Raw genomic sequence first — 107048 nt, 5'->3', positions numbered from 1 at the left:
AGGGCGGGCTTCAGGCCACCGTCTGTAGCGGCAGCGGATTCGATCCCGGGCGTAGGGTGGACCGCGTTCCACCGGTCCACCATCGGCGCCCGCCGGCAATACCTACGGGTGCCGCGCCAACCTGCATGCGTGGGGTGGGCTTCAGCCCACCGCTTGGCGCCTTGGTCTCAGCGGCGCACCAGCAGCACGCCGGATTCCATGTGGTGGGTGTAGGGGAACTGGTCGAACAGGGCGCAGCGCTCGATGCGGTGGGTGTCGTGCAACTGGGCGATGTTGGCGGCCAGGGTCTCCGGGTTGCAGGAGATATAAAGGATGCGTTCGAAGCGGCGGGTCAGCTCGCAGGTGTCCGGGTCCATGCCGGCGCGGGGCGGGTCGACGAACACGGTGCCGAAGTCGTAGCCCTTGAGGTCGATGCCGGCCAGGCGGCGGAAGGGCCGCACTTCGTTGAGGGCCTCGGTCAGCTCCTCGGCGGAAAGGCGCACCAGGGTCACGTTGTCCACGCCGTTGTCGGCGAGGTTGGCCAGGGCGGCGTTGACCGAGGTCTTGCTGATCTCGGTGGCCAGCACCTGGCGGGCGCGGGTGGCCAGGGGAAGGGTGAAGTTGCCGTTGCCGCAGTACAGCTCCAGCAGGTCGTCCTGGCGCTCGCCCATGGCCTCGAAGGCCCAGGCCAGCATCTTCTGGCACACCTCGCCGTTGGGCTGGGTGAAGGCGCCTTCGGGCTGGCGGTAGCGGAAGGCACGTCCGGCGACGGTCAGTTCCTCTTCCACGTAGTCACGGCCGATGACGATGCGCTTGCCCTTGGAGCGGCCCACCAGGCTCACGCCCAGTTCGGCGGCGAGCTTTTCGGCTTCGGCCTTCCAGGCATCGTCCAGGGGGCGGTGGTAGCAGAGGGTGATCAGCGCGTCGCCCGACAGGGTGGTGAGGAACTCCACCTGGAACAGCTTGAACGACAGCACCTGGCTCGCCTGCCAGCCGGCCTTCAGACGCGGCATCAGCTCGTTGATGCGGCGGCTGGCGATGGGGAAGTCCTCGATCAGCACCGGGGTGAACTTGTCGCCGGCCTCGAACATCGCATAGTGGCGGTTCTCGTTGCCGGTCTCGCGCCACAGGCGGAACTCGGCGCGCAGGCGGTAGTGCTCGCGGGGCGAGTCGAACACCGCCGGTTCCGGCGCATCGAAGGGCGCCAGCAGGGCCTTCAGGCGCGCAGCCTTGTCGGCGAGCTGGGCTGCGTAGCCGGCGGGATCGAACTGCGGGCGGCTCATCAGTGGAAGAACCCCATCTTGATCACGAACAGCACCGCGAGGATCACCAGCGCCGGGCTCAGCTCGTTGAAGCGGCCGGCCAGGGTCTTGACAGCGGCCCAGGCGATGAAGCCGAAGGCGATGCCGTCGGCGATGGAGTAGGTGAAGGGCATTGCCAGGGCGGTGATCAGCACCGGGGCGGCGGTGGTCAGGTCGTTCCAGTCGATCTCGGCCAGGCCCGCGGCCATCAGCACGGCGACGAAGAACAGTGCCGGCGCGGTGGCGAAGGCGGGCACGCTGCTGGCCAGCGGGGAGAGGAACAGCGCCAGCAGGAACAGCACGGCGACCACGATGGCGGTCAGGCCGGTGCGGCCGCCGGCGCTGACGCCGGCTGCGGATTCGATGTAGCTGGTGGTGGTGGAAGTGCCCAGCAGCGAGCCGCCCATGGCGGCGGTGGAGTCGGCAATCAGCGCGCGCCCCATCTTCGGCATGTGGCCGTCGGCGCGCATCAGGCCGGCCTTCTTGGCCACGGCGATGAGGGTGCCGGAGTTGTCGAAAACATCGACGAAGAGGAAGGCGAAGATCACGCTGACCAGGCCGATTTCCAGCGCGCCCTTGATGTCCAGTTGCAGGAAGGTGGGGGCCAGGGACGGCGGCATGGAGACGATGCCGCCGAACTTCGACACGCCCAGGGCGATGCCGGCGAGGGTGACGGCGAGGATGCCGATCAGCACCGCGCCGGTCACCTTGCGCGCCTCCAGGGCGACGATCAGGAAGAAGCCGAGAACGGCCAGCACCGGCTCGGGTTTGGCCAGGTCGCCCAGGGTCAGCATGGTCACCGGGTGGGACGCGACGATGCCGGCCTTCTGCAGGGCGATCAGCGCCAGGAACAGGCCGATGCCGGCGGCGATGGCCGAGCGCAGTTCCAGCGGGATGCTGTTGATGATCCATTCACGGATCTTGAAGATCGACAGCACGAAGAACATGCACGCCGAGATGAACACCGCGCCCAGGGCCACCTGCCAGGTGTGACCCATGTGCAGCACCACGGTGTAGGTGAAGAAGGCGTTCAGGCCCATGCCCGGCGCGAGGGCGATGGGGTAGTTGGCGATCAGGCCCATGACGGTGGAGCCGATGGCCGCCGCCAGGCAGGTGGCGACGAACACCGCGCCCTTGTCCATGCCGGTCTCGCCGAGGATGTCGGGGTTGACGAAGAGGATGTAGGCCATCGTCAGGAAGGTGGTCAGGCCCGCGAGGACCTCGGTGCGCACGTTGGTGCCGTGCGCCTTGAGTTGGAACAGTCTCTCCAGCATGTGTGCTCCCCGTGACGTCTGCGCGTCGTGTTGGCCCGGACTGCAAGCAGTCAAGCACAGCGCCTGCGGATGGGCGCCGTTTCTGTCTGCCCGGCAAAAAAGGCGCGCATCATATCAGCTCGCCCGGTGCCGGAGCAGGCCTTGGCGGACGGACTGCCGGTCATCTCCGGACCCGTGGGGCGCTGCCCTCGGTGCAGCCGATCGCGCTGGGCCGGGGTGGGGAGCAGCCACATTCACAAGTCGGTGACCAGCGGGGTGCTCACCCCGCTCATCGCAACTGCGGCCGCTGGCCATGGTGAGCATCCGCAAGCCGCTGGTGGTGCACACGCGGGCCGGCCGAACCGGGTGCGACGCGATGACTCTTGCGAGGGCGAAATCTTTCTGACCGCGTGGACAATTTTTCCTTGTGCCGGCTCGCCAGATGGATAGAATCTGACCCCCGAGTCAATACCCTCGACCTTTCCCTGGTTCGGCCCCGCGTAACGGGGCTGACGGATTTTCACGCACAAAGAAAAGGGGCCGGCCTGACCGAGACCCCGAGGAATGGGCATGTCCAACCGTGATTTTTCCCGCCGCGCCTTCCTGCAGGGCAGCGTCATCGCCGGTATCGGCGTCACGCTCGCCCCGCTGGGCAGCCCGGCCTTCGCTGCCTTGTTCGAAGACCGTGTCACCGCCTCGCCGCAACCCTGGTTCACCCCCAACGGCCAGGCCCGCGCCCGCATCGACGGCGTGTCCAAGGCCTGCGGGGCGAAAGTGTTCGCCCGCGACATCCGCGCCCAGGACATGCCCGGCTGGCCGCGCCAGCAGGGCCACGCGATGCTGATCAAGGCCACCCGCGCCGATCACCTCTACGCCGGGCTCGACCTGTCCATGCTTGACGCCGGCCTGCAGCCGGACCGCGTGGTGACCGCCGCCGACCTCGCCCGTGACGGCATCGCCTTCCCCGAAGGCCACAGCCCGGACCCGCTGCTGCCGGAAGGCCAGATGCCGATGTTCATCGGCCATCCGGTGGCCCTGCTGATCTGGAATGACTTCGAGCGCTTCCGCCGGGCCAAGAACCTGCTGCGCTACAACGACAAGGTGGTGCGCTACGGCGCCCAGGCCCCGCTGTTCGAGCGCGACCCCTACGGCAGCTTCCGCTTCGTCCGCGTCGGTGGCGACACGCCCTACGAGGCGGACCGCTTCTCCAGCCTGAAGGACAGCATGCTGTTCCCCATCATCCGCCAGCGCAAACCGACCTGGAGCCAGCAGGCGGACATCAACGGCGACCTGACCCAGCAGGGCCTGTTCCACGCCCAGCAGATGGAGCAGACCCTGGGCACGCCGCCGGAAGGCTGGCTGGTCTTCGACGAGCGTTACACCACCCAGTCCATCGAGCCGGCGGCCCTGGAAGCCGACAACGGCAACGGCTGGTACGACGCCGCCACCGGCACCCTGCACTTCGTGGTTGCCACCCAATGCCCCTTCGAGGCCGCCGAGCAGACCGCCCACATGCTGGCGCCGTCGCGCTTCAAGGTGCGCAAGCTGAACATGCACCCCGGCTACACCGTCGGCTACGGCACCAAGGACAACAACATCTTCGTGTTCTACGCCGCCCTGGCCGCGATCTACGGTGAAGGCGTACCGGTACGCCTGGCCAACGACCGCTACGAGCAGTTCCAGAGCGGGATCAAGCGCCACCCCTTCGACATGCACTACCAGCTGGCGGTGAAGAAGGACGACCTGTCGTTCCAGATCTTCCGCGCCCACATGGACGTCGACGGCGGCGGCCGCATCAACTACAGCCCCTCGGTGGCCGCAGTCGGCGCCACGGCGGCGCAGTCCATCTACTACATGCCGCAGAGCGACTTGGCCGCCACCGCCTACCACTCCCGTGGCGTGGAGGCCGGCTCGGTGCGGGGCTACGGCACCCTGCAGACTATGGCCGCCACCGAGATGATGGTGGACGAGGTGGCCGAGCGCCTGGGCGTGGACGCCATCGAGCTGCGCCGCCGCAACGTCTTCAAGTCGGGCATGAAGAACACCCAGGGCGCCATTCCCGCGGGGGCCCTGCGCCTCGACGAGATCCTCGACAAGGCCGCCCAGCACGAGCTGTGGAAGCAGCGTGACGCGCGCAAGCGCGAGGAAGAGGCCAAGGACCCGGACAACCTCTACGGCATAGGCTTCGCCATCTGCCAGAAGGACTTCGGCACCGGGGCGGAAGCGCCCATGGCCAGCCTGGAGTTCAATGCCGAAGGGCGGGTGTTCCTGCGCCAGATTGCCATCGACATGGGCACCGGCACCGCCACCTCCCAGGCCCTGCTGGTGGCCGACTACCTCGGTCACCCGGCCGACGAGATCCGCACCGGCGTCACCGAGTGGCCGGAGCTGGGCCTCACCACCAGCGGCAACCCCTACCTGATCAGCCAGGCCGAGCAGGACGCCGCCCTGAAGAACCCGCGCTGGGTCGGCAAGCTGGCCTCGCCGTCCTCGGCCACCAACTCCTCCTACTACTCCGGCCACGCCACCCGCGAAGCCGCGCGCGTGCTGTTCAACCACGGCCTGTGGCCGGCGGCCCTGGCCATCTGGGGCCGTGGCGAATACGGCGGCCTGGCCAACCCCTACGTGGTGCGCCGCGAGGACGCCCACTGGGTGGAAGGCAAGCTGACCGCCAACGGCCTGCCGCCGATCCCCTTCGAGCTGCTGGCGCACAAAGCCCACGAACTGGGCCTGGTCACCGGCGTCAGCGTCCACGGCTTCAACCGCTGGGCCTGGGCCGAGGCGGAGTTCGAGATCAACGGCAACCGCGACACCCTGCCCCTGGACGCCGTGGCGGTGAAGTACGGCGACGGCGCCCCGGCGGCCACCCGCGCACGCATGAACCGCGACGGCTACCACCTGCTGGACCGCACCCGCGTGGAATACCCGCCGACCCAGCTGAACAACGCCATGGTCACCTACTACAGCCCTGTGGCCACCCTGGTGGAGGTCAAGGTGAACAAGGGCAGCGGCGAGGTCCGCGTGCTCAGCCACCACTCCTGGCTGGAGTGTGGCCGGGTGATCGTGCCCGAGCTGGTCCGTGGCCAGCTCGAAGGCGGCATCGCCATGGGCATCGGCCACGCTCTGCTGGAGGAGATGCCCCGCTACGAGGGCGGCCCCGGCGAGGGCACCTGGAACTTCAACCGCTACGTGTTGCCGCGCGCCAAGGATTGCGCCGTGTGGAGCCAGAGCGCCGAGATCCTCCCGCCACTGTCGCCGAGCGACCCGGCCAAGGGCATCGCCGAGGTGGTGATGATCCCGGTGGTCGGCGCCATCGTGAACGCCGTCGCCCATGCCACCGGCAAGCGCCTGCGTGACCTTCCCCTGAACCCCGCCCGCATCAAGGAGGCCCTCCATGGCTGATCGCGCGCTGAGCATGACCGTCAACGGCCAGGCCGTCGGTCCCCATGACGTGGCGGACGACCTGCCGATGATCGACTACCTCCACGAACACCTGAACCTCACCGGCTCGCGGCTGGGCTGTGGTCAGGGCATCTGCCACGCCTGCGTGGTGATCCTCGACAACCCGGACGGCACCAGCGAGGAAGTGCGCACCTGCATCACCGGCGCCCACTACTTCGCCGGCAAGCGCGTGCGCACCATCGAGGGCCACGCCCGCCGCGACGCCCAGGGCGCCGTGAGCGAGCTGAACCCGGTGCAGCAGAAGTTCGTCGACCGCTTCGCCTTCCAGTGCAGCTACTGCACCCCCGGCTACGTCAACGCCGCCACCGTGCTGGTGGAGAAGGCCCAGCGCCAGCCCATCCCCCGCAGCCAGGTGGAAGACGCCATCGAAGAGGCCCTGGGCAGCCACATCTGCCGCTGCACCGGCTACGTGCGCTACTACGAAGCCGCCGCAGAAGTGCTGGAAGACCTCGGACTGGTGAAGGAAGGCTGAGCATGAAAGCACTGATGATCGCGGCGGGCCTGACCCTGCCGCTGCTGGCCAGCGCCGCCGACGCCCCCCGGGACGCGGCGCAGATCGAGCACGGGCGCTACGTCGCCCGGGCCGCCGACTGCGTGGCCTGCCACAGCATCGAGGGCGGCGCGCCCTACGCTGGCGGGCTGCCGCTGGCCTCGCCGTTCGGCACCATCTACGGCACCAACATCACCCCGGACAAGGAACACGGCATCGGCCGCTACAGCGCCGACGACTTCTTCCGCGCCCTGACCGAGGGCGAGAAGCCCGACGGCACCAAGCTCTACCCGGCGATGCCCTACACCTCCTACCACCTCATCAGCCGCGAGGACTCCGACGCCCTCTACGCCTACCTGATGAGCCTGGAGCCGATCGCCCGGCCGAGCCCGAAGACCGAGCTGGCCTTCCCCTTCAACCTGCGCTTCGGCCTGTCCTTCTGGAACATGCTCTACAAGAACCGCGTGCAGTTGGAGCCGGCGGACGGCAAGAGCGAGCAGTGGAAGCGCGGCCAGTACCTGGTGGACGTGCTCGGCCACTGCGGCGAGTGCCACACCCCGCGCAACGCCCTGGGTGCCCTGCAGCAGGAACAGCGCCTGGAGGGCGGGGTGATCCTCGGCTACCTGGCGCCGAGCCTGAAGGCCGATGACATGGCTGCGCGCGGCTGGAGCACCGAGGACCTGGCCACCTTCCTGCGCCATGGCGTCAGCGCCCAGGGCACGGTGTTCAACGAGATGTACCCGGTGCTGCACCACAGCTTGCAGTACCTGCCGGAGGTGGATCACAAGGCCATGGCGGTGTTCCTCATGGGCGACCAGCCACCGGCCCCGGCGGTCATCGCCACACGCCCGCTGGCCGAGCTGAGCCCCAGCGCCCAGGCCGGCCGGCAGGACTACCTGAACGTCTGCGCCGGTTGCCACGGCGCCGAAGGGCAGGGCATCCCCCACGTGGCGGTGGCCATGGCCGGCAACACCACCCTGCGCCAGGCCGACTCGCGCAACCTGTTGCGGGTGATCGACGACGGCATCCGCGAGCAGCAGTTCACCGGCTTCGAGCGGATGCAGCCGATGCCCGGTTTCAGCGATAAACTCGACGACCCGCGCCTGCGCGACCTGCTCAACTACCTGCGCCAGACCTGGGGCGGGCTCGATGACGAGCTGACCCTGGAGCAGGTGAAAGCCCTGCGCGCGGACGTGCCCACCCACTGATAGGTCCCCGTCGATGCAACACCTCGATCTGCTGGTCGTGCGCAAGGCCCTGGAATGGTCGGTTTCCGGGCGCACGGTGTGGCTGTGCACCGTGCTCGCCACCTATGGCTCGGCGCCCCGCGCGCCGGGTTCGCTGCTGGCGGCCACCGCCGACGGCCACTGGATCGGCTCGCTGTCCGGCGGCTGCGTGGAGGATGACTTCCTCGAACGCCTGGCCGCCGGCGTCTTCGAACGGCCGGTGCAGGTGGTGCGCTACGGCGACGGCAGCGACACCCACGCGTCCATCCGCCTGCCCTGTGGCGGCATCCTCGACGTGCTGGTGGAGCGCCTGCCGGCGGACTGCGAGGCCCAGGCGCACCTGCGCGAGCTGGAAGGCGCCCTGGCCGGCCAGCGCCGGCTGATCCGCGAGGTGGCCCTGGGCGACGGCACGCGCCGCCTGCTGCCGGACCGCGACCAGGGCCCCCGGGTGCTGCGCGAGGCCGAGCGGGTACAGCTGCGGATTGGCGCAGCCCAGCGCCTGCTGCTCGCGGGCTACTCCAGCGTGGCCCAGGTGTGCGCCGAGTTCGGCCTGAGCCTGGGCTTCGAGGTGGTGCTCTGCGACCCCCGCGAGGAGGCGCTGCAGGGCGTCGAACTGCCGGGTGTGGAGATCCGCCGTGAGCTGCCCTCAGAATACATCCGCCTGGGCGGCTGCCACGCCGACACGGCGGTGGTGGCGCTGACCCACGACCCGAAGATCGACGACCTGGCGATGATCGAGGCGGTGCGCACCGAGGCCTTCTACATCGGCGTGATGGGCTCCATGGCCACCAGCGCCAAGCGCCTGGAGCGCCTGCGCCGGGTGGGCGGTCTGTCGGAGGCGGAGATCGCCCGGATCATCGCCCCCATCGGCCTCAACCTCGGCAGCAAGACCCCGGCGGAAATCGCCCTGGCGGTGATGGCGGACATCGTCCGCGTGCGCAGCGGGGTTGCCCGCGAGCGGGTGTGAGGGCCAGGCTCCCGTAGCCCGGGCTTCAGCCCGGGGCTGTGCAACTCGGCAGCGGCCCGGGCAGCCTGGCGGCTGCCATCGCGAATGAATTCGCTCCCACGCTTGTACGCTTCCGTCCTTGCCTTGTTCCCGGGCTGAAGCCCGGGCTACGTTTCGCGCCTGCACATTCAAATTCGCCCCCTTCGTCCGAACCCCTGGAGTGCTTATGCCCAAGGTCGTCGCCCTGATCCTCGCTGCCGGTTTCGGCACCCGCTTCGGCAGCGACAAGCGCCAGGCTGTGCTGGGCGACGGCCGCACCCTGCTGGCTGCCAGCCTGGCGCGGGCAGAGGCAGTGTTCGACGAGGTGCACCTGGTGCTGCGGCCCGAGGACGAAACGGCCCGCCTGGGCGTGCCCGACGGGGCGCGGATCATCCGTTGCCAGGACGCGAACCAGGGCATGGGCCACAGCCTGGCGGCCGGCGCTCGCGCCCTGGCCGGTCACCCCGCCGAAGCGCTGGCAGTGCTGCTGGGGGACATGCCCTGGATCACCGAGGCCAGCCTGCGGGCACTGCAGGCCCAGGCCGCACCGGGACGCATCGTGTTTCCCCGCTACCAGGGCGAACGGGGCCATCCGGTGCTGTTCGGGCGGGACTTCTGGGCGGAGCTGCAGGGCCTTCACGGCGACCAGGGTGCCCGCCCGGTGTTGCAGGCCCACCCGGATGCCTGCGTGGCGCTGGCGCTGGACGACCCCGGCGTGCTGCGCGACGTGGACCACCCCGACGCCCTCTGCTCCGACTAGTCATGCAGCCGCTCAAGGACGGCGCCGCACCGTGGGTGCTGCGGCGTTCGGTCGCGCGGCAGCCTGTCGCGCGGCAACGAACCACAGCAACCCCTGCGCTAGGCTTGGTTAATCTTCAAGCGCATTGATCCGCATCAATAAGTCGTGGGCGGAAATGGTATTGGGCCGACCGGTCCGCTTCCCGCCCGCCTGCGATTCCATAAGAACAATTACGACCTGGCGCGGTTCCAAGTGCGATGGAACCCGCTGGCCCGTGCCTGTTTCAACCTGATTAGAGGAATCGTCATGTTCGGTTTGGAGGCTCTCGATCTCGCCCGAATGCAGTTCGCCTTCACCGTGTCCTTCCACATCATCTTCCCGGCCATCACCATTGGCCTGGCGAGCTACCTCGCCGTGCTGGAAGGCCTGTGGCTGAAGACACGGCAGGAGGTCTACCGCGACCTGTATCACTTCTGGTCGAAGATATTCGCCGTCAACTTCGGCATGGGCGTGGTGTCCGGCCTGGTGATGGCCTATCAGTTCGGCACCAACTGGAGCGCGTTCTCCGACTTCGCCGGTTCGGTGACCGGGCCGCTGCTGGCCTACGAGGTGCTGACCGCGTTCTTCCTGGAGGCCGGCTTCCTCGGTGTGATGCTGTTCGGCTGGAACCGCGTCGGCCCGGGCCTGCACTTCTTCTCCACGGTGATGGTGGCCATTGGCACGCTGATCTCCACCTTCTGGATCCTCGCCTCCAACAGTTGGATGCAAACGCCCCAGGGCTTCGAGATCGTCGACGGCCGGGTGATCCCCACCGACTGGTTCGCCGTGGTGTTCAACCCGTCCTTCCCTTACCGTCTGATGCACATGGCCACCGCCGCCTTCCTCGCCACGGCGTTCTTCGTCGGTGCCTCGGCGGCCTGGCACCTGCTGCGTGGCCGGGATAACCCGGCAATCCGCAAGATGCTCTCGATGGCCATGTGGATGGCGCTGATCGTCGCGCCTGTGCAGGCCTTCATCGGCGACCTGCACGGCCTCAACACCCTCAAGCACCAGCCGGCGAAGATCGCCGCGATGGAAGGGCACTGGGACAACAGCCACGGTGAGGCGACCCCGCTGATCCTCTTCGGCTGGCCGGACATGGAACGCGAGGAAACCCGCTTCAAGGTGGAGATCCCCTACCTCGGCAGCCTGATCCTCACCCACAGCCTGGACAAGCAGGTGCCGGCGCTGAAGGAGTTCCCCAAGGAAGACCGACCGAACTCCACTGTGGTGTTCTGGTCCTTCCGCATCATGGTCGCCCTGGGCCTGGCGATGATCCTCGCCGGTGTCTGGAGCCTGTGGCTGCGCTGGCGCGGCGGGCTGTTCAGCTCCCGCCCGTTCCTCTACTTCTGCCTGTGGATGGGCCCCTCCGGGCTGATCGCCATCCTCGCCGGCTGGTTCACCACCGAGATGGGTCGCCAGCCCTGGGTGGTCTACGGACTGATGCGCACCAGCGAGGCGGTGTCCCAGCACAGCGTGGCGCAGTTGAGCCTGACCCTGGTGATGTTCGTGGTGGTCTACTTCGCCGTCTTCGGCGCCGGCTTCGCCTACCTGATGCGCCTGGTGCGCAAGGGGCCGATCACCGACGAAGGCAAGGAACAGGGCACCGGCGGCCCCGGTCAGCAACGCACCCCGGCGCGGCCCCTCTCGGCGGCCGACGAATCGGTGGACGATGACACCAGCGGCGATGCGCTGGGTACGAGGAATTGAACATGGGTATCGACCTTTCTCTGATCTGGGCCGTGATCATCATCTTCGGCGTGATGATGTACGTGGTGATGGACGGCTTCGACCTCGGCATCGGCATCCTCTTCCCCTTCGTCAAGGACGACACCGAGCGCGACGTGATGATGAACACGGTGGCGCCGGTGTGGGACGGCAACGAGACCTGGCTGGTGCTGGGCGGGGCGGGGCTGTTCGCGGCCTTCCCGCTGGCCTACTCGGTGGTGCTCTCGGCGCTGTACCTGCCGCTGATGTTCATGCTCATCGGCCTGGTGTTCCGCGGCGTGGCCTTCGAGTTCCGCTTCAAGGCCAAGCCCGCCAAGCGCCACCTGTGGGACAAGGCTTTCATCGGCGGTTCCATTGCCGCCACCTTCTTCCAGGGCGTGGCCTTGGGCGCCTACATCGAGGGCCTGCCGGTGGTGAACCGTGCCTATGCCGGCGGCTCCCTGGACTGGCTGGCGCCGTTCCCGCTGTTCTGTGGCCTGGGGCTGATCGCCGCCTATGCGCTGCTCGGCTGCACCTGGCTGATCATGAAGACCGAAGGGCGCTTGCAGCAGCAGATGCATGATCTGGCGCGGCCGCTGGTGCTGGTGCTGCTGGGCATCACCGGCATCGTCAGCGTGTGGACGCCGCTGGCTCACGAGGCCATCGCCCAGCGCTGGTTCAGCCTGCCCAACCTGTTCTGGTTCCTGCCGGTGCCGATTCTGGTGCTGGTGTGCACCTGGGCGCTGCTGCGGGCGGTGGCGAACAATGCCAACCACCTGCCGTTCGTGCTCACGCTGGTGCTGATCTTCCTCGGCTACAGCGGCCTGGGCATCAGCCTGTGGCCGAACGTGATCCCGCCGGCGGTGAGCGTCTGGGATGCCGCGGCGCCGCCGCAGAGCCAGGGCTTCGCGCTGGTGGGGGCGCTGTTCATCATCCCGTTCATCCTCGTGTACACGGCGTGGAGCTACTACGTGTTCCGCGGCAAGGTCACCCCGGACCAGGGCTACCACTGATAGGCAGGAGAGCGACCATGAACCTCGACGACACCCCGAAGAAGCCCCTGTGGCAACGCCTGGGCTGGCTGGTGGGCATCTGGGCCCTCAGCGTCCTGGCCCTCGGCGTGGTGGCCTACCTGCTGCGCATGGTGATGACGGCCGCGGGGCTCAGCACCCACTGAGCAGCCTGGGCGCGGCGCCGAGCATTCCCGGACTGAAGTCCGGGCTACGGTCGGACGCTGCGTTGTGTGCGCTCATGTCGTTCGCCAGGCTGTGGAGTTTCGTCCGGCGTAGGGTGGATGCCGCTCTTTGCATCCACCGTGCGGGGCTTGGCGCGGTGGGGGGGTGGATCGATGAAGCGCGATCCACTCTACGGCTGTAGCCGTGCGCGGCGACGAGTGTTCCCGGACTGAAGTCCGGGCTACGGTTGGCGTTGCGTCGTGTGCGCTCATGCCGTTTGCCAGGCTGCGGAGTTTCGTCTGGGCGTAGGGTGGATGCCGCTCTTTGCATCCACCGTGCGGGGCTTGGCGCGGCGGGGTGGTGGATCGATGAAGCGCGATCCACGCCCCCGTAGGATGGCGCTGAGCGCAGCGATGCCCATCGATCCGCGCGCACCTTCTTCCGCCTCCTTACTTGCTGGCTTTGAGGATCACGAACTTCGGCGTGGCGGCGACTTGTTCGACGCCGCGGAACAGCCGCTTGAGCTTGGCGTGGTAGCCCAGGTGGCGGTTGCCGACGATCCACAATTCGCCCCCCGTCACCAGCGCGTTGCGCGCCTGCACGAACATCCGCCAGGCGAGGAAGTCGCCCACCACCTGCTGCTGGTGGAACGGCGGGTTGCACAGCACCAGGTCCAGTGAGTCCGCCGGCTGCTCGGCCAGCCCGTCGCCGGCGCGGATGTCCGCCGGGCGCTCGCCCAGGGTTGCCTGCCAGTTTTCCCGGGCCGATTGCACGGCCATGTAGGACTCGTCCACCAGCGTCAGCTCGGCCTCGGGGTTGGCCAGGGCGTAGGCGATGCCGAGGATGCCGTTGCCGCAGCCGAGGTCGGCGGTACGCACGCGGGCCAGGCCGCGCGGCAGGTGCGGGAGGAAGGCGCGGGTGCCGATGTCCAGCCCGTCGCGGCAGAACACGTTGGCGTGGTTCAGCAATTCCACGCGCGGTTCGTCCAGTCGGTAGCGGGTCGGGTAGGGCGAGGCGACGAACGGCTTCGCTTCCGGCATGGCGATCAGCAGGCGCGCCTTCTTAACTGCCAGAGAGGGCTGCATCGGTCCGATGTACTTGGCCAGCAGGTCGCCGGCGGCATGGGGCAGGTGCTTGACCATGCCGGTAGCTACCACCTGGGCGCCGGGGGCCAGTTGGCCGTGCAGGCGGATGAGCTGTTCTTCCAGCAGGGCGAGGGTCTTGGGCACGCGGATCAGCACCCGGTCGAACGGCCCGCTGAGCGGTTCGCTGGCCGGCACGAAGCGCACCGGGGCGCCCTCCAGGCCGTTGCGCGCGAGGTTGCGCGAGAGGCCGAGGAAACCCAGGTGCGAGTCACCGCTGCTGGTGACCTGCAGGTGCGGAGCGAGGCTGGCGGCGAGGGCGCCGAAACTGTCGTTGAGGACCAGGACGCGGGTGTTGCATGACGGTGCCTGGGCATGGAGGTGGTTGAGCAGGTACTCGTCAGCGGCGTCGAAGGCCTGCAACGGCTCGCCCTGCTGGTCGGGAACGCGGACAAGGTCGAGCTGGGCGAAAGGGGTTACCAGGAGGGCCATGAAAGAATCTGCTGAAACTGAGAGGTGGTTGGGGAAACCGGCGCTTGTCTATTGCCCCGATATCACTAGAATTTCGCGCTTCCGCTGCGGCGGGCCCGGACGGGCCCCGTGCGCCGAAGCGGCACCAATAATAACCAGGCCTCGGGCTTTTCTCTGCCCTGAACGACCTGGTACGCCGTTTGACGGTGCGAATCCGCTGGTTGGGGGCGGGTCGACCACCGAACCACACATCGAATCCGGACGGAGCCCGCGCCTTTCTGCGCGGGCTTCGCCGTTGTCATTTGCATAGGTGCTTGCATGTACAGGTCTCTGCTGGGGGCGGTCTTCGCCTCGCTGTTCGTCTTTTCCAATGCGGTGCTGGCTGACGAGCCGGTGCTGATCAAGTTCTCCCACGTAGTGGCCGAGGACACCCCCAAGGGCAAGGGTGCCCTGTTGTTCAAGAAGCTGGTGGAAGAGCGCCTGGCCGGCAAGGTCAAGGTCGAGGTCTACCCGAACTCCACGCTCTTCGGCGATGCCAACGAGATCGAGGCGCTGAAGAAGGGCGAGGTGCAGATGCTGGCGCCGTCGCTGTCCAAGTTCGAGGCCTACACCAAGCAGCTGCAGGTGTTCGACCTGCCCTACCTGTTCAACGACCTGGAGGCAGTGAAGCGCTTCCAGAAGCGTGAGAAGAGCCGCGAGCTGCTACGTTCCATGTCCAAGGACGGCATCTACGGCCTGGGCTACTGGAACAACGGCATGAAGGTGATGACCGCCAGCCGTGAGCTGCACAAGCCCGAGGACGCCAAGGGCCTGGCCTTCCGCATCCAGCCTTCCTCGGTGCTGGAGTCGCAGTTCGCCCAGCTCGGCGCCACCACGGTGAAGATGCCCTTTGCCGAGGCCTTCAAGGCCTTGCAGGCGGGCACCATCCAGGGCACCGAAGGCCCCTGGTCCAACGTGGCGACCCAGAAGATCGACACCGTGCAGCCCTACGTGATCGAGACCGGTCATGGGTCGATCAGCTACATGCTGATCACCAACTACAAGTTCTGGATCGGCATCCCCTACGAGACCCGCACCGAGCTGGAGGCGATCATCGACGAGGTCACCGCCGAGGTGAACAAGGAAGCCGAGGCGATGAACGAGAAGGACCGCGAGAAGGTGATCGCCGCTGGCCGGGCCAAGGTCATCACCCTCACTCCTGAGGAGCGCGAAGCCTGGCGTCAGGTGATGATGCCGGTGTGGAAGAAGTACGAGGCCGAGATCGGCGCCGACGTGCTGCGCGCCGCGCAGACCGTCAACCGCAAGCGCTGATGCCTCCCGGCTGTCCGCCGCCCGGCGGATAGCCACATGGCCCGCGGGTGTTTGCCGGGCCGGCTTTGCGCGAGACTGGCGCGGTATCCGACCCGGAGCCGTGCCATGTCCGCCAGCGACGAGAAGTTCACCCGCCAGACCCTCCGTGAGGTCCGGCCCCTCACCCAGAACCTGTTCACCCTGCGCACCACCCGTGACCCGGGCTTTCGCTTTCGCGCCGGCCAGTTCGCCCGCCTGGGCGTGACCAAGGCCGATGGCAGCACGGTGTGGCGGGCTTATTCGATGGTCTCGGCACCCCATGACGAGTTCCTCGATTTCTTCTCCATCGTCGTGCCCGGTGGGGAGTTCACCTCCGAGCTGAGCCGGCTGGCGGTGGGCGACACCCTGCTGGTCGACAAGCAGGCCTTCGGCTTTCTCACCCTCGACCGCTTCGTCGACGGCCGCGACCTCTGGCTGCTGGCCACCGGCACCGGCGTGGCGCCGTTCCTGTCGATCCTGCAGGACCTGGAGGTGTGGCAGCGCTTCGAGCGCATCGTGCTGGTGTACAGCGTGCGTCATGCGGCGGAGCTGGCCTATCAGCCGCTGATCCGCGGCCTGGCAGGGCTGGAGCACCTGGAAGGCGTGGCCGAGAAGTTCCTCTACCTGCCTGTGGTCACTCGCGAAGCCCACCCGGGGTGTCTGGGTGGGCGCATCACCAGCCTGATCGAGAACAGCGAGCTGGAGCGCGCCGCCGGGCTGGCGCTGGAGCCGGAGCATTCGCGGGTGATGCTCTGCGGCAACCCGCAGATGATCGAGGACACCCGGGCGGTGTTGAAGGCGAGGGGGATGAACCTGTCGCTCAGCCGGCGACCGGGGCAGGTGGCGGTGGAGAATTATTGGTAGAGCGAGTTGGGCAGATGCACGCGCCAGAGAAGGGCGAAACGAAAACCGGCGCCCTGGGGCGCCGGTGGGTGGAGCGGTGAAGCCGGTCAGAGCTGGATCAGGTTGGGGATCTGCACGTCCGGGTTCACGTCCTGCTCGTAGTCCACGCCGTCGATCTCGAAGCCGAACAGGCGCAGGAACTCGGTCTTGTAGCCGGTGAAGTCGGTCAGTTGGTACAGGTTCTCGTTGGTCACCTTGTTCCACAGGTCCTTCACGGTGTCCTGCACGTCCGGTTGCAGTTCCTTGTAGTCGGCGCGCAGGCGGCCGTCGGCGTCCAGGTGCGGTTCGGTGCCGTAGAGGCTCTCGCGGAACAGGCCGTCGACCTGTTCGATGCAGCCTTCGTGGGTGCCCTTTTCCTTCATCACCTTGAACAGCAGGGACAGGTACAGCGGCATCATCGGGATGGCCGAGCTGGCCTGGGTGACCACAGCCTTCAGCACGGATACGCGGGCGTCGCCACCGGTGGCGGCGAGTTTCTCGCGGATGCCGAGGACCTTCTGGTCCAGGTCCTTCTTGGCGGCGCCGATGGAGCCGTTCCAGTACAGGTCGTGTGTGATCTCTTCGCCCAGGTAGGTGAAGGCGGTGGTCTTGGCGCCGTCGGCCAGCACGCCGGCTTCCTGCAGGGCGTCGATCCACATCTGCCAGTCTTCACCGCCCATGACCGCCACGGTGTGGGCGATCTCGGCCTCGGTGGCCGGCTCCATCACGCTTTCCTTGATCACTTCCTTGTCGGTGTCCAGGCCACGGAAGTTGACGGTCTTGCCGACCGGCTTGAGCACGGAGTTGAAGACTTCGCCGGTCTTGGGGTGGGTGCGGCGCGGGGCGGCCAGGCTGTAGACCACCAGGTCGACCTGGCCCAGGTCCTGCTTGATGGTCTCGATGGTGACGCGCTTCACCTCGTCGGAGAACGCATCGCCGTTGATGCTGCGCGCATACAGGCCCTTGGCCTGGGCGGCTTTCTCGAAGGCGGCGGAGTTGTACCAGCCGGCGGTGCCGGCCTTGGTCTCGCTGCCCGGACGCTCGAAGAACACGCCCAGGGTGTCGGCGCCCGCGCCGAAGGCGGCGGTGATGCGTGCGGCCAGGCCGTAGCCGGTGGACGAACCGATGACCAGCACCTTCTTCGGGCCGTTGGCCACGGGGCCTTTGGACTCGACGTAGCGGATCTGTTCCTTGACGTTGGCCTCGCAGCCGGCCGGATGGGTAGTGACGCAGATGAAGCCACGCACGCGCGGTTTGATGATCATGGAAACCTCGGTTGCTAGATGCGGTAACAGCACATTCAGAAGCGGGAGACGTCGCGCATCGTAGATAAGACACCTCGGTTGTGGCCAGCGGCAGCCGGGTGAGCCGACAAAAGCCGGCCCACCCGGCATGACCGGGGCGTGAGAGAGTGCCGCCCCGGCGCGCTCGGTGAGGCCCTCAGGCCTCCAGTTCGGTGCGGGTGGCGCAGCTGCCGTCGCAGCGGCCGGGGCAACTGCAGCCGGTGCTGCTGCGCCCGGTGGCGCGTTCCATGCGGCGGGCCACGGGTTCGTCGTCGGCGAACGGCAGCATGGTGGCTTCGTCCAGTTGGCGCTGGCTGTGACGCCCCAGGCTCAGTTGCACGGCGACGAAGAAGAAGGCCACCGTGCCCAGGCCGAACAGCACGTTCAGGGTTTCGGCGTCCATGCTCCGCTCCTCAGGCCGTGGCGCCGGCCAGAGCCGTCGCACGGTCGGTGGCGCGCACGGTGTGCCAGGTGTTCCAGGCCATCAGCAGCATGCCGCTGAGGAAGAACAGGCCACCGACGAAGCGCACGATGAAGCCGGGGTGGCTGGCCTCCAGTGCCTCGACGAAGGAGTAGGTGAGGGTGCCGTCGTCGTTCACCGCGCGCCACATCAGGCCCTGGGTGATGCCGTTGACCCACATCGAGGCGATGTAGAGCACGGTGCCGATGGTGGCCAGCCAGAAGTGCGCGTTGATCAACCCGGTGCTGTACATCCGCTCGCGGCCGTAAAGGCGGGGGATCAGGTGGTAGAGCGAGCCGATGGTGATCATCGCCACCCAGCCGAGGGCGCCGGCGTGCACGTGGCCGATGGTCCAGTCGGTGTAGTGGGAGAGGGCGTTGACGGTCTTGATGGCCATCATCGGGCCTTCGAAGGTGGACATGCCATAGAAGGCCAGGGAGACCACGAGGAAGCGCAGGATGGGGTCGTCGCGCAGCTTATGCCAGGCGCCCGACAGGGTCATCATGCCGTTGATCATGCCGCCCCAACTGGGGGCCAGCAGCACCAGGGACATCACCATGCCCAGGGACTGTGCCCAGTCCGGCAGCGCGGTGTAGTGCAGGTGGTGCGGGCCGGCCCAGATGTACAGGGTGATCAGTGCCCAGAAGTGCACGATGGACAGGCGGTAGGAGTAGACCGGGCGCCCGGCCTGTTTGGGGATGAAGTAATACATCATCCCGAGGAAGCCGGTGGTCAGGAAGAAGCCCACGGCGTTGTGCCCGTACCACCACTGGACCATGGCATCGGTGGCTCCGGAGTAGACCGGGTAGGACTTGAACCAGCTCACCGGGATGGCGGCGTGGTTGACGATGTGCAGCATCGCCGTGACCACGATGAAGGCGCCGAAGAACCAGTTGCCCACGTAGATGTGCCGGGTCTGGCGCTTCATCACCGTGCCGAAGAACACCACGGCGTAGGCGACCCAGACGATGCCCATCCACACGGCCCCGGCGAATTCCACCTCGGCGTATTCCTTGGTGGTGGTCAGGCCCTGGGGCAAGGTCACCAGCAGGCAGATCACCAGGGCCTGCCAGCCCCAGAAGGTGAAGGTGGCGAGGCTGCCACCGAACAGTCGCGCCTGGCAGGTGCGCTGCACGGTGTAGTAGCTGGTGGCGAACAGCGCGCTGCCGCCGAAGGCGAAGATCACCAGGTTGGTGTGCAACGGCCGCAGGCGGCCGAAGCTGGTCCAGGGCAGGTCGAGGTTCAGGGATGGCCAGACCAGTTGGGCGGCGATGAACACCCCCAGGCCCATGCCGACGATGCCCCAGACCACCGTCATCAGCGCAAACTGGCGCACCACCCGGTAGTCGTAGGCGGGTTCGATTTCTGCAGTGTTCATGCGGAAAACCTTCAGGAGTGGGAATGGCTTGGCCGGCACGGCCGACCGGGGCGCCACTCTAGAAAGGCGGGACGGGACGAAACAGCCTCAGTTTTGGCTGCTTTTATGAGATCAGATAGGCGCCATCTGCTCACAGGCGGCGCCGGTGGCGGACCGGATCATCTGATATCGGAATTCCGCTTCGATCTGATTCTGTTTCTGAGTCGGGTGGCTCGCCATAGTGGTTCACCGGATGATTGCCGCCTGCGGCGGCCCGATGAGGACCCCCATGTACCGATACGACGACTACGATCGCGCCCTGGTCCGCGAACGCGTCGCGCAGTTCCGTGACCAGGTGGCGCGGCGGCTGAGCGGCGAACTGAGCGAGGAAGAGTTCCTGCCCCTGCGCCTGCAGAACGGCCTGTACCTGCAGAAGCACGCCTACATGCTGCGGGTGGCCATCCCCTACGGCACGCTGTCGTCGGTCCAGTTGCGCACCCTGGCCCTCATCGCCCGGGAGTACGACCGGTGCTATGGCCACTTCACCACCCGGCAGAACATCCAGTTCAACTGGATTGACCTGGAGCGGGTGCCGGACATCCTCGAGCGCCTCGCCGATGTCGACATGCATGCCATCCAGACCTCCGGCAACTGTGTGCGTAACATCACCACCGAGGCGTTCGCCGGGGTGGCTGCCGACGAGCTGCTGGACCCGCGTCCGCTGGCCGAGATCCTCCGCCAGTGGTCCACGGTGAACCCGGAATTCCTGTTCCTGCCGCGCAAGTTCAAGATCGCCCTCTGTGCCGCCGAGGAAGACCGTGCAGCGGTGCAGATGCACGACATCGGCCTGTACCTGTACCGCGATGCCGACGGTGAAATGCGCCTCAAGGTACTGGTGGGTGGCGGGCTCGGACGGACGCCGATCCTCGCCCAGGTGATCCGCGAGGGGCTGCACTGGCGCCACCTGCTGTCCTATGTCGAGGCGGTGCTGCGGGTCTACAACCGCCACGGCCGCCGCGACAACAAGTACAAGGCGCGCATCAAGATCCTGGTCAAGGCCCTGGGTATCGAGGCTTTCGCCCGCGAGGTGGAGGCCGAATGGGAGCACCTGCGCAACGGTCCGGCCCAACTGACCGAGGCCGAGTACGCGCGCGTGGCGGCCTCCTTCACCACGCCGGCCTACGCCACCCTCGACGCCGCCGACCTGGAACATGGCCGGCACCTGGCCGAGGACCCGGCCTTCGCCCGCTGGTGCGCCCGTAACCTGCAACCGCACAAGGTGCCCGGCTATGCGTCGGTGGTGATCTCCACCAAGCCTGGGCCCGAGGCTCCACCGGGGGACGTGACCGCCGCGCAGATGGAGGCGGTGGCGGACTGGGCCGAGCGCTTTGGCTTCGGCGAGATCCGCATTGCCCACGAACAGAACCTGGTGCTGCCGGACGTGCCCAAGCGCGACCTGTATGCCCTCTGGCAGGCCGCCTGCGAGGCTGACCTGGCAACCCCCAACATCGGCCTGCTGACCGATATCATCGCGTGCCCCGGTGGCGACTACTGCGCGCTGGCCAATGCCAAGTCGATCCCCATTGCCCAGGCGATCCAGGCACGCTTCAGCGACCCGGCGCGGCTGGAGGCACTCGGCGAACTGAGCCTGAACATATCCGGCTGCATGAATGCCTGCGGCCATCACCACATCGGCAACATCGGCATCCTCGGCGTCGACAAGGGCGGCAGCGAGTGGTACCAGATCACCCTTGGCGGCGCCCAGGGCATGTCGGCGGCGCTGGGGCGGGTGATCGGCCCGTCCTTCAGTGCGGCCGAAGTGCCCCAGGTGATCGAGCACATCGCCGACACCTACCTGGCGCACCGCGAGGGCAACGAGCGCTTCGTCGACACCCTCGGCCGCATCGGCCTGGAGCCGTTCAAGGCACGGGTCTACACCCGTGAGGAGGAGCCGGCATGAACAACCTGATCCGCCTGCGCCAGGGCGTGCCCGGCCTGGTCGAGGACGACCCCTGGCTCCTGGTGCGCCCGGACGAGGCGCTGCCGGACGGCGGGCCGCTGATCCTGCCACTGGCGCTCTGGCAAGCCCGGCAGGACGCCGCCGTGCTGGCGGGCGAGCGCGTCAGCGAGGATGCGCTGCTGCTGCAGCCGGACGACGATGTGGAAGCCCTGCGGGACTGCCTCTACAGCCTGCCGCTGATCGCCGTGGACTTCCCCAGCTTCCGCGATGGCCGGGGCTACAGCCAGGCCTACCTGCTGCGCAGCCGGCTCGGCTGGGCCGGCGAGTTGCGCGCCGTGGGGGACGTGCTGCGGGACCAACTGGCGCACATGCGTCAGTGCGGCTTCGACACCTTTGCGGTGCGTGCCGACAAGTCCGCCGAGGATGCCCTCAAGGGGCTGGCCGGGCTCAGCGTGCTCTACGGCCGCTCGGTGATCGAGCCGCGCCCGTTGTTCCGGCGCCGCGAGGCCGATGTCACTATTGGTAAAAATTGATGGCTCGGGGAGGGCCGCGTTCTGTCCTACGATGCACATCCGTTTTTCCTGATCGGACCCCAATGGACAGCGACAGTACCCGGCCTCCCCCGGCACCCCTCCCTACCGGCGCAGCGCGCCTTGCCGTTCCCCGGCTCCTTGCCATGAATCCCTGCGGCCTCCTGCTCCGCGCCTCTTCGGCGTGCCGGATGACGGCTGCCCGTCGTTGCGGCGAGGAGGGCTGACATGGAGTGGATCGCCGACCCCACGGCCTGGCTGGGCCTCCTCACCCTGGTGGTGCTGGAGATCGTGCTGGGCATCGACAACCTGGTGTTCATCGCCATCCTCGCGGACAAGCTGCCGCCCCACCAGCGTGACCGCGCGCGCCTGATCGGCCTGTCGCTGGCGCTGTTCATGCGTTTGGGCCTGCTGGCCAGCATCTCTTGGTTGGTGACGCTCACCGCGCCGCTGTTCGAGGTCTTCGGCAAGGCTTTCTCCGGGCGAGACCTGATCATGCTGTTCGGCGGCGTGTTCCTGCTGTTCAAGGCCACCATGGAACTGCACGAACGCATCGAGGGCCGCGCCCCGACGACGAGCTCCGGCAGTCGCACCTATGCGCTGTTCTGGCCGGTGGTGGCACAGATCGTGGTGCTCGACGCGGTGTTCTCCCTGGATGCGGTCATCACCGCCGTCGGCATGGTGGAGCACCTGGAAGTGATGATGATCGCCGTGGTGATCTCCATCGGCCTGATGATCGTCGCCAGCAAGCCGCTGACCGCCTTCGTCAACGCCCACCCCACGGTGATCATGCTGTGCCTGGGCTTTTTGATGATGATCGGCTTCAGCCTCACCGCCGAAGGCCTGGGCTTCCACATTCCCAAGGGTTACCTGTATGCGGCCATTGGCTTTTCGATCCTCATCGAGCTGGCCAACCAGACGGTGCGCTGGCGCCGTCGCCGCCGCCAGGAGGAAGCCGGTGGCCTGCGCGAGCGTACCGCCCATGCGGTGCTGCGCCTGCTGGGCGGCCGTGGTGTGGAGGCCGACGAGGTGGGCGAGGAGATCGCCGACCTGGTGAAGGGTAACGGCCGTGGCCAGGTGCCCTTCGACCGCCGTGAGCGGGTGATGATCAGCGGCGTGCTGGGCCTTGCCGAGCGCCCCATCCGCACCCTGATGACCAACCGCGTGGACGTGGAGCGCATCGACCTGGCCGACAGCCGCGATACGGTGCACGACGCGCTGCTGCGCTCGCCCTATTCGCGCCTGGTGGTGGTCCGCGATGCGGATGTGGACGAGCCCTTGGGCTACGTGCACAAGAAGGAACTGCTGCGCACGCTGCTGCAGGGGCAGGCGCCGGAGATCGAGCCCCTGCTACGCATCCCGCCCAACCTGCCGGAGAGCGCCTCGGTGCTCAGTGCCCTGGAGGAGATGCGCAAGGCTTCGACCCACGTGGCCTTCGTGGTCAACGAGTTCGGCGGTTTCGAAGGCCTGCTGACCATGACCGACATCCTCGAATCCATCGCTGGCGAACTGCCGGATGCCAGCGAGGTGGACGGCCTGGATATCGAGCCCGTGGACACGGGCTGGACGGTCAGCGGCGCAGTTAACCTGAGTCTGCTGAACGAGCGCCTGGGTTTCCCGCCCCGTCCTCAGGAGCTCTACCAGACGGTCGCCGGCCTGGCCATGAGCCTGCTGGATCGCCTGCCGGTGGTGGGGGATGAGCTGGAGGTGGAGGGCTGGCGACTGGAAGTGATCGAAGTGAAGGAGCGCCGTGTGAACCGGTTGTTGCTGGAACCGCCTGCCGGGCATCGGGGGCGAATGGGCTGAGTCTGCCCATGAAGAAACGGCGCCTTCGGGCGCCGTTTTTCATTCATGCGACTTTCAGGGCTGCTGTTTCTGCTGGGCCTTGAGCAGGTCGCGGATCTCGCTGAGCAGCTCCTGATCCTTGGTGGGCGCCGGCGGTGCCTCGGGGGCAGCGGCTTCTTCGCGCTTGAGCCTGTTGATCACCTTGACCCCCATGAAGATGGCGAAAGCCACGATCATGAAGTCGAGCACCGTCTGGATGAACTTGCCATAGGCCAGGACCACGGCCGGGGCGGTGCCCTCGGCGGCCTTCAGGGTGATGGCCAGGTCGGAGAAATCCACGCCACCCACCAGCAGCCCCACCGGCGGCATGATCACGTCACCGACGAAGGATGAGACGATCTTGCCGAATGCGGCGCCGATGATGATGCCCACGGCCATGTCGACCACGTTGCCCTTGACCGCGAAGGCCTTGAATTCCGACAGCACGCTCATGCGATTTCCCCCAGGGATTGGACTGATGGGCTGGAAGTGTAACCGAGTGATCTGACAGCGCCATCCTGCCGGTGTTGCGGTTCGGTGCAGCGGTAGAGCCGGCAGAAGTCCTCGTGTGCCCGGGGATCGGGGCGCTTCTGTACCCGCACGCCGGCCGCCGGGTAGCGCTCCAGTAGCACCTTCGGGCGCACTGGACGCGGGTAGAAGCCGCCACTGCAGTTCAGGCAGACGTTGTGCAGGCGCTTGGCACAGTCGGCGCAGAAGGTGCATTCGAAAGAGCAGATGCGGGCGTCGGTACTGGCGGGTGGTAGCGCGCGGGCGCAGGCTTCGCAGGTGGCTGTCCGGTCGCCCAGGCTGGTCTAGCCTCTAGCTGCTGCTTCGGTCTTGCAAGGAGCCTTGCCATGCCTCTCGAACACCATGCCCTGGAACGTGAATTTCCTGATGATCACCTCACGATGCGCGAACTTCTCCAGCACAACGTGCACTTTGCCCGCCTGGCCGCCGAGTACCACCACCTCGATACGCGCATCTACGAAGTCGAGGACGGCCGGCATGCCCTGGATGATCTGCAACTGCACAGCCTGAAGATGAAGCGGGTGGCCCTGAAGGACGAGATCGCCCAGTTGCTCAGGGCCCATCAGAGCGGTTGACCGGCGTCAACGCAGTGCCCGTGGCGGCTGGCTAGGCTGGCCGCCTTTCCCCTTCGGAGCACTCGCCATGACGGCCTACGACACCCTTCCGAGCGCCACCCCCGAATCCGACCGCAAGGCCCAGTACGAGGCGCGCCGAGCCGAGGAACGACGAGACCGCCTGCGCCAGCAGCTGGACCTGCTGGACAAGCGCATTGCCCGCATCCAGGCCGGCACCGAGCCGCTGGACGGCTCCAGCCTGCAGGCCCTGCAGATGCGCCGCGAGGGCCTGGCCCAGGACCTGGCCCGCCTGCCACGCAAGGAAGGCTGCTGCGGCTGCGGGCGCGCCTGCAAGGGGTGATCCGCTATCATGCGGGCTTCGCTTTTCTGACGGAGTCCGCTGATGGCCAAGGCCAAGCGCATGTACGGCTGCACCGAGTGCGGCTCGACCTTCCCCAAATGGGCTGGCCAGTGTGCCGATTGCGGGGCCTGGAACACCCTGGTGGAAACCGTGCTGGAAGGGGCTGCCGCCTCGTCCTCCAGCGGGCGCGCCGGCTGGGCCGGCGGCCAGGCGCAGATCAAGACCCTGGCCGAGGTCAGCGTCGAGGAAATGCCGCGCTTTTCCACCGCTTCCGCGGAACTGGACCGGGTGCTCGGCGGTGGCCTGGTCGACGGTTCGGTGGTGCTGATCGGCGGTGACCCCGGCATCGGCAAATCCACCATCCTCCTGCAGACCCTCTGCAACATCGCTACCCGCTTCCCCGCGCTCTACGTCACCGGTGAGGAATCCCAGCAGCAGGTCGCCATGCGTGCCCGCCGTCTGGGGCTGCCGGAAGACAAGCTCAAGGTGATGACCGAGACCTGCATCGAAAGCATTATCGCCACCGCACGGGTGGAGAAGCCCAAGGTGATGGTGATCGACTCCATCCAGACCATCTTCACCGAGCAGTTGCAGTCCGCCCCCGGCGGCGTGGCCCAGGTGCGCGAGAGCGCGGCGCTGCTGGTGCGCTACGCCAAGCAGAGCGGCACGGCGATCTTTCTGGTCGGCCACGTGACCAAGGAGGGCGCCCTGGCAGGCCCCCGCGTGCTGGAGCACATGGTCGATACGGTGCTGTATTTCGAGGGCGAGTCCGACGGTCGACTGCGCCTGCTGCGGGCGGTGAAGAACCGCTTCGGCGCGGTCAACGAGCTGGGGGTGTTCGGCATGACCGATCGCGGCCTGAAGGAGGTCTCCAACCCCTCGGCGATCTTCCTCACCCGCGCCCAGGAAGCGGTACCCGGCAGCGTGGTGATGGCCACCTGGGAAGGCTCGCGGCCGATGCTGGTGGAGGTGCAGGCGCTGGTGGACACCAGTCATCTGGCCAACCCGCGCCGGGTCACTCTGGGCCTGGACCCGAACCGCTTGGCCATGCTGCTGGCGGTGCTGCACCGCCACGGCGGCATCCCGACCCACGACCAGGACGTGTTTCTCAACGTGGTGGGCGGGGTGAAGGTGCTGGAGACGGCCTCCGACCTGGCGCTGATCGCCGCGATCATGTCGAGCCTGCGCAACCGGCCGCTGGAGCATGACCTGCTGGTGTTCGGCGAAGTGGGCCTGTCTGGCGAGGTGCGCCCCGTGCCTAGCGGGCAGGAGCGCTTGAAGGAGGCGGGCAAGCATGGCTTCAAGCGGGCCATCGTGCCCAAGGGGAACGCCCCGAAGGAAGCGCCCCCCGGCTTGCGGGTCATCGCGGTAACGCGCCTGGAGCAGGCGCTCGACGCGCTGTTCGAGTAGCGCTCAAGCCTCCACGAGGGCGGCCAGGTCGCGCTCCAGCAACGCCTCATCGCCCAGGTTCAGCTCCATCAGTCGACGCAGGTGGGCGATGGAGTCCAGGTCGATGTGCTGGCAGACGAAGCCCAACTGGTCGTCCTGGACCCGGGTGAGGACCACGTCCATGCGCACCAGGGCATCCCGGGACAGGTGGATGACCGCCTGAAAGGGCTGGTCCCCATCGCCGTTCCAGTTCGTCGGGCGGCTCAGCAGCAGGCCCTTCAGGGAAATGTCCTGCAGCTCGGCCTGCCATTGGCGTTCGCCCTGGACCAGTTCGGTCGCGGCGTCGAACGCGACCCGGTGGAAGCGCCGTCGTTCGTGTTCTTTCTGGCTCATCGCTCAAGACTCCTGGGCAGTTTGGATCACTATAGACAAGGGCTAGATTACCCGCTCAAGCGCGACGACGACGCCAGGCCAGCAGCAGGCCGCCGGCCACCAGCAGTGCGCCGAGGCCGTAGGCGGTATGGCGTCGGGACGGCGCCAGGGCGGTGATGGCGCTCCAGCGTTCTTCCCATTGACGGGGCTTGGCCCGCTCGAAATCCGGATCTTCACACGTCCTGCCGAAGTTGGCGGCCCACTCCACGAAAGGACCGTTCTCCACATAGCGGCGGTAGATGCGCCGGGCACTGTCCAGATCGCGGTGCTCCAGCCAGCCGCTGGCCTGACACAGCACTGCGGCGAATGCCTGGCTGGTATGTGGCAGCCGGTCGGCGGCGCGTTCGGCCAGGTCCGCGGCCACCCAGCGATAGTGGAAGCGGCGATTGGGATCGGTCAGTGCGTTGTTCTGGCGCTTTGCCTCGTCTTCGCTCAGCCAGCCGTCGGCTGACTGGTGCTCCACCTGGAGTCGGTAGAGGCTGCCTCCGTACACCCTGAAGTCCGGTGACATCTCGTAGCCGAGCAGCTCCATACCGCGCCAGCGCGCCAGGGCCGCGGCTGTGTAGTAAGCCTCGGCCTGGCCGATGTCGGTCCAGCGGCTCTGCGCTTCCTGGCGTGCCCTGGCGTACTGGCGGGCTGTGGTGCGCAACTCTTCGGTGGCGAAGTAGGCCGGTGCTTCGTCGTAGTGCCCTTCGCGCATCAGACGGCGCCCCAACAGTTCCCTCAGCAGGGTGGCGACCGGGCGACGCACGTACTCGTCGTGATCGGTCTGTTCCTGCGGGGTAGGGGCCGGCACCTTGGCATCGACGAAGCCCTTCAGTTCGTTCAGGGTCAGCACCCGCTCGGCGAGGGCGGCGGTGTCCTCCCAGTAGATCGCGCCGCTGCGGTAGAGCATGTCCAGGGCGTCCAGATAGTCGCCGCGCTTAAGCGCGAGCACGGCGCGCTCGCCGTTGACCCGGCAGTGGGGCTTTAGCGTTTCCAGGTAGCCGTCGTTGTCACGTCGGTAGGCCCAGCTTTCATCCTCCGGGAAGGCCTGGGAGGCCTTGGCATAGGCCTGGGTGGCTGTGGCGATGTCTCCGTCGTGCAGGGCTACCTTGGCCCTGATCCACCAGGCGAGGCCCGTGTCGCCGGCCTTCTCCAGCAGACGCCGGGCGGTGTCGTACTGGCCGCTCTGGTAGGCCAGCGTGGCGAGGCGGTCGGCATTGGGCAGTGCCTGTTCGTCCAGCGACAGCAACAGCTGGACGAGGGTTCTTTCGGCTTCGGTCTGGCCGTCGTAGTGCCAGCCGATCCGGCTGAGCAGGCGGATGGTGAGCAACTGCTGCACCTCCGGGACGGCCAGCAGCGGGCGCAGTTGTGCCTCCGGCATTCGGGCCAGTTCGCCGGAGAGAAGCTTGAGGGAGCTGGCGCCGCTGCTGGAGTTCAGCGCTGCCTGGTTGGAATAGAAGCGGATGGCCTGGCCCCAGTCGCCAGCGTCCTTGGCCACGCGGGCCTCTTCTCCGAGGCTGGCGGCGGCCAGTTCCAGCGGGTCGGGGAAGCCGTCCCGGGCCAGTTGGCGGGTCAACTGGAAGGCCTCGCGGGCGGCCTGGGCATGGGCTTGCCGGCGCTGCTCGGCCTCGGCATCGGTCGTCACGTCATCGGAGGCAGGCAAGTTGCGGCTCATTTCCGCCTGCGCGCGTCCCAGGGAGTAGGCAGCCCAGGTGCTGCGGGCCCGGCGTTGCTCGGCGGGCAGGGCGAGCAGGCGGCGGAAGTAGCCGCTGGCCTCTTCTCCGTTCCGGCGGAAGGCCACGGCGCCGGCAATATAGAGACGCTGCTCCTCTGGCAGGTCGCCGGCCTGGGTTTCCACCTCGGCGGGGTCATCCAGGGCGCGCAGTTGCTCGACGCGCTGGGCCATGTCGCGTCCCAGTTCGTCCCGCTCCAACCGTTCCCGCTGGCGGACGTAGTTCTCGTTGTCCGCTTCCCAATAGATCACCAGGGTGGCCTGGCTCACCGGCTTGAGCCCGGCGATGGGCGGGGCCAGGTGGGTGGCCTCGAAGACGAAGTTGTTCTCCGGCATCTCGGCCAGGGTGCGGGCGCGGTTGTCCAGCAGGGTCAGGTTGAAATCAGGCCCGCAGGCCAGGGCCTGGTTGGCCAGCGGCAGGGCCAGGGTGATGGCCAGGACCAGATGGGCTAGGGGCCGATCAGGGGTGTGCATGGAGTCCTCCTTGAGCAGGTGCATGGCAGCGGGCCCAACCCAGCGCGCGGCGTTGGCCCGCTTGCAGGTAGAGGGTAGGGCCGGGCTCGCGTTCCAGGCGCAGGCCGGCGTCCTCCGTGACGAGGCGGTAGCCCGGCAGGGCGTCATGGGCGAAGCAGTCATGGGCGGCCAGTTGCAGGCGAGCAGGCAAGGGTGCCGGGGCATTGCCGAGGTTGGCCAGGGTCAGCTCGTTGAGCTGGGGGTCGTTGTCCGGGCGTCGCACGTCCAGGCGCAGGTCGGCCGCCAGCGCTTCGCCCCGGGCCACCGCTATCAGCGTCGCCAGCGGCCAGGCGCGGCGATCCTCGGGCAGTGGCAGGCGGAACCAGATCAGGCCCGCCAGGTGCGCGGGCGGGGCGCGGCGCAACTGGGTGACCAGCCCGGCGACGCGCTGGGGATCGGCCATCCATTCCTGGCGCGCCCCGGCGATGGGCAGCGGTGCTTCGCTCTCCACCTGAACGCCGTCGTCGGAGCGGATCAAGCCGGCGCCGTAGGCGGGCAGGGCGAGAAGGAAGGGTGTGGGGCTGATGGCATCCCAGCGGCGCGCCCACTCCAGGGCCTGGCGCTCGTCGAACAGGCCCTTATCCGGCGCGCTGACACCGTGCACCTGGAGGACGCTGCCGTCGACCTGGGCGAGTACGTCCGGCAGGCGGGGGCTCGACAGCCAGGCGGGCAGGGCGGTGATGCCGAGCTGCATGCCGGCGGGCAGGCTGGCGCGCAACTCGCCGAGGAAGCGGGCGTAGTCCGCCAGGCGCGCGCTGGCGCAGTCGTGGTCGATCTCCACGGCGACCGGGGCGAGCCCGTTGCGTTGCCAGTCCGCCAGCAGGGCACCGATCTCGTCCCGTGCGCGCCGGCTGTCCAACTGTGGCAACTGGCCGTCCAGGCGCACCACGGCGACCCAGGGGCGGCCGTCCTGGCGCAGCAGGTCGGTGTCGATGCGGGCCCGTGACCAGCCGGCACCCGGGTGGGCCTGGAGGGCCAGTACGCGCAGGGTGGAGAAGGTGGCGTGGCTGGCGCGCAGGGCCTCGGCGTGGGCCGGGGTCCATTGGCGTTGCCAGACGTAGAGCTGCTGATCGAGCGGCGGCGATTGCCCGTCCCGGCAGGCGGCCAGCATCAGCAAGGCTGCGAAGAGTGCCGCGATCCTGCGGCGGATTGGGCCGGTCATGGGCAGTCATCAAGGAAGCGGGCGGGCCTCCTGGCCCGGTCGCGGCGGATTAGACTCCCAATCCCCGGCGCCGGCAAGGGGCGTCCGCCAACCTGTTCACATCCCCTGCAACCGCCCGCCGGATGGTCGGCCGTTCGGTTTGACAGCCGCTTTTCTGTCACCAAAGCTGCATGAGCTATTCACCTTCTGATTACCCTGTGGAGTGCAGCTAATGGACAACCGACTGCTGGTCAAAGGTCTGATTGCGGGATTGCTCTGTGTTGGCAGCGTGGCGGCGCATGCCGATGCTGCCGGCGGCAACGGATGCGGCTGGGGCAACATGCTTTTCGAAGGGCAACGCGGCATGGCCCCCCACTTCCTCGCCACCACCACCAACGGCACCTCGGGCAACGCTACCTTCGGCATGACCTCCGGGACCAACGGGTGCGACACCAGCGTCAAGCTGGGCTACGGCGGCCGCTCGATGCTGGCCATGAACGGCATGCTCGACAACATCGCCGAGGACATGGCCCAGGGCCAGGGCGAGGCGCTGGATGCCTACGCCACCCTGCTGGGCGTGGAGAAGGCCGACCGTGCCCACTTCGCCAAGATCACCCAGGAGAACTTCGCGCGGATCTTCTCCGCCCCCGACGTGACCGGCGAGCAGGTGCTGGCCAATACCCTCGACGTGATGAGCCGCGACCAGCAGCTGGCGCGCTACGCCAAGCAACCGGCCTGATCGGCAGGTGCGACGAAGAAGCCGGGCGATGCCCGGCTTTTTCATGCCTGGGTGTTTGGTGTTTTCACCCTGGGGGCTTCAGCTCGCCGCCGTTCGGCTGTCTCGGCTGGGGGCATCCTCAGACCCTTCCTGCGATTTTCTGCATAAGGATGGAAATACACCGAAGGCGAATTCCGGCGAGGTTGTCGGAAGGCTCTAGACCAATGTCTAGACCTCAAATCAGGGAGACGGGGCTAAGCTTGCGCGGCAGCTTGTCTGTCCATCCATTGGGAGTCTCCTATGAACAATAACAACAGCGTCGCGCGCCACCTGCCCTGGGCAGTGCTGGCCGTTATCGGCGCCAGTGCCTTGGGCGTGGTCGCGCTGCGCCGCGGCGAGGCCATTAACGCCTTGTGGATCGTGGTGGCAGCCGTGGCGCTCTACCTGATCGCGTACCGCTACTACAGCCTGTTCATCGCCAGCAAGGTGATGCAGCTCGATCCGACCCGCGCCACTCCGGCGCTGATCAACAACGACGGCCTGGACTACGTCCCGACCAACAAGCACATCCTTTTCGGCCACCACTTTGCCGCCATCGCCGGCGCCGGCCCCCTGGTGGGCCCGGTGCTCGCCGCGCAGATGGGCTACCTGCCCGGCACGCTCTGGCTGATCGCCGGCGTGGTGCTGGCCGGAGCGGTGCAGGACTTCATGGTTCTGTTCATCTCCACCCGCCGCAACGGCCGCTCCCTGGGCGAGCTGGTGCGCGAGGAGATGGGCCAGGTGCCCGGCACCATCGCGCTGTTCGGCGCCTTCCTGATCATGATCATCATCCTCGCGGTGCTCTCGCTGATCGTGGTGAAGGCCCTGGCCGAGAGCCCCTGGGGCATGTTCACGGTGATGGCGACCATCCCCATCGCGGTGTTCATGGGCGTGTACATGCGCTACATCCGCCCGGGCCGCATCGGTGAGATCTCGCTGATCGGCGTGGTGTTGCTGCTGGCTTCAATCTGGCTGGGCGGCCAGGTCGCCGCGGACCCGGTCTGGGGGCCGGCGTTCACCTTCACCGGCGTGCAGATCACCTGGATGCTGATCGGTTATGGCTTCGTCGCCGCCGTGCTGCCGGTGTGGCTGATCCTCGCTCCGCGTGACTACCTGTCCACCTTCCTCAAGATCGGCACCATCATCGCCCTGGCCATCGGCATCCTGGTGACCATGCCGATGCTGAAGATGCCGGCCCTGACCCAGTTCATCGACGGCACCGGCCCGGTGTGGAAAGGCAATCTGTTCCCCTTCCTGTTCATCACCATCGCCTGTGGTGCGGTGTCCGGCTTCCACGCCCTGATCAGCTCCGGCACCACGCCCAAGCTGCTGGCCAGCGAGACCCATGCCCGCTACATCGGATACGGCGGCATGCTGATGGAGTCCTTCGTCGCCATCATGGCCATGGTCGCCGCCTCGGTGATCGAGCCGGGCGTGTACTTCGCCATGAACAGCCCGCCGGCCGTGGTCGGCACCGACGTCGCCGCCGTGGCAGCCACCGTCAGCAGTTGGGGCTTCACCATCACCCCCGAGCAGTTGGAAGCCACCGCCCGTGACATCGGCGAGCACACCATCCTGGCCCGTGCCGGTGGTGCGCCGACCCTGGCCGTCGGCATCGCGCAGATCCTCCACCAGGTGCTGCCGGGCGAGAACACCATGGCGTTCTGGTACCACTTCGCGATCCTCTTCGAAGCGCTGTTCATCCTCACCGCCGTGGACGCCGGCACCCGTGCCGGGCGCTTCATGCTGCAGGACCTGCTGGGCAACTTCGTCCCGGCGCTGAAGAAGACCGACTCCTGGTTCGCCAACGTGCTCGCCACCGCCGGTTGCGTGGCCCTTTGGGGCTGGCTGCTGTACCAGGGTGTGATCGACCCGCTGGGCGGCATCAACACCCTGTGGCCGCTGTTCGGCATCTCCAACCAGATGCTCGCCGGCATCGCCCTGATGCTGGGTTGCGTGGTGCTGATCAAGATGAAGCGCCAGCGCTACGTGTGGGTGACGCTGATCCCGGCCACCTGGCTGCTGATCTGCACCACCACCGCCGGCCTGATAAAGCTGCTGGACCCGAACCCCGCCGTGGGCTTCCTGGCCCTGGCCAAGAAGTACAGCGACGCAGCCGACGCTGGCCAGGTGCTGGCACCGGCCAAGGACATGGCGCAGATGCAGCACGTCATCTTCAACGCCTACACCAACGCCACCCTGACCGTGCTGTTCCTGTTCGTGGTGCTCAGCGTGCTGTTCTACGCCTTCAAGGTCGGCCGTGCCGCCTGGAGCAAGCCCGAGCGCAGCGACAAGGAAACGCCGTTCCAGCCGATCCCGGACGCCTGAGGAGTGAACGCGCATGTTCAATGACCTGAGCCGCATGGGTAAGTACCTCGGGCAGGCCGCCCGGATGCTGGTGGGCATGCCCGACTACGACACCTACGTCGAGCACATGCGCAACAAGCACCCGGACCAGCCGGTGATGAGCTACGAGGCGTTCTTCCGGGAGCGCCAGGAAGCGCGTTATGGAGGCGGCAAAGGGCGGCCCATCCGCTGCTGCTGAAACCTGCCCCGCCAGGCTGCTGCGCTTGGCGAGGCAGATCGAGGTACAACCGCGCCACGCTTAGCCGTGGCGCGTGTTTTTGGAGATCACGATGTACCCAACACCCATCCCCGTCACCGTGCTCACCGGCTTTCTCGGTGCCGGCAAGACCACGCTCCTGAAGCACATCCTCAAGGCCGAGCACGGCCTGAAGATCGCGGTGATCGAGAACGAATTCAGCGAGACGCCCATCGATGGCCAACTGCTGGGCGACGAGCCCGTGCAGGTCATGACCCTGGCCAACGGCTGCGTCTGCTGCTCCATCCACGTCGAGCTGGAAAAGGCACTGTTCCTCCTGCTGGAGCGCCTGGATGCCGGCGAACTGACCTTCGACCGCCTGGTGATCGAGTGCACCGGCCTGGCCGACCCGGCGCCCGTGGCGCAGACCTTCTTCGCCGATGAAGCCCTCTGCGAGCGCTACGTGCTGGACGGCATCATCACCCTGGTGGACGCCGTCAATGCCGAGCGCCACCTGGCCGAGCCCATCGCCCAGGCCCAGGTGGGGTTCGCCGACCGCATTCTGGTGAGCAAGCGCGACCTGGTGGACGAGGCGCACTTCGAGGCCCTCACCCAGCGCCTCTCGCGGATCAACCGCCGGGCGCCGGTGCGTGTCGTCGATCACGGCCGCATCGACCTGGCCGAGCTGCTGGACGTGCGCGGCTTCAACCTCAACGCCGACATCGGCCCCGTGCTGACCTTACGCCCCGTGCGCCTGGACGCCACCCCGGACCGCATCGGCACCCTGGTACTCAAGAGCGACAAGCCGCTGGACATGGAGCGCCTCAGCGCCTTCATGGAAGGCCTGCTGGAGCGCCACGGCAACGCCCTGCTGCGCTACAAGGGCGTGCTCGCGGTGGCCGGCGAAGCCCGTCGCCTGGTGTTCCAGGGCGTACTGCGCCTGTACGGCTTCGACTGGGACCGCGAATGGGAGGCGGACGAGCCGCGTGAAAGCGTGATGGTCTTCATTGGCGACAACCTCCCGGAAGACGAGATCCGCGCCGGATTCGAAGCCGCGGCCCGCTGAGCGTCATCGGTGATTGGAGTGCCGCTTGAGCGTCAATGGAATCACTCGCATTGATTCTTTTCCTCTTTCGGCGTGCTCCCCATGACCGATGCCGCAGCGGCACCCGGCGACACCCCCCGGTTCGCTCTACCCTGAGCGCCAGCAACTGGCTCGGAGGCTGGCTGCGGCACCGCCTGGACAACGCCTGGGATGCCGCCGACCTGACCCAGGGCACCTTCGTCCGCGTGCTGGCGGCCCACCAGCAACGCACCTTGCCGACCCTGGCCGACCTGGTTGCCAGCGACCCCTTGGTGCGCAGCACCAACACCTCGGCGGGGCGCTTCGAGCAGTTCTCCATCCGTGGTTGCAGCCTCTACAACAGCGATGTCGCCTTCGGCGGCCTGCCCACCTACTCCATCGACATGGAGATGGTCGAGCGGGTGGACGTGCTCAAGGGGCCGGGCGCACTGCTCGGCAGGCTGGAGCCCAACGGCAGCGTCGGCGGCTCGATCAACATCGAGCCCAAGCGCTCCGGGGCCGACCCGGTCACCGAGTTCACCGCCATGCAGGCCTCCACCGGGCAACTGGGCGGTCACGTGGACATCGGCCGGCGCTTCGGCGAGGACCAGCGCTACGACAAACTCGCCACCTCGCCGGCCTTGGGCGTGGTCTGGCACACCACCGAGTCCCTGTCGCTTTACGCCAACTACATGGAAGGCCTGACCCAGGGCCAGACCGCGCCGGAGACCGCCAACAACGCCGGCCAGGTGTTCGCCCCCTACCGCAGCAAGCAGGTGGAGGCCGGCATCAAGTACGACATGGGCAACCTAACCAGCGCTCTCAGCGTCTTCCGCATCGAGAAGCCGGCCTACTACACCGAGAACGGCCTCCTGCACCCCGACGGCGAACCGCTGGAGGGTGTGTGCATCCTCGGTGGCGCCATGCTGCTGGACGCCGAACTGACCCACACCGCCAATGGCACCAACAACGGCAACCGCGCGGTCGGGGTGCCGATCCTCAATGCCAACCTGGGGTTCGAATGGGAGCTGCCCCAGGTCCAGGGGCTGACCCTGAATGCACGGGCCATCCACACAGGCGCCTAGTACCTCGACCAGGCCAACCCCCAGAAAGCCGATGCCCGGCAGCGCTACGACCTGGGCGCGCGCTACGCCTTCAGCGTCGGCGAGACTGACGTCACCCTGCGCACCAGCGTGGAGAACATCATGGACAAGGCCGACTGGACCTCCGCCAACGTCCCCGACGGCACCGCCACCGGCCTCGCCCTCTCCACCCCGCGTACCAGGTTGATGTCGGCGACGTTCGGTTTTTGAGGGGACGGCCCGGGCTACGTGTCGATAGGGATTACTGCATTCAACGCCATCCTGCGAATGTGTGGTTCGTAGGATGGTATAGGTGCTGGCCCCATAACGTTAGAACCGTATTCGAGGATTGATTCTGACTTGCAGGGAGGTGATGAGATCGGAGGACGGGTTTGGGGCGGCGTGAGAGGTGAGGCGTTGATGCGCATAGCCGCATCAACGCACGGTTAGTTGGATGTGTTCGGATCAGTCATCGGACTTGTTGACCAGTCCTTTACCACGGCCCGTCTTCAAGATTTTTGAGACGGTATTGCGTAGTGCGTTGTCGACAGCCCCCAACGCACGCTTGCCGAGTTCCTCTGGACGCCCTGAGAACGAGGTCACATGGAAATAGTCGCTGTTGTCGGGCGAATTTACAGAAAAGAAATAGTTAGAAACGCAGCAGCGAGGGCGGTTGGCCTTAACAGCGTTGACCGAGTGCCAAGAGTGCTTGTTGGTTTCCATCACAACCAATCGGTTGAACCGGCTGACGATTACTTTCGCGTTCTTGCGGTCATCATCCCAAAGCTCGAAGTTACCGCCGTTTTTTTCTTCCCAATCAGGGGATACGTAAAACAAAAGGTTCAAACGGCGGTAACGGTTACGTTTTGCATCGTGGCTATTGTCGAGGTGTGGGTTCAGGAAATCGCCCTCGAACATCATCGAAAGCCCGCCAGCGTAGAGAGACGGGTCTGGTTCCAAGTCATGAAAACCTACGATTTCTGCAATTTTCCCTACTATTTCTGGGCTCTGGAACGCATACGTGATTTCGGATAACAGGGGGTCGTATTGATCGAGGCTGGCCGAGGTTTTCTTTTTCTCCCGAAAGGATTCGCGGTTATAAAAACCTTCTGCGTCCTTGGGGAAGGCAGCATAAATGGCGTTAGTCACCTCTGCAGGTAACAACTCATCAATGACAAAGTGCCGTGTACGTGTGCCAACGGGATTATTCCACTGCTGACGAATAGCTTCGGTGTGTTCGTCCAGCTTATTCAGGATTTCTTGAGTGAGTGTTGTGCGGTCCATTGAGCCATCTCCTTCTTGCTGCGGGGCAGTTTAATGATCTAGGTGGCTGCCTGCCAGAATGAAAAAGCCCGGCAGGTGCCGGGCTCTTTCATTCACCGCTCAGGCACTCAGTTGCCGTAAACCGGGAACTTGGCGCAGATGGCCTTGACCTGCTCGCGCACGCGGTCGACCACGGACTCGTCGCCCATGTTCTCCAGAATGTCGCAGATCCAGCCGGCCAGTTCGCGGCACTCGGCCTCCTTGAAACCACGGGTGGTCACGGCGGGGGTGCCGATGCGCAGGCCGGAGGTGACGAAGGGGGAGCGCGGGTCGTTCGGCACGCTGTTCTTGTTCACGGTGATGAAGGCGCGACCCAGGGCGGCGTCGGCATCCTTACCGGTGATGTCCTGCTTGATCAGCGACAGCAGGAACAGGTGGTTCTGGGTGCCACCGGAGACCACGTCGAAGCCGCGTTCGATGAACACGCTAGCCATGGTCTGGGCGTTCTTCAGAACCTGCTGCTGATAGGCCTTGAACTCGGGCTGCAGGGCTTCCTTGAAGCACACGGCCTTGGCGGCGATCACGTGTTCCAGCGGGCCACCCTGGGCGCCGGGGAACACGGCGGAGTTCAGCTTCTTCTCGATCTCTTCGTTCTTGCGAGCGAGGATCAGGCCGCCGCGCGGGCCGCGCAGGGTCTTGTGGGTGGTGGTGGTGACCACGTCGGCAAACGGCACCGGGTTCGGGTACACACAGGCGGCGACCAGGCCGGCCACGTGGGCCATGTCGACGAACAGGTAGGCACCGACCTTGTCGGCGATGGCGCGGAAGCGGGCGAAGTCCAGTACCTGGGAGTAGGCGGAGAAGCCGGCGACGATCATCTTCGGCTTGTGCTCGACGGCCAGGCGCTCGACTTCGTCGTAGTCGATCAGGCCGGCGTCGGTGATGCCGTACTGCACGGCGTTGTACAGCTTGCCGGAGGAGGATACGGAGGCGCCGTGGGTCAGGTGGCCGCCGTGGGCCAGGCTCATGCCGAGGATGGTGTCGCCGGCCGACAGCAGGGCCAGGTAGACCGCTGCGTTGGCCTGGGAACCGGCGTGGGGCTGGACGTTGGCGTAATCGGCGCCGAACAGCTCCTTGGCGCGATCAATCGCAAGCTGCTCGACCACGTCGACGTACTCGCAGCCGCCGTAGTAGCGCTTGCCCGGGTAACCCTCGGCGTACTTGTTGGTCAGCACGCTACCCTGGGCTTCCATCACCGCCGGGCTGGTGTAGTTCTCCGAGGCGATGAGTTCGATGTGCTCTTCCTGGCGCTGGGCTTCCTGCTCCATCGCGGCGAAGAGTTCGGCATCGTAGCGGGCGAGGGTCAAATCACGGCTGAACATGGCGGTCCTCTCAGGGATCGGTACGTGGAAAGGCGCGCATTCTAACCCATAGGTCGCTGGCTGACACATGAAGGTCGGTCATGCGACAGACAAGTGGCGCTCACGCGGATTCCTCTTCTGCGCCGCGCGGCTCGGCGAGCTTTTCCTGCGGGGCTTAGCTGAGCATGAACAGCGCGGCGCCGCCGAACTGGGCTTCCAACTGGTCGGCGGGCATCGGGCGGCCGAAGAGGAAGCCCTGCACTTCGTCGCAGCCGTGCTCGCGGAGGAAGTCGAGCTGGGCGTGGGTCTCGACCCCTTCGGCGATCACCGCCAGGTTGAGGCTGTGGGACATGGCGATGATGGCGCGGGCGATCTGCGCGTCGCGCTCGCCGTCGGGAAGGCCGTCGACGAAGCTGCGGTCGATCTTCAGCACGTCGATGGGGAAGCGCTTGAGGTAGTTGAGCGAGGAGTAGCCGGTGCCGAAGTCGTCCACGGCGATGCACAGGCCGAGGCGCTTGAGGTTGGCGAGGATTTCCATGGCCTCGGCCACGTCGCGCATGAGGATGCTCTCGGTCAGCTCCAGCTCCAGGCAGGCGGGCGGCAGGCCGCTCTCGGCAAGGATGCCGGAGATGCGCTCGACCAGTTGCCCGTCGGCGAACTGACGGGCGGAGATGTTCACCGAGACCTTGGGCAGGCGCATCCTGCGTTGGTGCCACACGCGCAGTTGGCGGCAGGCCTCGCGCAGGACCCAGTCGCCGACCTCCACCACCAGGCCCAGTTCTTCCAGCACCGGGATGAACTCGCCGGGCGGGACCAGGCCGCGCTCGGGGTGGCGCCAGCGCAGCAGGGCCTCGACGCCGGTCAGGCGCTTGCCGTCGCCGGAGAACTGCGGCTGGTAGTAGAGGACGAACTCGTGCTGTTCCAGGGCGTGGCGCAGGTCGCTCTCCAGCTCCAGGCGCTCCAGGGCGCGGGCGTTCATCTCGGCCTGGTAGAACTGGAAGTTGTTCTTGCCGCGTTCCTTGGCGTGGTACATGGCGGTGTCGGCGTTCTTCATCAACTGGCTCGGCTCGTGGCCGTCCTGCGGGCCGAGGGCGATGCCGATGCTGGCGGTGACGAAGAATTCGCGGCCTTCCAGCACGAAGGGTCGGGCCAGGCGCGAGAGGATCTGCTCGGCTACGGTGATGGCGCGGTTCAGCGCGGTCTCGCGCCCGGCGCAGGGCGACAGCAGCAGGGTGAACTCGTCGCCGCCCATGCGGGCGACGGTGTCGTCCTCGCTGACGCAGCCGGCCAGGCGCACGGCGACGTCCTTGAGCATGCGGTCGCCGGCGGCGTGGCCGAGGGAGTCGTTGATCGGCTTGAAACGGTCGAGGTCAAGGAACATCAGCACTACCCATTCCTCGCGGCGCTCGGCGTGCTGGAGGGCGGTGTACAGGCGCTCCTGGAACAGGGTGCGGTTGGGCAGCTGGGTGAGTGCGTCGTAGTAAGCGAGGCGGTGGATGCGCTGCTCGCTGGCCTTGCGCTCGCTGATGTCGCTGAAGAAGCACACGTAGCTGACCAGGTCGCCTTCCTCGTCGTGTACGGCGGTGATACCGACCCAGGCAGGGTAGTGGTCGCCGACGCGGCGCTTGAGCCAGATCTCGCCCTCCCAACTGCCGTGCTGGTTGAGCTGGCGCAGGATGTAGTCGAGCTGGGTGGCCTGCTGGCGGTCGGCGGTGAGCAGCGAGGGCAACTGGTCGAGCATTTCGGCGGACTGGTAGCCGGTGATGCGGGTGAAGGCTTCGTTGACCTGGACGATGTAGCCGGCCGGGTCGGTGACCAGGATGGCCGAGGTGGAGTGCTCGAACACCGTGGCGGCCATGCGCAGGTCCTTCTCGGCACGGCGCTGCTGGCTGATGTCGCGGCCGACACCGAGCATGCCTTCGAAGCGGCCGTGCTCGTCCCACATGAGCATGATGCGCAGCTCCACCGGGATCTTGCGGCCATCGGCGCGCAGGCAGTCGAACAGGAGCAGTTGTGGTGGCAACTGGCTGCGCAGTTCCGCCAGGCGCTGGGGATCGCCCAGGGCGTGGTCGACCTTGTCCAGCAGGATGAACAGCGAGGCCAACTGACGCGGGTTGGCCACGGTGCCGTTGAAACCATGGTCGATCACCCATTCCGGGCTCAGGCCCAGTACCGGTTGCACCGAGGGGCTGACGTAGTTGAGCTTCAGCTCGCGGTCGCTGGTGAAGATGACGTCGCTGATGCTCTCGGCCAGCAAGCGGTAGCGCCGCTCGCTGTCGCGCATCTGTTCGCTGGCCTCGATCTGCTCGGTGATGTCCTTGGCCACGCCGATCAGTCGGCTGACCCGGCCCTGATCGTCGCGGGTCAGGGCCTGCTCGCGGATGTCGAACCAGTGCCAGCTGCCGTCGCGGTGACGCCAGCGCAGCAGGCATTGCAGCAACTGCCCGTCGCTGACCACCTGCTGCAGGCTGCGCATGCGGGCGTACTGTTCCTGGTCGTCCGGGTGGAGGATCTGCTCCCAGAAGTGCTCGCCCATCTCGCGCAGCTCGCGCGGGCTATAGCCGAGCTGCTGGCCGAGGCGGTTGTTGCTGAGCATCACCCGGCGCGCTCCGATGTCGTGAACGTAGAGGGTGTCGGGCACCGCCAGCACCACGTCGGACCAGAAGCGCTCGCGCTCGATCAGCGACAGCTCCATGCGTTTGCGGCTGGTGATGTCGCTCATGCTGAGGGTGACGGCGTGCAGGTCCTGGATCATCTCGGGCATGCGCAGTACCACCCAGAGGTGCCGTTCCACGCCCTGGGGCGTGACGATGTGGGCTTCCAGCTCCAACTGCTGCTGGGTGCCGAGCACGGCGGCGATGAGCTGCATGCGCATGCCGCCGGGGCGCAGCGGGCGGTCGCCGATGATCAGTTGCCACGCCTGGTCGGCGTTGCGCACGCCCAGCAGGCGCAGGGCGAACTGGTTGACCTCGGTGACCCGCAGGCGCTGTTGCAGTGACAGATGCCGCTCGGGGTGGTCCTGTAGCCACTGTTCCAGGGCCTGGGCGTCGCGGATGCCGTTGTGCAGCAGGTGCTCGCGCAGGCTGGCGAGGTCGAGCACGCAGAGGGCGACGCCGGTGCCTTCGAAGATTTCCTGGTAGCGCCGGCGGGTCTCCTGCAGCACCCGCAGGGCCTGCTGTTCCTCGGTGACGTCACGCAGGACCCAGACGTAGCCGATGAGCTTGGCGCCGTCGTTGAGGTCGCTGCGGGTCACGGTGAACAGGCGTTGTACGGTGCCGACGCTGACCTGCACCAGGTCGGGGCCGAGGTCCTGGCTGTACTGGACGGTGTGCAGCAACAACGGGTCTAGGTTGGGCAGCAGGGCCAGCAGGTGGACCTGCTGGGCGTCCTCGCTGCTGAGGCCGAACATGGCTTCGGCCTGGGCGTTGAGGTAGCAGACCAGGCCGTCGGTCCAGGTCACCACCACGCGCTCTTCGATCGCCCCGAGGGCGCTGGCCGCCTGGCGCAGGGAGCGCCGCGAGGCGTCGTTAAGGGCTTGCAGGCTGCGCTGCTCGCGCTGCAGGACGAACAGCGCCAGCAGGGCCATGGCGGCGCAGACGGAGAACAGGGCGAGCTTGCCGATCAGGCCGGGCAGCCTGGTCGCTCGGGCCTGGCGCTCGTCGTACAGGGCGCGCAGTTGCCAGTCGCTGTTGGCCAGGGGCAGTTGGGCAAGGGTCTGGGCCTGCTCTTCGGCGGTCAGGGGCACGCCGGTGGCTTTGCTCGGGTCCGCTTCGGTGCCGCCGTGAATCAGCACGCGCTGGTTGAGGCGGTCCTCCAGCAGCCAGCCGCAGCTCAGGCCGCGCTCCCGCAGCCAGTCTTGCAGTACGGAGGCGTCGAGGCGCAGTGCCCAGCTACGCCCCTGGCCGTCGTGGAGCAACAGGTAGACCAGGCCGCCGGCCTCGGGGGTGAAGGCGAAATGGTAGGGCTGGCCGGCGCTGCGATGGGCCAGGGCGGCAATGTAGAGGCTGTCGTTGCTGCCGGGGGCACTGTCGTCGAGCACGCCGCCCCGGGGCGAGACCCGGACGATGCTGTGCATCTGCGGGTAGAGCACATGGAGGCTGTCGAGCAGGGCTGGCTCGCTGATCTCGCGGCCGCTGTACTGCAGCAGGGCAAGGCCGGCCTCGGCTTCCTGCTCCATGGTGCCCGCCAGTTGCCATGCGAGCTGCTCGGTGAGGGTGCGGTCATGCTGGCGCTGGTCGGTCTGCAGGTGGTGGTACTCCTGCAGCAGTTGCCAGAACAGCAGCCCGATCATGACCATCACCAGTACCACGAGCAGGCCCTTGACCGAGCGCTGCAGAGCGGGGCCCTGGGGCTCTCCGGGCGCGCGGTGGGTGAGGGCGGGCGAGGTGTCGGGCACGGCGCAATCCTGATCCATCGGCGCGAAGGCCGAACGGGCTGGTCGGGGTTGTCTGGGGAAAGCCGGCTAGCATGCCTGGGGTTGCGGCAAAGTGCCAGCACAGCCGACGAGCGTCCGGCGGGCCGGAATCACCGGCGCGCCGCAGCAGGAAAACGCCCGCAGCCGGTGCGCGAGCAGGGACCCCGATCAGCCTTCTTCGGCGCTCGCTACCGTTGCTTGGGGGGGGAGGCTGTGGAGGTGACGGTTGTTCCCGGGGTGGGGTGTCGGCGTTCCGGCCATATCTGCGCTGGCGCCAGCTCCAGGAGCGCGGCGATGGCGCGCTCGACCCGGGGATAGGGCAGGCGTTTGGCATTCTTAACCGCCGCACTGGAGACACCGAGTTGGCGGGCCACCTCCGCCAGGCTGTGGCCTCGTGTGCGCAGTTGGTACTTGACCCACTCCCAACGCTCGTCTTCGTCCTGGGGGATATCGAGGGGGAGCGAGGCAGGGTGCGGCGGTTGATCAAGGTAGGCCAGCAGGTGCCTGTGCAGGGCGGGTTGGGCTGTGCGTAATGGCCGCTCGAGGGCGGCACGGGGGAAGTGCAGGCGGTTGTGCAGGCGTTCGAAGGCAATGGGGCAGGCGAAGGCCTGCCGGTGGAACCGTTCGTCGTTCGGCGCGGGGTGGGCCAGCTCGAGCCGCAAGGCCTGGGTGGATGGTTCGGTCAGCGGGGCCAGGGCATTGGCCAGCAGGGCCAGGATGAGTTCGTCGAACTGCCGGGTGTGGGGAGGGGCCCCGGGCAGCAGGCGGAATTCCACTTGCAGGCCATGGGCGCCGAGTCTCAACTCCAGCCGGGCGGGGGTCACCAGCCAGGTCAGGTGGCGCTGGGCGCACCTCAGTGCTTCGCCGAAGGTGCAGGCGCTCTGCACGGCCTGGCCGTAGAGACCGAGCGCGCCCAGGTCCAGCCGGGTGCCCTGGTACAGGCCGATATGGGGGAGGGGGCCCTCGTCGGCGTGCTCCAGGAGGTTGAGAAAGTCGTCCAGGGGCCAGGACGTGCCCGGCAGCAGGGCGTCTGGACCGTGGCCCAAGGCCTTGGCGAGGGGGGGGAGCAGGTGGCGGCAGCCCAGCAGCAGGCTGGCGGAGATCACCCGCCCCTCTGTGGTGTCAGTCATCGGGAGGGTCAGTAGTAAATGAGTGTGAACACTAACGCGCCGTTGGCGATACCAGCGTTGAACGGTTCGTTCAGCCTTAGATAACGCGCGCTGTAGGGAAAGGCGTACGACTGCCCTGGGGAGTCGGTCAGTGCCAGCACGCCCCGTACCACGCGGTTATCCAGGGGGGCCGGCCCCGTTTGCCCCTCGAAGCGCTGGTGCACCTCGATGGCCACGCCCTGGGCGCTGTCGGGGCCAGGGCTCAGGCGCATCAGACCACGGGCGGCGTCCACGGCGCCGTCGCTGGGGCGCAGGGCGATGCCGATGTCGTTCTGCTGCCAGCCGGCCTGTCCGTCGAAGAGCCGGCGGGTTCCGTGGAACGGTGGGCAGTTGACCAGTCGCACGGCGAAGTCGACCCAGGGTGTGGCATCGCCCGGCTGGGCCAGCAATGCCGCGGAGAAGGTGCCGAGGACGACGTCGACATCGGTGGCCATGCAGGTGCTGCTGACCAGGTTGAGGCTGCCGCTCAGCTCGGTTCGCCCTATTTCGCCAGTGCCGCAGTGGAGTGACAGTGCAGGCAATTGGTCACCCGCCAGTGCGCCGGGTTGCAGGGTGGGTTCGGTCTTCACCAGTTGCAGCACCACGGCCGCACCCTGGGCAGTCGACAGGGCGGCGCCGCCTGGTGCGCTGTAGCGCACGCCGACGCCTGGCAGGCCGGTCTGGTAGACCGGCGCCTCGGCTGACTGGGCGTCTTGCCAGAGGGACTGTGCCGGGCGAGGGATGAGTTCGAGTGACAGGGGCTGATCGGCATCGTCGCCGCTGGTGACCTGGGGGGCCGGCAGCCACTGTTCATACAGCACGCTGCCGATGGGGGCGGAGGCCGGCAGGCTGATGGCGGGTGCTCCGAACGGAACCTGGCGACTGCTCGCCGTCATCGCCTGGCAATCAGCCTGGGCGTGGAGCGCTAGCAGACTGGTGAAAAGAGGGGGCAGCCAGGCGGCCAGGCGTATGAAGTGCAGGGTCGGCATGGTCGGCTCCTGATCAGGGGTGGCAGATGAGGTCACGGGGCGGCTCATTGGCATCGGGCAGCGGATGGGGAACCTGGAAGCGGCACTGCTGTTCGGTAGCTTTGCCCCAGGTGGCCATGAGTGTTTCGGGTTGGTTCTCCAGGCGCAGGTAGATGAGGCCACCCTGGCCGACCACGCCCAGTGCACGGCCCTGGTCGTCCTGCAGGCTTGCGCTGAAAGGAAGTGGGGTGTTGTCCGGCAAAACGCCACGGGCCAGCAGGACGCTGCCGGAACGCGTGGGGTACTTCACCATCAGCACGGCGCCGCTGCGGGGGGCTGCGCGCTGCTCGGTCTCGTCGAACTCGACGGTGTCGGCAGAGCCGGCCGGGTCGAGGATCAATTCGTTCATCTGATAGGGCTGGAGCCCGGCCACGACCGCGTGACCTTGACTGTCGAGCACCAGGCCGGGCTGCCTGGCAACCCGGGCCCCCGCGCCGCCCGGTGCGACCAGCACGGCGAATGTATCGCCCTGCATGGGGGTCAGGGTGACGCCCTCCGGGTGGGCGACCAGGCTGCCGTTGAGACCGAGCGTGGTGTTCCGGTAGCCGTTGCCCTGGGTCATGGCACCGCTCACCAGTGCGCGTGACGACTGGTAGGTACCGCCGAGGCTGGTGGAGCTGGAGCTCTCGCTGCTTCGGGCCCGGGAGAGCGAGTACGAGAGCTGGCGCGCGCTGCCTGCACGGCCTCGCAAGGCCAAGCGTTCGTCATAGGAACCGTCGTGTTGGCGGGAGAAGGTGCTGGACAGGCTTTCGATACCGCCAAAGCGTGCGTCCAGTGGAATGCTGAGCGTCAGTCGCGCCTGGCCGTCGGGTTGTCCCCGGGCGTCCCGGACGCGGGTGAGGTCCAGGCCCAGGCTGACTCGATCAAAGCGATGGGCGTAGCCAATCTGGTACTGCCGCGCCCAACGCGGGTTCCCCCAGTCACGCTGGAGTATCACGCTGGTGTTGAGCTGCCCGGCCGCGCCGACATTGAGCGTAAGGTTCGCGCTTGCTCGGTCGCGCAGTCCGGCCATCGTCGCGTCGGCTTGCACGGGGCGCGGCGAATCCTGGCGGTGTGCTGCGCGGTTGAGGGACTGGTAACCCGGTGATGGGGCATGGCGCACCTCCATGGCGAGGCTTGGCCCGTCCGCGGGCCAGCTGCGTGCATAGGCCAGGCCTAGGCTGCTGCCCTGCTCGCGCTGGCCGTGAATCCGCGCCTGGCTGCGGGTGAGGTCGGCCGCGAGGGCGCCCAGTCTGGTATTGAGCGCTGTGCCAATCATCAGGGCGGTGTAGCCGGGGCTGGCCTGGCCTCCGAGGTAGGCAGTGGTGCGGTTGTCCAGGCCACGTCTGAACAGACCATCCAGCATCATGGGCTGGCGCTTGAGCGACGGGGCGCGCAGGCGTCCGGCCGCCAGGCTGAAGCGCACCTGGCCCGGCCGCAGCAGTTCCACTGCCGGGCTGTAGGGCAGCGAGATGCGCTGCTCGCTGCCATCGGCTTCCAGGACCCGTACTTCGAGGTCCCCCCCTCGTCCGGGGGGGACGAGGTCATCCAGTTCGAAAGGCCCGGGGGCGACGTTGATCTCCTTCAGCAGGGTGTCGCCCTGCCAGACCTGGACACGTGCCTGGGTTCGGGCGACCCCTCGGAAGACCGGTGCGAAGTTGCGCTGGGAGTAAGGCAGCATGCGGGCGTCGCTATAGAGGCGAACGCCGCTCAGGGGCACGCTCGGGAGCAGTTGCCCGCTGCTGTTGACCTCGCCGATTTCCAACTGGCTGCTCCAGTCGTCCAGATCACGCTGCAGGTAGGTGGCTGCGTTGTGGTAGGTGGATGGGACGCCGCTCTGCCAGGCCTGGCTGCCCTGGTGGCGGAGTCGCCAGCGGCCCAGGTTGAGCCCGCCATCCAGGCTGAGGAAGAGGTTGTCGGTGGTGCCGCTCTCCTGTTCCTGGCGACTGGCATTGAGGTTGTAGCCGAGCGCGAGGGCCGTTACGCCTTCGTCCCACAGGCTGCGGTCCACATAGTCATTAGCATTGCGACGCAAGGCGAACTGGGGGATTTGCAGGTTCAGCACCAGTTCCGCCATGTCGAAGCGGGCTTGCCCGGCGTCCACTTGGTCTTCCAGGCGCCCGCAGGTCGCAGGGGCGATCGTGTGCAGGCGTGCTGCATCGACGCCAATGAGGACGAGCATGTCCGGCTGCAGGCAGGGAAAAGGGCCTCGGTCGTCGGTAACGACCTCGATCTCGCGGCGCAGGGCGATCCGTTCGTTCACGCGGATATCCACCGGGTAGCGGCCCGGCACCACCGGGTACTCGTCCTCGAACTGGCTGAGGTCGAAGTCTCGCGCTTCAGGGGGCAGGAAGGCGTCGTCGAAGACGATGGGGTCGTCGGCAAGGCAATACCTATCCAGAACCAGACACCCTCCAAGTGCCAACAGCACGAGCAGCAGGCAGCGGCAATGCCGCTGCAAAATGGGGTGCATCGAGGGTCAGGGGGTCAGGGGGTCAGGAGGGCGTCATGATCAGCGCTGGCACCGAAGTCGTTGATGATCCGGAATTCGACGGGCGCTTTACCGGAGGCTTGGTGTAGCCCCTTGAGCGGCAGCCGCAGGGTTTCCTTGGGGGCGACCATGGCGGAGCCGTTGTCCAGCGGAATGTTCTGACCGTCGAGGCGAATGCCGACAAAGGTGATATGGAACGGACCCGGGTTGCTGCAGACCAGCTCGCCATCCCGAACCATCCACTGCAGGGTACCTATGCCGGATTCCAGGCTGCCCAGCCCCTTGGGGCGGTAGAACAGTTTGAGTCGGCTGGAAAAGGCCACCTGCAGCTTGTTGCTGGCGCTTCCGGCTGCCGGTTTGGGGGGCAGTTCGAGCACGTTAAGCCAGAACAGCGATTCGCGGTCCTGCGGCAGGCCCTGTTCAAGCAGGCGGATGCGCAGGCTCTGGCCTTTACCCGGATTGACCCGGGACACCGGGGGGGTCAGCAGGAAGGGGCTACGGGCCGTTGCTACGCTTTCGATGTTCGGGCTCTGGTCGATCCAGGCTTGCGCCAGTGCTGGCAGTTCCCCGTTATTGGTCATTTGAACGGTGATCTCCCGTTCTTCGCCGGGGTAGATCACCCGGGTACCGGTAATGACGATGCCCCCTTGGGCGAAGGCGGGAGCGAGCATGGCAAGCATGCACAGCCAGGTGCGGATAGGGTTCATGGTGACTCTGTGACTGGAAATGAAGGGGGGAAGGCAGGCATTGCACCTGCCCTCCAGGGTGTTACGGGTAGCTGATGACGTAGGTCGCGGTGGACTCGACGGCACCCGGGGTTACAGCAGCCTTGGCGTAGTAGCGCACCTTGTAGACGGCACTGCCCTGGCCGGCGGTCAGGGTGAGGCCGGTGCTAGTCCCACCAATCAGGTCGAGGGGGTTGCCATTGTTGTCAGTCAGTTCCAGAAGCGCGTTGTCGGCCGGGTCGGTCGCGGCGATGTTGCGCAGGTAGTTCCCGTCCGAGTTGGAGGAGTAGAACACTACCTGGGCCTGGCCGGAGTTGGTCAGGCAGTCTTTCACGCTGATGGTGAAGGGGGTATCGCCGGTGGTGTTGCCCGGAAGTTGCAGGAGAGATGCGTTGGCCTCAGGCAGCGTGACGTTGGCAATGGCAGGGCTCACCACGCCGTTGACGGCGACGGTGCAAGTCTTCTCGACGATCTTGCCGTTGAAACGGATTTCCCCGGTGTCAGGGCCCGCGTTTGCAGCGAAGGCGGTGAGGCTGGCAGTGGAGAGTGCGACAACGGCGGCGGAGGCCATCAATTTCCTGATCATGTTGCGTTCCTTGATTAAGTAAGTGTGGATGTCTGCGCCGTGTACTCCCGGGGCATGGGCAGACCGGCAGCATGTTAGAAAGAGCGGCCTGTGGGACGCTTGCCAGCGTTCTGTAAGGAGGGGAAGTGGTGTTCCGGGAATTCGGCTATCACCTTGGACATAGTGACGATGCTGAGCTACAGGGGGAGGGGGCGTTGAGGGAGGCGCGCGGCGTTTGCACAACCCCAGGGGAGCTAATAAGCTGACGCACTTTCCCATCCATTCCGTCTGCGGCCAATGCCTTGCCACGCAAGCCATTGGCCCGATTCCACACGTTCAGCGAGGTCAAACAGTTTGGCTCAGTACGTCTACACCATGCATCGGGTCAGCAAGGTCGTGCCCCCGAAGCGTGAAATCCTCAAGGACATCTCGCTGTCCTTCTTCCCCGGCGCCAAGATCGGCGTGCTCGGCCTGAACGGCGCAGGTAAATCCACCCTGCTGCGCATCATGGCCGGCGTAGACACCGAGATCGACGGCGAGGCCCGCCCGATGCCGGGCATCAAGGTCGGCTACCTGCCCCAGGAACCGCAGCTCGATGCCAGCAAGACGGTCCGCGAGATCGTCGAAGAGGCGGTCGGCGAGATCAAGCAGGCCCAGGCGCGCCTGGACGAAGTCTATGCCGCCTATGCCGAGCCGGATGCCGACTTCGATGCGCTGGCCGCCGAGCAGGCCAAGTTGGAGGCCATCCTCCAGGCCGCCGACGGCCATAACCTGGAGCGCCAACTGGAGGTCGCCGCCGACGCCCTGCGTTTGCCGCTGTGGGACGCGAAGATCGAGCACCTGTCCGGTGGCGAGAAGCGCCGCGTGGCGCTGTGCCGCCTGCTGCTGTCAGCCCCCGACATGCTGCTGCTCGACGAACCCACCAACCACCTGGACGCCGACTCCGTCGCCTGGCTGGAACACTTCCTCCACGACTTCCCCGGCACCGTGGTGGCCATCACCCACGACCGTTACTTCCTCGACAATGTCGCCGGCTGGATCCTCGAACTGGACCGTGGCCACGGTATCCCCTTCGAGGGCAACTACTCCGGCTGGCTGGAATCCAAGGCCAACCGCCTGGCCCAGGAAGCCAAGCAGGAAGCCTCCCACGCCAAGGCCATGAAGGCCGAACTGGAGTGGGTGCGCCAGGGCGCCAAGGGTCGCCAGGCCAAGTCCAAGGCCCGTCTGCAGCGCTTCGAGGAAATGCAGTCCCAGGAATTCCAGAAGCGCAGCGAGACCAACGAGATCTACATCCCGGCCGGTCCGCGCCTGGGCGACAAGGTCATCGAGCTGCACAACGTCACCAAGGGCTACGGCGATCGCGTGCTGATCGACGACCTGTCCCTGAGCATCCCGAAAGGCGCCATCGTCGGCGTGATCGGCGGCAACGGTGCGGGCAAGTCCACCCTGTTCCGCATGCTCACCGGCAAGGAGCAGCCGGATTCCGGCCGCATCGAGATCGGCGAGACCGTGCAGATCGCCAGCGTCGACCAGAGCCGCGACAGCCTGGACGGCAGCAAGACCGTGTGGCAGCAGGTTTCCGATGGCTTCGAGCAGATCAAGATCGGCAACTACGAAGTCCCGTCCCGCAGCTACGTCGGCCGCTTCAACTTCAAGGGCGCCGACCAGCAGAAGTTCGTCAAGGACCTCTCCGGTGGTGAGCGTGGTCGCCTGCACCTGGCCCTGACCCTGAAGCAGGGCGGCAACGTGCTGCTGCTCGACGAACCGTCCAACGACCTCGACGTGGAAACCCTGCGTGCCCTGGAAGAGGCACTGCTGGACTTCCCCGGCGCCGCCATCGTGATCTCCCACGATCGCTGGTTCCTGGACCGTATCGCCACCCACATCCTGTCCTACGAGGACGACGGCAAGGTGACCTTCTTCGAAGGCAACTACACCGAGTTCGAAGCGGACCGCAAGAAGCGCCTCGGCGAGGCGGCTGCCCAGCCGCACCGCGTGCGCTACAAGAAGCTGGCTCAGTAAGCCGGCAGCACCACGAAAAACGGAGCCCTCGGGCTCCGTTTTTCATTCCGGGGGCGCTTACTTCACCTTGCGGCTCAGGTCCTCCAGGCTGCGTTGCAGCTGATCGATGCGGCTGTCCTGGCTGTCCACCTCACGCTTGAGGCCGGACAGGTCGCTGGAGGAGGAACTGCTGCGCTTGGCATCCTCCAGTCCACGCTGCAGTTGATCGATGCGGTTGTCCTGGTTCTCCAGCTCGCGCTTGAGGCTGGAGATATCGCTGGACGACGAACTGCCACGCTTGGCGTCCTCCAGGCTGCGCTGGAGCTGATCGATCCGCCCCTTCTGGCTGTCCAGGTCGCGCTGGACGTTGGACAGGTCCGACGAGCCGGTGGTGCGCTTCACCTCCTCCAGCTGGCGGTTCAGGGTGCTGATGGTGCTGGCCTGGTCACTGACCTGCCGGGTCAGCTTCTCCAGGCTTTCCTGGGTTCTCTTCAACTGCTCCTGCATCTTCTCGAGGGTGTCGATGCTGATGCGGGATTCCTTCAGCGTTGTGCCACCGAGCGGATTGCGATCGACCGTAACCAGGTTGCTGTAGCTGCTGGACGAACTGCCGACCTCGATGCCCGCCTGAGCCGCCCCGGCAAGACCCGCCAGGACCAGGGCGGCCAGGGAAGCGGTGAAGGGACGGACAGAACGCTTGGGCAAGCTGGACATGAACAGGTGCTCCTGAGTAGGTGCCGATATGGCACATCGCTATGACTGGAGCGCCGGGGTGCCGTTCCGTTTGTCGGGACGGATCAGTTGTATCCAATCATGACGGCCGATGACGACACGACGGCAGTGGATCGCCGAGCCGGTTTACCTGTGTCGTGAAAACGTAACTTTCTGGTGCTGGCAGCGCTCTAAAAAAGTGCAAAAACGCCAGAATCCGATAGCACGGGTATCTGCCGGAACAGAGCGTTCGGAGCGTAGGTTTATGGTGTGTGGTGGCGGGGATTTACAGCAAATGCACCAAAAAATTTCATCAATGCGTCATTTTGCCCTGTTTATGTGCCGGATCGCTTGCTAGAGTCTCGCGCTACCGATTGTCCACAAAAGAAAAATACTGGTGAGCATCATGACTCCTTCCCTGGACCTGTTCCTGCAACGGCTCAAGCAACGCGACCCCCACCAGCCCGAATTCCACCAGGCGGTGGAAGAGGTCCTGCGCAGCCTCTGGCCCTTCCTTGAAGCCAACCCCCGCTACCTGCGCGACGGCCTGCTGGAGCGTCTGGTCGAGCCCGAGCGCGCCATCCTGTTCCGCGTGCCGTGGGTCGATGACAAGGGCCAGGCTCAGGTCAACCGTGGCTTCCGCGTGCAGATGAGCAGCGCCATCGGCCCCTACAAGGGCGGCCTGCGCTTCCACCCCTCGGTCAACCTCGGCGTGCTCAAGTTCCTGGCCTTCGAGCAGGTGTTCAAGAACTCCCTCACCTCCCTGCCCATGGGCGGCGGCAAGGGCGGTTCGGACTTCAATCCCAAGGGCAAGAGCGATGCCGAAGTGATGCGCTTCTGCCAGTCGTTCATGAGCGAGCTGTACCGCCACATCGGCGCGGACCTGGACGTACCCGCCGGCGACATCGGCGTCGGTGCCCGCGAGATTGGCTACCTGTTCGGCCAGTACAAGCGCCTCTCCAACGAATTCACCTCGGTGTTCACCGGCAAGGGCCTGGCCTACGGCGGCAGCCTGGTGCGCCCCGAGGCCACCGGCTATGGCTGCGTCTACTTCGCCCAGGAAATGCTCAAGGACCAGGGCCGTGGTTTCGACGGTGCGCGCGTGGCCATCTCCGGGTCCGGCAATGTGGCGCAGTACGCCGCGCAGAAAGTCATGGAGCTGGGTGGCAAGGTGATTTCCCTGTCCGACTCCGGCGGCACCCTGTTCATCGAAGACGGCCTGACCCCCGCGCAGTGGGACGAGATGATGGAGCTGAAGAACGAGCGCCGTGGCCGCCTGGAATCCCTGCAGGGCGCAGGCTTGCGCTTCCTGGCCGGCGAACGGCCGTGGAAGCTGGCTTGTGACATCGCACTGCCCTGCGCCACCCAGAACGAACTGGACGCCGACGACGCCCGCACCCTGCTCGCCAATGGCTGCATCTGCGTGGCCGAGGGTGCCAACATGCCCTCCACCCTCGAAGCGGTGGATGCCTTCCTCGAGGCCGGCATCCTCTTCGCCCCGGGCAAGGCCTCCAACGCCGGCGGCGTCGCCACCAGCGGCCTGGAGATGAGCCAGAACGCCATGCGCCTGCACTGGACCGCTGGCGAAGTAGACCAGCGCCTGCACGGCATCATGCAGAACATCCACCATGCCTGCGTCTACTACGGCGAGGAAAACGGCCGGATCAACTACGTGAAGGGCGCCAACATCGCCGGCTTCGTCAAAGTGGCCGACGCCATGCTGGCGCAGGGGCTGGTCTGACACGACCCACCCGCACCCGGACGAACAAGGGCAGCCAATCGGCTGCCCTTTTCATGTCGCCCCGGCGGCAGGGCCTGTGCGCTACAACGGGCCGTGTAGTCCGCACATAGGCCTCGCACTCAATCACTGTGCCCACCCAGGGCGCGAGCGGCCGCGCGGTCCTTGTCCCGCTTCCACTCGTCATCACGGTCCCGCGTCACCTGTTCGCGGAACTCCCGCAGCTCCTGGCTGCGCATCTGCTCCTTGCACTGCTCGAAGCCGTCGCCCCAGCCCTCGGCATAGGTGCGGTCGCGCAGGTAGCGGGGCACGTCCTTGCGGAACTCGCCGGTTATCGCCCTGGCGGTCTGGCGGCCGCTGCTGCAGCCGTCCTGGTAGCCGCTGGCGAACGCCGGTGGATAACCCTGGGCAACCGGGTAGTCATGGGTGGTCTCGCAACCGGCGAGAAGCAGGGCCGCGCAGAGCAGGACAGGCAGGGTGGCGCGCATGCACGCCATGGTGAGCTCCCATGCGCCGTAGGGCAGGCGCCTTCGCCGGATGGTCGGGGCGCGGACCGGGTCCGCGCGCCCATTCTCGGCAGCGGGATGTCGTCTTTTCGTCAAGACGCCGTGAGCGTGACGTTGTGGAAGTCTTCCCGCTCGCTCTGGATCAGACAACGCACGGGCAGGAATTGCTGGATCACCTCGATGTTGCTGGTCAGGTGGTCGCTCAGCACGCAGGTGCTGAACTGCCCGCCGCCGGCCAGGGCCATTGGCAGCAGCAGCTGGTCGGCCAGGTATTCCGAGGTGACCGCCCCGCTGGCGAGCCAGGCCAGCAGCGGCCGGATCGCCAGGTCCGCCACCCGTTCGGCCGACAGGCGCGTCTGGCCCAGGGCGCAGAACAGCTCGGTCACCGCGTCGCAGCCCACCTTCAGCAGCAAGGCATTGCCCGGCCCCATGCCGGGTGCGAGGTAGGCGCGTTTCAGCGCCTCCTCCGGCCAGCCCAGGCGCATCGCCACCTGGCGCAGCTCGCGCTCCCCGACGTGGTGCGGGATGTTGGCCAGCACGGCCGTGGCTTCCTGCTCGCGTACCTCGCCGCGTGCTGGCAGCGCCAGCGGGCGCAGTTCGCCCGGCTGCACCTGCAGCATCACCTCACCACCGCCGGCGGGCATGAAGCCATGGCGTAACAACTCCATCTCCACCTGGGCGCCCATGCGGCGCAGCAGGGGCAGCCAGGCATGCTCGATGAAGTCCGCCGGCGGGGCCAGCGGGTTGTGGGTGCCGCCGCTTATCCACAGGCGAGCCGGGCTGTCGGCGAACAGCAGGGCCGGCAGCAGGGTTTGCAGCACCAGCGTGCAACTGCCCGCACTGCCGATGGCGAAGCGGTAGTCGCCCCCGCGAATCGCGCCGGGAATGAAGGTCAGCTCCATCGAGCCCAATTCGGCCCCCTGGGTGCGTGCGCCACAAATCTGTGCAGAGGCCTGGACCGCCGTCAGGTGCTGGCGCAACAGGCCCGGACGCCCGCGCTGCTTGCGGATGTTGCGGATGCGCATCGGGCGGCCGGTGATCATCGACAGGCTCAGCGCGCTGCGCAGGATCTGGCCACCGCCGATGGCGCCGTCGAGTTCGAGAAAATCCGTGTTCATGGTTCGGTGTTCCAATCCGTTGTTCGTGCCCGGCGGTCTGGCCAGGCCAATGGTGCACTGGGTTGCGAGTTGTGCGTCGTTTGCCTGCTCACAGCGCCCTGATCAGCGCCGAGAGCTCTTCCTCCGGCATCAACTGCTGGCCACGCAGGCTTTCCAGCCGGGCCTTGAGCTGGGTCGTGCTGGTCCAGTTGACGAGTCTTTTCTGCCTGTGGCGCCAGGCGCTGAGTGCCTGCAACCAGGGTTCGCGTGATGCTTGCGGTGCCTCGCAGAGCCCGTCCAGCAGTGCCTCCAGCTGGGCGTGGGTGGGGAGTATCCGGCTGAGGCGAAGACCGCCCGCCATGTCGGTTGCGGCAAGGCGTGTCATCGCGGTCCGGAGTGCGGGTTCGAACGCTGGATGGCAAAGGCGCTCCAGGCCCTGCAGCGCTTCGACGACCACGCCCGGCGCGCGGTCATCCAGCAAGGCGAGGCAGGCATCGCCGGCCTGCTCCGGAACCTGCTCCACCAGCACCTGCAAGCCTCTGCGGCGGACCGACGGCAAGGATGAGGCGAGCGCCTGGCGGGCCAGGGGCACGGCCTCATCCATACGCAGCTCGGCGGCCTGGCCGAGCACGCCGTGCCAGCGCCCCCTGTCCGCCGGGTCCAGCACCAGCGCCCGGCGTACCACGGCCGCCGCATCGACACCGTGGCGCGGTGCGGCCCAGCGGGCCAGGTCGCGGACGGATGGTGAGACGTCCAGCAGGGCCGTTTCCAGCCAGCCGTGCAGTTCCGGTGCATTGGGCTCGGCCTTGATCAGCGCGTACAGCGCCCTGGCGCGCAGGCGGCCGTTGCGGTCCGAGAGGGCCAGCCGCCAGAGCGGTGCGGCGGATTCCGCCGGCAGGCGGCCTAGCCTGTCCATGACCCGGGCACGCAATGCCGGATCGGAGTGCACCAGGGCCTTGTCGATCAGCTCGGCATCCGGCTGTTCTTCGTTTGCCAGGGCGTCGAAGACGAAGCGGGCTTCCTGGCCGCGCAGGCCTGGCAATGCCGCCCGCACGCTGCCTCGCAGAGCGGGCTCGCGCAGGCGCGCGCGGATGCGCTCCAGGGCCACGCTGTGGTCGGCGCGCTGCTTGCGCTGCAGGTCCAGCAGCAGGTCGAGGTTATCCAGCAGGCTTTCGGCCGTGGCGTTGGGTTGCCGGTGCTCCAGTTCGGCCCGGGCCAGTTCGCGCAGGCTCGCCACCGGGTCGTTCAGGCAGACGAGGCAGTAGGCGAGGGCGGTTTCATCCTCGCGCTCCAGCTGGCGACGCAGCACGCCCTCGCGGATGAAACCGTTGCGTTGCAGCGGCAATTCGCGGGCCGTGATGACGGTCCCATTGGCCAGTACGGTTTCGGCCTCGTCCAGCCGGTACCGCAGCCAGTCGGTGTACTCGCCCGCTGCCTGTTTTACGCGGAGTTGGTCCCGCCAATGGGCGAGCCATTGTGTGGTGTTCATTGGGTTCTCCTTGGAGGGGGATCAGGCCCCATCCGCTTCCCGCCGGCTCATGGCTTCGGTGCGGGCGTGGTCGATAGCTGTGCCAGCGGCACGGTCTCCGGGCGCAGGGTCGCTGCGCAGGCGTACAGGCGGGTGGTTTCCGTCTGGGCTTCGGCGTCGCTTTCCGCCACCTGTGCCAAGGCGTAGCGGGCCGCTGCCGGCGCGCCGGTATCGATGACTGCGTAGGCTGCCAGGCAGCCTTCCTGCTGGTCCCGGGCGGCCATGGCGCTGGGGTGGCGCTCGGCGACCACGGCGCGCAGGGCTGGCGAGGGCGGTGCCATCGCCTCGGTGAAGGCCGTGCGATCCGGGTGCCAGGTCAGGCGGCGCGTCTCCAGGCGGTCCGCTGTGTCGATCGCGGCGGCATGCTCGTGCACCAGCAGCACCGGGCCGTCGCCCGTGGGTGCCAGCACCCAGCTCTGGTTCGGCCCCGGGGCTTCGTCGTGGGACCAGGCCAGGTGTGGGCCCTGGGGCGTGGCGAGGTACAGGGCGTGATGGCGCTTGGGGTGCTCGAAGCCACCCATCTGGCTGACCAGCAACGCGGGTGTGCCATCCGCCAGCCGCAGCAGGCGAGCGGCCGCGCTGACCTGCCCCTCTTCCTCGCCGGTTATCCACACCCTGGGTGCCGCGTCAGCCCCCAGGGGCGTGCCGGCGCCGTACAGGGGGTCGGGCGCTGCCAGGCTGGCTGGTGCCGCTGTCGCTGCCCAGGGCAGCGCCAACGTGGTGCCGTGTCGGCGGCCGTCTTGCAACAGGCGCAGCTCGAACGGGCAGGGCGCGGTGGTGCAGGCGGGCAGTGACAGCTCGTAGGCCGTCGCCGAGTCCAGGGGCAGGGTGTCCAGCACCTGGCGCTCCTGGGCGGCGAGGCCGCTGGTCAGGCCCAGGAGCAGCAGGCCGGTGAAGGGTTTGAAGTCCATTTCAGCGGTTCTCCATTGAGGCGATGGCGTCAGGTGGCGTGGGTGTGCACGCAGTGACGCATGAATTCATCCAGCAAGGCGTCGTCCCCCTGGCCGCGCGGCAGTTGCGGGGCTTCGCCGGCGCTGGCCAGCTGGGCCTCGATGAAGGCGTGCAGCACCTCGCGGCGCGGGCCGTGGGTGGCTTCGGTGGCGGCACGCTTGAGCTGCAGCAGCTCGTCGATTTCCGCCAGCAGCGCCGGGTCGTCCAGGGTCACCAGCAGGTCCTCGAAGGGCATCGGCGGGCGGCCACGGCCCTGGTCGAGCCAGCGTACCGCCAACAGTGGGCGCAGGACGTAGAGGTACTTCTTGAAACGCACCTCGTCGCCTTGCAGGTAGCCACGGAAGTTCTTCTTGGCCATGGACAGGTAGTGATGGCGCACGGCCCGGGGCGACCAGAAGGCTTCGGCCAGTTCGCGCAGGCGCGCGGTGGCGGCGTCGTCCTGGCGGTAGACCAGGGGCGAGTCGAGCCACTCCAGCAGCGTGGGGTTGGAGTTGCGCAGCAGGCGCAGGGCCTTGCGCAGCTCCCAGCCGCTCACATCCAACTCGTCGTCCAGCGGGCGCTCGATCACGTCGCGCGGCTCGCGTACCTGCAGGTACCAGTCGGGCTGCTCGACGTAGACGAAGCGCACGTCGTAGTCGCTGTCGCTGGAGGCGAAGCCCCAGGCGCGGCTGCCGGATTCGCAGGCGTAGAGCACGGTGACGTTGCGCTCGCGCTCGACCCGTTGCAGTTCCTCCAGCACCCGCTCGCGCATGGCGGCGGGGAGGGGATGGCGGTTTTCCAGTTTCTGCAGCATCAGCCGCTCTCCCTCAGGGGCGAAAGGCGTTGGGAGGGCAACGCCGATCGTTTCTCATCCTTTCACACAGACTACCTGGCGCAGGGTATGCACCACTTCCACCAGCTCGCGCTGGGCGTGCATCACGGCGTCGATGTCCTTGTAGGCCATTGGGATCTCGTCGATCACGTCCTCGTCCTTGCGGCATTCCACATGGGCGGTGGCGCGGATCTGGTCGTCCACGGTGAACAGTTTCTTCGCCTTGGTGCGGCTCATGGTGCGGCCGGCGCCGTGGCTGCAGGAGCAGAACGCCTCCTCGTTACCCAGGCCGCGCACGATGAAGCTGCGCGCGCCCATGGAGCCCGGGATGATGCCCAGCTGGCCCTTCTGCGCCGATACCGCGCCCTTGCGGGTCACCAGGACTTCCTGGCCGAAGTGCTGCTCCTTCTGCACGTAGTTGTGGTGGCAGTTCACCGCTTCCAGGTTGGCCTCGAAGGGTTTCTTGATCACCGTACGCGCCGCCGCGATCACGGCGTGCATCATCAGTGCGCGGTTCTGCTTGGCGAAGTCCTGGGCCCAGCCCACGGCCTCCACGTAGTCGTCGAAGTGCTGGCTGCCTTCTTCGAAGTAGGCCAGGTCGCGGTCCGGCAGGTTGGCGATGTGCTGGCGCATATCGGCCTGGGCCAGTTCGATGAACAGGCTGCCGATGGCGTTACCCACACCGCGCGATCCGCTGTGGAGCATGAACCAGACGCGCTGGGCCTCGTCCAGGCAGACCTCGATGAAGTGGTTGCCGGTTCCCAGGGTTCCCAGGTGCTTGCGGTTGTTGGTCTTCTCCAGGCGCGGGTACTTGTCGGTGATCACCTTGAAGCGCCCGGCCAGGGCCGACCAGGCGTGGTCCGCCAGCTCCGGCACGTCTTCCCAGGACCCCTTGTCTCGGCCACCGCGAGCGGGGCTACGACCGTGGGGCACGGCCTTCTCGATGGCGCTGCGCAGGCCCGCCAGGTTGTCCGGCAGGTCGGAGGCGGTCAGCGAGGTGCGTGCGGCGATCATTCCGCAACCGATGTCTACGCCCACGGCGGCCGGGATGATGGCGCCGACGGTGGGGATCACGCTGCCGATGGTCGACCCCTTGCCCAGGTGCACGTCCGGCATCACGGCCAGGTGCTTGAAGATGAAGGGCATCTTCGCGGTGTTGATCAGTTGCTTGCGCGCGTCCTCCTCCACCGGTACGCCCTGGGTCCAGAGCTTGATCGGCTTGCCGTTGGTGACTTCCAGCAGGTTGTAGTGCTTTTCCATGGTTCCTTCTTTCCTTTCAAAACGGCGACAAGTCGGGTGAAACGGCATCGCGCTCTATCCGATTGAGCTACGGCCCCGGAGAGCCGGCGGGAGTCGAACCCGCGACCACGACGTCCTGTAGTTCCACCGGCATTCGCCGGGCAAATTCGGTTGGCCGCCTGGGCGGCCGGGGTGCAGCGACAAGGGATGTGGACATGAATTGCTCTACCCGCTGAGCTACCCGTTGCCGGGGCGGGGCTCGAACCCGCGACACATGTAGTGCCCATTGCATTCGCTGCCGACCCTTGCGGGCCGTGGTGAAACAGGTGCGACGACAAAAGGTGGTGAAACGTTTTCGTGTTCTACCGTTGAACTACGGCCCCGCAGTATTGGAGCCGACGGGATTCGAACCCGCATCTCGACCGTTGGAGGGTGTAGTTCCACCGGCATTCGTCGCAAAACTCAAGGTGGCACGACAAGGGAAGGTGACTGTTCCGCGTTGCCGCGGGCCGGAATCGAACCGGCTCAACCGATGTACAGCCACCTGCATTCGTGCCGCGCGCTACGGTGACAAGAGTGTGCAGGGACATCGGTGATGGAGTCCCGGCTGCATTCGCCGTCTCGCGCTTCAACGCGTTGCGGGCCCCACCCCATTGCGGGGCCCTTGTTCAGTTCCTATCGCTACAGCTCGGTCGCCTCGATCAGCTCGACCCAGTGCCGCGCGCCGTATTCGCCATTGGCGAACTGGGCGATCACATCGAATACCGCATCGCCGAAACCGCCGACGTTGAGGATGTCCGCTTGCTCCTGCGCCTGGGTGGTGCCGTAGGGCTGGATGTCGATGCAGACCATCTTCGCCTTCGGGTTCAGCCGCTTCAGCTGCTGCCACTGGAGCATGGTTTCGGTGGCGCCGCGCCGCTTGGCGTCGATCCAGGATTCGTTGTCCGAAACCAGGATCAGCGTGTCCACCTTGGCCTTCTCCTTCACCAACTGCGCCAGCGGGGCCGAGCAGTTGGTGCCACCGCCGCCGATCGAGGCCAGCTTCTGCGCGTTGCTCATCACGCTGTCACGCGGGTTGAGGCGCACGTCCACCACCTGGTTCTCGAACGGCATCACCCGCGCCGCCGGCTGCTTGCGCAGTACCGCTGCGGCCATCAGCGCCGCCACGTCGATGCAGCGCACCGTGCTGGTGGCGCCAGGGCGGTAGCCGGTGGCCGGGCTCTGCATGGAGCCGGATACGTCCGGGCACACCACCACGTTGCCGCTCAGCGCCGGCACGTTGGCCAGCGACAGTTCCAGGGCGTCCTGCAGCGCCTCGCGCACCGGCTCCGGTACGTCGCTGCCGGCCATCGTGTAGGCGGTCAGCAACTGGTACGGGTAGACCCGTGACTTGGCCACTGCTTCCCGGTCCGCCAGCCGCGCGGCAACCGCATAGGCCGCGCCGGGCAACTGGAACACACCGTGGCGCGCCAGGGTGTTGAGGTTCATCCGCAGGGTCTGCCAGCCCATGCGCTGTGCCTGTTCCAGCCATTGCGCGGCGCTCAGTTGACGGTCGCCCAGCAACTGGAAGGGCACGTCCGGCAGCTCGTCGCTGGCGCCGCTGCGGAAGGCCAGCAGGGCGCGGGTCAGCGGCGGCAGCGCGTCGGCATCCGCCGGCTTGCCGAGTACCCAGGCGAAGAAGGCTTCACGCCAGGCTTCGCTCGGTTTCGGGTGGACCATCTTCAGCACGTCCGCCAGGGACGGCTGGTTGCCGATCGCGGCCTGCAGCAACTGGCGCTCGCTGGCGGTATTCAGCCACGCCTGCACCAGGCGCTTGGGCTGTGTACCGAGCGATTTGCGACCGGTCACGCCGCTGCGCAGGATCTGCACGACGTTGCGCAGCATCTTGCCGTTGTCCACCACCTGGCCGAAAACCGCCGGCAGCAGGGAGGAACGTTGCGCCGCGAGGGCGGCCACCAGCAGGGCCGGCATGTCCTTCATGTGGCCGGCACGGCGGGCGTAGATGGCGGTCTTGGCCACGAAGGCCGCGTCCAGCTGGGCCACCAGGGCCAGCACCTCGGCCAGTTGCTCGGGAGCGTCGGCGTAGAAGGTCTGGTTCAGGCAACCGGTCATCGCCAGCTGGGCCAGCTTGTGCTTCGGTTGCAGGGCGTAGGCACCGGCCTTGCTGCGGTTGTACGTATCCACCTGCGGCAGGCTGGCTGCCTGAGTGTTGAAGAGGGCGGTGTTGGCCATCGTGGCGTCTCGCTCTGTTGTCCTTTCGTTGAAAGGGATATAGCGAGCGGCGTGCCAGTTTCGTTTTTTGTTCCGGAAATATTTTTCAAGTAATTGATATTTAAGGATTTTATTTTTATGACGAGTGATTCAAGGATCTTGCCCAGGGGGCTTTGAGAAAGATATCCATATTCATAGATATACGAATTTATATTTTTGGATAAACTCGCCTTCACTGACGCACCCTCGACAAGGACATGCAATGCGCTTTTCACTATTTCTCATCTTCAGCCTGCTCGCCGGCCTGGCCCAGGCGGTGCCGCTGCCCGAGGTGCAGGAGGGCGACATCATCTTCCACCAGTCGCGCTCGGCGCAGAGCCTGGCGGTGCAGCAGGCCACCCACTCGCGTTACAGCCACATGGGGCTGGTGTTGCAACACCAGGGCCGGTTGCAGGTGTTCGAGACGGGGGCGCGGGTGCAGTACGTGCCGTTGGCGCGGTGGATCGCCCGGGGCGAGGGTGGCCACTACGTAGCCAAGCGCCTGATCCGTGCCGATGAGTTGCTGACCGCTGACGCCCTGGAGCATATGCACAGGTTGGCCGAGGGCCTGCGTGGGCGCCGCTACGACCTGACCTTCGAATGGAGCGATCAGCGCCTCTACTGCTCGGAGCTGGTGTGGAAACTCTACGAGCGTACCCTCGGCCTGCGCCTGGGCGAGCTGCAGCGCATTCGCGATTTCGACCTCAGTTCGCCGGTGGTGAAGGCGAAGATGCGCGAGCGCTACGGTCAAAAGGTCCCGCTGGATGAGACCGTGATCTCGCCGGTGGCGATCTTCGAGTCGCCCTTGCTGATTACCGTGGCGCAGGAGTGAGCATGGCCCGCAAGACCGTTGCCATCGGCTTCGTTGGCGCGACCCTGGACCGCATGGGCAAGGGCGCCGACCGCTGGAACAAATGGCGCCCCACTGTGGGCCTGTGCCAGCAGCCGGACCTGCTGGTGGACCGGCTGGAGCTGATCCACGGCAGCGATGCCCGCGACCTGGGCCTGTCCCAGCGCATCAAGGGCGACGTGGAGCAGGTGTCGCCGCAGACTGAGGTGCGCCTGCACGAGATGCCGCTGCGCAACCCCTGGGACTTCGAGGAGGTGTATGGCGCGCTGCATGATTTCGTCAGCGCCTACCGCTTCGACACCGAGCACGAGGACTACCTGGTGCACATCACCACCGGCACCCACGTGGCGCAGATCTGCTGGTTCCTGCTCACCGAGGCGCGCTACCTGCCGGCGCGGCTGGTACAGACCTCGCCGGGCCGGCGTCGTGAGGAGGATCGCCACGCCATCGGCACCCATTCGCTGATCGACCTCGACCTGTCCCGCTATGACCGCATCGCCTCGCGCTTCCAGCGCGAACAGCTGGAAGGGCTGGAGCTGCTGAAGTCGGGCATCGCCACGCGCAACCCGGCGTTCAACCGCAGCATCGAGCAGATCGAGCGGGTGGCGGTGCGTTCGCGGGCGCCGATGCTGCTGATCGGCCCCACCGGTGCGGGCAAGTCCTTCCTGGCGCGGCGGGTGTACGAACTCAAGCGGGCCAGGCACCAGGTGGCGGGGCGCTTTGTCGAGGTGAACTGCGCCACCCTGCGCGGCGACGGTGCCATGTCGGCGCTGTTCGGCCACCTCAAGGGGGCCTTCACCGGCGCGCAGAGCGCCCGTGACGGCCTGCTGCGGGCGGCGGACGGCGGCATGCTGTTCCTCGACGAGATCGGCGAACTGGGCCTGGACGAGCAGGCCATGCTGCTCAAGGCCATCGAGGAGAAGCGCTTCTTCCCCATGGGGGCGGACCGCGAGGTGGAGAGCGACTTCCTGCTGATCGCCGGCACCCACCGCGACCTGCGCACTCGGGTGGCCGAGGGGCTGTTCCGCGAGGACCTGTTCGCCCGCATCAACCTCTGGACTTTCGAACTGCCGGGCCTGGCGGGGCGCCGCGAGGACATCGAGCCGAACATCGACTTCGAGCTGGAACGCCACGCCCGCGACCAGGGGCGCCTGGTGCGCTTCAACCTGGAGGCGCGACGTCGCTACCTGGCGTTCGCCTGTTCCGCCGAGGCGCGCTGGAGCGGCAACTTCCGCGAGCTGTCGGCCTCCATCACGCGCATGGCGACCCTGGCCGACAGCGGCCGCATCGACGAGGCGCTGGTGCAGGAGGAGATCGACCGGCTGCGCCGCGCCTGGGGCAACGAGTCTGGCCCGGATGACGGCCTGGCGGCGCTGCTGGGTGAGCGCCTGGCCGAGCTGGACCGCTTCGACCGCCTGCAACTGGCAGCGGTGGTGGCGGTGTGCCGCGAGGCGAGCAGCCTGTCCGAGGCCGGACGGCTGCTCTACGACGTGTCGCGCCAGGCCAAGGCGCAGCCCAATGACGCGGACCGGTTGCGCAAGTACCTGGGCAGGTTCGGCCTGGAGTGGAAAGACCTGGCGCGGTAGGGCGTGAAGGCGCGGGCTCACGGTGAGCGTGCCGATCCGGGCACAGCCGGTGCCGGCGTGCTCGGCTATCCTGTCGGCCTTTTTCACCCGCCATGCAAGGACCGCCCATGAGCCTTCCCCTGTCCGTCGAGCAGTTGCGCGAGCGCTGCGCCGCCGGAGACACCTTCGACTACCTCTACTTCTGGGGCCACACCTCGGCACCGGGCGCGCCGCTGGGCAAAGCCTGCTTCAGCCAGTGGTTCAAGTCGCCCTTCGTGCTGGAGGGTGTTCGTTATGCCACGGCGGAGCACTGGATGATGGCCGGCAAGGCACGCCTGTTCGGCGATGAGCGCGCTTTGCAGGCCGTGCTCGCGGCGCGCACGCCGGCCGATGCCAAGGCCGTCGGGCGGGAGGTGCGCGGGTTCGATGAGGCCCGTTGGCTGGCCGCCCGCTTCGACCTGGTGGTGGCTGGCAACCACGCCAAGTTCGAGCAGAACGCCGAGCTGCGCCGGGTGCTGCTGGCCACGGCCGGTCGGGTGCTGGTGGAAGCCAGCCCGGTGGACCCGGTGTGGGGCATCGGCCTGGCCGAGGCGGATGCGGCGTCCCGCACCCCGGCCACCTGGCGCGGGCTCAACCTGCTGGGCTTTGCGTTGATGGCGGTGCGCGAGCGCTTGGCGGTGGCGCAGCCGATGCAGGAGGTGTGCGAATGAACGCCTTCAGCGCGGAAGACCTCCAGCGCCTGGCCCGGCACGGCCTGGTGCTGTTCGGCGGGCGGCTGATCCACCAGGCACAGCCGCCCGTCACCGACGAGCAACTGGCCGAGGTGGAGCGCCGCGTCGGCCGCCCGCTGCCGCCGACCCTGGTGCGGCTGTGGCGCGTCGCCTATGGCGGCGTGCTGGATTACGACCTGCGGGTGGATTACCAGGGCCACATCCATCCCTATTCGCTGCGGGAGCTGTTCTACCCCGGCAGCGATGGCTACAACGACCTCTGGGGCTGGCTGGAGCACGAGCAGGAGTGGGCCCGGCAGATCGCCGAGGAGGAGGGCCGCGAGTGGGACGGGCGGCTGGACTTCCTGCCCATCGGCGGCTTCGAGTACCTGGAGCGGCTGTATGTCTGCGTCGAGCCCGGGGATTACTTCGGCCGCGTCTACGCCTGGAGCCAGGGCCTGCCGCCGGCTTGGGCGATGCGCCTGCATGAGGATGCCTTTGCCCGGGTGGCTGATGACCTGGAAGGGCTGTTCGCCCAACTGGCCTACGAGCGCGACCCGCTGGCGGAGGATGCCGACGGGTCCGGCCTGGAGTTGCTGGAGGCGCTGATCCCGCTGGAGGAAGGCGATGCCGCCGATCAGGCCCTGGCCGAGCGGGTGAAGGCCTGCCTGGGCGCTCTGGTGCTGGATTGGCAGGCGGCGCTGGAAGCCGGCGCGCTCAGTTCACGACCTGACCTGCAGCGCCTGGCCCTGGAGCAGGCGGTGGAGGCCGACGACACGGCACTGCTGGAGCGGCTGGAGGCGTCAGGTGTTGAGCTTGGCCAACTGATCCGCGGCGGGGTCAACGGGCCGGTGTATGCCCGCCTGCTCAAACGGGACGCGGTCGGTGCCTGGTTCGCTGCGCGCGGCATCGCGGAGCGCCAGCGCGGGGACGCTCAGTAGTGGTACCAGCGCAGTTGCAGCATCACCTGGTTGTCGTCCCCGGCGAGGTGGCTGAACGAGCGCTCCGCTGACAGGCGCAGGCCCAGTTGCTGGCTCAGTTCCCACTGCTGGGTCAGTGACAGCCGGCGGCGCACTTCGCCGTTGTGGAAGTAGTCCCCGGCGGCTTCCAGGCTGAGGGTGCCAAGGCGGTTGTGCCAGAGCAGGCCGGTGTCGAAGCCGCCCGCGCCGGCGACGAAGGCGGCGAAGTCCGGGTTGTGTTCCACGCGGGCCGTGGCCAGGGCGTAGTAGAGGGCATCGTCCCCCAGTTGCCAGGTGGCCCCGGCGCCGCCGTTGAGGTGGCTCACCAGGGTTTCGTCGCCGTCCTTCCCGGGCACCCGCTCCAGGCCGCCGGCGACCTGCCAGGACCAGGGCTGCAGCAGGGCGGTGCGGGGCGTCAGCGAGCGGATGGTGGCGAAGTCCAGCTGCTGCAGTTGCCAGTGGTTTTCCTCGTACTGGCGCAGCTTGAGCTGGAGGATTTCGATCTGGGCCCCGAGGGGGAAGCCCGCCAGGTTGTCCTGCAGGTCGTGGTAGGCCATGCGCAGGCCGTACTCGGCGTAGGCACGGTCTTCGCGGCTGCCCAGGCCCAGTTGCCAGGTGCGCGAGTCGTGGCCGTCCTCGGGCAGGGCCGGGCGTTCCACGTCGAGGGCGGGCGGCGGGTTGCGGTTGATCGCCTGCAGCAGTTGGAAGCCGCGCCGTGCGCGGTCCTTGTCGCGCTCTTCACCGGCGCTGCGGTAGCGGTCCAGGCGGAAGGCGGCATCCTGCACCAGGGCCCGGCGTGGGGCCGGCAGGGCCTGGAATTCGGGTGCCTGCAGCAACGAAGCGTCGTCGGCCAGGCGCAGGGCCCACTGCTGTTCCACGGGCTCCAGCGGTTCGGCTCGGGCGGCCAGTTCCCGCTCGCGGGAGGGGCGGAAGTCGATGCGGTCCACCAGACCGGCGTTCTTCACCGCGCGCACGGTGTCGGTGGGGATGGCGGTGAGGGGGAACTGCTCGGTCAGTTCGGTGCCGGGGCGGGCGATCTCCAGCAGCTCCAGCAGGCGGTAGGAGCAGTTCTCGTCGAAGAAGAAGTAGTCGAAGCGCACCTGCTTCAGTTCCCACACGTGCTCGACCATGCGCCCGGTCTCCTCGGGGCTGAGGTTGAGCCGGTATTCCCACAGGTCGCGGTTCTCCAGGCGGCTGTATTCCTTGAGCTTGTCGCGGTAGGGGACCAGGGCGAAGAGCCCGGGGTAGCCGCCCATCAGGCCTTTCCAGGCGTAGAGGATGCTGTTGTCGGCGCCTTCGATGAAGGCACCGAAGTTGAGCGCGTAGCTGAGCAGGGCGGTGTTGTTCTCGTCCACATCGCTCTGGTCGATGCGCAGCAGGGTGTGGCCGAACATCGAGGAGGGGCTGTTGAGGTAGGCCGCCGGGAACACCAGGACGGTGCTGTGGGGGTTGATGTCCTGGAACCACTGCCGGTATTCACTGCACGCCGGGGTGGGCAGGTCGCGCAGGTCCAGTTGCTCGCGCAGCCAGCGGGTGCGGGCGGGATAGACACATTGAGGGTGCTGGTCGCCGAGGGCCGGGTCGCGGTACAGCGCCTGGACGGTGGCACCGAGTTCCGCTTCCGGGTTGTGTGCGCCTTCGGGTGAGAGGAAGAAGCGCCCGTCGTCGACGTAGCTGCGCCAGCCGCCGAGCTTGCCGCGCTCGTAGTGGCCAAGGGCAATCCAGTAGGGGTCGTTGGCCAGGCGCTGCAGCCTCTCCACGGGGATGGGCGTGGCGGCCAGCAGGGCATTGCAGGTGAGCAGCAGCGGGAGAAGGACAATCCGTTTCAACGGGCGGCTCGCTTTGCCTGGGGAAGGGGGCGAGCTTTCGGGAAGGGCGGGGCGGGTGTCAAGCAAGGTCAGGCGAGGGATTTTCGCAAGCCGTGACGAGGCTCGCCGGCACAGTCGGAACGCCTTGCCACACGCTTCCGGCGAGCGCCAGAATGCGGCCATCTCTCGCGTCGCCCACAAGGATTCCCGATGCCCGCTCCATTCGCTGCTGCTCTCCGCCTGGCTCCTGAAGCGCTCACCCGCTGCTTCGACGCCGGCCAGTTCTCCTTCACCACCACCGACGACCTCGAGCCCTTCCGTGGCGTGCTTGGCCAGGAGCGGGCGGTGGAGGCCCTGCAATTCGGCGTGGCGATGCCCCGTGCCGGCTACAACGTCTATGTCATGGGCGAGCCGGGCACCGGCCGCTTCTCCTTCGTGCAGCGCTACCTCAAGGCCGAGGGCAAGCGCCTGGCAACCCCGGAGGACTGGGTCTACGTCAACCATTTCGACGAGCCCCGCGAGCCCCGCGCGCTGCGCCTGCCACCGGGCGAGGCGAACGCCTTCATCGCCGACATCGGCCAGCTTGTGGATAACCTGCTGGCCACCTTCCCGGCGGTGTTCGAAACGCCCACCTTCCAGCAAAAGAAGAGCGCCATCGACCGCGGCTTCAACCAGCGCTACGACCGTGCGCTGGATGTGATCGAGCGCCTGGCCCTGGAGAAGGACGTGGCGCTGTACCGCGATGCTTCGAACATCGCCTTCACCCCGATGAAGGACGGCAAGGCACTGGACGAGGCGGATTTCGCCCAGTTGCCGGAAGCCGAGCGCGAGCGCTTCCACGATGACATCGCGCTGCTGGAGGAGCGCCTAAACGAGGAGCTGGCCAGCCTGCCGCAATGGAAGCGCGAGTCGAGCAACCAGTTGCGCCAGCTCAACGAGGAGACCATCACCCAGGCCCTGCAGCCGCTCTTGGCGCCGCTCTCGGAGAAGTACGCGGAGAACGCCGGGGTGGTGGCGTATCTGCAGGCGATGCAGGTGAACCTGCTGAAGACCGTGGTCGACCAGTTGCTGGACGACAAGCCGGACGTGCAGCGCCGCGAGATGCTGGAGGAGCAGTACTGCCCCAGTCTCGTGGTTGGGCACCCCGACGGCAGCGGGGCGCCGGTGGTGTTCGAGCCGCACCCGACCTACGACAACCTGTTCGGCCGCATCGAGTACGGCACCGACCAGGGCGCGCTCTACACCAGCTACCGCCAGTTGCGCCCGGGTGCGCTGCACCGCGCCAACGGCGGGTTCCTGGTGCTGGAGGCGGAGAAGATGCTCAGCGAGCCCTTCGTCTGGGATGCGCTGAAGCGCGCGCTGCATTCGCGCCAGCTGAAAATGGAGTCGCCGCTGGCCGAGCTGGGTCGCCTGGCCACCGTGACCCTGACGCCCCAGGTGATCCCGCTGCAGGTGAAGGTGGTGATCATCGGGTCGCGCCAGCTGTATTACACGCTGCAGGACCTGGACCCGGACTTCCAGGAGATGTTCCGGGTGCTGGTGGACTTCGATGAAGAGATCGACTTCGACGAGGAGACTCTGGAACAGTTCGCCCAGTTGCTGAAGACCCGTACCACCGAGGAAGGCATGGCGCCGCTCAGCGCGGATGCCGTGGCGCGCCTGGCGACCTACAGCGTGCGCCTGGCGGAGAACCAGCGGCGGTTATCGGCGAAGATCGGCGACCTGTTCCAGCTGCACAGCGAGGCGGACTTCCTGCGTCAGCTGGCCGGTGAGCCGGTGACCAACGCCGAACACGTGGAGCGGGCGCTGAAGGCCAAGGCCACGCGCACTGGACGGGTGTCGGCTCGCATCCTCGACGACATGCTGGCCGGCACCATCCTGATCGACACCGAGGGCGCGGCCGTGGGCAAGTGCAACGGCCTCACCGTGCTGGAGGTGGGGGACTCGGCGTTCGGCGTGCCGGCGCGGATTTCCGCCACCGTCTACCCGGGTGGTTCGGGCATCGTCGACATCGAGCGCGAGGTCAACCTGGGCCAGCCGATCCACTCCAAGGGGGTGATGATCCTCACCGGCTACCTGGGCAGCCGCTACGCCCAGGAGTTTCCCCTGGAGATTTCCGCGAGCATCGCGCTGGAGCAGTCCTACGGTTACGTGGACGGCGACAGCGCCTCCCTGGGCGAGGCCTGCACGCTGATCTCGGCGCTGTCGCGCACGCCGCTGAAGCAGTGCTTCGCCATCACCGGCTCGATCAACCAGTTCGGCGAGGTGCAGGCCGTGGGCGGGGTGAACGAGAAGATCGAAGGCTTCTTCCGGCTGTGCGAGGCCCGGGGGCTGACGGGTGAGCAGGGGGTGATCATTCCCCACGCCAACGTCACCAACCTGATGCTCGACGAGCGGGTGGTGCAGGCCGTGCGCAAGGGCCAGTTCCATGTCTACGCCGTGCGCCAGGCCGACGAGGCCCTGAGCCTGCTGGTGGGCGAGCCGGCCGGCGCGCCGGACGAGAAGGGCCGCTTCCCGGTCGGCAGCATCAATGCACGCGTGGTGGCCCGCCTGCGGGAGATCGCCGAGATGGGCATGGAGGAAGAGGAGAAGGCCCCCGCCAAGGACGCGGAGGCCGTTGCAGCCGCCGTTGCCGCCGAGAAGGCACCGGAGCCCGCCAAGCCGAAGCGCAAGGCGCCCACTCGGAAGGCACCTGCTGCCGACGCTGGCAAGGCGTCGGAATGATCTGACAGACGGTTTGACGCCGTGCCAGGGAGGGCGCGGTTGGTCAGGCTTCGAGCAAGGCCCCGCAGCACAGGCGGGGCGGCGCTTCGGCGGTTTTGCCGACATTCATTCCACAGGGTTATCCACAGAAGGCGTGGATAAGAATTCCTCGCTTTCCCAGGTTTTCGGGGTGTAGGCTGGGCGCCAGGTCCACGCGAGGAATGCCGTCATGTCCCGCACCCTCTGCCTTACCCGTCAATGCCTGGGGCTGGTCACCCGTATCGAGTGCGTGATCCTGCCGCTGGCCGGTGACAACGGCCTGTGGACCCTCATCTGTGCGGCCGGCATTTCCGGCACCCAACCGTCCGCCATTCGCGCCCAGGGCCCGTTCCATGGGCCTTTCGTCGCCGAGTCGGTGATGGCGAGCATCGCTGACTGCCTGGGTGAGCTGGGCTACTGCCCCTGCGAGGAACCCATGACCTGGCGCCTGCACCAGCAGGCGGAGCTGCGTCGCCTGAACCAGGCGCGAGGGCGCACGATGGGGGACTGCCTGTCGCGCCCCGACAGTTGATGGCGGTTTTTCGAGCAGCCGCTGCAACGCCTTAGGCACCGGCGGTGGCAGCGTTCCTTGCAGCGCTCATGCACAGGGTTATCCACAGCTTTCGGGGATATTTCCGGGCGTTTCATTCTGTTTTTCTAAAGGAGAGTGCTCGCTATACTCGCCGCCATTTCCACCCCTGTTGCGAGGCTTCATGGAACGCTTTTTGGAAAATTCGATGTACGCGGCGCGCTGGCTGCTGGCGCCCATCTACTTCGGCCTGTCGTTGGCGTTGCTGGCGCTGGCGCTGAAGTTCTTCCAGGAGATCTACCACGTCATTCCCCACGTTTTCGAGAAGACCGAGGGTGAACTGATCCTGGTCCTGCTCTCGCTGATTGACATGTCCCTGGTCGGTGGCCTGCTGGTGATGGTGATGATCTCCGGTTACGAGAATTTCGTGTCGCAACTGGACATCGACGAGAACAAGGAGAAGCTCAGCTGGCTCGGCAAGATGGACTCCGGCTCGCTGAAGATGAAGGTGGCGGCGTCCATCGTGGCGATCTCGTCCATCCATCTTCTGCGGGTCTTCATGGATGCGCAGAACATCGATAACGACAAGATCCTCTGGTACGTGGTGGTGCACATGACCTTCGTGATCTCGGCGTTCGCCATGGGCTACCTGGACAAGATGAGCAAGAGCAGTCACTGAGCCTTGCTGCAGTGGCCGCCCGCCCGCCTTCCAGGCCGGCGGGCGGTTTCTTTTCCGGGGTAGGGCGGTGCCAGGGGCTGTGCTAGTCTGGCCGACCTTTTTTCCCTGTGCGGAGCCCGGCCATGTCCGAACTCGATCTTTCCAGTGATGAATCCCGCGTCAGCTACGGCATTGGCCGCCAGCTGGGTGACCAGATCCGTGACAACCCTCCGCCCGGCGTGAGCATCGATGCGGTGGTCGCCGGCCTGCGCGATGCCTTTGCTGGCGTGGAAAGCCGTGTCGAGGCGGCTGACCTGAACGCGGCGTTCCGGGTCATCCGCGAGCGCATGCAGGCCCAGGCTCAGGCCAAGGTGGAAGCGGCGGCTGGCGAAGGCCGTGCCTATCTGGCGGAGAACGCCAAGCGCGAAGGTGTGACCGTGCTGCCGTCCGGCCTGCAGTTCGAGGTGCTGGTGGCGGGCGAGGGCGCCAAGCCGTCGGCCGAAGACACCGTGCGCACCCACTACCACGGTACGCTGATCGACGGCACCGTGTTCGACAGCTCCTACAACCGCGGCGAGCCGGCCGAGTTCCCGGTGGGTGGCGTGATCCCAGGTTGGGTCGAGGCCCTGCAACTGATGAATGCCGGCAGCAAGTGGCGCCTGCACGTACCCAGCGAACTGGCCTATGGCGCGCAGGGCGTGGGCAGCATCCCGCCCCATAGCGTGCTGGTGTTCGATGTGGAGCTGCTGGCGATCCTCTGATCCCGCGAAGAGCGATACCCGGGCCGGCCGTCCTGGCCTGCCCGGGCACCTGCGGGGCCTTGTCGGCCCCGTTTGCAGGCGAGCGCCCCGGGGCGCCCGCTTGCGGGTGGCGCGTCCTGCACCACCCGGATCTCCGTCATGCCAGGTGGGCGTCCTGTTGCGGCCTCAAGGCCCGCGCGTAGCAGAACAGGAAGAGGTTGCGCACCAGTTCCTTGAGCACCAGTGGCTCGCTGGAGTTCAGGCCGGCAAGGTCGAGGTCGCCTTGGTCACGCAGTTCGTCGAGGGCTTCTTCTTCCAGTACGGCGCAGATTTCCCCGGTTTCGCGGTGGAGGATGCGCAGGTAGGGGTGGGGGCGATCCAGCCAGGCATCGATCAGGTAGGTCATGGCTCATCTCCTTGAAAAGCTGTGAGATGAGAATAATTCCTATTATCAAAATAGCAAGGGTCTATCGCTGCCTTTCGTCGCCAGCCGTTTTCTGCGGGCATGAAAAAGCCCGCCGTGTGAGGCGGGCTTCCCGGTGAGCGCTTTGGCTCAGTGCGTGCGGGCGACGGCGAACTGCGTCAGCTCGATCATGGCGTCGCGGTGCTCGCTGGGCGGCAGGGCGTCCAGGCAGGCGATGGCACGCTCGGCATAGTCGCGGGCGAGGCGGGCGGTATAGTCGAGGGCGCCGGCGGCTTCCACGGCTTCACGGATGCCCTCCAGGTCCTGGCTGCCGCCTTGCTGGATGGCCTTGCGGACCAGAGCGGCCTGATCGGGGCTGCCGTCACGCATGGTGACGATCAGCGGCAGGGTCGGCTTGCCTTCGGCGAGGTCGTCGCCGACGTTCTTGCCAAGGGTAGTGGCATCACCGCGGTAGTCGAGCAGGTCGTCCACCAGCTGGAAGGCGATGCCGAGGTAGTCACCGAAGGTCCGCAGGGCTTCGGCCTGGGCTTCGCTGGCACCGGCGAGTACGGCGGCGCTGTGGGTGGAAGCCTCGAAGAGCATCGCGGTCTTGCCGCGGATGACTTCCATATAGGTCTCTTCGGTGGTGCTGGCGTCGCGGATCTTCGACAGCTGCAGTACTTCGCCTTCTGCGATGACGCGGGTGGCCTGGGAAATGATGCGCATCACCGGCATGGAGCCCAGCTCGACCATCATTTCGAAGGAGCGCGCATAGAGGAAGTCGCCCACCAGCACGCTCGGCGCGTTGCCCCACAGGGCATTGGCGGTGGAGCGGCCGCGGCGCAGGCCCGAGGCATCGACGACGTCGTCGTGCAGCAGGGTGGAGGTGTGCAGGAATTCGATGGTGGCGGCCAGCAGGCGCAGTTGATCGCCGCCGAATCCGAGGGCATTGCCGCTGAGCAGGACCAGCAGCGGGCGCAGGCGCTTGCCGCCGGCGGAGACGATGTAGTCGCCGATCTTCTCGACCAGGGGTACGCGGGAGGTGAGTTGCCGACGGATGATGTCGTCGACTGCGGTAAAATCGTCCGCCACCACGCGGTAGAAGGCCTGGGGTTGCATCAGCGAGGGGTGCTCCTTTGAGAATGCGCGGCATGCTAGGGGGCGGGTAGGGGGCTGTCAAGGCAAGCCCCGCCGGTGCTTGCGCGGCTTTTGCGGCTTGCGTACAATCGCGGCCCCTGAACTTCCTTGGGCATTTCCCTGCCTTACGCAATTGCACGGGTTCCAGTTCCGGCCCCATGCAGCCATGCCGACCCATTCCTCTTTCTATAAAGCGTCGGGTGAGCAGGTTTAACGGAGAAAATCCATGTACGCAGTTATCGTTACCGGCGGCAAGCAGTACAAAGTCGCTGAAGGTGAATTCCTGAAGATCGAGAAGCTGGAAGTCGCCACTGGCGAATCCGTGACTTTCGATCGCGTTCTGCTGATCGGCAATGGCGACGACGTGAAAATCGGCGCTCCGGTTGTCGATGGCGCCAAAGTGGTTGCCGAAGTGGTCTCTCAAGGCCGTCACGACAAGGTTCGCATCATCAAGTTCCGTCGTCGTAAGCACCACATGAAGCGTCAGGGCCACCGCCAGTGGTTCACTGAAATCAAGATCACCGGCATCCAGGCCTAATTTCCTTTTTGGAGGATTTGACTCATGGCACACAAAAAAGCTGGCGGTTCTACCCGCAACGGTCGCGACTCAGAAAGTAAACGCCTTGGCGTGAAACTGTACGGCGGCCAAGTCATCAAGGCTGGCAACATCATCGTTCGTCAGCGTGGCACCAAGTTCCACGCAGGCGTTGGCGTTGGTCTGGGCAAGGACCACACCCTGTTCGCGAAAGTGGACGGCGTTGTGAAGTTCGAGGTCAAAGGCGCCTTCGGTCGCAAGTACGTGAGCGTCGTCGCGGCCTAATCGCGATCTCGCTGCAAAAGCCCTGTCTCGCGACGGGGCTTTTTTGTTTCTGACAGCGGAAACTGCGCATAGCGCCGGCTCCCTGTATCCTTGTGTTCCTTTTTAATTGGCCCGCCACCGTGGCGGGAGGCTTCCTGATGAAATTCGTCGATGAAGTTTCGATCTTTGTAAAAGCAGGCGACGGCGGCAATGGCCTGATGAGTTTCCGTCGCGAAAAATTCATTGAGAAAGGCGGCCCCAACGGTGGTGATGGTGGCGACGGCGGTTCCGTGTACATGGAAGCCGATCCGAACCTCAACACCCTGGTGGATTACCGCTATACCCGTCGTTTCGATGCCCAGCGTGGCGAGAACGGCGGCAGCAAGGACTGCACCGGCCGCAAGGGTGAAGACCTCGTCCTGCCGGTACCGGTTGGCACCACGGTGATCGATGCCGGTACCCAGGAGATCATCGGTGACCTGACCGTGCCTGGTCAGCGCCTGCTGGTGGCTCAGGGTGGTTGGCATGGTTTGGGTAACACCCGCTTCAAGTCCAGTACCAACCGCGCGCCGCGCCAGACCACCAAGGGCAAGCCGGGCGAGTCCCGTGACCTCAAGCTGGAGTTGAAGGTGCTGGCTGACGTCGGTCTGCTGGGGCTGCCGAACGCGGGCAAGAGCACCTTCATCCGCGCGGTGTCGGCCGCCAAGCCGAAAGTGGCGGATTACCCCTTCACCACCCTGGTGCCGAACCTGGGTGTGGTCAGTGTCGGGCGCTTCAAGAGCTTCGTCGTGGCCGACATTCCGGGGTTGATCGAGGGCGCTGCCGAGGGTGCCGGCCTGGGGATTCGCTTCCTCAAGCACCTGGCGCGTACTCGCCTGCTGCTGCACATCGTCGACATGGCGCCGCTGGACGAGAGCGATCCGGCCGAGGCGGCTGCGACCATCGTCGAGGAGTTGGGACGCTTCAGCCCAGCGCTGACCGAGCGTGATCGCTGGCTGGTGCTGAACAAGGCTGACCAGTTGCTGGATGAAGAGCGCGAAGCGCGCATGAAAGAGGTGATCGAGCGCCTCGAATGGGAAGGGCCTGTTTTCGTCATTTCCGCCTTGGAGCGCGAAGGTACCGAGGCGTTGTCCCAGGAGATCATGCGTTATCTCGACGAGCGGACCCTGCGCATGGAAGAGGACCCGGCCTACGCCGAGTCGCTCGCCGAGCTGGACCAGCGCATCGAGGACGAGGCGCGCGCCCGCCTGCAGGCTCTGGATGATCGCCGTGCACTGCGTCGTGCCGGCCTGAAGAGTGCCGATGCTGCCGACGACGATGATGATTTCTTTGATGACGAGGACGACGGCGACGGGCCGGAGATCTTCTACGTTCCCTGATGACCGCGCCTTCGGGCGCACCGGATGATCGCCATAGGCTGTGCGCCATGGGCCGCACGGCTTTCTAGCTAAGGTTGGAAGATATGCGGGACAAGGTGACTGGCGCGCAGCGCTGGGTGGTGAAGATCGGCAGTGCTTTGCTGACCGCTGATGGGCGTGGCCTCGATCGCGATGCCATGGCGGTGTGGGTGGAGCAGATGGTGGCGCTGCGTAATGCGGGCGTCGAACTGGTGCTGGTGTCGTCCGGCGCGGTAGCGGCGGGCATGAGCCGGTTGGGCTGGAATACCCGCCCGAAGGCCATGCACGAGCTGCAGGCTGCGGCTGCCGTCGGGCAGATGGGGCTGGTGCAGGCCTGGGAATCCAGTTTTGCCGAGCATGGCCGTGGCACTGCCCAGATCCTCCTGACTCACGACGACCTTTCCGACCGCAAGCGCTACCTCAATGCGCGCAGCACCCTGCGTGCGCTGGTCGATCTGGGTGTGATTCCCGTCATCAACGAGAACGACACTGTTGTCACCGATGAGATCCGCTTCGGTGACAACGACACCCTGGCGGCTCTGGTGGCCAACCTGGTGGAGGCGGACCTGCTGGTTATCCTCACCGATCGCGATGGCATGTTCGATGCTGATCCGCGTCACAACCCCGATGCCCAACTGATTTTCGAAGCGCGTGCCGATGATCCAGCGCTGGATGCCGTGGCGGGCGGAACTGGTGGTGCGCTGGGGCGCGGTGGCATGCAGACCAAGCTGCGTGCGGCGCGCTTGGCGGCGCGCTCCGGGGCGCACACGATTATCGTCGGTGGCCGTATCGAGCGCGTGCTGGATCGCCTGAAGAGCGGCGAGCGCCTGGGTACGCTCCTGGCGCCCGAGCGCGGCATGCTGGCCGCCCGCAAGCAGTGGCTGGCCGGCCACCTGCAGACCCGCGGCACCCTGGTGCTGGATGCGGGGGCGGTGAAGGCGTTGCGTTCCGACCACAAAAGTCTGCTGCCGGTAGGGGTGAAGGCGGTGCAGGGCAGCTTCCGTCGCGGTGAGATGGTGGTATGCGTCGACCCCGAGGGGGGCGAAGTGGCGCGTGGCCTGGTGAACTACAGTGCTCTGGAGGCGCAGAAGATCATTGGCCAGTCGTCCGAGATGGTGGAGAAGCTGCTGGGCTACATGGGTGAGCCTGAGCTGGTGCATCGGGACAACCTGGTCCTGATCTGACGAGGAGGTGTCATGAGGCTTCTGAGGGGATTGCTGGCGGCCGTGGCTGCGATGCCGATGCTGGCGGCGGCCGAGGAGATCGGGTCGGTCTCCACCGTGTTCAAGTGGCTCGGGCCCAATGACAAGATCGTCATCGAGGCGTTTGACGACCCCAAGGTGGAAGGGGTGACCTGCTACCTGTCGCGAGCCAAGACCGGTGGCGTGAAAGGTGGCCTGGGTCTGGCCGAGGATCGCGCGGAGGCCTCCATTGCCTGTCGGCAGGTGGGGCCTGTGCGTTTCACGGCTGACCTGAAGGATGGCGAGGAAGTGTTCAAGGAGCGTACGTCGCTGGTGTTCAAGACCATGCAGGTGGTGCGCTTCTTCGATCGCAAGCGCAACACGCTCGTCTATCTGGTCTACAGCGATCGCATCATCGAGGGTAGTCCGCAGAACGCGGTGACGGCCATTCCGATCATGCCCTGGCCGAACAAGCCCTGAGTCAACGATGGAAAGCCCGGTTTGCCGGGCTTTTTGTTGCCTGGTGAACATGCAGTGCCAAATCGCGGGCAATAAAAAACCGGCCATCAGGCCGGTTTTTCGTACAAGAACGAGCTTAGGCGGCAGCCTGGCCCAGCGCCTTGATGTGCGCGTTCAGGCGGCTCTTGTGACGAGCAGCCTTGTTCTTGTGGATGATGCCTTTGTCGGCCATGCGGTCGATGACCGGTACAGCAGCGGTGTAGGCTGCTTGGGCCTTGGGCAGGTCCTTGGCGTCGAGCGCCTTGACTACGTTTTTGATGTAGGTACGGACCATGGAGCGCAGGCTGGCGTTATGGCTACGACGCTTCTCAGCCTGTTTCGCGCGTTTTTTGGCAGAAGGTGTATTGGCCACCGTCAAGCTCCTCGGAAACTGGGGGATACGAACAAATAAGGCCGCGAATCATGCCGATGCACTGTGGCGATGTCAAGGGCGGTTGAGTGCCCTTGCCGTGGCGGGCGACGAGCGTGCAGCGTGATTTCTTCGCTGCGCAGCTCTACACTCGCGCGCTCCGGGGCAGCCCGGGCGTCGGCTTCTGCGGTCGCGCATTCTTTCCTTCGGCCTCCTGGGATGCAAGCCTTTACGTCATGAATCTGCTCAAGTCGCTGGCCGCCGTCAGCTCCATCACCATGCTGTCGCGGGTACTGGGCTTCGTTCGCGACACCATCGTGGCCCGTGCCTTCGGTGCCGGCATGGCCACGGATGCCTTCTTCGTTGCCTTCAAACTGCCCAACCTGCTGCGGCGGATCTTCGCCGAGGGGGCCTTCTCACAGGCCTTCGTCCCGATCCTGGCGGAGTACAAGAGCCAGCAGGGCGAGGAGGCGACCCGGACCTTCATCGCCTATGTGGCCGGACTGCTGACCCTGGCGCTGGCGCTGGTCACGGCGCTGGGCATTCTTGCAGCACCCTGGGTGATCTATGCCACCGCTCCGGGCTTCACTGACACCCAGGAGAAGTTCGAGCTGACCACCGACCTGTTGCGGGTCACCTTTCCCTATATCTTCCTGATTTCGCTGTCGTCCCTGGCCGGGGCGGTGCTGAACACCTGGAACCGCTTTGCGGTGCCGGCCTTCGTGCCGACGCTGCTGAACGTGGCGATGATCGTCTTTGCGGTGTTCCTCACGCCTTACTTCCATCCACCGGTGATGGCGCTGGCCTGGGCGACCCTGGTGGGTGGGCTGGCCCAGTTGCTGTTCCAGCTGCCGGCGCTCAAGCGCATCGGCATGCTCGTGCTGCCGCGTCTGAACCTGCGCGATGCCGGCGTCTGGCGGGTGCTGAAGCAGATGGGGCCGGCCATCTTCGGGGTCTCGGTAAGCCAGATCTCGCTGATCATCAACACCATCTTCGCGTCCTTCCTGGTGGCCGGTTCGGTGTCCTGGATGTACTACGCCGACCGCCTGATGGAGCTGCCCTCCGGCGTGCTTGGCGTGGCGCTTGGCACCATCCTGCTGCCGTCGCTGGCCAAGACCTACGCCAACGATGACCGCACGGCCTATTCCGAGCTGCTGGATTGGGGGCTGCGCCTGTGTTTCCTGCTGGTGCTGCCCTGCGCCCTGGCGCTGGCGCTGCTAGCCGAGCCGCTGACGGTGTCGCTGTTCCAGTACGGCAAGTTCACCGCCCATGACGCACTGATGACCCAGCGTGCGCTGATCGCCTACGCCGTCGGTCTGCTCGGGATCATCCTGGTGAAGGTCCTGGCGCCTGGCTTCTATGCCCGGCAGAACATCCGTACCCCGGTGCGTATCGCCCTGCTGACCCTGGTGGTGACCCAGTTGCTCAACCTGGTGCTGATCGGGCCGTTGCAGCACGCCGGCCTGGCGCTAGCCATCGGGCTGGCGGCCTGTCTCAACGCCGCCTTGCTGTTCTGGCAGTTGCGCCGGCAACGTCTTTTTCTGCCCCAACCGGGCTGGGGTGTGTTCCTGCTCAAGCTGCTGGTAGCGGTTGCGGTGATGGGGGCGATCCTTGTGCTGGGGGGGAGCTGGCTGCCGGCCTGGGACAGCGGTGGCATGCCCGAGCGCCTGGCGCGGCTGATGCTGCTGGTGGTCGCCGGTGCCGGCAGTTATTTCGCCACCCTGGCGGTGCTGGGTTTCCGCCTTCGCCACTTCGCTCGCCGGGCTGTCCGATAGCGGGGTCTTGCCCTCCGGAGAGCGGCTTTGCGACACGTCAGACGTGCCTGTTGTGATGGCGCGGCTGTGCGTATAATCGGCCACTTTGTGAACAAGACGTGTGCTATGCAGCTGGTCCGAGGTCTTCATAACCTGCGGCCCCGATCCGGGGGCTGCGTTGCCACCATCGGCAATTTCGACGGCGTCCACCGGGGGCACCAGGCCATTCTCAAGCGCCTGCGCGAACGTGCGGCCGAGCTGGGCGTACCCAGCTGCGTGGTGATCTTCGAACCCCAGCCCCGTGAGTTCTTCGGCCCCGATACCGCCCCCGTCCGCCTGACGCGCCTGCGCGACAAGCTCGAGCTGCTGGCCGGTGAGGGCGTGGATTTCGTCCTGTGCCTGGCGTTCAACCGGCGCTTGCGCGAGCTGTCCGCTGCCGAGTTCGTCCATGCGGTGCTGGTGGAAGGGCTGGGTGTGCACCACCTGGAGATCGGTGACGACTTCCGCTTCGGTTGTGATCGCGCCGGCGATTTCGCCTTCCTCCAGGCTGCCGGGGCAGCCGAGGGCTTTACCGTCGAGGCCGCTGCCACCGTCGAACTGGATGGCATGCGGGTCAGCAGCACCCGTGTCCGCGAGGCCCTGGCCGCCGCCGACTTCCCGCTGGCCGAGCACCTGCTCGGGCGCCCTTTCAGCATCACCGGCCGTGTCCTGCATGGCCAGAAACTGGCGCGGCAGCTCGGCACGCCGACTGCCAATGTGCAACTCAAGCGACGCCGTGTACCGCTCTCCGGGGTCTTCCTGGTCAGCGTGGAGCTGGATGGCCAGCGCCTGCCTGGTGTCGCGAACATCGGCGTGCGCCCCACCGTGAAAGGGGACGGCAACGCCCATCTGGAAGTGCACCTGTTGGACTTCGCCGCGAGCCTCTACGACCGGCGCCTCAGCGTCACCTTCCACCGCAAGCTGCGCGAAGAGCAGCGTTTCGCCTCCCTGGAGGCCCTCAAGTCGGCGATCGACGCGGACGTCGCCGCAGCCCGTGCCTACTGGCAGGGCGCCCACCTTCAATGATGAGCCTGGACTGACATGACCGATTACAAAGCGACCCTCAACCTGCCGGAAACGGCATTCCCGATGAAGGCCGGTCTTCCCCAGCGTGAGCCGGAGACCCTGCAGCGCTGGGACTCCATTGGGCTCTACCAGAAGCTGCGCCAGATCGGTGAGGGCCGCCCCACGTTCGTCCTGCACGATGGCCCGCCCTATGCGAACGGCGAGATCCACATCGGTCACGCGCTGAACAAGATCCTCAAGGACATCATCGTCCGTTCCAAGACCCTGTCCGGCTACGACGCACCCTATGTGCCGGGCTGGGACTGCCATGGCCTGCCCATCGAGCACAAGGTGGAGACCACCCACGGCAAGAACCTGCCGGCGGACAAGGTCCGTGAGCTGTGCCGTGCCTACGCCACCGAGCAGATCGAGCAGCAGAAGACCGACTTCATCCGCCTGGGTGTGCTGGGTGACTGGGGCAACCCCTACAAGACCATGAACTTTGCCAACGAGGCCGGCGAGATTCGCGCCCTGGCCGAGATGGTCAAGGGCGGCTTCGTGTTCAAGGGCCTTAAGCCGGTCAACTGGTGCTTCGATTGCGGTTCGGCCCTGGCCGAGGCCGAGGTTGAGTACAAGGACAAGCAGTCCGACGCCATCGACGTCGCCTTCCCGGTAGAGGACGCCGACAAGCTGGCCGCCGCCTTCGGCCTGGCCAGCCTTTCCAAGCCGGCCGCCATCGTGATCTGGACCACCACGCCCTGGACCATCCCGGCCAACCAGGCGCTGAACGTCCACCCTGAATTCGAGTACGCCCTGGTGGACACCGGCGCTCGCCTGCTGGTGCTGGCGACCGAACTGGTGGAGTCCTGTCTGGCTCGCTATGGCCTGGAAGGTCAGGTGATCGCCACCGCCAAGGGCGAGGCGCTGGAGCATATTCGCTTCTGTCACCCCTTCTACGAGCGCTTCTCCCCGGTCTACCTGGCCGAGTACGTCGAGCTGGGCGCCGGCACGGGTGTGGTGCACTCCTCACCGGCTTACGGTGAAGACGACTTCCGTACCTGCAAGGCGTACGGCATGAGCAACGACGACATCCTCAGCCCGGTGCAGAGCAACGGTGTGTATGTGGCTGACCTGCCGTTCTTCGGCGGCCAGTTCATCTGGAAGGCCAACCCGCTCATCGTCGCCAAGCTGGAAGAAGTGGGCGCGCTGCTCAAGCACGAGGCGATCAAGCACAGCTACATGCACTGCTGGCGCCACAAGACCCCGCTGATCTACCGTGCCACCGCCCAGTGGTTCGTCGGCATGGACAAGCAGCCCAACCAGGGCGGCACCCTGCGCGAGCGCGCCCTGGCGGCCATCGAACAGACCCAGTTCATCCCGGCCTGGGGCCAGGCACGTCTGCACAGCATGATCGCCGGCCGTCCCGACTGGTGCATCTCGCGCCAGCGTAACTGGGGCGTACCCATCCCGTTCTTCCTGCACAAAGCCACCGGCGAGCTGCACCCGCGCACCGTCGAGCTGATGGAGGAAGTGGCCAAGCGCGTCGAGCAGCAGGGCATCGAGGCCTGGTTCAAGCTGGAGCCGGCCGAGCTGTTGGGCGACGAGGCTGGTGACTACGAGAAGATCCTCGACACCCTGGACGTCTGGTTCGACTCCGGCACCACCCATTGGCACGTGCTGCGTGGTTCGCACCCGCAAGGCCACGCCAGCGGTCCGCGTGCGGACCTCTACCTGGAAGGTTCCGACCAGCACCGCGGCTGGTTCCATTCCTCGTTGCTGACCGGCAGCGCCATCGACGGCCATGCGCCCTACAAGGGCCTGCTGACCCACGGCTTCACCGTGGACGAGCGCGGCCACAAGATGTCCAAATCCCTGGGCAACACCGTGGCGCCGCAGAAGATCAACAACACCCTGGGCGCCGACATCCTGCGTCTGTGGGTTGCGGCCACCGACTACTCGGGCGAGATGGCCGTTTCCGACCAGATCCTGCAGCGCAGCGCCGACGCCTACCGGCGTATCCGCAACACCGCGCGCTTCATGCTGGCCAACCTCAACGGTTTCGATCCGGCCCGCGACCTGCTGCCGCCGGAGCAGATGCTCGACCTCGATCGCTGGGCGCTGGACGCCGCTGCCCGCCTGCAGGACGAGATCCTCGAGGCCTACGGCGAGTACCGCTTCTGGAACGTCTACTCGAAGCTGCACAACTTCTGCGTGCAGGAGCTGGGCGGTTTCTACCTCGACATCATCAAGGACCGTCAGTACACCACCCGTGCCGACAGCGTGGCCCGTCGTTCCTGCCAGACCGCGCTGTTCCACATCACCGAGGCGCTGGTGCGCTGGATCGCGCCGATCCTGGCCTTCACCGCCGAGGAGATCTGGCAGTACCTGCCGGGTGAGCGCAACGAGTCGGTCATGCTGAACACCTGGTACGAAGGTCTGGCTCGCCTGCCGGAAGGTTTTGCCCTGGATGCCGCCTACTGGACCCGCGTCATGGCGGTGAAAGGGGCGGTCAACAAGGAACTGGAAGCCCTGCGCTCGGCCAAGGCCATTGGCGGCAACCTGCAGGCCGAAGTCACCCTGTTCGGAGATGACGCCCTGCAGGCCGATCTGGCCAAGCTGGGCAACGAGCTGCGCTTCGTGCTCATCACTTCCACTGCTGAAGTCCGCCCGGCGGGCGAGGCGCCGGAGCAGGCCGTGGCCACCGAGGTGCCTGGCCTGAAGCTGCGCATTCTCAAGTCCGAACACGCCAAGTGCGGTCGTTGCTGGCACCACCGTGCCGACGTCGGCACCCACGCGGCGCACCCGGAGCTGTGCGGTCGTTGCGTGGAGAACATCGAAGGCGTCGGCGAGGTTCGCCACCATGCCTGAGGCCCGTTTCGGTCGGCTGGGCTGGCTGCTGCTGAGCGTCCTGGTGTTCCTGCTGGACCAGGGCACCAAGTGGGCAGTGCTGGACCTGATCCCCAAGCACACCCGCATCACGGTGATCCCCGGCTGGTTCGACTGGACCCACGTCTACAACACCGGCGCTGCCTTCAGCTTCCTGGCGGACAGCTCGGGCTGGCAGCGCTGGCTGTTCGCGATCATCGCCATCGTGGTGAGCGGCGTACTGGTGGTCTGGCTCAAGCGTCTGAAGGCCGACGAGACCTGGCTGGCCATCGCCCTGGCCGCCGTGCTCGGCGGCGCGTTGGGCAACCTGTACGACCGCGTGGTGCTGGGCCACGTGGTCGACTTCATCCTGGTGCACTGGCAGGACCGCTGGTACTTCCCGGCGTTCAACCTGGCCGACACCGCGATCACCCTCGGCGCCATCATGCTGGCGCTGGATATGTTCAAGACGAAGAAGTCCGGAGAAGCCGCCCATGACTGAGTCCCTCGCCACCGAGCTGCGCATCGGCCCGGACCGTGAAGTGACGCTGAACTTCGCCATCAAGCTGGAGAACGGCGACGTGGTCGACAGCACCTTCGGCAAGCAGCCAGCCACCTTCAAGGTCGGCGACGGCAACCTGCTACCGGGCTTCGAGAATGCGCTGTTCGGCCTCAAGGCCGGCGATCGCCGCGAGCTGCCCATCAGCCCCGAGCAGGGTTTCGGCCAGCCGAACGAGCAGAATGTCCAGGTCATGCCCCGTGGCCAGTTCCAGGACATGGAGCTGTCCGAAGGCCTGCTGATCATCTTCAACGATGCCGCCAACGCCGAGTTGCCCGGTGTCGTGAAGGCCTTCGACGCTGACCGCGTGACCATAGACTTCAACCACCCGCTGGCCGGCAAGACGCTGCGCTTCGAGGTGGAAATCCTGGCGGTTCGTCCGCTCTGATCCGTTTCCCGGCAGGGGAGGGCGGCCGGCAGGCCTGGAGGTAACAAGCATGCAGATCAAACTCGCCAACCCCCGTGGGTTCTGTGCCGGCGTGGACCGTGCCATCGAGATCGTCAACCGTGCGCTGGAAGTGTTCGGCCCGCCGATCTACGTCCGCCACGAAGTGGTGCACAACAAGTTCGTCGTCGAAGACCTGCGCGCCCGTGGCGCCGTGTTCGTCGAAGAGCTGGATCAGGTGCCGGACAACGTCATCGTCATCTTCAGCGCCCATGGTGTGTCCCAGGCCGTGCGCCAGGAGGCCGAGCGCCGCGGCCTCAAGGTGTTCGACGCCACCTGCCCGCTGGTGACCAAGGTGCACATGGAGGTGGCCCGCTACAGCCGTGACGGCCGCGAATGCGTGCTGATCGGCCACGCCGGTCACCCGGAAGTGGAAGGCACCATGGGCCAGTACAACTCCGCCAATGGCGGTGCGATCTACCTGGTGGAGAACGAGGACGATGTGGAGCGCCTGGTGGTTCGCAACCCGGAAGCTCTGTCCTTCGTCACCCAGACGACCCTTTCCATGGACGACACCAGCCGCGTGATCGATGCCCTGCGGGCGCGCTTCCCTTCCATCGGCGGGCCGCGCAAGGACGACATCTGCTACGCCACCCAGAACCGCCAGGACGCGGTGAAGCAACTGGCTGACGAAAGCGATGTGGTGCTGGTGGTGGGCAGCCCCAACAGCTCCAACTCCAACCGCCTGCGCGAACTTGCCGAGCGCATCGGCACCCCGGCCTACCTGATCGACGGCGCCGAAGACCTGCAGCAAGGCTGGTTCGCCGGTGTGCAACGGGTCGGCATCACCGCCGGTGCCTCCGCCCCCGAGGTGCTGGTGCAGGGCGTGATCCAGCAACTGCGCGAGTGGGGCGCCGAGGTGGCGCTGGAGCTGGACGGCCGACCGGAGAACGTCACCTTCTCAATGCCCAAGGAGCTGCGGGTCAAGGCGATCTGAGCTACGGCAGTGAATAAAAAACGGGGGCTTCGGCCCCCGTTTTCATTGCCCATGAGAAATGCCGCCCATCAGGGATGGGCGGCGTGGGGGCGATGGATCAGTCGAAGACGATCTCTTCCCCTTCGACCCGAGCGTGGATGGTGACGCCCGGGGCGAACTGGCCGGCGAGGATCTGCTGGGCCAGGGGGTTTTCGATCCAGCGCTGGATGGCGCGCTTGAGCGGGCGGGCGCCGTAGACCGGGTCGTAGCCAACGGCAATCAGCTTGTCGAGGGCTTCCGGGCTCAGCTCCAGGCTCAGGTCGCGTTCGGCCAGGCGTTTGCGCAGGCGTTGCAGCTGGATGCTGGCGATGCCGCCGATCTGGTCGCGGCCCAGGGGCTCGAACACCACCACTTCGTCGATCCGGTTGATGAACTCGGGGCGGAAGTGGCTGCTGACGGCATCCATCACCGCCGCGCGCTGGGCTTCACGGTCGCCCACCAGCTCCTGGATCTGCGCGGAGCCGAGGTTGGAGGTCATCACCACCACGGTGTTGCGGAAGTCGACGGTGCGGCCGTGGCTGTCGGTCAGGCGGCCGTCTTCCAGCACCTGCAGGAGGATGTTGAAGACGTCCGGGTGGGCCTTCTCCACTTCGTCCATCAGCACGACGGAGTAGGGCTTGCGACGCACGGCTTCGGTCAGGTAGCCGCCTTCCTCGTAGCCGACGTAACCCGGAGGGGCACCGATGAGGCGGGCCACGGAGTGTTTCTCCATGAACTCGGACATGTCGATGCGCACCAGGGCTTCCTCGGTGTCGAAGAGGAATTCGGCCAGGGCCTTGCACAGCTCGGTCTTGCCCACGCCCGTCGGGCCGAGGAACAGGAAGGAGCCGCTGGGGCGGTTCGGGTCGGACAGGCCGGCGCGGGAGCGGCGCACGGCGTTGGCCACGGCGACCACGGCTTCATGCTGGCCGATGACGCGCTTGTGCAGCTCGTCTTCCATGCGCAGCAGCTTGTCGCGCTCGCCTTCGAGCATCTTGGCTACCGGGATGCCGGTCCACTTGGAGACGACCTCGGCGATTTCCTCGTCGGTCACCTTGTTGCGCAGCAACTGGTTTTCCGGCTTGCCGTGCTGGTCGACCATCTGCAGGCTGCGTTCCAGGTCGGGGATGATGCCGTACTGCAGTTCGGCCATGCGGTTCAGGTCGCCTTTGCGACGGGCGGCCTCCAGTTCGGTGCGGGCCTGTTCGATCTTCTGCTGGATCTGGGCGGAGCCCTGGACTTCGGCTTTCTCCGATTTCCAGATTTCCTCCAGGTCGGCGTATTCGCGCTCCAGCTTGAGAATGTCGTCCTCCAGTTTGGCCAGGCGCTTGATGGCGGCCTCGTCCTCCTCCTTCTTCATGGCCTCGCGCTCGATCTTCAGTTGGATCAGGCGGCGGTCCAGGCGGTCGAGGGCTTCGGGCTTGGAGTCGATCTCCATGCGGATGCGGCTGGCGGCTTCGTCGATCAGGTCGATGGCCTTGTCCGGCAACTGGCGGTCGGTGATGTAGCGGTGCGAGAGCTTGGCGGCGGCGATGATGGCGCCGTCGGTGATGGTCACGCCGTGGTGCACCTCGTAGCGCTCCTTCAGGCCACGGAGGATGGCGATGGTGTCTTCCTCGCTGGGCTCGTCCACCAGGACTTTCTGGAAGCGGCGCTCCAGGGCAGCGTCCTTCTCGATGTACTGGCGGTACTCGTCCAGGGTGGTGGCGCCGACGCAGTGCAGTTCGCCACGGGCCAGGGCCGGCTTGAGCATGTTGCCGGCGTCCATGGCGCCTTCGGCCTTGCCGGCGCCAACCATGGTGTGCAGCTCGTCGATGAACAGGATGACGCGGCCTTCCTGCTTGGACAGTTCGTTGAGTACAGCCTTGAGGCGCTCTTCGAACTCGCCGCGGAACTTGGCGCCGGCGATCAGGGCACCCATGTCCAGTGCCAGCAGGCGCTTGTCCTTCAGGCCATCGGGCACTTCACCGTTGATGATGCGCTGGGCAAGGCCTTCGGCGATGGCGGTCTTGCCGACGCCGGGTTCGCCGATCAGCACCGGGTTGTTCTTGGTGCGGCGCTGCAGGACCTGAATGGTGCGGCGGATTTCGTCGTCACGGCCGATCACCGGGTCGAGCTTGCCGTCTTCGGCGCGCTTGGTGAGGTCGACGGTGTACTTGTCCAGGGCCTGGCGGGCTTCCTCGACATTGGGGTCGTTCACGGCCTGGCCGCCGCGCAGGTTGGCGATGGCGTTCTCCAGGGCCTTGCGGGTGACGCCCTGGCCGAGCAGCAACTTGCCCAGGCGGGTGTTCTCGTCCATCGCGGCCAATACCACCAGTTCGCTGGAGATGAACTGGTCGCCTTTCTGCTGGGCCAGGCGGTCGGCCTGGTTGAGCAGGCGGGCGAGGTCCTGGGACAGGTTCACGTCGCCGGTGGGGTTCTGGATCTTCGGCAGGCCGTCGAGTTCCTTGGTCAGGCCAGCCCGCAGGGCGGCAACGTCAAAGCCGACTTGCATCAGCAGAGGCTTGATGGAGCCGCCCTGCTGGTCGAGCAGGGCGAGCATGAGGTGCAGCGGCTCGATGGCTGAGTGGTCGTGGCCGACGGCCTGGGATTGGGCGTCGGACAGCGCCAGTTGGAGTTTGCTGGTCAGTCGATCTATGCGCATGGGGGCAGTCCTTCCTCTAGGGGCGGGCTGGGGCGATGAGCGCCCCGAAGACGATGAGCTCGCCGGGATGCAGTGTAGATAAGGACGATTCTGGGCGATTCAAGGTGCCCGGCCTTGATGCAGGTCAGCGGCTCAATCGGCCAGCCAGACGAGGCTCGCGAAGCGCCCGGTGCGGGAGGCACGGCGATAGGAGTAGAAGCGCGGGTCGCTGACGGTGCAGAAACCGCCGCCGTAGACGGCGGTGATGCCGCGTGCGGCGAGGCGGATGCGTGCCAGGGCGTAGATGTCCGCCAGGTAGCGGCCGGCGTTTGCGCTGGGGCGGAAGGCAACTTCCGTCTCGGCGTGCTGGGCGATGAAGGCTTCGCGAACCTCCGGGCCGACTTCGAAGGCGTCCGGGCCGATGGCCGGGCCGAGCCAGACCAGGATCTGGTCTGCCGGTGTGGCCAGGGCGTCCAGCGTGGCCTCCAGCACCCCGTTTGCCAGGCCGCGCCAACCTGCATGAGCGGCTGCGACACGGGTGCCGTCGCGGTTGCAGAAGAGCGCGGGCAGGCAGTCAGCGGTCATCACCAGGCTGGCGATGCCGGGGGCCTGGCTCCAGCTGGCGTCTGCCGTCTCTACGCGGGTGGGATCGGCTTCGACCACGCGGATGCCGTGTACCTGGCTGAGCCAGGCGGGCTGGCAGCCGAGGGTGGTCGTGAGCTTGAGGCGGTTGCTGGCGACGGCGGTGGGGTCGTCGTCGACGTGGTCGCCAAGGTTGAAGCTGTCGTAGGGCGGAAGGCTGACGCCGTCGGCGCGGGTGGTCACGCAGGCCCTGACCCGCGCGGGGGCGGGCCAATCGGGCGTGAGCCAGCCCGTCATCAGACGAAGGACTCGTTGTCCTGCCGCAGCAGGGTCAGCAGCCAGACGAAATCATCCGGCAGCGGGGACTCCCACTTCATGCGATCACCGGTTTCCGGGTGGTCGAGCTCGAGGAAGCGGGCATGCAGCGCCTGGCGGGGGAACTCCTTGAGGGTCTGTACCAGGGTCGGGCTCGCAGCCGGCGGGATGCGGAAGCGGCCGCCATAGACCGGGTCCCCCACCAGCGGGTGGTTGATGTAGGCCATGTGCACGCGGATCTGGTGCGTGCGGCCGGTCTCCAGCTTGACCCGGGTGTGGGTGTGGGAGCGGAACCGCTCCAACACGCGGTAGTGGCTGACGGCCTGCTTGCCACCGGCCACCACGCCCATGCGTTGGCGCTGCTGGGAGCTGCGGCCGATGGGCGCGTCGACCTTGCCACCGGCGGTGATCACACCGACGACGATGGCCTCATAGATGCGGCTGACGGTCCGGGCCTGCAACTGGGCGACCAGCTTGGTGTGGGCCTCGAGGGTCTTGGCCACCACCATCAGGCCGGTGGTGTCCTTGTCGAGGCGATGCACGATGCCGGCCCGGGGCACGTTGGCCAGGTCGGGGGCATGGTGCAGCAGGGCGTTGAGCAGGGTGCCGTCCATGTGGCCGGCCGCCGGGTGCACCACCAGGCCGGCGGGTTTGTCCAGCACCAGCAGGTGGTCGTCCTCGTAGACGATGTTCAGCTCGATGTCCTGGGCCACCCACTCGCCCTGGGACTCCAGTTCGGCATCGAGTACCAGCACGGAACCGCCATAGACGGTGTCGCGGGGGCGGAGCACCTGGCCGTCCACGGTGAGTCGCCCTTCCTTGATCCAGGCGGACAGGCGGGAGCGGGAGTGTTCGTCGAAGAGTTGTGCGGCAACCTGGTCCAGGCGTTGCCCGCCCAAATCGGACGGCACCTCGGCACTCAGTTGGATGGCCTGTTTATTGGTCGGGGACATGCTCGAAAACGGCGGGGCGCAGCCTTTGGTTTCGGCCACGCGCTTGTGGTTAAATACGGCGTCTTTGTCCTGGGAAAGCCCAGGGCGCCCATCATAACAGGACGGCTCCGCCCAAGACAGCGGACCGTCACAGGGACGCAAGCCACCATGCAAGTGAAACACCTGCTGCTGATCGCCATTCTCGCCCTCACCGCCGCGTGTTCCTCCAAAGAAGTGGTCGACGAGAACCTGAGCGAGTCCGAGCTGTACCAGCAGGCTCAGTCCGACCTGGACAACAAGAGCTATTCCAGTGCCGTTGCCAAGCTCAAGGCCCTTGAGTCCCGCTACCCCTTCGGGCGCTATGCCGAGCAAGCCCAGCTTGAGCTGATCTACGCCTACTACAAGAATGTCGAGCCGGAGGCCGCCAAATCGGCCGCCGAGCGTTTCATCCGTCTGCACCCGCAGCATGCCAACGTCGACTACGCCTACTACCTGAAGGGGCTGGCCTCCTTCGAGCAGGATCGTGGCCTGCTGGCGCGCTTCCTGCCGCTGGACATGACCAAGCGTGATCCGGGTGCCGCCCGCGACTCCTACAACGAGTTCGCCCAACTGACCAGCCGCTACCCCCATAGTCGCTACGCGCCGGATGCCAAGCAGCGCATGGTCTACCTGCGCAACCTGCTGGCCGCCTATGAAATCCATGTCGCCCACTACTACCTGACCCGCCAGGCCTATGTCGCCGCCGGCAATCGTGGTCGCTACGTGGTGGAAAACTTCCAGGGCACACCGGCGGTGGGCGATGGCCTGGCGGTGATGGTGGAGTCCTACCAGCGCCTGGGGCTGGATGACCTGGCCGCCACCAGCCTGGAAACCCTGAAACTGAACTACCCCGAGCACCCGAGCCTGGTCGATGGCCAGTTCGTACCGCGTGAGGATGAGGCCGACAACCGCAGTTGGCTGGCCAAGGCCACCCTCGGCCTGATCGAGAGCGAAGCGCCGCTGCCCCCTGGCCAGACTCGCGCCAACCAGGACGTGATCAAGCAGTACGAAGACGCCAAGGAAGAAATCCCCGATGAGCTGCAGCCCGAGAACGCCTCGGCCGGTGGCGACACGGGCGGCAAGAAGCGCTCCTGGTTCAGCTACATGACCTTCGGCCTCTTCGACTGAGGCGGATGGATGAGAAAAAGAGGCCTGCGGGCCTCTTTTTTCATGCCTGTAAGGAACTCAGTGCACAGCACTGCCTTTAGCGGCTGGGCGCGGGGAAAGGCCTTGGCTTAAACTGCTGGCCTTTCCCCGGACACTCGAGTTCGACGCATGCTGCGCCTGATCTTCTGGATTGCTGTCATCTTTGCTGCCGTGTGGGTATGGCGCCGCATGAAGGCTCGCCCGCCCCGCCAGGAGGCTCCGCCCGCCGAGCCGGCAGCCAGCCCCATGGTTCGTTGCGCCCATTGCGGTGTCCACGTTCCCCAGTCCGAAGCCCTGCCCAGTGCCCAGCGCTGGTACTGCAGTCAGGCGCACCTCGAGCAAGGCCCGGCCAGTGGCGAGCACTGATTCGCCCTCCCTGGCGAGCAATCAGATCCGACGGATCTTCCGCCTCTACAACCTGTACCGCCTGCTCATCGGCCTGGTGCTGGTCGGATTGATTTCCATCGAGCTGGACAGCGAGCTGCTGGACCTGGCTCGCGTACAGCTTTTCCGCAATGCCAGTTGGTTCTACCTGCTGCTGAACATCCTCATTGCGCTGATGGTCCGCCGCCCCCAGCACATGCTGCAGGTGTTCAGCCTGGCGCTGGTGGACGTCATTCTGCTGTCCTGCATCTTCTATGCAGCGGGCGGTTCGCCCAGCGGCATCGGCAACCTGATCATCGTTGCGGTGGCCATTGCCAACATCCTGCTGCGTGGGCGTATCGGGCTGCTGATCGCCGCTGTTGCCGCCATCGGGATGATCTACCTGACCTTCTACCTGAGCTTGTCCCGCCCGGAAGCGGCCAACCAGTATGTACAGGCCGGCGCGCTCGGTGCGCTGTGCTTTGCAGGCGCCCTGTTCGTGCAGGGCATCAGTCGACGTCTGCAGTTGAGCGAGACCCTGGCCGAGCAGCGTGCGGCCGATGTGGCCAATCTGGAGGCGCTCAACGCGCTCATCCTGCAGCGCATGCGCACGGGCATCCTGGTGCTGGACAGCCGCCACCGGGTGTTGCTGGCCAACCAGGCCGCACAGGCGATGCTGGGGCATGACGGGCTGGCGGGACGCCCCCTCGGGCCATACTGTCCGGAACTGCTCGCGCGCCTGGAGCAATGGTGGGACAACCCGACCTTGCGTCCCCAGAGCCTGCAACCGATACCCGATGGCACAGTGCTGCAGCCCAGCTTCGTCCAGTTGCAGCGTGGTGAGCAGTTGGACACGCTGATATTCCTCGACGACATCTCGCAGATCGCCCAGCAGGCGCAGCAACTGAAGCTGGCTTCCCTGGGCCGGCTGACCGCCGGTATCGCCCATGAGATCCGCAACCCCCTGGGTGCCATCAGCCATGCTGCCCAGTTGTTGCAGGAGTCCGAAGCGCTGGAGGGACCCGACCGCCGCCTGGCGCAGATCATCCAGGACCATTCCCGGCGGATGAACCTCGTCATCGAGAATGTTCTGCAACTATCGCGGCGGCGCCAGTCGGAGCCCCAACTGCTGGATCTCAAGTACTGGCTGCACCGATTCGCCAGCGAGTTCCGCAGCGCCTCACCGGTGGGGCAGACCCTTCACCTGGAAACCAACCCGGGCAGCATCCAGACCCGCATGGACCCTCACCAGCTCACCCAGGTGCTGACCAACCTAGTGCAGAACGGCCTGCGTTACAGCGCGCAGAAGCATCGCCAGGGGCAGGTCTGGCTGAAGCTCTTCCGTGACGCCGAGAGCGACCTGCCCATACTGGAAGTGATGGACGACGGCCCCGGTGTCGCCGAGGAGCAGCTCCATCACCTGTTCGAGCCCTTCCACACCACGGAGAACAAGGGCACCGGGCTCGGCCTGTACATCTCCCGCGAGCTGTGCGAAAGCAACCAGGCTCGCCTTGACTATCGACCCCGCGAAGGCGGCGGCAGCTGTTTCCGCATCACCTTCGCCCATCCGCGAAAACTGAGTTGACCATGACCCGACAGAGAGCCCTGATCGTCGATGACGAGCCCGATATCCGCGAACTGCTGGAGATCACCCTCGGCCGGATGAAGCTGGACACCCGCAGCGCGCGCAACGTCAAGGAAGCGCGCGAGTGGCTGGCCCGCGAACCGTTCGATCTCTGCCTGACGGACATGCGCCTGCCCGATGGCACCGGGCAGGAGCTGGTGCAGTACATCCAGCAGCGCCACCCCCAGGTGCCGGTGGCCATGATCACGGCCTACGGCAGCCTGGATACCGCTATCAACGCCCTCAAGGCCGGCGCCTTTGACTTCCTGACCAAGCCGGTGGATCTCGGTCGCCTCCGTGAACTGGTGGCGACCGCCCTGCGGTTGCGCAGCGGCGAATCGGACGAAGAGGCCAGCGTCGACAGCCGCTTGCTGGGCGAATCGCCCCCCATGCGGGCGCTGCGCAACCAGATACAGAAGCTTGCCCGTAGCCAGGCGCCCGTCTACATCAGCGGCGAGTCGGGCAGCGGCAAGGAACTGGTCGCACGGCTCATCCATGAGCAAGGCCCGCGCGCCAGTCACCCCTTCGTGCCGGTGAACTGCGGTGCCATTCCGTCGGAGCTGATGGAGAGCGAATTCTTCGGCCACAAGAAAGGCAGCTTCACCGGTGCCATCGAGGACAAGCAGGGCCTGTTCCAGGCCGCCCATGGCGGCACCCTGTTCCTCGACGAAGTGGCGGACCTGCCGTTGCCCATGCAGGTCAAGCTGCTGCGGGCCATTCAGGAGAAGGCGGTACGTGCCGTCGGTGGCCAGCAGGAAGTGGTGGTGGACGTGCGCATCCTCAGTGCCACTCACAAGGACCTGGCTGCCGAGGTGGCTGCCGGGCGATTCCGTCAGGACCTGTTCTACCGGCTCAACGTGATCGAACTGGGGGTGCCGCCGTTGCGTGAGCGCCGCGAAGACATTCCCCGCCTGGCGGACGTGATGCTCAAGCGCCTGGCAGACGCCTGCTCGCTGCCGGCCGCGACCCTTACCCGTGATGCGCTGGAGAAGCTCAAGACCTATCGCTTTCCCGGCAACGTGCGCGAGCTGGAGAACATGCTGGAGCGGGCCTACACCCTGTGTGAGAACGACCAGATCCAGCCCCATGACCTGCGCTTCACCGAAGCTGCTGGCGCGGCAGAGGGCGGCGAGGCAGACCTTGCCAAGATCGACAACCTCGAGGACTACCTCGAGGAGATCGAGCGCAAGCTGATCATGCAGGCCCTGGAGGAGACCCGCTGGAACCGCACGGCAGCAGCCCAGCGTCTTGGGCTGACCTTCCGTTCCATGCGTTACAGGCTGAAGAAGCTGGGGATCGACTGATCCCCGGACAGGTCAAAGGCGAGCGCTGGGCGCGTAGGGGGTGGGGTCGACAATCGGCTCGCGCCCCAGCATGAGGTCCGCCAGCAGTCGGCAGGAGGCCGGCGCCAGAACCAGCCCGTTGCGGTAGTGTCCGCAGTTGAGCCAGAGCCCCTCGAACCCCGGTACCGGCCCAATGAACGGGATGCCATCGAGCGAACCCGGCCGCAACCCCGCCCAGTGCCCGACGATGGGCTGTCTGGCCAGCGCAGGAATCAGCTCCTCCGCAGAAGCCTGGAGGCTCTCCCGTGCCACATCGGTAGGCGTCTTGTCGAACCCCTCATGCTCCAGGGTGCTGCCCACGAGAATGTGGCCATCCCGGCGCGGGATTGCATAACGCCCCTTGGCCAGCACCATGCTGGGCAGGAAGTCCGGCTCGCACTTGTAGAGGATCATCTGCCCCTTCACCGGCTCGACCGGCAGCGAGAGGCCTAGCGTTGCGAGCAGCTCGCCGCTCCAGGCGCCTGCACAGAGCACCACGCGGTCGGCGCGGAGTTCTTCATGGCCGATCCTGACGCCGACGACCTTCTCCCCTTCGACGATGAAACTGTCGATCCCCGTCTGCTCATGGAGCTTGACGTTGGGAAGCGCCAGAAGCGCAGCACGCAGCGACTTCGCGAGACGCGGGTTGCGGATGTTGGCCACGCCCGGCATGTGGATGGCCCGTTCGAAGCCTGCCCCTAGCGGCGGCACCTGCCGATGCACGGAAGCCATGTCCACTGCGTGAAGCGGGCGCCCTTCACGGCGCGCCCATTCCAGAGCCTCGGTGTCGTCATCCAGATCCAGCCAGTACAAGCCGGTGGTGTGCACCTCCGGATCGAGGCCGGTGGCCTTCAGCAGTTTCTCCCCAAGGCCTGGGTAGAAGTCCTGCGACCAATGAGCCAAGGCCGTCACCGCAGCGCTGTAACGCCAGGGATAGAGGGGGGATACAATTCCGCCTCCGGCCCAGGAGGCCTCGCGTCCTACGTCCGAACGCTCGACGAGTGTGACTTCGCTGGCACTGGCCAGCTCCAGGGCAGTGAGAAGCCCAATGACCCCACCGCCTACTACAAGGACTGACACGAAGACCTCCTGACTATTGAGTCACTCCATGGAATTGGAGCAAGGAAAAATGGAACGTAAGAATCGTGGAATGGGCTTGGTTTCCCAACTGATCTCTCTTGTGCTGGTGGCGAGCGTCATCGTGATATCCCTGCCCAACTGCCTGTCTTGGATGATGGGACACCGAGTTGCAGGATTCAGCCGTGACCTTGCCCATGCTGTTCATCAGGCTCGCCATCTCGCGCTTACCGAAGGGCGCCGTGTAACGCTCTGCCCTCTCGATAGCCATGGGCGATGCACCCGCAACTGGAGCAGCGTCTTGAGCACCTTCTTCGATGATGATGGGCATCGGATGCTGGCTTCCCAGGATCACCTGATCTCGCTGCTGGATGTACCTCCAGGTGTCGATCTCCATTGGGGCGGGGCGGGTAACAAGCGATCCGTCCACTTCAATGGCAGTGGCCTGACATTCACCAGCAACGGCACGTTTCTAGTAAGTGCATCAACATCTCAAATCGAGCGGCGGATTATCATCAACCGCCAAGGCCGGGTGCGCACTGGACACGGCGGCGAATAGCCGCATCCCCGTACGACAGCCGCTCGTACGCTCCTCCACGCCGGCCATCCCATGCTGTTTGAGGTTGGAGTTTCGGCTCGCTAGCTTACAGCCTGCGCAGAGGAAGTACTCATGGAACGTAGACGTGGATTCAGTTTGATCGAGCTCTTGGTGACCATTGTCATCATGGGGATCGTTGCATCAATTGCCTTACCTGCAATGGGGGGGTTCATCGTTCGGCAGCGGGTGTCCGGGCAGGCCAGTGAGCTGATGAATGCCCTGGCTGTGGCCCGCATCGAGGCCACCAAGCTCAATGCCAACGTGGTGGTGCTGCCGATGACCAACAGCGAGAGCGGTTGGACCGATGGCTGGTGTGTAGGGCCTGCCAGCATCGGCAACTGTGCGAGTGCCGATGTGATTCGTACCTTCCAGGGGGCTACGGATGTCACCATCAACGCACCGTACCTGCAGTCCACCAACAAACTGACGTTCCGACGCGATGGAACGTTGTTGTCAGGCATCAGCGCCCAGTCCTTCAAGGTGACCTCGGAACGCCTGCAGGACAATGACGGCAGCGCACGCTGTGTCTCTCTCAATGCCATGGGCAAGGCTTCGATCAAGAAGGTGAACCGCGATGCGTCCTGTTGATAAGGTTTCCAATCAGGCGGGGATCTCGTTGATCGAGGTGCTGATCGCTCTCCTCATCTTCGCTGTCGGCCTGCTGGGTTTCGCGGCACTCCAGCTCAGTGCACTGCAGAGTTCCGGGGACAGTAACCAGCGAACCCAGGCGACCTGGGTCGTACAGGACCTGGCGGAGCGCATCCGCGCAAACCAGGAGGCTGGTACCAGCGACTACACCGCGGCCCCGAACTGTTCCAACCTGCCGGCCCAGCGTTGCAGTGACTACTACGACCCCATCACGGGTGCCAAGGTGAACGGAACCAATTGCTCGGCTGCCCAGATGGCGGCTTATGACCGCTGGGAAGCCCAGTGTTCATACAGCGGAACAACCGCATACGGTGCCAACGCAACTGCAGCTTCAGGGCGATACACCAGTCGCGACTTTCTTGGGCTGGCAGCAAGCGGTACCCAGCCCCTCGCTGTTGTCGCGTCCGGAACCCAACTGAGTATCACGGCGACCTGGCAGAGCAAGGCCAGCAAGGACCCGGCCGGGGAAAACCTGACCAGCAGCGCGCAGGTACAACGATGAGCAAGCATTCCGCCATTACCCTTCAGCGCCAACGCGGCCTGAGCCTGGTCGAGCTGATGATCGGCCTGACCCTGGGCCTGATCCTGCTGCTGGGCATCATTCAGGTCTTCATTTCAAGCAAGCAGACGTTTGCCACCAACGATGCCATGGCGAAGTTGCAGGAGAACGGGCGGTTCGCGCTGGAGTTCATTACCCAGAGCGCTCGCCAGGCTGGCTACACCGCTCCAGGCTCCACGCTTGACCGCCCCTTCCCAGTGGAAAGAACGGTCTGCGGTGTCGGTAACAGCGGCAACAACCCCTGCGCTGTGAATGGAAGCGGCAATGGCGCGGATGTAGTGGGGTTCACTTTCGAGCCACCGATCATTGATGGGGCCAAGCGCGACTGTGCCGGTGCTGTGGTGCCTGACAACAATCTGGTGGTCAACACCTTCTACATCATTCCAGCGGACGCGGATAACCCCACGGCAGCACTGGGATGCAAGTCATTCAATCGGACTACCAACGCTGCCCTCAGTGCCGGGCAGCGCCTTATCGATGGCATTGACTCCCTTCAGGTTCTCTACGGCATTACTACCGGGGGAAATTCCCAGAGCGTGAATCAGTACGTCTCGGCGGATCGCGTCAGCAACTGGGGTAAGGTCGTCGCCGTTCGTATCGCCGTGTTGGCCAACTCCGTTGATGTCCTGAACCCGGCCCCTGTCCAGCGGAACTACTACCTGTTGGATGCCGCACCGTTTTCCTCCAACGACGGTCGTGCGCGCCAGGTATTCACCACCACCGTTCAGTTCAAGAATCTCTAGGAAACGTTCATATGCAGTCCCTTCGACCGCTGCAACGCCAGGCAGGCGCCACCTTGATCGTTGCGCTCATTTTCCTTGTTGTGCTGACCGCTGCGGGCATCACTGCTGTTCGCTTCGCAACCAATGACGAACGCATGGCCAGCAGCAACCAGTTCCGCAATACCGCTTACCAGCAAGGGCAAACCGAGATTCGCTCGCATTTGCTTCGGTTTGGTGCGGTGGCGAACCGTCAGCCGCTGATTTCGGCCAAGAATGCAGCCGCCTCTAACTCTGACAGTGACGAGGCAACCGATCCGAGCTGGAAGAATGCCCTGACTCGTTTCCCTGAACTGAAGAAGCGCATTTCCCTGGCGGCACAAGTCACCGTTCCCACCACTGGGGATAACGCACAAGTGAATACATTGCGCAGCGTCGGTCAATTGGATTGCGCCACCTTCGGCAAGGGCTACTCCTTTGGTAACTACAGCTGTGAGCAGTATGAAGTTCGGGCGCAGGCCAAGGTCGGTGGTGCCCTCTCTGACCAGGCCCAGGGCTTTGTCTTTTTCAACCTCAAGTGATCGAGGCCGGATATGAACCGTTTGATCTCGCTTTTTCTTGCGCTTTTCGTCTCCGGCTTCGCCTTGCATGGGGTTGCAGAGGAGGTCGATGAAACACCGCCGAAGTACATCGAAAGTGCCACGTTGATTCTCAGTCTGACCAACAAGAGCGGCGAGCCCGCCAAGGGGTATGTGCTCAGTACCGCTTGCCAGACCTGTGCCCCGCAACGCTTTGAGATCAATGATCGGACCAAGGTGTATCTGCGCGGCGAGCCCACGGATTTTGCCAACCTGGGCTTGAAGATCGACTGGCAAGGCTCGGTGTTCTACACCCCGACCGGCCTGCCCACCGTTACTGAACTGTTCCTGAACTGACGCCGAGGATAGACCCATGAGCGTTACCAGAAAGCTGGCCCTTGGCGCCTCTGCGTTCACCTACCTGGCGCTATCGCTCAACACAGCGCTGGCCGATGACACCGAGATCTACACCACCCGTGATCTACCGGCGGATCAACGCGTTCGTCCCAACATCATGTTCGTGATCGACACGTCGGGGTCGATGCAGAGTGGGGTCCCGGGAACCAACTGTAGATCTTTGGTGCCTCTTGACTACTCCTCCAAAGGCATCCCTCGTGATTGGTGTACCAGTACCGAGGCGCGTACCAATCGGGTCAACAACGGACAGCTCACGCGTATCCAGGTCGTCAAGCAAGTTGTTGGGCAACTGGTGGATGAGCTTGCACTTTCCAACGATTCGAACATCGGCCTGGTGCGTTTCAGCTCCAACAACGAAGGGGGCTTCGTCAACGTCCCGGTTCAGCAGGCCGGCACCGTTGCCAATACCTTCAAGAACCAACTGAACAGCTATTACGCAAGCGGCGCCACTCCTCTTCTGGAGGCCTACCATGAGGCGGCGCAGTACATGCGTGGAAGCAGTGTCATTTACGGCCTGCGATCACGAGGTTATATCGAAGACAGGAAGGGGGCCGCGTTGATTTCGCCGTGGAACAGCGATCGAGCATCCTATTCCGGCTCCACCTATAGATCGCCCATCCAGAACTCCTGTCAGAAGTCGAGCATCATCGTTCTGACCGACGGTCTGCCCAACGGTGACAGCAGCAGCCACTCCGCAATCGAATCTTTGGTAGGTACCGGCACGCCCAACAGCATCTACACCCGCTGCAAAAGCTACCCGACTGATGGTGAGGCTGGTGCAGGTTGCTGGATGCCTGGCCTTGCCGAATGGCTGGCCAACAACGACAACGGACCGGCTTCCGTTACCGGCAAGCAGACAATCTCCACCTACACCGTGGGCTTCGGCAACATCAGCGATACCCGCCTGTTGAACGACACGGCGGCTCTCGGTCAGGGCAAGTTCTACACCACTAGCGACACGTCAGGCCTTGTTGCCTCGTTGCGCTCCATCCTGGTGGATATCCTTGCCGAGAACACGACGTTCACCACACCCACCGTATCCGTAAGTGCATACAGCAACTTCGGCTACCGCAATGACCTCTATTACGCCCTGTTCCGCCCAGCCCAAGGCGCCCGTTGGCTGGGCAATGTGAAGAAGTACAAGGCGACCTCGGATGCCAGTGGCAACCTGGTGGTTAGCGATGTCAACGGACGCAATGCCGTAGACAGCTCGACCGGCTTCTTCCTCGACAGTGCACAGAGCTACTGGTCTGCTGTGGTGGACGGCAAGAATGCTTCGCTCGGTGGAGCTGCAGGGCGTCTGACCAATCCCAGCGGTCGCAAGCTCTACACCTATACAGGCAGCAATCTTGAGCCGGGCAATAACTCGCCCGTCAACGTGACGAACAGCGCCCACCTGCTGTCCACCAGCAACAGTGCCTTGACCAAGGCCATGTTGGGCGATGCCAACATGGCGAATGAGTACAAGACCAATCTGCTGACCTGGGCTCGGGGTACTGATCCGGCGGACAGCTCTGTGCGTGCCCAGATTGGCGATGTGCTGCACAACGCCCCGAAGGTGGTGGCCTATCGCAGCGATGAAAGTATTTCGCGAATCGCGGCCGGTACCGCTGGAGATCGCCTCGTGCTGTTCTACGGGACCAATGAAGGTTTTATTGGTGCCATCAACCCTGAGACCGGTGAAGAGCTTTTCTCTTTCATTCCCAAGGAGTTGTTGCCGAATCTCAAGGCTTACTACGACGACCCCAAGGGCAGCGCCAACAAAAAGTACGGCATCGATGGCCAGTTTGACCTCAAGGTCACTTACGGCAACGTCGATCCCACCACTCAGTTCCGCAATGCCACCACCGTGACCCTCTATGCCGGCATGGGCAGGGGCGGTCGCAATTACTATGCTCTCGATATGACGCCCAGTACGCTTGGCGATCCTTCCACCATTCAGCCAAAGCTGAAGTGGGTCATCCGTGGTGGTGCCGGTGGTAGCACCGGTTTCACTCGCCTGGGCCAGACCTGGTCCACGCCCAAGTACGCCAAGGTCAAGTGGAATGGCCAAGCCAAGGAAGTGCTGATCTTCACGGGGGGCTACGACACCAACCAGGACAACGACGCGATCCCGGATAACCCGAAAAGCGACAGCTACGGCAACGCGCTGTACGTCGTGGATGCGAATACCGGTCAGAAGCTGTGGATGGCCGGCCCTACGGGCGACAACGATGCCAACCTGAAGCTCTCGACCATGACCAACAGCATCCCCGGGGACCCGGCGCTGATCGACATCGGCGGGGATGGTCTGATCGACACCATCTTCACAGCGGACACCCGTGGCCAGATCTTCCGCTTCGACATCAAGCCGGGTAACCGCGGAGCCAGTGACTTCGCCACGGGGGGGCGTGTAGCTGCCTTGGGCGGAACCGACGCTACCAACAACCGCCGTTTCTACAACCAGCCGGACGTTTCGCTGGTCAAGGAACGGGGTGGTGAGACCTACTTCACCATTTCCATTGGCTCGGGCTACCGCGGCCATCCGCTCAGCGAGGCGGCTCTGGATCGCTTCTATGTCATCCGTGACAAGAGCGTCTATGCCGCTCCGACCAGCTACACCACCGTCACCGAGAGCAACCTGGTCGATGTCAGCAGTGTGAACCTGACGAGTGCCCAGGCCCAGAACATCCAGAACCAGATCGACGCCAAGCGGGCGGAAATCGACGCGCTGAACGCCAGGGAGGCCACTGCGCGCGCCAACCTGGCAAGCTACCAGGCCAGCATCGGTTACACCGACAAGCTGAATTCACTGGTGGAAATCAACAACGCCATCAATCAGAAACAGGCCGCCATCGACACCATCCTGCGTAATGATCCCTACGTGACCGAGCATGCGGCGGAGGCCGGTAGCCGGACCCAGTCTCACGGCCTGGTCGTCGCGGCACAGTCCGCACTGGCGCAGTTGAACGCCCTGAATGCGACAAGCCCCGATGCCAGCGCGTTCAAGGCATCGGAGCTCGACAGCATGGCGACGGGCAACATCGGCACTCTGCAGGCCAGGATCACGGCTGCCCTGAACGATACGTCGCTGAGCAATCAGTACACCGCCATCCTTGCCAAGCAGGATCAGATCACGGCCGCCAAGGCTGCGGGCTCGGATACCACGGCGTTGGAGTCTGAATTGGATGGGCTGAACAGCAACTATGAGAATTCGGCCGCTTACGGTGTACGTGATGAGCTGATCCAGAACCTCTCCGCGATCAACGCGAAAATCGATGAGATTGCTGCGCTTCAGGCCGCTGTTGTCACAGCCTACAACCAGAGCGATGCGGCTACGGCTGCCAGCAAACTGGCGGAGCTGAGTTCAGCCAAGAGCGCGTTGGACAGCCTGCTGCCCACTGGCTTGCCAGCGGCCCCTGCCGATACCACCAGCAGTGGCCTGTTGGCTGCCAACGAAGCGCAGACCCAAACAGACCTGGAAGCCGTGAGCTCGCCGTTGGTGACTCAATCCAACCTGCTGAGCACTCTCGAAACTGAGCGGGTGGCGTTGGCGGGGCAGGCCTCCGGTCTTCAGGCGGACCTGCAGGCATTGGCTGACCGTGCTTACGATACGACCTCCAACGTCTTGAACTCGACCGATCTGGCTGCTGCCACTGCTGCGGATGCCACACCACCGTTGACCCAGTTCGAGGCCTACAACTACCTCATCGAGCAGGCGCGTGCCGCCGCCGCCGCCGGTATCCCGACCAAGCGCACCGAGATCAACGCCCTGTACGCACAACTCACACCGGGCGACAACTACACCCCCAACCCGACTCTTTTGGCCCAGAGCAGCGGCTGGTTCATTCGCTTCCCCAGTGGCGAGAAAGTGCTGTCCAGCTCGGTGAGCTTCGCAGGCTCCGTGTTGTTCACCACCTTCCGTCCCAGCGGCCAGCAGGTCACTACCTGCGGGCCGGACGTTGGTCGTGGTCGCTTCTACGCCCTCAATCTGGTGGATGCGAGTGCAGTCTTCACCGAGACCGTCAATGGCACCAAGACCGCCAAGCGCAGTTTCGACCTGGCACACGGTGGTATTCCATCGAAACCGGCGACTATCCTGCGTGATGACAAGCCGGTCGACCTGCTGTGCGGAGCAGAGTCCTGCCTTGGCGATCCGAGCAACAAGGGCTGCGTCGATGGTGCTGAAATCTGCGAGACCAACAAAGCCATCCAAGGCCTCTACTGGAGAGAGAACTGATGACCAGAGCCAAGGGATTCACCCTGGTCGAATTGCTGATCGTGGTGGCGATCATCGGCATCATTGCCGCGATCGCCTACCCCAGCTACCAGAGCTATGTGATGCGGACCGGCCGCGGTGACGGCCAGGCCACGATGATGCAGATCATGCAGGCCCAGGAGCGTTTCTACTCACAGAACCAGACCTACACCAACAACCTGGGCACCAATGGCCTTGCCTTCCGCGACTCTTCCGGGAATGCAATAGCCCAGGGGGCGGCGGTGATTTCCGAAAGCAGGCGCTACAGCATCAATGCCGGCGCCTGTGCGGGGACGACCATTGCCCGGTGCGTGATCCTGACTGCTCAGCCTCAGGGGGGGCAAGCGGCTGACAGTTGCGGCAACCTCACCCTGGATAGTCGGGGTGTCAAAGGTGTTTCGGGTGCAGGCGCGACCGTAGCCAACTGCTGGTAAGGCCTGTAAAAAAGCCCCGCTTCGTGTGCAGTCCTCGACTGCCCATGAAGCGGGGCTTCTTGCTGCGGTGAGATTGTTGGGGGAGTGGTCAGATCCGCCCCAACACCACCTCCAGCGCCCTGGCCTGATCTTCCGCCAGGTCGATGATGTGGAACCCCGCCCAGGCGTGCTGGCCATCTGCGCCGGGGCGGCTCCAGAGGCAGTCGGCGCCGAGGCGGACTTCGGTGATGCCGTCCACGGGTTCGGCGGGGACCAGGCGGCACTCCCAGACGGAGTCGGTGGCCAGCGGCGCTTCGCTGAACAGCATGAAGCCATCCAGGGAGAGGTCCACCACGCGGCCCAGGCGGTTGCCGGAATGCAGGTCGTAGACCTCCACCTGGATGCCCGCGTTATGGCGACTGTGATGACGGCGGTCTTCCATGGTGGCTCCTCAGTTGGCCCGTGGGGTGCGGCCGGTGAAGCGCTGCAGGACGCGGTAGATGGCGCCCAGCGCCCGGTCCATCAGCGGTACGTTGTGGTCGGGTGCGACGATGCGTGCGTTGCCGCGCTCCATGTCCTGCGCCAACTGGGTGATCGGCTTGATCGCCACGCGCTGGCCGCTGTGGTCGACGAACATGTAATTGCGGGTCGTCGGGCTGTACCAGGACAGCTTCAGTGTGCGGCTCTGGCCGTCCTCGACGAACTCGAACCAGGTGTTGAACTCCAGGCTTTCCAGCTCCTTGACCAGCGCCTGGGCACGGGCTGAGAGGGCGACTGTGCGGCGTTCGACCAGGCCGGCGTCTTCGCCCAGCATCTCGCTGAGCGGGCTTTTCGGCAGTTCCGGGTTGAGGTGTGCGGCAACCTGCGGCTGCTTGCCCTGCACGGCGTGCTGGCACGCCACCAGGTCCTGCAGCAGGCGGCGGATGCCGTCCTCGTGATAGCCGCCCAGCAGCTCCAGGCCCTTGCGCAGGTCTTCCAGCATCCCGACCCGCAGCCCCTGGAGACGTTCACGCCCACGGGCATCGAGCGGGGTACCGCTCCAGGCCAACTGGTCGGCCACCTCGCAGGCGCGTCGCCATTCCTCCCCGGCGTCCCCGTGGCGCAACAGCACGAACACCAGCACATCGCTCCAGGTCTGTTCCAGGAAGTGGCGGATGATCTTCGGCAGCTCGCGGCCTTCGAGAAGGCGCGCGATGGCGTCAACCGAGCGTTGACGGGCTTCCAGCAGGCGGTCGCGGCCCTTGGCTGCCTCCACTGCGCGGCGTTCACGCAATTCGACCTTGTGGCGCAGCGTGGCAACGTACTCGTTGAACTCGTCCTGCAGGGTGTCGAACAGTTGGAGATCGCCGGCAAAGCCGTGGATCACCCGTTCCACCACCCACTGCATCTTCGCCAGCAGGCCTTTCTCCTCGCTTTCCCCGCCGTACAGCGCACCGGCCTGGGCCATGGTGTTGAGCAGACGGCGAGCCGGGTGGTGATGCTGGGTGAACAGCGCCTTGTCCTGCAGCGCCACCTTCAGATAGGGCGTGTGCAGGTGGGAGAGGGCGGTCTTGCAGGTGTCCGGCAGGCTGTCGTCGTCGAGGATGAAGTCGAACAGCATGCCGACCAGGTCGATCACGTCCGCTTCCTGTTCGGCCACCTTCTGTTGGCCCGGCTGCGTGCTGTGGCTTTCCAGTTGCTGGTGCAGGTCCGCCTTCAGGCCCTCGACCCGCTGGGGTTGCTGCAAGCGTGACGCCAGATCGTGGGCAGACTGCTGTTGCAAGCGGTTCAGCGCCTCCAGCAGGTCGGCCGCGCTGTAGGTCCGTGTTGCGCCCTGCGGGGCATAGCTGATGATGCTCGGCGTGCCCGTGAAGGTGACCCCGGCTTCCTGGTTGAGCCGGCGATGCTCCTCGAGCAGCGCCGACAAGCCGCTGTACAGCGCACCGGGCTCCTGGGGTGGTGGTGCAGAAAGATCGGCCGGCGGCGCAGCCGGGCCGGGTGCGCTGGGGGCGGGTGATTCCGGGCGCGGAGCGGGCTCACGGGGCTGGGGCTTGGCAGGAGTGGCCTGGCGTTGCGCGGTGTACTTGAGGTTGGGCAGCACGCCAGCATCGATCAGGCGGTTGTTGAGGGCCTCGTAGAGGCCATCCAGCCCCTGCATAACCTGCTGATCGAAGAGCATATAAAGGATGGTCTTGATGCGCAGGGGGAACGGCATGTTCTGCAGCGCATCGCGGAATGACTGGGCGATGGCCTGGGGACCGAAGGGATTGCTGTCCTCGCCGAGCTTGCGGCCGTTGTTCAGCAGGGCCAGGCGCTGGTCCAGGGCGAACAGCGGCTGGGCACAACGTGCCTTGACCCGGCTGACCATGTTGGTGACCAGCAGGCTCTCTTCGTAGACCTCGTTCTGCACCAGTTCAAGGTGGTCGGCATCCAACTGGGTGACTTTCGCCTCGGGCTCGCGGCCCTCCATGAAGTCGCCGAACTGCTGGGCGATGCGCTGGTGGTAGAGGCGTTCTATTTGCGGTCGCTGTCGACGGATCTCGCGCATGCTGTCGAAGAACAGCGTCTGCACCTGGTTGTTCTCGGCTTTTTCCGCGCATTCGAAGAGCGTGTCGTCGACCTGGGCGAAGACGCCGGTCAGGTGCTCGGCAAGCTGATTCATCACCAGCTTGCGACAGCCCTGTACGAGGTCGCCGAAGCGTGGCTGGATGCCACGGTTGGCCAGCGTGGCGACTGGGCGGGGAGGGGGCGGCGTATCTTGGCGGCTCATGGGCCCTGTCGCCTGGGCCTTGCGGCCGGCGCGTCCTGCGTTATGTCGGATGAGGCACAGATATAGCAGCGGGCGCACCAACTGCAAAGCACTGAATAAAATCGCTTTTGAGGGGTTGACAGCCGATTCGCCATACGTAAAATGGCGCGCCTCTGCAGCAGCAATCTGAAAGACGAAGCCGCAGAGATTGGAAATGTGAAGTTCCGCGATAGCTCAGTCGGTAGAGCAAATGACTGTTAATCATTGGGTCCCTGGTTCGAGTCCAGGTCGCGGAGCCAACTTCCAAAACGGGGTATAGCGCAGTCCGGTAGCGCGCCTGCTTTGGGAGCAGGATGTCGGGAGTTCGAATCTCTCTACCCCGACCAATACAATTTCCGGGTCGTTAGCTCAGTCGGTAGAGCAGTTGGCTTTTAACCAATTGGTCGTAGGTTCGAATCCTACACGACCCACCATATGACGATCGCCCCAGGCACCTCCTGGTCGACGACGAGAAGCCCACCTGACAGGTGGGCTTTTTCGTTTCTGGCCATTTGATCCCTGCTTGGCGGGTCACTGGCCAGACCTTTGGCGACTCTCTTCCCCTTGCTTCCGGTGCTTCCCTGCGTCCGGTTGTCGCAGTTGTTCATTCTTTTCAGGTCTGGCGACGGACGTTTTGCGTCTGATGTTTTCGCTGGCTCGCCGTTTCGCCTGCCCGCCTGGTGCTGATTCCGTGTGTGTCTG

90 protein-coding genes, 3 tRNA genes and 1 pseudogene are annotated in these 107048 nt (G+C 65.8%); 57 read left to right on the top strand and 37 right to left on the bottom strand.

Annotated elements, in window-relative coordinates; all coding sequences use genetic code 11:
* Positions 1–167: 167 nt before the first annotated feature.
* Together trmA and A9G05_RS04995 are read right to left on the bottom strand one after the other, a co-directional pair.
* Positions 168–1262: a tRNA (uridine(54)-C5)-methyltransferase TrmA gene (trmA, locus tag A9G05_RS05000; protein WP_069559916.1), complete on the bottom strand. Its 1095-nt coding sequence runs from the start codon at positions 1260–1262 to the stop codon at positions 168–170.
* Complete coding sequence (locus tag A9G05_RS04995) at positions 1262–2554, bottom strand: NCS2 family permease (protein ID WP_069559915.1); 1293 nt, start codon at positions 2552–2554, stop codon at positions 1262–1264. Before A9G05_RS04995 ends, trmA begins: the two co-directional genes overlap by 1 nt.
* 549 nt (positions 2555–3103) lie before the next feature.
* Between A9G05_RS04995 and A9G05_RS04990 the strand changes: the two genes are divergently transcribed.
* The 8 genes from A9G05_RS04990 (at position 3104) to A9G05_RS04955 (ending at position 12358) form a co-directional block, all read left to right on the top strand.
* Positions 3104–5935: a xanthine dehydrogenase family protein molybdopterin-binding subunit gene (locus A9G05_RS04990; RefSeq protein WP_069559914.1), complete on the top strand. Its 2832-nt coding sequence runs from the start codon at positions 3104–3106 to the stop codon at positions 5933–5935.
* On the top strand, positions 5928–6467 hold the full coding sequence (locus A9G05_RS04985; RefSeq protein WP_069559913.1) for a (2Fe-2S)-binding protein: 540 nt from the start codon (positions 5928–5930) through the stop codon (positions 6465–6467). The genes A9G05_RS04990 and A9G05_RS04985 overlap by 8 nt, the downstream gene beginning before the upstream one ends.
* A 2-nt stretch (positions 6468–6469) precedes the next feature.
* On the top strand, positions 6470–7693 hold the full coding sequence (locus tag A9G05_RS04980; protein ID WP_069559912.1) for a cytochrome c: 1224 nt from the start codon (positions 6470–6472) through the stop codon (positions 7691–7693).
* A gap of 13 nt (positions 7694–7706) precedes the next feature.
* Positions 7707–8678 carry an XdhC family protein gene (locus A9G05_RS04975; RefSeq protein WP_069559911.1) on the top strand — a complete coding sequence of 324 codons (972 nt, stop codon included), beginning with the start codon at positions 7707–7709 and terminating at the stop codon, positions 8676–8678.
* Positions 8679–8883: 205 nt separating this feature from the next.
* A complete protein-coding gene (locus A9G05_RS04970) occupies positions 8884–9456 on the top strand; it encodes an NTP transferase domain-containing protein (protein WP_069559910.1) in 573 nt (190 codons plus the stop codon).
* Positions 9457–9741: 285 nt separating this feature from the next.
* Entirely contained in the window at positions 9742–11184 is a 1443-nt protein-coding gene (locus A9G05_RS04965; protein WP_069559909.1) for a cytochrome ubiquinol oxidase subunit I, read from the top strand.
* Between the two features lie 2 nt (positions 11185–11186).
* On the top strand, positions 11187–12194 hold the full coding sequence (gene cydB / locus A9G05_RS04960; protein ID WP_069559908.1) for a cytochrome d ubiquinol oxidase subunit II: 1008 nt from the start codon (positions 11187–11189) through the stop codon (positions 12192–12194).
* A gap of 17 nt (positions 12195–12211) precedes the next feature.
* Complete coding sequence (locus A9G05_RS04955) at positions 12212–12358, top strand: DUF2474 domain-containing protein (protein ID WP_069559907.1); 147 nt, start codon at positions 12212–12214, stop codon at positions 12356–12358.
* Between the two features lie 447 nt (positions 12359–12805).
* Here the strand turns inward: A9G05_RS04955 and A9G05_RS04950 are convergent, their stop codons facing one another.
* Positions 12806–13930: a class I SAM-dependent methyltransferase gene (locus tag A9G05_RS04950; protein ID WP_069559906.1), complete on the bottom strand. Its 1125-nt coding sequence runs from the start codon at positions 13928–13930 to the stop codon at positions 12806–12808.
* A gap of 297 nt (positions 13931–14227) precedes the next feature.
* On the opposite strand from A9G05_RS04950, the gene A9G05_RS04945 reads away from it, so the two are divergent.
* Together A9G05_RS04945 and A9G05_RS04940 are read left to right on the top strand one after the other, a co-directional pair.
* A complete protein-coding gene (locus A9G05_RS04945; RefSeq protein ID WP_069559905.1) occupies positions 14228–15220 on the top strand; it encodes a TRAP transporter substrate-binding protein in 993 nt (330 codons plus the stop codon).
* 105 nt (positions 15221–15325) lie between these two features.
* Complete coding sequence (locus A9G05_RS04940; protein WP_069559904.1) at positions 15326–16102, top strand: ferredoxin--NADP reductase; 777 nt, start codon at positions 15326–15328, stop codon at positions 16100–16102.
* An 86-nt stretch (positions 16103–16188) separates the two neighbouring features.
* On the opposite strand, the gene fabV is transcribed toward A9G05_RS04940, so the two are convergent.
* From fabV to ccoN, 3 genes are all read right to left on the bottom strand, one after another.
* Complete coding sequence (gene fabV, locus A9G05_RS04935) at positions 16189–17385, bottom strand: enoyl-ACP reductase FabV (RefSeq protein ID WP_044410532.1); 1197 nt, start codon at positions 17383–17385, stop codon at positions 16189–16191.
* Positions 17386–17560: 175 nt separating this feature from the next.
* The gene (locus A9G05_RS04930; protein WP_139131076.1) at positions 17561–17806 is read right to left on the bottom strand and encodes a cbb3-type cytochrome c oxidase subunit 3; all 246 of its coding nucleotides are present in this window, start codon (positions 17804–17806) and stop codon (positions 17561–17563) included.
* Between the two features lie 10 nt (positions 17807–17816).
* Positions 17817–19241 (bottom strand): cytochrome-c oxidase, cbb3-type subunit I, encoded by a 1425-nt coding sequence (ccoN, locus tag A9G05_RS04925; protein ID WP_069559903.1) that lies wholly within the window; start codon positions 19239–19241, stop codon positions 17817–17819.
* A 268-nt stretch (positions 19242–19509) separates the two neighbouring features.
* On the opposite strand from ccoN, the gene A9G05_RS04920 reads away from it, so the two are divergent.
* From A9G05_RS04920 to A9G05_RS04910, 3 genes are all read left to right on the top strand, one after another.
* Positions 19510–21180 (top strand): nitrite/sulfite reductase, encoded by a 1671-nt coding sequence (locus A9G05_RS04920; protein ID WP_069559902.1) that lies wholly within the window; start codon positions 19510–19512, stop codon positions 21178–21180.
* Positions 21177–21713, top strand: coding sequence for a DUF934 domain-containing protein (locus A9G05_RS04915; protein ID WP_069559901.1), 537 nt, complete (start codon positions 21177–21179; stop codon positions 21711–21713). Before A9G05_RS04920 ends, A9G05_RS04915 begins: the two co-directional genes overlap by 4 nt.
* Positions 21714–21938: 225 nt before the next feature.
* A complete protein-coding gene (locus A9G05_RS04910) occupies positions 21939–23516 on the top strand; it encodes a TerC family protein (RefSeq protein ID WP_069559900.1) in 1578 nt (525 codons plus the stop codon).
* 54 nt (positions 23517–23570) lie between these two features.
* On the opposite strand, the gene mscL is transcribed toward A9G05_RS04910, so the two are convergent.
* Both mscL and A9G05_RS27995 read right to left on the bottom strand, forming a co-directional pair.
* Positions 23571–23987, bottom strand: a complete 417-nt coding sequence (gene mscL / locus A9G05_RS04905; protein WP_069559899.1) for a large-conductance mechanosensitive channel protein MscL — start codon at positions 23985–23987, stop codon at positions 23571–23573.
* Positions 23988–24127: 140 nt separating this feature from the next.
* Positions 24128–24340 (bottom strand): annotated as a pseudogene (locus A9G05_RS27995) (DUF1272 domain-containing protein); the annotation flags it as partial.
* A gap of 48 nt (positions 24341–24388) precedes the next feature.
* Between A9G05_RS27995 and A9G05_RS04900 the strand changes: the two are divergent.
* The 3 genes from A9G05_RS04900 (at position 24389) to radA (ending at position 26387) form a co-directional block, all read left to right on the top strand.
* The gene (locus tag A9G05_RS04900; RefSeq protein WP_069559898.1) at positions 24389–24637 is read left to right on the top strand and encodes a YdcH family protein; all 249 of its coding nucleotides are present in this window, start codon (positions 24389–24391) and stop codon (positions 24635–24637) included.
* Between the two features lie 67 nt (positions 24638–24704).
* A complete protein-coding gene (locus A9G05_RS27595; protein ID WP_069559897.1) occupies positions 24705–24977 on the top strand; it encodes a hypothetical protein in 273 nt (90 codons plus the stop codon).
* Between the two features lie 42 nt (positions 24978–25019).
* Positions 25020–26387, top strand: coding sequence for a DNA repair protein RadA (gene radA, locus A9G05_RS04890; RefSeq protein WP_069559896.1), 1368 nt, complete (start codon positions 25020–25022; stop codon positions 26385–26387).
* A 3-nt stretch (positions 26388–26390) separates the two neighbouring features.
* On the opposite strand, the gene A9G05_RS04885 is transcribed toward radA, so the two are convergent.
* From A9G05_RS04885 to A9G05_RS04875, 3 genes are read right to left on the bottom strand one after another with little or no spacing between them, the layout of a single operon-like run.
* Positions 26391–26759: a PilZ domain-containing protein gene (locus tag A9G05_RS04885; RefSeq protein WP_069559895.1), complete on the bottom strand. Its 369-nt coding sequence runs from the start codon at positions 26757–26759 to the stop codon at positions 26391–26393.
* A gap of 55 nt (positions 26760–26814) precedes the next feature.
* Complete coding sequence (locus tag A9G05_RS04880; protein WP_069559894.1) at positions 26815–28989, bottom strand: hypothetical protein; 2175 nt, start codon at positions 28987–28989, stop codon at positions 26815–26817.
* Positions 28976–30190 (bottom strand): DUF3142 domain-containing protein, encoded by a 1215-nt coding sequence (locus A9G05_RS04875; RefSeq protein WP_069559893.1) that lies wholly within the window; start codon positions 30188–30190, stop codon positions 28976–28978. Before A9G05_RS04875 ends, A9G05_RS04880 begins: the two co-directional genes overlap by 14 nt.
* 211 nt (positions 30191–30401) lie before the next feature.
* Between A9G05_RS04875 and A9G05_RS04870 the strand changes: the two genes are divergently transcribed.
* The 5 genes from A9G05_RS04870 (at position 30402) to A9G05_RS04850 (ending at position 35616) form a co-directional block, all read left to right on the top strand.
* Positions 30402–30908, top strand: coding sequence for a DUF3015 domain-containing protein (locus tag A9G05_RS04870; RefSeq protein WP_069559892.1), 507 nt, complete (start codon positions 30402–30404; stop codon positions 30906–30908).
* 279 nt (positions 30909–31187) lie between these two features.
* On the top strand, positions 31188–33254 hold the full coding sequence (locus A9G05_RS04865) for a carbon starvation CstA family protein (RefSeq protein WP_069559891.1): 2067 nt from the start codon (positions 31188–31190) through the stop codon (positions 33252–33254).
* A 13-nt stretch (positions 33255–33267) separates the two neighbouring features.
* Positions 33268–33471, top strand: a complete 204-nt coding sequence (locus A9G05_RS04860) for a YbdD/YjiX family protein (RefSeq protein WP_044410488.1) — start codon at positions 33268–33270, stop codon at positions 33469–33471.
* Between the two features lie 91 nt (positions 33472–33562).
* A complete protein-coding gene (yjiA, locus tag A9G05_RS04855; protein WP_069559890.1) occupies positions 33563–34534 on the top strand; it encodes a GTPase in 972 nt (323 codons plus the stop codon).
* 35 nt (positions 34535–34569) lie between these two features.
* The gene (locus A9G05_RS04850) at positions 34570–35616 is read left to right on the top strand and encodes a TonB-dependent receptor domain-containing protein (RefSeq protein WP_256548268.1); all 1047 of its coding nucleotides are present in this window, start codon (positions 34570–34572) and stop codon (positions 35614–35616) included.
* A 462-nt stretch (positions 35617–36078) separates the two neighbouring features.
* Here A9G05_RS04850 and A9G05_RS04845 read toward each other — a convergent pair whose 3' ends face one another.
* The 8 genes from A9G05_RS04845 to A9G05_RS27590 all read right to left on the bottom strand — a co-directional run bounded on the left by A9G05_RS04845 (position 36079) and on the right by A9G05_RS27590 (position 48608).
* Positions 36079–36897, bottom strand: coding sequence for a 2OG-Fe(II) oxygenase (locus A9G05_RS04845; protein ID WP_069559888.1), 819 nt, complete (start codon positions 36895–36897; stop codon positions 36079–36081).
* Between the two features lie 107 nt (positions 36898–37004).
* Positions 37005–38258 carry a serine hydroxymethyltransferase gene (glyA, locus tag A9G05_RS04840; RefSeq protein ID WP_069559887.1) on the bottom strand — a complete coding sequence of 418 codons (1254 nt, stop codon included), beginning with the start codon at positions 38256–38258 and terminating at the stop codon, positions 37005–37007.
* Between the two features lie 154 nt (positions 38259–38412).
* Positions 38413–42651, bottom strand: coding sequence for an EAL domain-containing protein (locus A9G05_RS04835; RefSeq protein WP_139131075.1), 4239 nt, complete (start codon positions 42649–42651; stop codon positions 38413–38415).
* Positions 42652–42839: 188 nt separating this feature from the next.
* The gene (locus A9G05_RS26400; RefSeq protein ID WP_083272497.1) at positions 42840–43781 is read right to left on the bottom strand and encodes an AraC family transcriptional regulator ligand-binding domain-containing protein; all 942 of its coding nucleotides are present in this window, start codon (positions 43779–43781) and stop codon (positions 42840–42842) included.
* 8 nt (positions 43782–43789) lie between these two features.
* On the bottom strand, positions 43790–44788 hold the full coding sequence (locus A9G05_RS04825) for a fimbrial protein (RefSeq protein WP_069559886.1): 999 nt from the start codon (positions 44786–44788) through the stop codon (positions 43790–43792).
* A gap of 13 nt (positions 44789–44801) precedes the next feature.
* The gene (locus A9G05_RS04820; RefSeq protein ID WP_069559885.1) at positions 44802–47279 is read right to left on the bottom strand and encodes a fimbria/pilus outer membrane usher protein; all 2478 of its coding nucleotides are present in this window, start codon (positions 47277–47279) and stop codon (positions 44802–44804) included.
* Positions 47280–47293: 14 nt separating this feature from the next.
* Positions 47294–47977: a molecular chaperone gene (locus A9G05_RS04815; RefSeq protein WP_240919486.1), complete on the bottom strand. Its 684-nt coding sequence runs from the start codon at positions 47975–47977 to the stop codon at positions 47294–47296.
* Between the two features lie 88 nt (positions 47978–48065).
* A complete protein-coding gene (locus A9G05_RS27590) occupies positions 48066–48608 on the bottom strand; it encodes a fimbrial protein (protein ID WP_069559883.1) in 543 nt (180 codons plus the stop codon).
* A 333-nt stretch (positions 48609–48941) separates the two neighbouring features.
* Here A9G05_RS27590 and ettA point away from each other — a divergent pair, with 333 nt between their 5' ends.
* On the top strand, positions 48942–50609 hold the full coding sequence (gene ettA / locus A9G05_RS04805) for an energy-dependent translational throttle protein EttA (RefSeq protein WP_069559882.1): 1668 nt from the start codon (positions 48942–48944) through the stop codon (positions 50607–50609).
* A gap of 57 nt (positions 50610–50666) precedes the next feature.
* Here the strand turns inward: ettA and A9G05_RS04800 are convergent, their stop codons facing one another.
* Positions 50667–51302, bottom strand: coding sequence for a hypothetical protein (locus A9G05_RS04800; protein ID WP_069559881.1), 636 nt, complete (start codon positions 51300–51302; stop codon positions 50667–50669).
* A gap of 403 nt (positions 51303–51705) precedes the next feature.
* On the opposite strand from A9G05_RS04800, the gene gdhA reads away from it, so the two are divergent.
* Positions 51706–53040, top strand: coding sequence for an NADP-specific glutamate dehydrogenase (gene gdhA / locus A9G05_RS04795; RefSeq protein WP_069559920.1), 1335 nt, complete (start codon positions 51706–51708; stop codon positions 53038–53040).
* Between the two features lie 119 nt (positions 53041–53159).
* Here the strand turns inward: gdhA and A9G05_RS04790 are convergent, their stop codons facing one another.
* The 7 genes from A9G05_RS04790 to A9G05_RS04760 all read right to left on the bottom strand — a co-directional run bounded on the left by A9G05_RS04790 (position 53160) and on the right by A9G05_RS04760 (position 61401).
* Positions 53160–53534 (bottom strand): hypothetical protein, encoded by a 375-nt coding sequence (locus A9G05_RS04790; protein WP_069559880.1) that lies wholly within the window; start codon positions 53532–53534, stop codon positions 53160–53162.
* 101 nt (positions 53535–53635) lie between these two features.
* Positions 53636–54661 carry an RNA 3'-terminal phosphate cyclase gene (rtcA, locus tag A9G05_RS04785; protein WP_069559879.1) on the bottom strand — a complete coding sequence of 342 codons (1026 nt, stop codon included), beginning with the start codon at positions 54659–54661 and terminating at the stop codon, positions 53636–53638.
* Between the two features lie 88 nt (positions 54662–54749).
* Positions 54750–56129, bottom strand: coding sequence for a HEAT repeat domain-containing protein (locus A9G05_RS04780; protein WP_069559878.1), 1380 nt, complete (start codon positions 56127–56129; stop codon positions 54750–54752).
* Positions 56130–56176: 47 nt separating this feature from the next.
* On the bottom strand, positions 56177–57079 hold the full coding sequence (locus A9G05_RS04775; protein WP_069559877.1) for a hypothetical protein: 903 nt from the start codon (positions 57077–57079) through the stop codon (positions 56177–56179).
* A gap of 29 nt (positions 57080–57108) precedes the next feature.
* Positions 57109–57912 carry a nucleotidyltransferase domain-containing protein gene (locus A9G05_RS04770; protein WP_069559876.1) on the bottom strand — a complete coding sequence of 268 codons (804 nt, stop codon included), beginning with the start codon at positions 57910–57912 and terminating at the stop codon, positions 57109–57111.
* Positions 57913–57966: 54 nt separating this feature from the next.
* On the bottom strand, positions 57967–59190 hold the full coding sequence (locus A9G05_RS04765) for an RtcB family protein (RefSeq protein ID WP_069559875.1): 1224 nt from the start codon (positions 59188–59190) through the stop codon (positions 57967–57969).
* Between the two features lie 660 nt (positions 59191–59850).
* Positions 59851–61401 carry a TROVE domain-containing protein gene (locus tag A9G05_RS04760; RefSeq protein WP_069559874.1) on the bottom strand — a complete coding sequence of 517 codons (1551 nt, stop codon included), beginning with the start codon at positions 61399–61401 and terminating at the stop codon, positions 59851–59853.
* A 241-nt stretch (positions 61402–61642) separates the two neighbouring features.
* Here A9G05_RS04760 and A9G05_RS04755 point away from each other — a divergent pair, with 241 nt between their 5' ends.
* From A9G05_RS04755 to A9G05_RS04740, 4 genes are all read left to right on the top strand, one after another.
* A complete protein-coding gene (locus A9G05_RS04755) occupies positions 61643–62251 on the top strand; it encodes a YiiX family permuted papain-like enzyme (RefSeq protein WP_069559873.1) in 609 nt (202 codons plus the stop codon).
* A gap of 2 nt (positions 62252–62253) precedes the next feature.
* The gene (gene rtcR, locus A9G05_RS04750; protein ID WP_069559872.1) at positions 62254–63855 is read left to right on the top strand and encodes an RNA repair transcriptional activator RtcR; all 1602 of its coding nucleotides are present in this window, start codon (positions 62254–62256) and stop codon (positions 63853–63855) included.
* Positions 63856–63962: 107 nt separating this feature from the next.
* Positions 63963–64544, top strand: coding sequence for an NADAR family protein (locus A9G05_RS04745; protein WP_069559871.1), 582 nt, complete (start codon positions 63963–63965; stop codon positions 64542–64544).
* Positions 64541–65485, top strand: coding sequence for an SMI1/KNR4 family protein (locus tag A9G05_RS04740; protein WP_069559870.1), 945 nt, complete (start codon positions 64541–64543; stop codon positions 65483–65485). Before A9G05_RS04745 ends, A9G05_RS04740 begins: the two co-directional genes overlap by 4 nt.
* On the opposite strand, the gene A9G05_RS04735 is transcribed toward A9G05_RS04740, so the two are convergent.
* Positions 65479–67332, bottom strand: a complete 1854-nt coding sequence (locus A9G05_RS04735) for a DUF4105 domain-containing protein (protein ID WP_069559869.1) — start codon at positions 67330–67332, stop codon at positions 65479–65481. The genes A9G05_RS04740 and A9G05_RS04735 overlap by 7 nt on opposite strands.
* Before the next feature lie 189 nt (positions 67333–67521).
* Here A9G05_RS04735 and A9G05_RS04730 point away from each other — a divergent pair, with 189 nt between their 5' ends.
* The 4 genes from A9G05_RS04730 (at position 67522) to A9G05_RS04715 (ending at position 72001) form a co-directional block, all read left to right on the top strand.
* Positions 67522–70035: a Lon protease family protein gene (locus A9G05_RS04730; protein WP_069559868.1), complete on the top strand. Its 2514-nt coding sequence runs from the start codon at positions 67522–67524 to the stop codon at positions 70033–70035.
* A gap of 208 nt (positions 70036–70243) precedes the next feature.
* Complete coding sequence (locus A9G05_RS04725; RefSeq protein ID WP_069559867.1) at positions 70244–70585, top strand: hypothetical protein; 342 nt, start codon at positions 70244–70246, stop codon at positions 70583–70585.
* A 181-nt stretch (positions 70586–70766) separates the two neighbouring features.
* Complete coding sequence (locus A9G05_RS04720; protein ID WP_069559866.1) at positions 70767–71261, top strand: TIGR00645 family protein; 495 nt, start codon at positions 70767–70769, stop codon at positions 71259–71261.
* A 122-nt stretch (positions 71262–71383) separates the two neighbouring features.
* A complete protein-coding gene (locus A9G05_RS04715; RefSeq protein WP_069559865.1) occupies positions 71384–72001 on the top strand; it encodes an FKBP-type peptidyl-prolyl cis-trans isomerase in 618 nt (205 codons plus the stop codon).
* Positions 72002–72137: 136 nt separating this feature from the next.
* Here A9G05_RS04715 and A9G05_RS04710 read toward each other — a convergent pair whose 3' ends face one another.
* Both A9G05_RS04710 and A9G05_RS04705 read right to left on the bottom strand, forming a co-directional pair.
* Entirely contained in the window at positions 72138–72386 is a 249-nt protein-coding gene (locus A9G05_RS04710) for a hypothetical protein (RefSeq protein ID WP_044410414.1), read from the bottom strand.
* A 147-nt stretch (positions 72387–72533) separates the two neighbouring features.
* Positions 72534–73502 (bottom strand): polyprenyl synthetase family protein, encoded by a 969-nt coding sequence (locus tag A9G05_RS04705; protein WP_069559864.1) that lies wholly within the window; start codon positions 73500–73502, stop codon positions 72534–72536.
* 244 nt (positions 73503–73746) lie between these two features.
* On the opposite strand from A9G05_RS04705, the gene rplU reads away from it, so the two are divergent.
* The 5 genes from rplU to A9G05_RS04680 all read left to right on the top strand — a co-directional run bounded on the left by rplU (position 73747) and on the right by A9G05_RS04680 (position 77377).
* Positions 73747–74058: a 50S ribosomal protein L21 gene (gene rplU / locus A9G05_RS04700; protein WP_044410409.1), complete on the top strand. Its 312-nt coding sequence runs from the start codon at positions 73747–73749 to the stop codon at positions 74056–74058.
* Positions 74059–74082: 24 nt separating this feature from the next.
* A complete protein-coding gene (rpmA, locus tag A9G05_RS04695; RefSeq protein WP_044410405.1) occupies positions 74083–74340 on the top strand; it encodes a 50S ribosomal protein L27 in 258 nt (85 codons plus the stop codon).
* A gap of 137 nt (positions 74341–74477) precedes the next feature.
* Positions 74478–75698, top strand: a complete 1221-nt coding sequence (cgtA, locus tag A9G05_RS04690) for an Obg family GTPase CgtA (RefSeq protein ID WP_069559863.1) — start codon at positions 74478–74480, stop codon at positions 75696–75698.
* Positions 75699–75781: 83 nt separating this feature from the next.
* Complete coding sequence (proB, locus tag A9G05_RS04685) at positions 75782–76900, top strand: glutamate 5-kinase (protein WP_069559862.1); 1119 nt, start codon at positions 75782–75784, stop codon at positions 76898–76900.
* A 12-nt stretch (positions 76901–76912) separates the two neighbouring features.
* Positions 76913–77377: a CreA family protein gene (locus tag A9G05_RS04680; RefSeq protein WP_069559861.1), complete on the top strand. Its 465-nt coding sequence runs from the start codon at positions 76913–76915 to the stop codon at positions 77375–77377.
* A 115-nt stretch (positions 77378–77492) separates the two neighbouring features.
* Here A9G05_RS04680 and rpsT read toward each other — a convergent pair whose 3' ends face one another.
* Complete coding sequence (rpsT, locus tag A9G05_RS04675; RefSeq protein ID WP_028629627.1) at positions 77493–77768, bottom strand: 30S ribosomal protein S20; 276 nt, start codon at positions 77766–77768, stop codon at positions 77493–77495.
* A 233-nt stretch (positions 77769–78001) separates the two neighbouring features.
* Between rpsT and murJ the strand changes: the two genes are divergently transcribed.
* The 6 genes from murJ to ispH all read left to right on the top strand — a co-directional run bounded on the left by murJ (position 78002) and on the right by ispH (position 85369).
* Entirely contained in the window at positions 78002–79540 is a 1539-nt protein-coding gene (gene murJ / locus A9G05_RS04670; protein ID WP_069559860.1) for a murein biosynthesis integral membrane protein MurJ, read from the top strand.
* A gap of 105 nt (positions 79541–79645) precedes the next feature.
* Entirely contained in the window at positions 79646–80584 is a 939-nt protein-coding gene (ribF, locus tag A9G05_RS04665) for a bifunctional riboflavin kinase/FAD synthetase (protein ID WP_069559859.1), read from the top strand.
* Positions 80585–80599: 15 nt separating this feature from the next.
* On the top strand, positions 80600–83431 hold the full coding sequence (gene ileS / locus A9G05_RS04660; protein ID WP_069559858.1) for an isoleucine--tRNA ligase: 2832 nt from the start codon (positions 80600–80602) through the stop codon (positions 83429–83431).
* A complete protein-coding gene (lspA, locus tag A9G05_RS04655; protein ID WP_069559857.1) occupies positions 83424–83930 on the top strand; it encodes a signal peptidase II in 507 nt (168 codons plus the stop codon). The genes ileS and lspA overlap by 8 nt, the downstream gene beginning before the upstream one ends.
* Positions 83923–84375 (top strand): peptidylprolyl isomerase, encoded by a 453-nt coding sequence (locus A9G05_RS04650; RefSeq protein ID WP_044410376.1) that lies wholly within the window; start codon positions 83923–83925, stop codon positions 84373–84375. Before lspA ends, A9G05_RS04650 begins: the two co-directional genes overlap by 8 nt.
* A 49-nt stretch (positions 84376–84424) precedes the next feature.
* Positions 84425–85369, top strand: coding sequence for a 4-hydroxy-3-methylbut-2-enyl diphosphate reductase (gene ispH, locus A9G05_RS04645; protein ID WP_069559856.1), 945 nt, complete (start codon positions 84425–84427; stop codon positions 85367–85369).
* Positions 85370–85466: 97 nt separating this feature from the next.
* Here the strand turns inward: ispH and clpB are convergent, their stop codons facing one another.
* From clpB to rluD, 3 genes are all read right to left on the bottom strand, one after another.
* On the bottom strand, positions 85467–88031 hold the full coding sequence (gene clpB / locus A9G05_RS04640; RefSeq protein ID WP_069559855.1) for an ATP-dependent chaperone ClpB: 2565 nt from the start codon (positions 88029–88031) through the stop codon (positions 85467–85469).
* 132 nt (positions 88032–88163) lie between these two features.
* The gene (pgeF, locus tag A9G05_RS04635; RefSeq protein ID WP_069559854.1) at positions 88164–88889 is read right to left on the bottom strand and encodes a peptidoglycan editing factor PgeF; all 726 of its coding nucleotides are present in this window, start codon (positions 88887–88889) and stop codon (positions 88164–88166) included.
* The gene (gene rluD, locus A9G05_RS04630; RefSeq protein WP_069559919.1) at positions 88889–89860 is read right to left on the bottom strand and encodes a 23S rRNA pseudouridine(1911/1915/1917) synthase RluD; all 972 of its coding nucleotides are present in this window, start codon (positions 89858–89860) and stop codon (positions 88889–88891) included. The genes pgeF and rluD overlap by 1 nt, the downstream gene beginning before the upstream one ends.
* Before the next feature lie 147 nt (positions 89861–90007).
* On the opposite strand from rluD, the gene A9G05_RS04625 reads away from it, so the two are divergent.
* From A9G05_RS04625 to A9G05_RS04610, 4 genes are all read left to right on the top strand, one after another.
* Complete coding sequence (locus A9G05_RS04625; protein ID WP_069559853.1) at positions 90008–91006, top strand: outer membrane protein assembly factor BamD; 999 nt, start codon at positions 90008–90010, stop codon at positions 91004–91006.
* A 147-nt stretch (positions 91007–91153) separates the two neighbouring features.
* Complete coding sequence (locus A9G05_RS04620; RefSeq protein WP_069559852.1) at positions 91154–91390, top strand: PP0621 family protein; 237 nt, start codon at positions 91154–91156, stop codon at positions 91388–91390.
* Entirely contained in the window at positions 91377–92972 is a 1596-nt protein-coding gene (locus A9G05_RS04615; protein ID WP_069559851.1) for a PAS domain-containing sensor histidine kinase, read from the top strand. The genes A9G05_RS04620 and A9G05_RS04615 overlap by 14 nt, the downstream gene beginning before the upstream one ends.
* Positions 92973–92974: 2 nt before the next feature.
* Complete coding sequence (locus A9G05_RS04610) at positions 92975–94315, top strand: sigma-54 dependent transcriptional regulator (RefSeq protein WP_069559850.1); 1341 nt, start codon at positions 92975–92977, stop codon at positions 94313–94315.
* Between the two features lie 12 nt (positions 94316–94327).
* On the opposite strand, the gene thiO is transcribed toward A9G05_RS04610, so the two are convergent.
* Complete coding sequence (thiO, locus tag A9G05_RS04605; RefSeq protein WP_069559849.1) at positions 94328–95413, bottom strand: glycine oxidase ThiO; 1086 nt, start codon at positions 95411–95413, stop codon at positions 94328–94330.
* A gap of 28 nt (positions 95414–95441) precedes the next feature.
* On the opposite strand from thiO, the gene A9G05_RS26385 reads away from it, so the two are divergent.
* The 8 genes from A9G05_RS26385 (at position 95442) to A9G05_RS04565 (ending at position 103600) form a co-directional block, all read left to right on the top strand.
* A complete protein-coding gene (locus A9G05_RS26385) occupies positions 95442–95969 on the top strand; it encodes a GspH/FimT family protein (protein WP_083272495.1) in 528 nt (175 codons plus the stop codon).
* A gap of 111 nt (positions 95970–96080) precedes the next feature.
* Entirely contained in the window at positions 96081–96596 is a 516-nt protein-coding gene (locus A9G05_RS04595) for a GspH/FimT family pseudopilin (RefSeq protein ID WP_069559847.1), read from the top strand.
* Positions 96583–97158: a type IV pilus modification protein PilV gene (gene pilV, locus A9G05_RS04590; RefSeq protein WP_069559846.1), complete on the top strand. Its 576-nt coding sequence runs from the start codon at positions 96583–96585 to the stop codon at positions 97156–97158. Before A9G05_RS04595 ends, pilV begins: the two co-directional genes overlap by 14 nt.
* Entirely contained in the window at positions 97155–97958 is an 804-nt protein-coding gene (locus A9G05_RS04585; protein ID WP_069559845.1) for a PilW family protein, read from the top strand. The genes pilV and A9G05_RS04585 overlap by 4 nt, the downstream gene beginning before the upstream one ends.
* An 11-nt stretch (positions 97959–97969) precedes the next feature.
* Positions 97970–98515 (top strand): PilX N-terminal domain-containing pilus assembly protein, encoded by a 546-nt coding sequence (locus A9G05_RS04580; protein WP_069559844.1) that lies wholly within the window; start codon positions 97970–97972, stop codon positions 98513–98515.
* Positions 98516–98527: 12 nt separating this feature from the next.
* Positions 98528–98869, top strand: coding sequence for a hypothetical protein (locus tag A9G05_RS04575; protein ID WP_069559843.1), 342 nt, complete (start codon positions 98528–98530; stop codon positions 98867–98869).
* Between the two features lie 16 nt (positions 98870–98885).
* Entirely contained in the window at positions 98886–103148 is a 4263-nt protein-coding gene (locus A9G05_RS04570; RefSeq protein ID WP_069559842.1) for a PilC/PilY family type IV pilus protein, read from the top strand.
* Positions 103148–103600 carry a type IV pilin protein gene (locus tag A9G05_RS04565; protein WP_069559841.1) on the top strand — a complete coding sequence of 151 codons (453 nt, stop codon included), beginning with the start codon at positions 103148–103150 and terminating at the stop codon, positions 103598–103600. The genes A9G05_RS04570 and A9G05_RS04565 overlap by 1 nt, the downstream gene beginning before the upstream one ends.
* A gap of 88 nt (positions 103601–103688) precedes the next feature.
* On the opposite strand, the gene A9G05_RS04560 is transcribed toward A9G05_RS04565, so the two are convergent.
* Both A9G05_RS04560 and A9G05_RS04555 read right to left on the bottom strand, forming a co-directional pair.
* Positions 103689–104021 carry a PilZ domain-containing protein gene (locus A9G05_RS04560; protein ID WP_069559840.1) on the bottom strand — a complete coding sequence of 111 codons (333 nt, stop codon included), beginning with the start codon at positions 104019–104021 and terminating at the stop codon, positions 103689–103691.
* 9 nt (positions 104022–104030) lie between these two features.
* The gene (locus tag A9G05_RS04555) at positions 104031–106328 is read right to left on the bottom strand and encodes a DUF1631 domain-containing protein (protein WP_069559839.1); all 2298 of its coding nucleotides are present in this window, start codon (positions 106326–106328) and stop codon (positions 104031–104033) included.
* Between the two features lie 202 nt (positions 106329–106530).
* Between A9G05_RS04555 and A9G05_RS04550 the strand changes: the two genes are divergently transcribed.
* The 3 genes from A9G05_RS04550 to A9G05_RS04540 all read left to right on the top strand — a co-directional run bounded on the left by A9G05_RS04550 (position 106531) and on the right by A9G05_RS04540 (position 106780).
* Positions 106531–106606 (top strand) — tRNA-Asn (locus tag A9G05_RS04550).
* A 10-nt stretch (positions 106607–106616) separates the two neighbouring features.
* A tRNA-Pro gene (locus tag A9G05_RS04545) sits at positions 106617–106693 on the top strand.
* Between the two features lie 11 nt (positions 106694–106704).
* Positions 106705–106780: transfer RNA gene (locus A9G05_RS04540), tRNA-Lys, on the top strand.
* Positions 106781–107048 lie beyond the last annotated feature (268 nt).

The organism is Pseudomonas sp. ENNP23 (genome assembly GCF_001728945.1).
Lineage (GTDB): Bacteria > Pseudomonadota > Gammaproteobacteria > Pseudomonadales > Pseudomonadaceae > Metapseudomonas > Metapseudomonas otitidis.
This window is presented reverse-complemented; position numbering and strand designations above follow the sequence as displayed.

Coding starts and splice junctions, on each gene's coding strand:
- trmA (WP_069559916.1), bottom strand. CDS start 1,262: ATGAGCCGCCCGCAGTTCGATCCCGCCGGCTACGCAGCCCAGCTCGCC.
- A9G05_RS04995 (WP_069559915.1), bottom strand. CDS start 2,554: ATGCTGGAGAGACTGTTCCAACTCAAGGCGCACGGCACCAACGTGCGC.
- A9G05_RS04990 (WP_069559914.1), top strand. CDS start 3,104: ATGTCCAACCGTGATTTTTCCCGCCGCGCCTTCCTGCAGGGCAGCGTC.
- A9G05_RS04985 (WP_069559913.1), top strand. CDS start 5,928: ATGGCTGATCGCGCGCTGAGCATGACCGTCAACGGCCAGGCCGTCGGT.
- A9G05_RS04980 (WP_069559912.1), top strand. CDS start 6,470: ATGAAAGCACTGATGATCGCGGCGGGCCTGACCCTGCCGCTGCTGGCC.
- A9G05_RS04975 (WP_069559911.1), top strand. CDS start 7,707: ATGCAACACCTCGATCTGCTGGTCGTGCGCAAGGCCCTGGAATGGTCG.
- A9G05_RS04970 (WP_069559910.1), top strand. CDS start 8,884: ATGCCCAAGGTCGTCGCCCTGATCCTCGCTGCCGGTTTCGGCACCCGC.
- A9G05_RS04965 (WP_069559909.1), top strand. CDS start 9,742: ATGTTCGGTTTGGAGGCTCTCGATCTCGCCCGAATGCAGTTCGCCTTC.
- cydB (WP_069559908.1), top strand. CDS start 11,187: ATGGGTATCGACCTTTCTCTGATCTGGGCCGTGATCATCATCTTCGGC.
- A9G05_RS04955 (WP_069559907.1), top strand. CDS start 12,212: ATGAACCTCGACGACACCCCGAAGAAGCCCCTGTGGCAACGCCTGGGC.
- A9G05_RS04950 (WP_069559906.1), bottom strand. CDS start 13,930: ATGGCCCTCCTGGTAACCCCTTTCGCCCAGCTCGACCTTGTCCGCGTT.
- A9G05_RS04945 (WP_069559905.1), top strand. CDS start 14,228: ATGTACAGGTCTCTGCTGGGGGCGGTCTTCGCCTCGCTGTTCGTCTTT.
- A9G05_RS04940 (WP_069559904.1), top strand. CDS start 15,326: ATGTCCGCCAGCGACGAGAAGTTCACCCGCCAGACCCTCCGTGAGGTC.
- fabV (WP_044410532.1), bottom strand. CDS start 17,385: ATGATCATCAAACCGCGCGTGCGTGGCTTCATCTGCGTCACTACCCAT.
- A9G05_RS04930 (WP_139131076.1), bottom strand. CDS start 17,806: ATGGACGCCGAAACCCTGAACGTGCTGTTCGGCCTGGGCACGGTGGCC.
- ccoN (WP_069559903.1), bottom strand. CDS start 19,241: ATGAACACTGCAGAAATCGAACCCGCCTACGACTACCGGGTGGTGCGC.
- A9G05_RS04920 (WP_069559902.1), top strand. CDS start 19,510: ATGTACCGATACGACGACTACGATCGCGCCCTGGTCCGCGAACGCGTC.
- A9G05_RS04915 (WP_069559901.1), top strand. CDS start 21,177: ATGAACAACCTGATCCGCCTGCGCCAGGGCGTGCCCGGCCTGGTCGAG.
- A9G05_RS04910 (WP_069559900.1), top strand. CDS start 21,939: ATGGAGTGGATCGCCGACCCCACGGCCTGGCTGGGCCTCCTCACCCTG.
- mscL (WP_069559899.1), bottom strand. CDS start 23,987: ATGAGCGTGCTGTCGGAATTCAAGGCCTTCGCGGTCAAGGGCAACGTG.
- A9G05_RS04900 (WP_069559898.1), top strand. CDS start 24,389: ATGCCTCTCGAACACCATGCCCTGGAACGTGAATTTCCTGATGATCAC.
- A9G05_RS27595 (WP_069559897.1), top strand. CDS start 24,705: ATGACGGCCTACGACACCCTTCCGAGCGCCACCCCCGAATCCGACCGC.
- radA (WP_069559896.1), top strand. CDS start 25,020: ATGGCCAAGGCCAAGCGCATGTACGGCTGCACCGAGTGCGGCTCGACC.
- A9G05_RS04885 (WP_069559895.1), bottom strand. CDS start 26,759: ATGAGCCAGAAAGAACACGAACGACGGCGCTTCCACCGGGTCGCGTTC.
- A9G05_RS04880 (WP_069559894.1), bottom strand. CDS start 28,989: ATGCACACCCCTGATCGGCCCCTAGCCCATCTGGTCCTGGCCATCACC.
- A9G05_RS04875 (WP_069559893.1), bottom strand. CDS start 30,190: ATGACCGGCCCAATCCGCCGCAGGATCGCGGCACTCTTCGCAGCCTTG.
- A9G05_RS04870 (WP_069559892.1), top strand. CDS start 30,402: ATGGACAACCGACTGCTGGTCAAAGGTCTGATTGCGGGATTGCTCTGT.
- A9G05_RS04865 (WP_069559891.1), top strand. CDS start 31,188: ATGAACAATAACAACAGCGTCGCGCGCCACCTGCCCTGGGCAGTGCTG.
- A9G05_RS04860 (WP_044410488.1), top strand. CDS start 33,268: ATGTTCAATGACCTGAGCCGCATGGGTAAGTACCTCGGGCAGGCCGCC.
- yjiA (WP_069559890.1), top strand. CDS start 33,563: ATGTACCCAACACCCATCCCCGTCACCGTGCTCACCGGCTTTCTCGGT.
- A9G05_RS04850 (WP_256548268.1), top strand. CDS start 34,570: ATGGAATCACTCGCATTGATTCTTTTCCTCTTTCGGCGTGCTCCCCAT.
- A9G05_RS04845 (WP_069559888.1), bottom strand. CDS start 36,897: ATGGACCGCACAACACTCACTCAAGAAATCCTGAATAAGCTGGACGAA.
- glyA (WP_069559887.1), bottom strand. CDS start 38,258: ATGTTCAGCCGTGATTTGACCCTCGCCCGCTACGATGCCGAACTCTTC.
- A9G05_RS04835 (WP_139131075.1), bottom strand. CDS start 42,651: ATGGATCAGGATTGCGCCGTGCCCGACACCTCGCCCGCCCTCACCCAC.
- A9G05_RS26400 (WP_083272497.1), bottom strand. CDS start 43,781: ATGACTGACACCACAGAGGGGCGGGTGATCTCCGCCAGCCTGCTGCTG.
- A9G05_RS04825 (WP_069559886.1), bottom strand. CDS start 44,788: ATGCCGACCCTGCACTTCATACGCCTGGCCGCCTGGCTGCCCCCTCTT.
- A9G05_RS04820 (WP_069559885.1), bottom strand. CDS start 47,279: ATGCACCCCATTTTGCAGCGGCATTGCCGCTGCCTGCTGCTCGTGCTG.
- A9G05_RS04815 (WP_240919486.1), bottom strand. CDS start 47,977: ATGCTTGCCATGCTCGCTCCCGCCTTCGCCCAAGGGGGCATCGTCATT.
- A9G05_RS27590 (WP_069559883.1), bottom strand. CDS start 48,608: ATGATCAGGAAATTGATGGCCTCCGCCGCCGTTGTCGCACTCTCCACT.
- A9G05_RS04800 (WP_069559881.1), bottom strand. CDS start 51,302: ATGTCCAGCTTGCCCAAGCGTTCTGTCCGTCCCTTCACCGCTTCCCTG.
- gdhA (WP_069559920.1), top strand. CDS start 51,706: ATGACTCCTTCCCTGGACCTGTTCCTGCAACGGCTCAAGCAACGCGAC.
- A9G05_RS04790 (WP_069559880.1), bottom strand. CDS start 53,534: ATGGCGTGCATGCGCGCCACCCTGCCTGTCCTGCTCTGCGCGGCCCTG.
- rtcA (WP_069559879.1), bottom strand. CDS start 54,661: ATGAACACGGATTTTCTCGAACTCGACGGCGCCATCGGCGGTGGCCAG.
- A9G05_RS04780 (WP_069559878.1), bottom strand. CDS start 56,129: ATGAACACCACACAATGGCTCGCCCATTGGCGGGACCAACTCCGCGTA.
- A9G05_RS04775 (WP_069559877.1), bottom strand. CDS start 57,079: ATGGACTTCAAACCCTTCACCGGCCTGCTGCTCCTGGGCCTGACCAGC.
- A9G05_RS04770 (WP_069559876.1), bottom strand. CDS start 57,912: ATGCTGCAGAAACTGGAAAACCGCCATCCCCTCCCCGCCGCCATGCGC.
- A9G05_RS04765 (WP_069559875.1), bottom strand. CDS start 59,190: ATGGAAAAGCACTACAACCTGCTGGAAGTCACCAACGGCAAGCCGATC.
- A9G05_RS04760 (WP_069559874.1), bottom strand. CDS start 61,401: ATGGCCAACACCGCCCTCTTCAACACTCAGGCAGCCAGCCTGCCGCAG.
- A9G05_RS04755 (WP_069559873.1), top strand. CDS start 61,643: ATGCGCTTTTCACTATTTCTCATCTTCAGCCTGCTCGCCGGCCTGGCC.
- rtcR (WP_069559872.1), top strand. CDS start 62,254: ATGGCCCGCAAGACCGTTGCCATCGGCTTCGTTGGCGCGACCCTGGAC.
- A9G05_RS04745 (WP_069559871.1), top strand. CDS start 63,963: ATGAGCCTTCCCCTGTCCGTCGAGCAGTTGCGCGAGCGCTGCGCCGCC.
- A9G05_RS04740 (WP_069559870.1), top strand. CDS start 64,541: ATGAACGCCTTCAGCGCGGAAGACCTCCAGCGCCTGGCCCGGCACGGC.
- A9G05_RS04730 (WP_069559868.1), top strand. CDS start 67,522: ATGCCCGCTCCATTCGCTGCTGCTCTCCGCCTGGCTCCTGAAGCGCTC.
- A9G05_RS04725 (WP_069559867.1), top strand. CDS start 70,244: ATGTCCCGCACCCTCTGCCTTACCCGTCAATGCCTGGGGCTGGTCACC.
- A9G05_RS04720 (WP_069559866.1), top strand. CDS start 70,767: ATGGAACGCTTTTTGGAAAATTCGATGTACGCGGCGCGCTGGCTGCTG.
- A9G05_RS04715 (WP_069559865.1), top strand. CDS start 71,384: ATGTCCGAACTCGATCTTTCCAGTGATGAATCCCGCGTCAGCTACGGC.
- A9G05_RS04710 (WP_044410414.1), bottom strand. CDS start 72,386: ATGACCTACCTGATCGATGCCTGGCTGGATCGCCCCCACCCCTACCTG.
- A9G05_RS04705 (WP_069559864.1), bottom strand. CDS start 73,502: ATGCAACCCCAGGCCTTCTACCGCGTGGTGGCGGACGATTTTACCGCA.
- rplU (WP_044410409.1), top strand. CDS start 73,747: ATGTACGCAGTTATCGTTACCGGCGGCAAGCAGTACAAAGTCGCTGAA.
- rpmA (WP_044410405.1), top strand. CDS start 74,083: ATGGCACACAAAAAAGCTGGCGGTTCTACCCGCAACGGTCGCGACTCA.
- cgtA (WP_069559863.1), top strand. CDS start 74,478: ATGAAATTCGTCGATGAAGTTTCGATCTTTGTAAAAGCAGGCGACGGC.
- proB (WP_069559862.1), top strand. CDS start 75,782: ATGCGGGACAAGGTGACTGGCGCGCAGCGCTGGGTGGTGAAGATCGGC.
- A9G05_RS04680 (WP_069559861.1), top strand. CDS start 76,913: ATGAGGCTTCTGAGGGGATTGCTGGCGGCCGTGGCTGCGATGCCGATG.
- murJ (WP_069559860.1), top strand. CDS start 78,002: ATGAATCTGCTCAAGTCGCTGGCCGCCGTCAGCTCCATCACCATGCTG.
- ribF (WP_069559859.1), top strand. CDS start 79,646: ATGCAGCTGGTCCGAGGTCTTCATAACCTGCGGCCCCGATCCGGGGGC.
- ileS (WP_069559858.1), top strand. CDS start 80,600: ATGACCGATTACAAAGCGACCCTCAACCTGCCGGAAACGGCATTCCCG.
- lspA (WP_069559857.1), top strand. CDS start 83,424: ATGCCTGAGGCCCGTTTCGGTCGGCTGGGCTGGCTGCTGCTGAGCGTC.
- A9G05_RS04650 (WP_044410376.1), top strand. CDS start 83,923: ATGACTGAGTCCCTCGCCACCGAGCTGCGCATCGGCCCGGACCGTGAA.
- ispH (WP_069559856.1), top strand. CDS start 84,425: ATGCAGATCAAACTCGCCAACCCCCGTGGGTTCTGTGCCGGCGTGGAC.
- clpB (WP_069559855.1), bottom strand. CDS start 88,031: ATGCGCATAGATCGACTGACCAGCAAACTCCAACTGGCGCTGTCCGAC.
- pgeF (WP_069559854.1), bottom strand. CDS start 88,889: ATGACGGGCTGGCTCACGCCCGATTGGCCCGCCCCCGCGCGGGTCAGG.
- rluD (WP_069559919.1), bottom strand. CDS start 89,860: ATGTCCCCGACCAATAAACAGGCCATCCAACTGAGTGCCGAGGTGCCG.
- A9G05_RS04625 (WP_069559853.1), top strand. CDS start 90,008: ATGCAAGTGAAACACCTGCTGCTGATCGCCATTCTCGCCCTCACCGCC.
- A9G05_RS04620 (WP_069559852.1), top strand. CDS start 91,154: ATGCTGCGCCTGATCTTCTGGATTGCTGTCATCTTTGCTGCCGTGTGG.
- A9G05_RS04610 (WP_069559850.1), top strand. CDS start 92,975: ATGACCCGACAGAGAGCCCTGATCGTCGATGACGAGCCCGATATCCGC.
- A9G05_RS26385 (WP_083272495.1), top strand. CDS start 95,442: ATGGAATTGGAGCAAGGAAAAATGGAACGTAAGAATCGTGGAATGGGC.
- A9G05_RS04595 (WP_069559847.1), top strand. CDS start 96,081: ATGGAACGTAGACGTGGATTCAGTTTGATCGAGCTCTTGGTGACCATT.
- pilV (WP_069559846.1), top strand. CDS start 96,583: ATGCGTCCTGTTGATAAGGTTTCCAATCAGGCGGGGATCTCGTTGATC.
- A9G05_RS04585 (WP_069559845.1), top strand. CDS start 97,155: ATGAGCAAGCATTCCGCCATTACCCTTCAGCGCCAACGCGGCCTGAGC.
- A9G05_RS04580 (WP_069559844.1), top strand. CDS start 97,970: ATGCAGTCCCTTCGACCGCTGCAACGCCAGGCAGGCGCCACCTTGATC.
- A9G05_RS04575 (WP_069559843.1), top strand. CDS start 98,528: ATGAACCGTTTGATCTCGCTTTTTCTTGCGCTTTTCGTCTCCGGCTTC.
- A9G05_RS04570 (WP_069559842.1), top strand. CDS start 98,886: ATGAGCGTTACCAGAAAGCTGGCCCTTGGCGCCTCTGCGTTCACCTAC.
- A9G05_RS04565 (WP_069559841.1), top strand. CDS start 103,148: ATGACCAGAGCCAAGGGATTCACCCTGGTCGAATTGCTGATCGTGGTG.
- A9G05_RS04560 (WP_069559840.1), bottom strand. CDS start 104,021: ATGGAAGACCGCCGTCATCACAGTCGCCATAACGCGGGCATCCAGGTG.
- A9G05_RS04555 (WP_069559839.1), bottom strand. CDS start 106,328: ATGAGCCGCCAAGATACGCCGCCCCCTCCCCGCCCAGTCGCCACGCTG.